Source organism: Paenibacillus alba, assembly GCF_013204855.1.
In the GTDB taxonomy this organism is placed as follows: domain Bacteria; phylum Bacillota; class Bacilli; order Paenibacillales; family NBRC-103111; genus Paenibacillus_E; species Paenibacillus_E alba.
In genome coordinates this window covers 1-100,246 of record NZ_JABMKZ010000031.1, presented here as the reverse complement: position 1 = coordinate 100,246, position 100,246 = coordinate 1, and the positions used below count along the sequence as shown (strand labels likewise).

Sequence of the window (100,246 nt, the reverse complement as noted above, 5' to 3'; positions counted from 1 at the left end):
TTACTTGAAACAATGGTCAAAAAATAAAGTAGTAAAACTATATATGCGGTCTAGCCTTTGAAGAATTGACTAGTTTCCATAATTAAATATTGACTATAAAGGTTATGAAAAAAAGTTTATCCGTGATTCTATCATCCGCAATGGCATTATCCATGTTTTCTTCGATGGCATTCGCTGACACAGCGGCAACTACTACAACAGATGCTACTGCTACTGCTAAGAAAACTTCCGCTGATTTCACAGATCTTAAAGATCTTGACGCAGCTACAAAAGCAAAATTTGACGCTTTGATTAGTGCTGGTATCTTCGACGGAACAAGCGACAAAACGTTTGGTTTGAAAGAAGAAATGAACCGTGCACAATTCGCGAAAGTTGCAGCTTTGATCACTGGAATTGAAGTTAACAAAGATTTGAAAACTTCCAGCTTCTCTGATGTTAAATCCGATGATGCAGCTAACGGTTACGCACTTCCTTACATCGAAGCTTTGAAAAATGCCGGCATCACTGATGGTTACGGCGTAGGTACTTACAACCCAGCTGGTAAAGTAACAAAAGAACAACTGGCTACTTTCTTGGTTCGCGTTCTTGGTAAAGATGCTGACGCTAAAGCAAAAACAGGTAACGATTCAACAGTTACAGATTGGGCACAAGGTTATGTTGCTCTTGCTCTTGAATTGAAACTTCTTCCAGCTGGCGACGGCGGTAAATTCAACGGTCAAGCAAACGCGACCCGCGATCTTCTTTTGACTGGTGCATATGAAGCGAAACAACAATACGTTTCCCCTGGTAAAGTATCCGTGACAGAAGCAAAAGCTACTGGCGCTCAAAAAGTGACAGTAACTTTCAACAAACCAGTTGATACGGACAAAGCAAAAATTGCCTTGAAAAAAGGTACTTCTGATGTAGTAACTACAACGAAGTTTGCTGATGACAAGAAATCCGCAGTACTGACATTGACTGATGTTAAAGTTAGCAAAGGTGATTACACAGTAAACGTAACTGGGCTAGATGCAGCTAACACTGATAAAACAACTGCTTCTTTCACAGGTCAAGACGAAGTTCTTACAAAAATTGACTTCGTAAATGCTGGCGATACAATTGCTTATGCAGATAAAACGATCGTTAAGGTTAAAGCTTCCAACCAATACGGTGAAAATGCAACGACAAACGCTGGTTCCTACAACGTTTACACTTCTGCTGCATCATTCACAAAAATCACAAAAGATAATGATGGTACTTTGTTGATTACTTTGAATACAGCAAATCCTAACACTACTCAAGGTGTATCTGTAATTCCAGTAACGATTGTTAACAACGACAGCCACATTACAGCTACTAAAAACTTCAAGCTTGGTACACAACCAATCCTGACTAAACTTGAACTTGGTGCAGCTCGTTACTCCGTAGGTACAACGTTGAACGGTAAAGGCGAAAACGTTAAATTCGATCTTGTTCTGTTTGATCAATACGGCGGCACAATCTCTTATGATTCTTTGATCAATGCAAAAGTCTACAGCAAAGATAACACTAATACTTCTAAACTGTTTGGAGATACAACTCTAATTTGGAATGATTACATCCCAACTAGTGATGTTAAAACAGAGTTTGAGGATAACGGAAACGATATCCCGCAAGTTAAGATCTCTCTATTGCAAGATATTGACAAAGCTGCTGAATACAACTTTACAGTGTTCAATCAAGCTGCTACAGCAACTGGTAAGATCTCCGTTAAATCCGCTAAAGTTGCCAATAAAGTTGTAATCGGCGACCTTAATGATGTAATTGCTGCTGGCGACAAAAATGTATATGTTCCAATTATCGCTTATGATGCTGCTGGAAATGAGCTTAGCATTGATGATTTGACTAGCGAACAAAACCGCAAACGTATTAGTATTAACGTTTCAGGCGTTAATGGTCAAGCTATCGCTACAATTCAAGAATCCGGTGAGCACAGAGGAACTATCAAATTGAATGAAATTAGCCCGAATTCTAAAGGTGCTGTTTCCGTCACTGCAATCATCGCAACAGCTAACGCAAGCAGCACTTCAACAAAAACTTACACAGTGCAAGACGCTCGTGTGCCTGACCACTTCAGTGTAGTAACTGATCCTACGAAAGCAGCACTTAAAGGTGCTACAGTAGCTGTTGAGCTTGCTATTATCGACCAATATGGTAAAAAACTTGACGATGCTCACTTCACAGACAGCCAAGGCAACAATGTTGAATCTGGAGGTAACAAATATCAAGTAACTGTAAGTGGAGCAACTTACTATGAAAATGGTACTGCATTTACAGATACGACTAAACTTGCATTGAAATTAGGCGATACATTCATCAACCCATCTGCAACTTATGGTAAAGGTGAAGTTGCTGGTGATTTCAAAAAATTCAATGATGAGTTCACGTTGTTCACTGGTTCTGAAGCTGTTGAAGGTTCCAAAATTCAGTACGTAGCAACAATCACTAAGAACGGTACTGAGATCTCCAAGCTTACAAGAACATTAACTGTTGCTAAAATTACAGATGATCTGACTTACTCCGTGAATGCTGTTCCTACTTTGTTCAACCTGAGCGACAGCGGTTCTGTTGTAGGAACAACTTACGGCAATAGCCAAACCATCACTGCCGATGATCTTAAAGATGTAACTAAGAGCCAAGTGTTCGCACGCGAAGTTAAAGTTTCCGCTAAAAACGCTGCTGGCGATACTGTTAAAGTTCCAGCTAACACAATTACTGCTATTACTACATCCAACAATGCTGCTGCAAAAGTAGCTCTTGTTAATGGTAAAGCTTATGTTCTGGGTAACAAAGTAGGTACTGCAACATTGAATGTATCCTACAAAACGATTAAAAACGAAATCAAAACGGCAACAGTCGCTGTAACTACTAAGAACGATGCATTGGCAGTTGATAAAGTTGCTGCTGACAGCACGATGACAATTGCTACAACTGGTGGAAATGCGTTCATCAACTCTGCTCTGAAAGTTACTGATAACTACGGTAAAGAGTATGAGAAAGATGTTGCTCAAAAAGCTAACGGCGTACTGGGTGTAACATTCGCAGCTAGCAACTACTCTACCGGCATTAAAAATGTTACAATTAATCCTTATGGTGATATCGCTGTAACTGGTTCTGGTACATTTGATCTGACAATTACTTCACCAAACGGTAAATCCGATGTTGTTGCAGTAACTGTTACTCCATAAGATTAGCTAACGTTTAATAAAAAAGAAGGCCAATTGGCCTTCTTTTTTATTTTTGTACAAATGTAGAATGCACATATTTATTTGTATTTACGATATTCTTCTGACTGTTTTCAATACTGTTGAACAAACTAATTTGTAAGCTAGTGTTAATCTGTGTATCATTTTTACGAGTTATCCAGATCTTAAATAATTCTTTGGTCTGTCCAACGGTCTCAAGCACTTTGGACTGGCTGGCGAGGATCTCGTTAATGCCTGTGTTCGCATTCTGCTTGTAGACTGAAGTCGCGAATTCCAATGATTTGTTATATTCGTCTGTAAGCTCCAAATAATCTCTATCGAGAATGTCCTTGACGTTAGGCACTTGATCAAAATCCATGTATTGCTGTAGTTTATTTGCGTACATATAGATTTGCATGTCCGTATCACTTAGCCATTTATAAGCATTTACTATAGATTCGTTTTGATTTTCATTTTTAGGTTGGTCATTCTTTAAAGAAACATTCACACTATACGTTGAATCATCCCAAGCAACATCAGCGCCTAACTGCTTCAACATATAAATAGGTACCATCGTTCTTCCCTTGTAATTGATAGCGGGAACGTCATCGACTTTAAGTTCATTTCCATTGTCTTTTACACTTACAATTGGATTGCCCTCGAAGTCTCCCCGGCTTGATGAAGCGTTGACGCTGCTAGTAATAAAGAATAAAATCATAGTTACCGTTAGTAATTTTTTCAAAAAAATCACTCCGTTCTGTTAGATTATTTTAATAGATAATTCAACAGAAGAAGTAAGATTTCCTTTAATTTTACAGATTATCATGACAGGAGAGTTTACTGCTAATGAATAGGAAGCAAATGATTTTGACAACAGGCTGCGTAATTTTTCTATTATCGTCATTTATTTCAGTTTCTCAAGCTGATGCCCCTACCCCTGGCTCATCGACTGACCCGGTGATTACGAAGAGCTACTTCGATCAGAACACCTTAAGCGAAGCCAAGGTGAAAGAGCTTGTCACAGCGGCGCTAGCTGCCAATGGTGGCAGCCAACCGAGCGCAGGAAGCTCTACGTCAGCGACGATGAAGGTTGTCCAGCTGCAGAACGGACAAACCCTTTACGCCGGAGCTGGCGCTGAGTTTATCGTGCGAAGCGGCAAGGTACTGGCCGTGAGCAACGATGAGAACGGCATCCCGGATGTAACGGGAGGCAAGGACTTGGCAGCGGGAACAGAAGTCGCGCTGAATCATCTTTTGATTTTCCCGACCGAGGGCCGCGGGATTAAGCCATCGCCCAAGAATACGGCGGACATATTTGTCATGGTGCGCGGGAGTTATTTGATTTTGAATGCCGATGGTAGCAAGGTTACACAGTAACATCACTTTCCTCCATAATTTTACCCATTATGACAACTTCTTATGCGGTTTGGGTGCTCGATTCTAGCCATACTATAGATGCAACCCAATAAGGGTTCGCGGGCTTATAATATGGACAACACAAACTCTAAGGAGGCGTTTAAGTATGGCTAGAGGCAATAAAGTGGTTCCTGAATCAAAGAAGGCACTTGATGTTCTAAAGTATGAAATCGCTGCAGAGTTAGGGCTGCCTGTTGGCAAGCAAATGTCGTTAAATGCCGATACGGAGTTTGCAACAGAACTAGGGGCAATCCCTTCAAGTTCGATTAAGGAAGACTACTGGGGACACATCTCTTCGAGGGATGCTGGAGCCGTAGGTGGAACGATTACGAAAAGACTGATTCAACGTGCAGAAGAAGTGCTGTTTTCGCTGTAACCACGGGCTTTATTCATAATATCTTCATGTTTTATACATTGACACTAGACGACAAATAAAGTAAGATAACTAATTGAAGGTCAATATTTAATTTAGCCTTTTCCAATCGGGAAAGGTTCATTTTTTTGTTGTCTTTATTCATTATTGTAGGGAAAAATATTTATTTTTACCAGTGCGGAATTGAACGTTCTTGTTAGCGCTTGAGCGCAAAAGAGGGATTCCGTTTGGCGTGAAAAGCTGCGCGAAAGCCGGGCCCACATTTTTTAATATAGAGGCATCGAGTAGAAGCTTTTCAAACATACTAAATGATATTAGGAGGATGAATGATATGGCGCAAGTACGTGGACGTCGTTTATTTACATCCGAATCCGTAACAGAAGGTCATCCGGATAAAATTTGTGACCAAATTTCTGACTCGGTATTGGATGCATTTCTTGCCAATGATCCGAATGCTCGTGTAGCATGTGAGGTATCTGTAGCAACTGGTTTGGTTTTGGTAATCGGTGAGATTACATCAAGTTCTGAATATGTAGATATTCAAGCAATTGCTAGACAAACAATTAAAGAAATTGGGTACACACGTGCGAAATACGGTTTTGACTCCCAAACATGTGCGGTTCTCGTTTCATTGAATGAACAATCCCCTGACATTGCACAAGGTGTTAACAGAGCACTTGAAGCAAGAGAAGGTTCTATGTCCGATGAGGAAATCGAAGCAATTGGCGCTGGTGACCAAGGTCTGATGTTCGGATTCGCGGTTAACGAAACTCCTGAGCTTATGCCGCTTCCAATCTCCATTTCTCACCAATTGGCTCGTCGTTTGACAGAAGTTCGCAAAGACGGTACTTTGCCATACCTGCGTCCTGATGGAAAAACACAAGTAACTGTTGAATATGTAGATGATAAACCAGTTCGTGTTGATGCGATTGTTGTATCTACACAGCATAGTGAAGATGTAACATTGGAGCAAATCCAAAAAGACATCAAAGAGCACGTCATCAATCCAATCGTTCCAGCTCACTTGTTGGATGGGAACACTAACTACTTCATCAACCCAACTGGCCGTTTTGTTATTGGTGGACCACAAGGGGATGCTGGTTTGACTGGTCGTAAAATCATCGTTGATACGTATGGCGGATATGCTCGTCATGGCGGCGGCGCTTTCTCTGGTAAGGATCCAACAAAAGTTGACCGTTCCGGTGCATACGCAGCGCGTTATGTTGCGAAAAATATCGTAGCAGCTGGACTTGCTGAAAAATGTGAAGTTCAATTGGCTTACGCTATTGGCGTAGCGCGTCCGGTTTCAATTGCTGTTGATACTTTCGGAACAAGCACAGTTAGCGAAGAGAAGCTCGTTGAGCTTATCCACAAAAACTTTGACCTCCGCCCTGCGGGCATCATCAAAGAGCTTGACTTGCGTCGTCCAATCTATCGTCAAACAGCTGCATACGGTCACTTTGGCCGTAATGACCTGGATGTTCCTTGGGAGCGTACTGACAAAGCTGAGACTTTGAAAGCACAAGCTTTGGTTTAAAATAAATTAGCCGTCCTTTATGGGCGGCTTTTTTTATGATAAAAAAGAGAACATATGTTTGAATTTTGGTTTGATGTATGGTAAAATATAAAAAGAAGATATTAGAAAGACAAAGGCAATATTGCTATACAAAATGTGATATACTTGGCTAACAGAAGATCGACTTACGGAGAAACAATAGATAGGAGTGATGAATGTTGGATAATGATTTGAAAGAGGCGCTTTCTGCTTTGCTTAAGGCTGAATTGTCACCGGTGGTAGAGAGATTAAATGGAATTGATTCTCGATTAAATGGAATTGATTCTCGATTAGATAGGCTGGAATTGGAACAATCTCAAATTAAGCAAGCAGTCCTAGAAACCAATGATACGGTAAAAAGGATGGAACTCATTCAAGAGCAGCAGCACACGATTATCGAACTTTTATCAGCTCGGTCTATAGAACATGAAGCAAAGATGAAATGGACTAAATGATATATAGTCATACATCTCAAGCAGAGAGCAAATCCCGATAGGAGGAGCTCTCTTTTTGTTTATGTCCACTCGTTTATGACGTATAAATACAACTTCTCTTCTATCGTAACTTTTTCCATAGTTTTAGAGTCTATATAGATATCGCTAAAAAGATAAATACTAGACTTAGACTGAAAGAGGAGAGTGGAAAAGCAACATGACGGTTCAGAAGCAAGTAGGAATGGGTGCGCTGGCTTGCGCATTGGTGTGGCAATTGGTTGCGGGAACGACGGTCTACGCGGCAGGTCCGACGTTGACACTTAGTTCACAAGAAACAATTACATCAGGTGCTGTAATGAAGAACTATGTATGGACAACTACGAGAAGCAATAAGGATGTTTCGGTGAACGCCAACGTCGTAGAAGTTGATTTGACGAATCCGAACGTGAAGATAGACGCAATGGCAGGTACGAAAAATCAATTTACGAAAAATCAAAGTGTATTAGGCATGGTGAAGGACACTGGTGCCGTGGCTGGTGTGAATGGAGACTTTTTTAATACACAAGCAGAAGGCGTTCCGGAAGGCGCACAAATAACGAATGGCCAAGTCATGGCGACGCCGGCGAAAATATCTGGATTGTATTCATTCGCGATTACGAAAAGTAATCAACCGATTATCGATATATTTGATTTTCAGGGTAATGTAACAGCGAAGGATGGAACGTCGTTCGAACTTGGTGGTGTGAACAAGACATATTATTGGGATGATAATGATGTCCCGTTAATTGCGGACGGGCTATTTCTCTATACAAGTGCTTGGGCTATGACACAGAGAGCTGTAGATGGAACACACGTTCCAACAGAGGCGCTAATCCAGAACGATATCGTTAAGGAAATTGCCGTGGATACGAATGTTAAAATGATTGCTCCAGCAGATGGCTATATTCTCAGAGGTTCTGGCTTAGCCCGGGAGTTTATCGTTAATCATCTCAAAGTTGGAGATAAGATCACCACCAAATATGATATGGTTCCGCACGATGCTTCTCAGACCTATGATTGGAAAAATTTTAAAATGTTAATCGGCGGCAGCACATTGTTAGTGGACGATGCCAAGCCAAGTTATTTTACCCGTAATATTGGGGATTTCAGTGGGTATAGTCCTCGATCTCGAACAGCAATAGGCTATTCTAAGGACATGAAGACGGCTTATATCATTACTTCTGATCGAAGTGCAGGCAGTGCTGGCATGACGCTTCCTGAGCTTCAGCAGTTCATGATTGGGGCTGGTGTTTGGAAAGGGATGGTTCTGGACGGTGGAGGCTCTACACAGATGGTCTCAAGATCACTAGGTGATTTCGATCCGAAGCTTGTCAACAAAACGGAGAATGGCAATCAGCGTTCCGTAGTTAATGGTGTTGGGGTATATTCGACTGCACCTAAGGGAGATTTGAAGGGACTTATTCTAAAAGGCCAAAATATTTTATTCATGAATGAACCTAGCACTTATCAATTTAAAGCTTATGATGACTATTATAATCCGATTTCTGTAGAAGGTATCGTTCCACAATGGAGCATTTCTACGACGAATGGTGCTTTTAAAGATAATGTGTTCACACCCACGTCACCTGGTAAAACGCAAATAACAGCTAAGTCTGGCAAAGGCTCTGCCTCCATGGACGTAGAGGTTGTAGGTAGAGATCAAATTACTGCGATGACTTTCAGTGCAGGTGCTTTTTCAGTGACAGAAGGTGGGGATTTCAAACTCCCTATTAGTGTGACTACAAAAAGTGGAGTTACTCGGGATTTGCCCGCGGCATCTGCGACATGGGAACTAAGTGGTATTAAAGGCTCGCTCAAAGACGGAATACTTCATGTAGATAGTGCTTCGGGCTCTCAAGCAGCTCAAGTTATTGCTAGATATGATGGATATAGTACGATGGTAACATTACCTGTTGGCCAAGAGAAAAATTGGTATGATGTAGACAAATTCGCCGTAATGACCACTGGTGACAAATACCCGGCAGAGGTAGTCTCTGCGGTTAATATTGCACAAGACAACGGGAATAAAAATCTTGAGATCGCTTATGATTTTACAAAAGGTACAGGAACAAAAGCGGCGTACGCGAGGTTTAATGGAACGAGTGGCGCTCCGATTGAAGGGGAACCAGAGTTTATTTCAGCAAGAGTGTTTGGTGATGGAAGCTTCAATTGGGTACGAGCAGAAGTGGTTGATGCCAATGGCGTTACGAATTTAGTTAGTTTCACTGAAAATATGAACTGGACAGGCTGGCGCAAGATAACGGCCGATGTGTCCGATTTGAAATCCCCGCTTAAAATTAAGAGTGTTTACGTGGCTAACCCTGCCAATGGACAGGACGAAAGAGCTGCAAAAGGGAAAATTAATATCGATGACATTTCATTTATTTACAAAGGCCAGCTGGCATCATTGCCGAAAAATACGGTAAAGCTAACTGTAAATAAGAAACAAGTTACGCTGAATGATAAGCCAATGACTTTAGAACAAGCACCTACCATTGTGAATGACAATACTTTGATTCCTCTCCGTTTCGTTACAGAAGCTCTTAGCGGAAACGTAAAGTGGGATGAAAAAGAACGTAAAGTTACGGTCATGCGCGGTGATAAATTGATAGATCTATGGATTGATAAAGCAGACCTATTAGTAAATGGGCAACGTGTGACTGCAGAAGTAGCACCGAAAATTATGAATAACGTGACGATGGTTCCTTTGCGGCTCATTTCCGAGAAATTAGGCTTCAAAGTAGGCTGGGATCCTAAAAATTATGGGATAACACTGGAATAAATAGTGCTAGAAGTACACTTCAAATTGTCAGAACTATGATACAATATGGGGTAGACTAATTTCTAATATTGTTTGTTAAAAGGAGCTCGTTTCATTTGCAGCCAGACGCTATAGATCGTGTCATAAAAAACGCAATTAACGTCATGGAGAGCAGCAAGTATCAAATGTTTGAAATCGCTGAAGCCTCTCGCTTCGAAAAGGAATCACTTATTCGGGAACTCGAGGAAATTAAATATGAGACGAGTGTAACGATTGAGCTGGTCGATAAGTTAGAGAAGGACTACAAGCGTTCTCGCATTCGACTCACGGAAGTCAGTCGTGACTTTAATAAATACCGTGAGGAAGATATTAAGATTGCTTATGAAGCGGCTATTGCATTTCAATTACAGCTCACAATCGCAAGGGAAAAAGAAAATAACCTGAAGACCAGGCGAAATGATTTACAGATGCGAACGAAGAATGTGGACAAGCAGGTAGAACGGGCTGAGACGATCGTTTCGCAGATGAATGTCGTTCTGGAATATTTGTCAGGTGATCTCAATCAGGTGACTCGCATATTAGAATCGGCGAAGAATAGGCAGTTGCTTGGTTTAAAAATCATTTTGGCGCAAGAGGAAGAACGGAAGCGTATCGCACGTGAAATACACGATGGGATGGCTCAAACCTTGGCAAATGTCGTGCTTCGCACAGAAATTGCTCAGCGCATGCTTGTTAAAGATGATATTCCTGCTGTTAAGGAAGAATTGGTAGATTTGAAGGGTCAAGTCAGAGGAGGACTTGAAGAAGTTCGGAAGATCATCTTCAACCTCCGTCCAATGGCGCTCGATGACCTAGGTATCGTTCCAACATTGCGTAAGTATGTACAGGATTTCGAAGAGAAGTATCGCATTCGCACACAATTTAATCTCGTAGGCAAACAGACTCGCATTCCATCTGGGCTTGAAATTGCTATCTTCCGACTAGTGCAAGAAGCTCTATCTAATGTAATCAAACATGCGAAAGCTACTTTCTTATCTGTTGAGCTCACACTGGAACCAGATCAAGTGCAAATCTACGTAGTAGATAACGGAGTCGGATTCGACGTGCCACAGACAGAACAGAGAATAGCCAAAGGGAATAACTTCGGTTTGCTGGGCATGCGCGAGCGTGTTGAGCTTTTGGAAGGCACGATGGTCATTGAGTCTGAGAAAGATTCAGGAACCAAAATTACGATGCTGATCCCTATTGGCAGCGGTGCAGAGAACAAGGAGGAAAATCAGAATGGACAACACGGCGAGTCATAAACGCAATGTACGCCTCGTCATTGCGGACGACCATCAATTGTTTCGCGAAGGTGTTAAACGAATTATTAATATGGAAGATGATATGGAAGTCATTGGAGAGTGCGGTGACGGGATCCAGGTTATCGAGCTATGCAACCAAATTACTCCTGATATTGTGCTTATGGATATTAACATGCCACTTGAAAACGGGGTAGTTGCAACAGAGAGGTTGAAACTTATCTTCCCTGATATCAAAGTAATTATTCTATCCATTCATGATGATGAGAGCTACGTATTCGAAACCCTTCGCAAAGGGGCTTCAGGCTATTTGCTCAAAGACATGGAGGCGGAGTCCCTTATTAATGCGATTCGCTCTGTTGTTGCCGGTCATGCTTATATCCATCCCAAAGTCACAGGCAAGCTGATTAATCAGCTTCGACGAATGACTTATCTCGATGATGTCGGTGTCGTAGGATCCGGTCAGGGTATCAAAGATTCAGGGTTAAAATACATACATAATGCAAACAGTCCTCTGACCAAACGCGAAGCGGAAGTTCTTCGTCTTATGGCAGAAGGTAAAAGCAATAAACTAATTGGTGAGTTCCTCTTTATCAGCGAGAAAACAGTTAAAAACCACGTCAGCAGCATCCTTCAGAAAATGGAAGTTGATGACCGGACACAAGCTGTTATTATTGCGATCAAAAATGGTTGGGTAACCTTGTAAAATCCCCTTATTGGAACCCCTATTCCTTATGCGGCATACATTGCAAATAAGGGAGGGATCCGCTATGTGGGTTGGGTTGCTTTGGATCTTAGGTTGCTACGGAATCAGCATCGCTGTGCTCCATCTTTTGTTCGGAAACCGGAAGAGCAAGAGCAAGAAACAAACTAAAATTCTACTCGTTACCAAAAATAATCAAAACCAGATTGAATGGTATATTCGCTCATTGTTTTTCTTCACTCGTCTAAAAGGCAATGAAGTGACGGCTACAATTTTTGATGAAGGGTCGTCCGACGATACAAGAAAAATTATTGAGCGACTATCCCATACCCATTTACTGGATCTGCATGGTGGAGCGGATAGTAGCACTGTAGACAACTACTTGCTGCAACATGAAAGTGAAGCTCTAATTGTTGTTCATCTGAGTAATCGGGAGGATCTTGTTAAGATTCCCTTTGGTTTACAGTAGGTTGTTACAAGCACTTACATGACTAAGAGAGTAAGGTGAGCAATGAAAGTTCAACTTTACGCTGTATGCTTAGGACAAAAGTGGGAATGGCGAATAACCATTCACACCCAGACAGACATTCAATATTGGTTCGAGCAATACGCAGCCGACGCCGGCCTCGTAGTGTTCGAACCTTTTATTTCTTTTGGGCAAGGTGTGCGGTTGCTTCAGAAGCTAAATGGTGATACCTCTTTCACTTCGAGGAAATCTGGTGAGGGCATAGAAGAAATGGGCGAGACTGCGCTAGAACGCTTTCGTCGAATTGCAAGAGAATACGTAATGCCCAATCAAGAAGCCTTTAAGAAAGAAGTCATTCATCATGGTACATGGAGGCACAGCTTGTATCCTAGAGTAGTTTTAGACACAGGAGCATACAAAGATATCGTCGATGCATGCAGCGGCAGATCGCTCCTCATTGAGGAAGTCCACCAACTGCTGGAGGGGGTAGGTCTGGATTGTGGGATAGGGGAAGCTTGGCGAGCCTATTTGCAATTGGCACATCTTAACGGCGATCTTGAGTTGAGTAATGGTTTGGAAGTCATTGAACGTCGAGAATGGCGACAAGCATTTAAGAAAAAGACGAGCTATCGCTGCAAGCGGTGTGGGAGTAGTGACGATCGAATGTTTTGGTCGGCTTGCGTGCATTGCGGGCAGGAATGTCCCTATTGCGAGGAGTGTCTGACGATGGGACGGGCTAGGTTCTGTTCTTTGTTAGTTAGTGGGCGATCTGCATTAGTTGCGCCATTCGGTGGCGAAGAAGTGGATATCCGCGCCTATATCGAGCCGTGGGGACTTAGTGAGCCCCAGGCGAGAGCCTCTCTGGAGGGGCTTCATTATATCAGAGGAGATGCGAGAGATCATAGAAAGGTGAATTGGCTGCGTGATATTAGCCTAGTGCTATTTGGAAGTGTGGAAAGAGTTGGGTTGTCGGTTCGAAGACGGACAGCTGCAAACGAAGTCGTTAAACCATCGGCTCTGAGGAAGTTTTTGATCTGGGCTGTTACCGGCGCCGGCAAGACGGAAATGATTTTTCCTTTTGTGCACCATACCGTAGCTAAAGGTGGACGAGTACTTATCGCAACACCCCGCAAAGACGTGGTGTTGGAGCTGCAGCCACGCATCGAGCGGGCTTTTGTAGGCTATAGCGTTGTAACGCTGTATGGTGGGAGCGAGCAGCGTTGGGAGCAGGGACAGATCACGATCGCCACGACGCATCAGCTAATGCGTTTTCATAGGGCTTTTGATCTGGTTATTATTGATGAGATTGATGCGTTTCCGTATCACAACAATCCTATGCTTTCTTACGCGGCGGCTAAAGTGTGCAAGACTAGCGGTGTCAACATTTTGCTTTCGGCTACGCCGCCCAAAGCCATTCGAAAGGCGGCTGAGCGTGGACTATTGCCGCATGTTCGAGTACCGGTGCGTTTTCATAAGCACCCAGTGCCAGTCCCTCACCTAATCTCAGTTCCTTATCTGAGGAAATCACTTCGGGCACAAACGCTGCCGAGTTCGTTGTTTGGGAAGATAGCTATCTCAATAGAGCGGGGTGCGCAGGTTTTTGTTTTTGTCCCTAATATTCAATTGGTGGACCCGATGGTTGAGCTTTTGAGGAAGATGATAAACCCAAGATCAGGTGGTTCAATGATATGTGTGGAAGGGACATCATCTAAGGATTCGGCTCGAACAGAAAAGGTCCAACGTTTCCGGAACAGAGAGATTCGTTTATTAGTAACAACAACGATACTAGAAAGAGGCGTTACGGTTCCCAAGTCGGATGTAATCATTTTGGATGCCGATTCGAGGTTATTTGACGAGGCTGCGCTCGTTCAAATGGCAGGGCGCGCGGGGAGATCGAAAGATGATCCAGCAGGGAAGGTGTATTTTGCAGCAAAAGAAATTACGTATTCACAAAAGGAGGCGATTCGACAAATTCAACAAATGAACCGCATGGCATATAAACAGGGATACTTACTAAGGGGGAAATAAATGACGAATTCTGGAATGGGGCATTGGATCAAAAAAGCATGGACTACGTTAGCTTCAATGCTAAGCCCTGTGAAGGCGGATTGCCTTCTTTGTAAGAAGGTTAGTGAACTTCGGTTAGAACAGCTGGGGTTATGCATTTCATGTTATCAAAAGGTTCCGTGGATTCAAGAAGTGCTTTGTCCCACATGTGGGCGCTCTGAGAGATGCTGGGATTGTCAACGGAGACAACAAACCTATTTTATAAGAAGCCGTAGCGCTGTAAGATATGATGATGCGATGAAGGAACTGCTTGCCCGCTATAAATATCGTAGAGATGAAAGGCTGAAAACAGTTATAGGCAGGATGCTTGTCCATGCTTATCACTTATCGCAGTTAGAGCAACCAAAATCCGGCTCTGATCCAGCGCAGAAGATAATTACTTTTGTACCTGTAAGTGAACGTAGAATGTTAGAACGAGGTTTCAATCAAGCTGATCAAATGGCAACAGAACTAGGAAGACGAATAGGGGTGCCCGTTATTCCACTTCTCAACCGTTCCAAGCACACCGACAAGCAAAGCATTAAGAAGAGGAATGAAAGATTGGATGATTTGGAGCATGTATTTGAAATTGACCTATCGCGACTTGACATAAGATGCTCAACAACTGCCTTGCATATTTACCTCGTGGATGACGTATATACGACAGGAAGTACGATGAATCAGTGTGCCAAGGTTCTTAAAGCGCATTTTTCTGCTGAGGTAGTTGGGCTAACATGGGCCAGATGAAGGAAGGAGTTCTATTGCTGTCAAAATATTAATAGGCAAACGCTGTCGAATTGCGGTAAACTGGAATTATTAATTGGGAATTGGGAATAATAGAAGGGGGCGATACAAATGGGAATGAATGTCGCTAATTGTCCGCGCTGTGGCAAAATATTTGTTAAAGGGTTCGCTGAGGTATGTCCGAACTGTTTGAAGGATTTGGAGCAGCAGTATGATAAATGCTTGAAATACCTTCGTCAAAATAAAGGCACGAACATTAATGATTTGAGCGATGCAACAGGTGTTTCGATTAAACAAATCACGAAATTCATTCGTGACGGTCGAATTTCTATCATGCATGCACCGAATATGTTTTATTCCTGTGAAGTTTGTGGGACTCAGATTCGTGAGAATACGATTTGTGAACCTTGCCGCATGAAACTTGTGAAGGATGTCAGGAATAATTCGGAGGATGAGCGGCGGAGAATGGAGCAAGAGAAGAAGGATACTCAAATGAGTTTTAAAATCAAGGAACGTCTACAGGACAGGCATGAATAAAAGAAGTTCAACCATATAAAGTTTCTTATACAAACTGCCGATAATAGTAATAACGATTATCGGCTTTTTATTTTTAAGCGAATGAGGTGTCACCGAATGAAAGTTAATGAACCAAAGCGGGTTGGACCAGTTAACCCCTATAGACAAGCAAGTGATCATAAGGCGTTGAACGGAACTAATAAAAAAGAAAAACAAAGAGACCAAGTCCAAATATCCAGTGAAGCTAAAGAATTGCTTTTGGAAACCAGTCAAGCCGTGCAGTCCAAAGAACGGGTAGCTAAAGTCAATCAACTGAAGCAATCTGTTGAATCGGGTACTTATCATGTAGATGCGGGGAAGATCGCGGAAAAGTTACTCCCTTATTTTAAATAAATCACATGACAAGAGAATAGGTGAATGAACGTGAGTATAACCCAGCTGCTCGAAGTTTTAGAAAATTTAATCTCCATACATCAAACAATGTTAGAATTAGCAGCACAAAAAACACCGGTACTAGTTAATAATCAAGTAGTAGAGCTTAATACCATTATTCATAAAGAAAATAAGCTTATTAAGCAAATAGAAGAACTTGAGCGTATGAGAGTTCAGTTAACTGGGGAATATTTGATCTCTCGTGGGTATAACCCCGACCCCAAGGTGAGAGTCAGCGACCTGATTAAAATTATATTCAAGGCAGAAGAAAAGAAAGCCTTAAGTGAAGTTCAAGCAAGGTTATTAGACGTTATGACAGAGATGAAAAAACAAAATGAAGTGAATCAAAAGCTAATTGAGCAATCCTTGGCATTTATAGATTTTTCATTGGATTTATTCGTGAAAACCCCCGAGCAAGACGCGTTTTATCAACATCCTAACCAAACGGGATATAGTTCTGTACGAAACGGAATATTCGACACTAAAGCCTAAAGGAGTGTTATTATGACTTCTACCTTTCATGGGATAGAAACAGCCAAGAGAAGTTTGTTTACCCAGACTGCCGCTTTAAATACCACAGGACATAATATAGCTAACGCAAATACAGCTGGGTATTCGAGACAAATTGTTAATATGGCGGCGTCGCAGCCTATAGAATTTCCTGGGTTGAATCGGTCCAATACGCCCGGGCAACTGGGAACTGGGGTAGAGTTTACTTCAATTACCCGGATTCGCGAGTCATTCCTGGATGATCAATTTCGAAATGAGAACAAATCGTTAGGCAACTCCAAAATCCAATCCGACACCTTAAATAAACTTGAGACTATTATTAACGAGCCTTCCGACTCTGGACTTCGAACAGTGCTCGATAAGTTCTGGGCTTCTTGGTCTGATTTAAGCAAGGACCCAGAGAACACAACTGGACGCAAAATTGTTAGAGAAAATGCTATGGCCTTAACGGATGCAATGAATCAAATAAGCAAGCAACTGAGTGATTTAAGCTCGGATTTAACTGCCAACATTGGAGTAAAAGTGAGCGAAATTAATTCCAAGACCAGTACAATTTCTAGCTTAAACAACGAAATCACTCGCATTGAAGGTTTAGGTGATGATGCCAATGATTTAAGAGACCAACGTGATCTCTTGACAGATGAACTTTCGAAAATTGTTAATATTACGGTCACGAATACCCCTCAAGGTTATTCTATTTCTATGGGGAATACGAACTTGGTTACTGGTGATTCATTTACACCAACTACAGCAGATGAATTGCAAACTGCTTACGGCAGTGGCGATGGAACAGGGAATTTGAAGAGCGGTGAAGTATTCGGAATGATTGCTTCTCGAGATAAATATGTCGCTGACTACCAGAAGCAACTTAATACGATCGCTAGCAGTATTGCGACCGGTGATATCACGATAACAATTCCTAAGGGTTCCGTACTACCTGAAGGTACTGTATTAAACGGAGTGACTTATTCCGGAGCTACGAGAACGCTAACATCAGATCTCACTGCGACTGTGGCAGGCTTGAATGGTCTTCACAAGCTTGGTTATACATTTGGAACTCCAGCCGCAACGGGGACTGATTTTTTTACATCGACTAGCGGTAGTATAACCGCGGGCACAATTACTTTGAATCCGACAATTGCCGCGGATGCGAGTAAGATTGTAACCTCGTTGCGAACCGAGGGCTCAGGTGCCACCGAGAAAGCCGTCAAGGGTAACAACACCTTAGCCTTGCTTATAGCCCAACAAAAAGATAATAAGTTCCAATATACAACGAACAGCAACGGAATCACTGAAGGTACGATTGATGATTATTTACGCTCTGTAGTGGGTCAATTGGGTGTTCAAGCTCAGGAAGCGACTCGTCTGAATACGAATCAGCAAGCAATAGTTGATCAGGTTGATTCTCGTAGGCAGTCAGTAAGCGGAGTTTCATTGGATGAAGAGATGTCGAATATGATCAAATATCAACATGCTTATGGTGCAGCAGCTAGATTTATGACAACTTTTGATCAAATATTGGAGAAACTTATTAATAATACCGGAGTAGTAGGACGTTAAATCATCATTAGGGAGGTAGCTTAGCATGACTGTTCGTGTAACGCAAAGCATGATGCATAGTCAGCTGCTCAGGAATGTGAACAATAACATGGGCAGAATGGAAACTAATCAGAATATATTGGCGACAGGTAAGAAAATTAATAAACCATCTGACGATCCTGTTGGCATTACCTATGCATTAAGGTATCGCAGTGAGCTATCCATTAATGAGCAATACCAAAAAAATGTTGACATGGCTTCATCACAGGTTGAGCATACCGATACTATATTAGGCCAAGTTGGAGATATTGTTCAACGAGCTAATGAACTTGTAACGCGAGGGCTGAATGGAACGAACCCACAGAGTGCTTTAGACGCGATAGCGAAAGAGATTGGCCAGATATATGAACAAGCGGTTACGTTAGGAAATGATCAATTAAATGGAAAATACATTTTCAATGGGCAAAAGACAGACATCCAACCTTACACCTCTGCAGGAGCTGCGACTGAAACCACGGATTCAGGGAAGCTTATCTCACAATTTGCTGCTGGAGTGACTATACCTTTAAATGTGACAGGTAGTGAAGTATTCGGACAAACAACCGACTCGGACAACCTATTTTCAGTGTTAAAAGGCCTGCAGACTGCTTTTTCAGCTGGAGACCAAGCCACCGCCAAATCACTCTATGATGAGTTTGGAACAAGAATTACTAAAATTCTTGAAGTGAGATCAGAAGTAGGCGCTAGAGCCAATCGTCTCGATTTGATCAACAATCGCATTAAAGATTTGGATCTGAACTTAAATAGTCTGGATGCTACAACGGAAGACGCAGATATGGCCGAAACGATTACAAAGTTGAAGTCGGATGAAAGTGTATACCAAGCATCGCTATCTGTAGGAGCCAAAATTATTCAGCCGAGCTTGTTGGATTACATCAGATAATTGCTGACGTGGATTGCCTGTGATTTGTTGCCGTAATGGAGCGTCAAATTTATGAATAATGAATGCAGCGAGTATGAGACTATTACAAATAAACTATCAATGCTGTAGCGAATGCTATAGCATTGTCGTGTTTTGAGGAGGTATCAAGGAATGATAACCATGTTACATGATGTTACTATTCAGCTTCAGGGAAGTATTCTGGGATTCGAAGGTCATAATGAATATCGTATTGACGTGATTGAAGAAAACGATCAATTCGCAAATTTACAAAGTATTGAAGATCCTAATATCTCTTTTCTGGTTACGTCGCCTTTTTCGTTTCATGAGCAATATGTATTCGAGCTTGAGGAGAGTATCAAATCTACCCTTCAGGTGGAGAGTCAAGAAGAGGTGGCTGTTCTAGCCATTGTAACGATCCATGAGAAATTTATGGAATCAACGATGAATCTGCTTGCCCCGATCGTGATTAATACCAAGAGTTTGATAGGTAGACAGATTGTACTTCCACCGGACAGTGGCTACAAAACAAGCGAGCCTCTTTTTGCTCCTATTTCCAAAGAAAGCGGTGAATAGGTCATGCTAATTCTTTCTCGTAAAAAAGGGCAATCCATATTGATAGGCAATAATATAGAAATCTTCGTTTCCGCCATTGACGGCGATCAGGTCAAAATAGGAATTAGGGCGCCACAGAATATCAATATACTGAGAAAAGAAGTTTATGAAACCATACAATTAAGCAACATTGAAGCCTCGAAAGGCAAGATAGACCTTGCTCTATTAAAAAACATGACGAGATCTAAAAAAAATAGCGAAAAATAGTGAAAATGCTATTAACAAATCAAAATGCGCATCCGATATATATATATGTAAGGCGAAATGCCTACCCACATGGAAGTGGAAATTATACATTCAGGGAGGAATTATATCATGATTATCAATCACAATCTTAACGCAATGAACGCTCACCGTAACCTACAAGGTAACAACATCCAACAAGGTAAATCAAGTGAGAAATTGTCTTCCGGTTACAAAATCAACCGTGCTGCTGACGATGCTGCGGGTCTGTCGATCTCCGAAAAAATGCGTACGCAAATCAGATCGCTTAACCAAGCTCAATCTAATGCACAAGACGGCGTATCCTTGGTACAAACTGCAGAGGGTGCAATGAACGAAGTTTCCGACATGTTGTCCCGTATGAAAGAGTTAGCAACAAAAGCGTCGACCGGAACTTACAACGCTTCTGACCTTGGTGCAATTGACTCCGAGTTCAAATCGCTTAGCTCAGCTATCGATAACATTGCTACGAAAACGAACTTCAATGGCATCAACGTGCTGAACACTACAAGTGCAGTAACGATCCAAATCGGTGACAAAGGCGGAGATATTGTTACAGTTTCTCTGCAAAACATTACAGTGGCTTCACTTGCTATCAAAGCTGATAACCTTGCTTCTATGAGTAGTGCAAGTACAGCACTTGGTAACATTGACAAAGACATCTTGACAGTGAACTCCGCGCGTTCTTCTTTCGGTGCCGTTCAAAACCAATTGGAGCACACATTCAACAACCTCGGAACTACAACAGAGAACCTGCAAGCTGCTGAGTCGCGTATCCGTGATACAGACATGGCGAAAGAAATGATGAACTACACCAAGTTGAACATCCTTCAACAAGCGTCTACTTCTATGTTGGCGCAAGCAAACCAAGGATCTCAAGGTGTTCTTAAATTGCTTTCATAAGTTTAGTTTTTCGTTTCAAAGAAGCCCATTACATCGTAATGGGCTTCTTACTTACTAAGGGGGACATATGAAAATCAGTGTATGTATGATCGTTAAGGATGAAGAGACACAATTACCTAGATCTTTAGCAAGTATACCGATTGAGTATGAGATGATTGTTCTAGATACAGGTTCTAAAGATAGAAGTGTAGAAGTAGCCAAACATTATGGTGCTCGAATTTTTAGTTATATATGGAATGATCATTTTGCAGAAGCGAGAAACTGCTGTGCCTCTTATGCAACTGGAGACTATATTCTTTTCATTGATGCTGACGAAGAATTGCCTCAAGACTGTTTTGAGATGTTGCAACAATTTGTTCGACAATTCCCGAATACTACAGGTTCGGTTACTATAAATAATGTATTGCAGGACGGTATTAAGCATCACCGTATGATTCGATTCTACCCGAACCGACCGGAGTATAAATTTCATGGAGCTGTGCATGAACAAGTCTATTGTGGAACGCAGCCGGCTTTGTTTGAAGACACAGGACTTCAGATTTCTCACTATGGTTATAGCGAAGAGATATATAAGGAGAAGGATAAAGCTAATCGCTATCTTCCCATGTACCTATCCCATTTGGAACAGTATCCAAATGACGGATATATGCGATATCAGCTAGGTAAGCTATACTATAGCACAGGAAAATATATCGAGGCTGAGGAGCAGCTTCGTCTTAGTTTGAACATAAATGAAGTATCGGCTTTGTACTTTCCCGTCATGGTTGTCATGCTAGGTTACACGCTCAAAGAACAAGGGAAGTTCAAGGAAGCTGTCATGTTACTGAAGCAATATGCCCCTGTTTATCCGCAGTTTCCGGATATGCCGTTTTTACTTGGGCTTTTAGCTATGGATACAGGAGAAATTGGTGTAATTGAAACTCATTTCAAGATGGCAATTGAAATCGGTGAAACCGCTAAATACAGCTCTGTCGCTGGAGTTGGCTCTTACAAGGCGGCATATAACTTGGGTGTATATTATGAAGTGATCGGCGAATTGAACAAGGGCTTGGATTATTATCGCTATTCGTCCGATCTTGGCTATGAGGAAGCTGCGTCTAGATTATTAATTTTACGAAATACCTCTTCATAATAATCGAATAAAATACGATAAATAAAGTATAGAATTCAAACAAGGAGGTTGATAGGAATGGTTAATCGCGTAACAGGGCTTAACTCGGGTTTGGATATTGAAAGTATGGTAACTAAACTGATGAAAGCAGAAAATGCTCCCGTTGATAAACTGAAGGCGAAGAAAACAACACTGGGTTGGAGTTCTGATCTGTATCGGGAGGTCAATACCAAGCTCGCCAGCTTGAAGACGCAATTGGATGGTATGAAGCTTTCTGGAGATTGGAATCAGCTATCAGCGACAACATCGAATCCAACAGCGGTCACAGCTAAGGCTGACGGTACAGCTAATTCAGTCTCTCATAGTATTACTGTACAAAATTTGGCTTCTGGAGCTACAGCTTTCAACAAAAATTCCATCTCACAAAATGTAATGACAGGAAGTAGTAGCGTAAATGCCTCAACCGTCATTGCAGCAGCATCGAACAATAATTCTTTTCAAGTCACGTACGCAGGCGTTTCAAGAACAGTAACTATAGCTGATGGGACTTATGATAAGACACAGCTTGCTGCACAAATTCAATCAAGTATTAATAGTAGCTTTGGAAGTGGGAAAATCGCAGTTTCCGCCAACTCCAGTGACAAAATTGAGTTTTCCGGTTCGAGTCAAATCTCTGTTAAAGTTTTATCTGGAAATACGGGAATTGCCTCAATTGGTTTTACGAATGCTCAGACGAATCGAATCGATCCTTCGCTAAGTTTAAGTAATCAGACACAATTTAGCACATCTCTTTCCGGATCTGGTAGTTTCAACATAAACGGTCAAACTATTTCGTACACATCTGGAGACACACTTTCCGGTATTATGTCACGGGTTAATGCATCTAGTGCTGGCGTTAATATGTCTTACGATGCTGAGACGGATAGAGTAACCGTTGCATCCAAGGATACTGGGGCCAACGCTCAGGTAGCGATGAGTGATACAACTGGTAATCTTCTGGGAGCATTAGGTTTGACTGGCAGTAACGTAGACACAACACAAATAGGTACAGATGCTAAGTTAACTATCGACGGTGTATCGTCTACACGGAGTTCTAACACTTTCTCAGCGGGTGGCGTTACCTATACACTTAATCAAGTTACGTCGAGCCCAGTATCCGTTAATATTAGTCAAGATATAGACAGCACAGTCAAGAAAATTAGTAGCTTTGTGACTGCGTATAATGATGCAATAGATCTGATGAATAAAAGAGTCAAAGAAGATAAATACCGCAGCTATACGCCACTAACTGATGATCAAAAGAAAGATATGAAAGACACAGAGATTACAGTTTGGGAAACTAAGGCAAAGAGTGGTATTCTTCGTAGTGACGATATGCTCCAATCAGCATTAAGTGGATTGCGTTCGTTAGTGAGTACTTCTGTTGGCTCGAATACTTCTTCAACATACAATGCCTTATACAAAATAGGTATCACAACTAAAGCCTATGACAGCAGCGCAACTAGCGATGCAGGGAAATTGACTTTGGATGAAACAGCTTTGCGTGCAGCTTTAAGCAAGGATCCGAATGCGGTTATCCAAACATTCTCAAACTATCCCGATGGAATAGCTCAAAAGATGTACACCCAGGTTTCTACTTCAATGAAGCAAATCATTGAAAAAGCGGGTGGAGCAGGTACCTCGACAGATAATGTATCTAGTACAATAGGTAAACAAATTACCGAATTGAATAGTAACATAACTGGTTTTTCTGTTAAATTGGCGAAAAAAGAAGATTATTATTACAAAATGTTCTCTTCTATGGATACGGCAATTGGTAAGAGTAATACGATAATGAACTCATTAGCGAAATTTGCAGGTTAAATACAGTGAGGTGATAAATATATGGAGATAAATTCATTTGGGGGGTTCACGCGTAGTGGTGATCAAACTCCCTATACGAATATAACTGTTTCTTCCACTTCAGCAAGCTCAGATATTGGCGGCTTGGAATCAGTCAGTCAACTTATGCAGAAACAGAATTATCAGTTAACGGTTTCGGACAAAGCAGTCGTACAAGCTATTGAGAAAATTAACAAGACACTTGAGGGCGCCAGACATAAGTTCGCATATAGCATACATGAAAAAACGGGGCAAATCATGGTGAAGGTAATTAATGAAGACACCAATGAGGTCATTCGAGAAATTCCGAATGAAAAAATTGCAGATTTGATTGCTAGTTTTCAAGAAATTAATGGACTCAATATTGACGAGAAGAGGTAGGACTAGCATGAATCAACAAGCTCAAGCAACTTATCTTAGAATGCAAGTCAACACTGCAGCTCCTTGGGAATTAACGACCATGCTCTTTAGTGGGTGTATTAAATTTATGAAACAGGGTTTAATGGCGATAGAAAATGAGGATTTTAATTTAAAGAACATAAACATTAAGAAAGCAGTAGATATTTTGGATGAATTGACGATTACACTTAATCATAATTATGAAATTGCTGACCAATTAAGGAAAATTTATGATTATGTAAAAAGAAGATTGTTTCATGTTAATTTCAAGTTGGATGTAAGTGCTCTTCAAGAGTGTATAGCGTTAATTTCGGAACTACGTGATACGTGGGTTACGGCCATGAAGGAGCTTCATGCCGTTGCGAAAGTTCAATCATGATAGAACAAGAAATGAAGATTTTATCTTTACTGATTGAGCTAAAGCATAAGACGGAGCAATTGTTGGAGATTGATATTGAGGAAGAGCAAGAAATCCCGAAATTGAACGCTTTGCAGCAGGAGCAAGAGATCCTTAGCCAGCGCTTGGCCCAATTTCAACCTGCTCTGCTAAACGATCAGATTAGACGAGTTGCTTCGGAATGTCAACAGTTAGAAACTCTTTTCAATGCAAAGCTTATTAACTTTCAGAAAGTAGTCAAGACTAATATCTCTAAGATAGAGCTGATGAAGCAGCATAAGCATGCCTACCAGAATCAATATTTACAGGCAGAAGGTTATTTTATTGATAATAGAAAATAAATGATACACATGAAAATGAGGCACTTGTAAGCAGATTCTGCTTGCATAGTGCCTCGTTTTGCTTGGTGAATAAATGTTTATGAGCTATCGCATAGCGTTCATCATTAGCCCATAGTAGTGTGGGTATTGCTCTTTATATCTGTCTAGCACGTCTTTGGAGAGGTCAGCATCTGAGCATTGCGCTAAATAAAATACATACAGGTAAGGACGGTATGGATTAAGTTCAATTGATTTACGCACAAAAGCCAAGCCTTCTTCCACATCGCCTTGATTCACATACAATTTCCCTACATTTTCGTATCCTACTGCGGCAAGCTGTTCATGCTGTATAAGCATAGAGTAATAGTCCAGTGCGAGCTGAATCTGACTTTGCGAATAAAAGTGGTCGCCAATTAAATTCGCTACTATAAAATAGTAGGGTTGAAGTTGTTCAATAAATCGGTCATATGCGTCAAAATATCCATATTTAAACAAGTCGATGAGCAAAGTTACGGCGTAATTAAGTTGTTCTGAATCGAGCGTTGGACTAGTTCCTTCAGTGGTCAACTGAAGAGCTACTTGAACGATTTGGTGAAGCTGTTCCTTCTGTAGCGTGCTGCCATCAATGGTTTCAATTAATTGGTCCGCATAGGCAGATTGGTTCCAAACGAGGCTTGCTAAGATGAAGAGTTTATTATTGTGCTCGCTCTGTTCTTGCGGCGGCATCAATTGCAGGATTCGTTGAAATTCATCCTGAGAATCATGGATCAGTGCCGAGAGCAGCTTGTAATGGGATGACAGCGAAATCTTGTGCTGTTCGCATTGGTACTGGTAATGAGCTGTTAATTCTTGATTTCCTAATAACAAGCTAACTTGAAACAACTGCAGGATATCTGTTTGAGATGGATTTACAAATATTTTTTTATTGAAATCAATAATTGATGAAATGGTTTCACTTTGAGTCAGCAGAATTAATAACTGATAAAGCACCTTCTGATCACCTGGGCTAAGGTTGATGAGTTTGGTTAAAGCGCTGACTGCTTTAGGAACATCTGAATTCTTTAAATACAGATTTACAAGATGTACCAAAGGTATAATACTTCCGTAATTGGGAGATACGAGCCAGTAACGGCCGTCTTTGTTAGGCGGTGAATTTGAGATCTTCAGGCTTGTTTCAAACCATTCTATAGCCAGAGTGGTGAGCCCCACCTTTTCGAGAATGAGACCTTTAAAACAGTAGTAGTCGGCATAAGCGGGATATCGGCTCAGCCCACTTTCTACCACTTCCAATGCTTCCTTCAGACGGTCGAGTTCAATGAGAGTGATAACCGTTTGATTTAAGCAGTGCAACATAAATGCTTGATTCTCCATTTTTTTTGTGGTTGCCCGCTTGTAATAATAGAGTGCCTTCTTCAAGTCCCCTACTGCGAAATATTCATTTCCCAACGTAAAATAATCGTACTCTTCGAATTGTCTGGTTTCTTTCAATTTTTCAAAAATAGCTAGATTTCGAGTTGATTTATTCTTTTCTTGTCTTACCTCGAGCGTATAACCTGTGTGGAAAATCGAAAGACGATAATAAGTTTGTTCAAAATGGCCGTGGCGGTATACGACCTGCTCATGGATGGGGCGCTCAAAGTAAATATCCGGATGATTAGAAAATAGCCGCAGTGCAGTTGATTCAACCATTTTTCCTTTTCTAATAGGCCCAGTGTAATTGTATATGGTAAGGATGTAACCCATCGGCGTATCATGATCGGCTTGCTTGAGCATCGCTAGCAAATGGACCATTTGTGTAGAGTCGACGTATTCATCTGCATCTAGAACTAGAATCCATTTGGACATTGCTCTTTGAATGGCTGCGTTCTTGGCTGCGGAGAAGTCGTTGATCCATTCAAAATCAAAAACTTTATCTGTGTATTCCCGTGCAATTTGTTTAGTGGAATCAACGGACCCCGTATCCACAATGATGATCTCGTCCACATAGTCATTTACACTATCTAGACACCGCCTTAGCACTTTCTCCTCGTCTCTTACAATCATGCAAAGTGAGAGCAACTGATCCATACGTCCTCCTTAAAGCAGCGGGAAATGGTTCAATCCCGGATACTTATCCATTAATGTAAGTTTTATATTTTCTTGTTCGGATGTTTCGGTCAGATGTTGAAGTAAATAAGTATATAGAGTAATATTCATTGGGCTAAGTTCAATGGCCTGGCGTATATAAGTAATCCCTTCTGACACATCGCCTTGGGCGATGTATAAACGGCCAACGTTCTCATAGCCTTCAGCTGAGAGAGCATTTTGATTCAACAATGTGGAATAGTAATCCATAGCCAATTCGTACTGCCGATCTTTAAAAAAGTTGTTCCCCAGTACATTCAGCAATGAAGAGCTGTGATACTGCTCAATCAAGCGATCACAGCAGGCAAACTGTTCAGCATAGAAAAATCTCATGTAGGTTTGTGCGAGCCAATCAATATCACGTGGCTGTTTGCCTACTTCCGGAAGGTTGCCTCCCCATAGCAAAAAGGACATAAAGGCAATGTCAATGTCTAGTTCTGCAGTTGGTTGGTTTGGTTTGAGTCTGCCAAACAACAGTGCATCTTCATGAAGAATGGCGTATTGCAATTCTAATCTTGCTGGCAGCTCAACACATTGTTCCGTGCAGATGTTCAAGTACGAGGTCGAGAGCGGTTTACTTCCTAATTCGATGCATAACTCTAGTATCATGATGAGCTGATACGACTGAGGTAACGGGTAAAACGAACGCAGAAGTGACTCCAAGCCTTCTGATTCACCAAAGGAAAGTAAAATTTGTAGTAATTGCTTGAGCACCATCTTGTTATTGGGGGCCACATAGAGCAATTTGGACAATGTGGTTACGGCTTCCTGAAAGTCGAAATTGCGTATATGCAGAACCGATAATTGTTGTAGAGGTAACGAGCTAGCATTGTTGGGACTAATCAGCACTTTGTTGGATTCCAGTTGTTCCGAATTATCGCCCAGTCGGATGCATGTGCGCAGAGTCTCGATAGCGAAGCTATCCAATCCTAGCCTTGCTAGAAGGTAGCCCTGCAGCCAGTAAAAGTCGCAAGCGTCATGCCAGGTCTTTTGTGCTGTCAGAACATGCTGGTAGGCTTCCAAGTACTTCTCCAGGTTGATACAACAGTTAATCATGTTGCCGATACATAGCGGCAGCCAACTTTTCTGCATCTCGGATGGTTGATGTGCTTGTTCGTAGCATTCTAAAGCCTTCTGGTACAGGCCTTGAACCGTGTACTCATTTCCAAGTGTAAACCAGTCGTAACAAGATAAATTTCCTTGACGGGACATCAAATCAAAGATCGCCATATTTCTTGAAGACTTATCCTTGGCTTCTATGACTTCCTGCAAATAACCGGTATGATAAATCGGGAAAGAGAACTCTACTTCTTGAAGAACTCCGTCCGTGCAGAGAAGCTGTTCGTGGATCGGCCGGACGAAATAAATTTGACGGTTGTTACTGAAGATCCGCATCGCCTTGGACTCTGATATTTTACCGGAATTTGATTCACCGACATAATTGTAAATGGGAACGATTACACCAGTTGGGACATCACTAGGCAGCTTCTCTAAGAAGCGCAGTAAATCCGTTGCAAATTCGGGGTTAATAAATTCATCGGCATCCAGATACAGAATCCACTTCCCTTTAGCATGAAGGATCGAAGCGTTGCGTGCTGCTGCAAAATCCTGTTTCCACGCAAAATCGATCACGTACGGAGTATACCGCGTAGCAATCTCCTTGGTACTATCCGTTGAGCCTGTATCTACAATAATAATTTCATCAACACAATTGGAGACACTTTGAAGGCATTTATCTAAATGCTTAGCCTCGTCTTTTACGATCATACACAAGCTCAAGAATGGCATTATTGTATATCTCCTCAAGTAGGCCTACGTATTGTAATTTGATAAGGTAGGATGTGCAAGTAATGTTTAAATTATTTATATTATATCAGAAATCATAGAATCGTGTCGGAATTTCGACATTGATGAGCGTTTGTCGATAGAGTGCATTGTAGGGGATCACAGTTAATAGTCAATTATTTCTGCTAATTAATTTGTTGATATATGTCTATATACGTAATAGTATAAATATTTGGCTTAAAGTGAATGGTGGCGTACATCTAATGAATAATAATGTATTACTTCAAATCGAAGAGTATATTCAATGAAGTGATAGGGTAGTAGCTCAAGCTGTATGTATATAAAAATGCACCTTGCTGATAGGTAATTTTGGTTGTAGGGATACCTCCATTTACCATATTCAATAGGTGCATTTTTTTATTTTTACTACCAGGGGATACTGTTTTGAACAGACTCTTAAAATTAATAGTTCTTAACGACTGAATAGCATTCTGGAAACCTCTCTTTAAATACCCGAAGTACTTCTTTTTTTTCATCCTCGTCACAATATCTTAGCATAAGAGTGTAAGTTCCAAGGCTGTTTGTTTCTAACTCGATTGCTTTTCGCAAAAACTGTAAACTCTCTTTGATCTCATCTTGCATCAGGTAAAGCCTAGCTAGATTTTCATATCCAGATGATTCTAGTTTGTCGTCTAATAGTAAAAGTGAGTAATAGTCGATAGCAAGCTGATATTGACCGTTTCCTATAAAATAGTCTCCTAATCGATTGGCTATAACATACTTATCGTGTGAGGCATTCTGAATTAATGAATCATAAGCACTATAATGACCCATATTAAATAAATCGATAAGTATCGAAACACTTAACTCAATATCCAAAAGATCTTCTGAGTGATAAGACTTATCCCAGATTGCTTCAGCGATTGTCGTAAGTTTATTGATTTGTCCCTGTTGATCTGAGGAGTTGTCTAAGTGAATATTCGATAAACAGATGTCAAAAGTTTGAAGATCATCAGAAATCAAAGCGTATCGCATTTGGGATAGAGGAGATAAAGGGATATTTTCTCTCAAACATAGTTGGTAAAAATGTTCTGCTAGTCCCTTGTGACTTAGTAACAATGCAATTTCAAATAACTGTAACACTTGTTTCTGGCTCATTTCGAAGTAAATCTTGTCTAGTAAAGTAATGATTGATGACATAGGTTCATTTGGTAGCAAAAGTTTTAAAAGTTGAAACAAAACGGCTTGGTTGCTACTGTCGAGATTTATTAGTTTGGTCAATACATAGACTGTCTTTGGAATATCGAGTAGTGAATGATAGATGCTGGCCAAATTAGAATAAGGGATAAAGTTGCCGTAGTTTGGTGATACAACCCAATAACGCCCGTTTGAATCCTTGGGATTCTCCGCCATTTGAATACACAATTCAAAAAACTCAGCCGCCTTTTCGTAGAGACCGACATCTTTGTATATTGCGGCCTTGAAACAAAAATAATCAACTTGATCAGGCCAACGTTGGATACCTTCCTCAACCAAACTCATGGCATCATCAAACAGTTCTAACGTCATAAGTACAGAAACAGTCCGATTAAAGCAATGTAGCATATAAACTTGATTTTTGGATCGACTAGTCATAGCTTTTTTGTAGTTTTCTAGGGCTTTAGGAAAGTCTCGAATAGCAAAATATTCATTTCCGAGTGTGTAGTAGTCGTATTCTTCAAATTCCTTTGTTTCCTTTAGTTTTTCGAATATAGCTAAGTTACGATTGGATTTGTCTTTTTCACGCAAAGTTTCTTCCGTGTAACCAGTATGAAAGATGTGCAGAGATGGATAAAAAGTTGTTTGCAATTCCCCGTTTTGGTATACAAGTTGTTCATGTATTGGACGTACAAAATAAATATCAGGATGATTTAGAAATATGCGTATAGCTGTTGATTCAACAAACTTACCTGATTGAACAGATTCGGTAAAATTATAAATGGGGAGCAAGAAGCTGACGGGTTTAGTACTATCCATAGAAAGTAAAAAATTCCGCATTTGAGCCAGTTCTTCTGTTTGCACATATTCGTCAGCATCCAAAACCAGGATCCATTTAGAGCGAGATTTACGAAGGGCTTCGTTCCTAGCAGCGGAGAAATCTTGCTCCCATTTATATTCATACAACTGCTCCGTGTATTCTCTAGCAATTTCTTTAGTTCCGTCAGTAGATCCAGTATCAATGATGATAATTTCGTCTACGCAGTCACGAATACTAGTCAGACACCTACGAAGAACTTTTTCTTCATTTTTGACAATCATGCAAAGTGACAGCAGCTTATCCATGAATCCTCCTTATTGAACTACATCTATTGAAATTAACATATTATACCATGAAGAAATGATTATAGAAAAAGTGAGTTCCTCATAATACTAAAGTATTGTTTTATAAGAAGCGATAAAATTCCTCACTTTTTTCCTGGGAATGTCGATATATATACTATAATCTAAATACTAGCCCAGTTATCGGTCGGAGGTAAATAAGTGAAGACAAGTATTATTATCGCAACATACAATAAATTTGAGTTTACCCAAAAATGTATCGATAGTATTAGACGGTATACTACAAAAGAAGATTATGAAATTATCGTTGTTGATAATGACTCTAAGGATGATACTAGAAATTGGTTAAAAGAACAAAAAGATATTATTACGATATTACACGATAGTAATTTGGGTTTTCCTAAGGCATGCAATAAAGGAATTGAGGTCGCAAGTGGAGATAGTATACTATTATTGAATAACGATACAATCGTGACAGAAAATTGGCTTACTAATTTAAGGGTTTGTCTAAATAGTAGCTCTGAGATAGGTGCAGTCGGGACTGTTACCAATAATTGCTCATATGGTCAAGCTATATTTGTTGACTATCAATCGATTGAAGAGATGCACTCATTTGCAGCGGGTTATAACAAATCTAATGCATCGAAATGGGAAGAAAGGTTAAAGCTAGTCGGCTACTCGATGTTAATTAAAAAATCAGTTGTGGACCAAGTCGGTCTGCTGGATGAAATTTTCACACCAGGTAACTATGAAGATGATGACTATTCGGTGCGCATTCGACTCGCAGGATACAAACTAATGTTATGCAAAGATACTTTTATCCATCATTTCGGAAGTATTTCTTTTGGTGATGCGCCCCCTCAATATTTACAACTAATGAAAAACAATAATCAAAAATTCAGAGATAAATGGGGCTATGATCCGGACACTGCCAATCAGATTAAAGTCGATTTTATTTCATTAATTAATCGAACAAGCAACATGTCATTCAGAGTATTAGAAATTGGTTGTGGCTGTGGCGGTACTTTGTTAAGTATAAAGGAAAAATTCCCTCAAGCTGAATTGTTTGGTGTTGAGAGTAACTCAAACGCGGCGGAAGTGGCAGAAATAGTTGCTTCTATTGAACGTGGGAGTGTATATGAAGCATCTCAGAAGTTCCCAGCATTGCTTTTTGATTATATTTTTATTAATGATCCAATCTATTATTGGTCAGCAGATGAAGGAATATTAACTGAATTCAGAAAGAAATTAAAAGAAGATGGTGTGCTGATCGCTGCATGTCCCAATTTAATTCATTACAGTACTATAAAAAATATGCTTCAAGGCACGATAAAACGGAACCATCTTGTAGGAATGACATTTGGAGAAGTTCAAAGTTTTTTTGAAGCAGCGTTCTTTCCTGAAGTGAGAATTACTGGAACGGTTGGTCAATCTACAGCGTCAGAGAAAGACTTTATGCATTCTTTGTCAAAAATATCCGGAGTTGGATCCATAAAATTGTATGAAATACATGAATTTCTAGTAGAAGCCAAAAATATGGACTCGGAAGTTAAGTTAAAACAAATTATTAACCATCTGGTTATGCAAACGGAGTTAGATCATAATTTGAAGGAATTATCACAGTATAGTTCCGAAAGGATAATAAGTGTTATCGAAAAAGTCGGTTACGACCAAAAAGTGGAATTATTTAATTATTTAGCCATTCAATATTTGGAAAAAAATGATGCAAAACAAGCGCTAACTTATTTAAACTTTGCTTTTGAAGAAAATGATGAGCATCCAGCAACTTTATTCAATTTGGGGTTAACGATGTATACCATGGGACATCTTGAACTGGCTTTGAACTGGTTGGAATTACTGCCCGAAAAAAGCGAACAGGTCCAACATTGGCTGCAAGAGATTCGTTCGCAATGCTTGACTACTTAACGAATTAAGAAATTTGTATGTGGCTCTCAACTTATGAAATATGAAAAGAGGCTTGGATTGCAATGACGGAGTCAGTGGAGAACAAAAGCGTTATTGAATTATTAATGGAAATAGACAACGAGCTTAATGTGCTTGAGAATAGTAAGGAATTGCTCACTAGATGTCAAGATAATGATAATGCATTACAGGAGGTATTGGGAGTTGTAGACGCACGGGTAACTCAGAAGGTAGCTATTTGCAATTTATTAGCTATTACAGGTTATGAGAACGAGTGCTACGATTTGATTCTACCCTTACTCGAAAAAGCTCTTGAGTACGATTCGTATAATAAAGATACATTGATAAATTTAAGTGTGGTTCTTGCAGAGTTTGGGGAGAAGGAACTGGCGATTAGTTATGCCATGAACATAAAAGAAAAGAGTCAAGATGTAATTGATTTAATAGAAAGGTTAACCGGTAATACGGTGAAAAGCACGAGCGGGGATATTTTAACAATAGAGCAAAATGATGTTGCCTTTACAGGCGAGAGACTGGTCATTAATAAGGAAGTTAAAGATAATTACAGTAATGTACTTGAAGAGCACATACACAGATATTTGTTAGCTTCTAAATATGTAGAAGATAAAATGGTGTTAGATGCTGCTTGTGGTGCAGGCTATGGATCCAAGATGCTCCAACAGGCAGGGGCAAAATTTGTATTAGGTGTAGATATCTCTGAAGAAAGTTTGCAAAATGCTAGCAAAGTATATGGTGCAGATAATGTGGATTTTGTTTATGGAGATGTAAATAGGTTGGCTATTGAGGATGATAGCTTTGATGTGGTTGTTTCTTTTGAAACTATTGAGCATTTAGAGAGTGGCGCTCACTGGATTCGTGAATCTGCTAGAATACTTAAAGATGATGGATTGTTTCTTGTATCTACACCGAATCGATTAATTACTAATCCAGGTACATATTACGTTGAAAAGCCATTCAATCCTCATCATAAATTCGAATACAGCGTGACCGAATTCGTTGGAGAACTATTGAAAGAATACGATATTTTGGAGCTATTTGGACAAACGTTTTCAAATGATAATAACACTTATTATTCTCAAGTAATGAGACAGCTGCGTAAGATGAATGCAGAATTCATTCCTGAACATGAGATTCAAGCAACAGGCCACGAGTTAGTATCTCTTGGTGATGTGAAAGATGCACAGCCTATGTATGTTGTTGCTGTGTGTAGAAAAAAGCAAAAGAGGATTTTGCCTAATGTTACTGAGGTACAGGATGGTTCTAGCAACTTAAATAATAATTCAACAGCTCATAATAGTCGTAGCATTCAAAATTTAAACTTTTATAAATTCGGAATAAATTCTTATATTGCTGATGGATATGAGATTGTCGGAGCTGAGGCAATATCAATCGGAGATAACGTTCTTATTAAAAAAGATTGTTGGTTAAATATAGCTGTTGATCAATTCAAAGAAGAGCCACAAATTATAATTGAGGAAGGATGTCAAATTGGAAAAAACTTTACTATCTCTGTTGCAAATAAAGTGGTAGTCGAGAAGCATGTTATTGTTGGTCCTAACGTCTACATCGCAGATTGCGGGCATGCTTATGAGAATATATCATTGCCCATAATTTACCAAGGTGTTACTTCCACCAAAAATGAAGTGTCAATTGGTGAAGGTTCTTGGCTAGGAATTAATAGTGTTATTGTTGGAAATGTTAGGGTTGGTAAAGGCTGTGTAATTGCAGCTAACACATTTGTAAATAAAGATATCCCAGATTATAGTGTAGCGGTTGGCAATCCTGCAAGAGTTATCAAGATGTTTGACTCTGCTAGCGGTGATTGGGTTAAAGTGAAAAATAATGAAGAAATTCATGAGATCTTGAAACGAAGAAAAGAAATTTCGCTGAGTTCTATTATGAACACCGATATACAACAGGGCGAATGATTAGAATATCGATTGGAATATTGCCCTTAATTTCAAACAATATATCATCTTAACAATGAAGAAGTAATTATTTTAAAAATCATAAGCACTACCCATTAGTCCTCCTGTGGATAATGTGCACAACTCTGTGTATAACTTTGTTAATAAGTTGTAAAGAAGCCCGCCGCGACAAGATTCTACAAATTTTTCACTTATCCACGGCTTGTATATACCCGAATTTTCTAAATATTTAATTTATGGTTAAGTTAGAAATTGACAGGTCAAGCTTAGGGGTGATATAGTCGAAAAGTAAGGGCTTACATTTTTTAAAACGAAGGGAATGTGTACGGTATGCAAGGTAAAGTGAAATGGTTCAACGCGGAAAAAGGATATGGTTTCATTGAGCGTGAAGATGGTGGAGATGTATTCGTGCATTTCTCAGCAATTCAATCTGAAGGGTTCAAAACGTTGGACGAAGGTCAAGCCGTTGAGTTTGACATTGTGGAAGGCGCGCGCGGACCACAAGCCGCTAATGTAAGCAGACTATAACCATTCGGTACGAGGTACCGCTTGTATACATCTAAGAGCACACTCTAGGGAATACTCCTAGGGTGTTTTTTTTGCACAATGTTAGCTCGGAATTTAAAGGAATTATGAAGATGAGGGTGGAATGTAGTATACTGTAAGTAAGGAAGGGAGATGTTTAACTATGATGATTAGCATACGCGGAGAACACCTTGAAGTAACTGAAGCCCTTAGGGACTATGTGGACAAGAAATTGACCAGACTTGAGAGGTATTTTGAAGCCCCCCTTACATCAGATGTACAAGTGAAACTGAGCGTTATTAAAGGATTGCAATCTATTGAGGTTAGCATTCCACTGACAGGCGTGCTGCTCCGAGCTGAGGAGCGTAATGCGGATATGTACGCATCGATCGATTTGGTCGTGGACAAGTTGGAACGCCAAATTCGCAAACACAAAACGAGAACGAACCGCAAAATTCGCCAAGAAGGCGGCAAGCGTGACCTGTTTAAAGTTGAAACTTCAGCTGTTACTTATGTAGAAGAGGAAGAAGATTTTGAATTGGTTCGGAACAAACGCTTTGATTTGAAGCCGATGGATGTGGAAGAAGCGATTCTTCAAATGAACATGGTTGGGCATAGCTTCTTTGTTTTCTCCAACATGGATACAGACACGGTAAATGTCGTTTATAAACGCAACGATGGTAAATACGGACTTATAGAGCCAGCTATTTAAGAAATTTAGCCCTTATACTTTCTCAAAAATGAGCTTGATTCGATTTTGTCGAATTAAGCTTTTTTATATGCATTCATTTTAAACTTCGAATCAATACTACTTAAATAAGCAATAACCTGATCTTTTTACAGGAAATGGACAGTTTATCAGTAAGAAGGCCTGAGCGTTTGTTGCGACAAGGCTGTCAAAAGTGTTACAATTTAAGGATACGAATGCAATAGAAAGGGGTTCACCGATGCTAGGACTAGTAAAGAAAATTTTTGGTGATTCCAATGAACGGGAAATTAAACGGATGCTTAAAGCTGTTGATTACATCAATGAGCTTGAGGCTACTATTAAGCCGCTATCCGATGAGGAGTTAAGAGGCAAGACGGTTGAGTTCAGAAATCGTTTGGAAAAAGGCGAGGAACTGGATGATTTGCTGCCTGAAGCTTTTGCTGTCGTTAGAGAAGCGGGCTTGCGCGTTCTAGGTAAACGTCATTATGACGTTCAGCTCATCGGGGGTATGGTGCTGCATGAAGGCCGTATCGCGGAGATGAGAACAGGGGAAGGGAAGACGCTCGTTGGAACGCTCCCTGTTTATTTGAATGCTTTGCTGGGCAAAGGCGTACACGTAGTTACGGTCAATGACTATTTGGCACAGCGGGATAGCGGTGAAATGGGTCAGATTTATGAGTTCCTCGGCTTGACGGTTGGGGTAAATCTGCATGACTTGTCCCATGAGCAAAAGCAAGCGGCTTATGCTTGTGATATTACGTATGGAACGAATAACGAATATGGCTTCGATTACCTGCGTGACAACATGGTGCTTTACAAAGAGCAAATGGTACAGCGGCCGCTTTATTTTGCGGTTATCGATGAGGTGGATTCCATCCTAGTCGATGAGGCGAGAACGCCGTTGATTATTTCGGGACAAGCTGCGAAGTCAACAGACTTGTATTACGCGGCAGACCGTTTTGTGAGCACGTTGAAAGCAGAAGAAGATTACACAATAGATATTAAAGTGCGTTCCGTAGCTCTTACTGAAGAAGGGGTAGCTAAATCGGAGCGTGCATTCGGCATTGAGAACTTATTCGATCATCAGAATGTGAATATTAATCATCATGTGACACAAGGGCTTAAAGCACGTTTCATTATGAAACGCGATGTGGATTACGTGGTGCAAGATGACGAAGTGATGATTGTTGATGAATTTACTGGCCGTATTATGACAGGTCGTCGTTATAGCGATGGGCTGCACCAGGCGATTGAAGCCAAAGAGCAGCTGCAAGTTCAGAATGAGAGCATGACGCTGGCGACGATTACCTTCCAGAACTATTTCCGGATGTACCGCAAGCTTGCGGGTATGACAGGTACAGCGAAGACGGAAGAGGAAGAGCTCAAGAAGATTTATGGTCTTGAAGTTATCATAGTTCCGACGAACCGTCCGATGATTCGTAAGGATATGCCGGATGTGGTGTACAAGTCGGAAATGGGTAAATTCAGAGCTGTTGTTGAGCAAATCGTAGAGCGCCATAAGCTGAATCAACCGGTTCTTGTCGGTACCGTTTCAATTGAGAATTCCGAGGTCTTATCGGACATGCTCAAAAAGAAAGGTGTTCAGCACAAAGTATTGAATGCGAAGTATCATGCGGAGGAAGCTGAAATCGTAGCACGCGCAGGACAACCGGGCTCTGTGACGATTGCGACGAACATGGCGGGCCGCGGTACGGACATTGTGCTTGGCGAAGGCGTACATGACGCAGGTGGACTGCATATTATAGGTACAGAACGTCATGAAAGCAGACGGATCGACAACCAGCTGCGTGGACGCGCAGGCCGTCAAGGTGACCCTGGTTCTTCCCAGTTCTACCTCTCTCTAGAGGATGAATTGATGAAACGCTTTGGCGCGGAAAATATCATGGCGATGATGGACCGCCTCGGGATGGAAGAAGATCAGCCGATCGAGAGCAAATTAATTTCCCGCGCAGTGGAATCGGCTCAAAAACGCGTTGAGGGCAACAACTTTGACGTGCGTAAAGTCGTTCTTCAATACGATGATGTAATGAACCAACAGCGTGGTATCATCTATAAACAACGTCGTGAGCTTCTGGAGTCCGACAATATTCGTGAAGTCATCGAAGGTATGATTACTTCCGTGATTGAGCGCGTGGTGAAAGCACACTGTCCGGAAGAACAAATTCCGGAAGAGTGGGAAGTTCAAGAAGTGGCTAACTTCGTGAACAACAATTTGCTGCATGATGATGCGCAAATTACGGATCAAGATCTATGGGGCAAAGAGCAAGAAGAAATTATTGAATTTATTCAAGCTCTTGTCAGCAAACGATACGATGAGCGTGAAGAAGAAATCGGCGCTGAATTCATGCGTGAATTCGAGAAGGTTGTCGCTCTTCGCGCGGTAGACAGCAAATGGATGGATCATATTGATGCCATGGATCAGCTTCGCCAAGGTATCCACCTTCGTGCATACGGCGGTACGGATCCGCTTCGTGAATACCAGTTTGAAGGCTTTGAAATGTTCCAAGAGATGATTGACAACATCCGCGAAGAAGTCGCGATGTACATCATGAAAGCTCACGTTCAAAGCAACCTGGAGCGCCAAGCGGTAGCTGAGGGTCAAGCGGTAGATACGAAGAACGAAGCTGGCGGCAAGAAACCACTGGTGCGCGACGAAGAGCAGCGTATCGGGCGCAACGACCCATGTCCTTGCGGCAGCGGGAAGAAGTTCAAACAGTGCCATGGGCAAGGCAGCTAAGCAGGAATACCCGGCTGCAGCCAATTAACCCGCGTATAGGGGCACAAGAGAATAAAGAGGTGTAAGACATGCTGGAACCAGAAGTGAAACAAGACTTAAGAGAAACAGCAAAGCGACTAACCGAATTACGGGGGTCTCTTTGACTTAGATCATAAGCTGGAAGCGATCGGGGATTTTGAGGAAAAAATGGGGGCGCCGGACTTCTGGGACGATAACGAACGTGCCCAGAAGACCATCGCAGACCTCAACGTGATCAAAAGTGTCGTTGATGAATTCAACGGCTTCTCGAACGCGTTCGATGACCTGCAGGTCATGGTCGAGCTCGAGGAAGAGGAAGCCGATGCTGGCCTAGCAGCCGACATTGAGGAAGGCATCGCGGCACTTAAGAAGAAGCTCGAAACGTTCGAGCTTGGCTTGCTTTTGAATCAGCCGTATGACCGGCTGAATGCTATTCTTGAGCTGCATCCCGGTGCCGGCGGCACCGAGTCGCAGGACTGGGCGGAGATGCTGCTGCGCATGTACCGCCGCTGGGCGGAGAAGCGGGGCTACAAAGTCGAGGTCCTCGACTATTTGCCCGGCGACGAAGCCGGCGTGAAGAGTGTCACGCTGCAGATCACAGGCTTCAACGCCTACGGCTATTTGAAGGCGGAGAAGGGCGTGCATCGGCTCGTCCGCATCTCGCCGTTCGATGCCTCAGGAAGGCGTCACACGTCCTTCGTGTCGTGCGACATCATGCCGGAGATTGAGGACGATACAGAGGTTGAGATCCGCACCGAGGATCTCAAAATCGATACGTATCGTGCCAGCGGCGCCGGCGGTCAGCACATCAACACCACGGATTCGGCCGTGCGGATTACGCACATGCCAACCGGTGTCGTGGTGAGCTGTCAGCAAGAGCGCTCGCAGATCAAGAACCGCGAGAAAGCGATGAAAATGCTTCGCTCCAAGCTGTATGAGAAGAAGATCGAAGCGAATTTAAAGCATCTGGCTGAGATTCGCGGCGAACAATCCGACATTGGATGGGGAAGCCAAATTCGTTCGTATGTGTTTCATCCCTATAGTATGGTCAAAGATCACAGAACTTCGGCGGAGACAGGTAATGTAGGCGCGGTAATGGATGGAGATCTCGATACGTTCATTGATGCTTATCTGCGTCATCAGATTCGGAAGCCGGATAGTGAAGTGTAGTCAGAAGTTGGCGTATCTTGTTGCGCTCAGGTCTGCTGCGCATACCCGAAGCCATAGACGATCATCCTACACCTAGAAGGTGTAGGATTTTTTGTGAGAGGAGGGCCGCTCGTGCCCAGAAAAGAACCGCGGATACGGATCGGAAGTCCTTCCCATACCGTATTTGAATATACATTATTAGTTATTGGCTCGCTCATCATGGCCGCGAGTTTTAACAGCTTTTTAAATCCGAATCAGATAGCCACGGGTGGGGTCTCAGGGATCTCAACAATTGTGCAGCATATAACAAATATAAACCCGGCCATCACGCAATGGGCATTGAATATCCCTATTTTTTTGCTAGCCCTTTGGCTATTGGGGGGACAGTTTGGGGTTAAGGCCGCCGTAGGGTCGGTCATTTTTCCGCTTTGTGTACTGTTAACAAGTCATCTAGGCGTACCTACTCATAATCCTTTATTAGCGGCAGTTTATGGAGGGATGGGAGTCGGGCTTGGGTTAGGCATTGTTTTTCGTGGACGCGGTTCGACCGGCGGACTGGGTTTGGCTGCTCAAATTCTGCATAAATATTCGGGTTTAAGCCTTGGCTTTTCGGTTGCGGTTTTTGATGGGTTAGTGATCATAAGCTCAGCCTTGATTTTCACACCGGAGAATGCGCTTTACGGAATGATCGGTTTATTCGTCACAACGAAAACGATTGATATTGTACAGCTTGGATTCAACTATGCCAAAGTGGCCTTTATTATTTCAGATCATACGGATGCTATTCGCAAAGCGATTTTATATGATTTGGATCGGGGACTTACAGAGTTGAATGGGTCCGGAGGTTTCACGGGGGAATCTCGTACGGTCATGATGGTCGTCGTGAAACAGAATGAGGTAAGTCGTTTGAAAACGCTGGTGCAATCCGTGGACCCGCAAGCTTTTGTCATTTTGAGCGAAACGAATGAGGTCTTAGGTGAAGGCTTTAAGAAACATGCCTAAGAATTCGCTTTGATGGAGTGAGTAAAAAGATTAGACGCACATTGGTGCGTCTTTTTGTGCATAACTTAACTCTTGGTCGAGATAGTTGTGGGTAAATTGTGGATAAGCTGTGCATAACCCTAGTACTTACCCACATTTTCGAAAAAGAAGAAGCAGAGAACATACAAAATTTGCTTGTGTGGCGTATGTTTTGGGATAATAGAGGGAGTGTGAACGGCTTAGGAGAGAATATATCTGAAATGATTCATTTTTATGCAGAGGACACGTGAATTTGATGCATATTATGTATATTTTCCTCAAAAAAACAGGTTCCTGCAGAAGCTTCGCAGAGATGCGCGAAATCCTTGAAACGACTTGCTGTAAATCAATTTTATTGACAAAAAACGGACAAAAAAATTCATTGAGTTATTATGTATGCGACTGTATAATAATACATATATTTTGAGGACGTCTGGGGGAAATTCAAATGAGTCATGGCGTAAGAGCGGCTATTATTGGAGCCACAGGTTATGGTGGTGCAGAATTGATTCGTCTATTGCAGGCGCATCCGTTAGTTCAAATTACTTCGGTTATCTCGACTTCGAATGCGGGAGCACCGCTTGCTGAGCATTTTCCGCATTTGCAGGAGATCGTTTTGGATGTGCTGGATGTATTGGATGTTGACCTTATCGCAGGTAAAGCAGATGTTGTTTTCCTGGCAACGCCAGCAGGTGTGAGTGCAGAACTTTCGCCGAAATTGTTGGCAGCTGGGTTGAAAGTCATCGATATTTCCGGAGATTTGAGATTGAAGTCGTCTGCGGATTATGAGAAATGGTACAAAAAACCGGCCGCTTCCGATGAGGTGTTGGCTCGTTCGATCTATGGTCTATCCGAAGTGTTCGGGGACGAAGTGAAAGGGAGCGATCTGATCGCAAATCCTGGCTGTTATCCGACAGCTACACTGCTTGGTCTGGTACCTGCTGTTGCAGCGGGCTGGATCGACCCTTCGACGATTATTATAGATGCTAAATCCGGTGTGTCCGGCTCTGGGCGCGGCGTGAGCTTGGGTGTTCACTATTCCGAAGTGAATGAGAATTTAACCGCATATAAAGTGAACAAACATCAGCACATTCCAGAAATCGAGCAGGCGCTCGGCCGGATTGTCGGCAAGCCGGTGATTACGACGTTCACCACGCACCTTGTGCCGATGACTCGTGGTATTATGGCTACGATGTATGCCTCTGTGGATGGCGAGCATACGCTGGAAGATTTCACCCAGTTGTACAGCCAGTATTATGAAGGAAGAAAATTTGTGCGTATTCGCAAGAATGGTAAGCTGCCTTCAACGAAAGAAGTATTCGGCTCCAACTACTGTGACATCGGTTTTGCTGTGGATGAACGTACAGGACGTGTGACGATTGTTTCGGTCATTGATAATGTGGTGAAAGGCGCTGCAGGTCAAGCCATTCAAAATTTAAATATCATGCAAGGCTGGGACGAAACGACAGGGCTGTTGTTCGCACCGGTGTATCCATAACGAGAAGATGAGGACAGGTGACGAACGAACATGCTAGAGCAAGGTAGCTTTACTGTCGTGCCAGAGGGCACGGTTACGACGCCGAAAGGCTTTCGTGCAGGCGGTCTGCACTGTGGTTTGAAGAAGACGGAGCGCTATGATCTGGGCGCAATCGTCTGTGACGTTCCTGCGGCAGCGGCGGGCGTGTACACGCTGAACGCATTCCAAGCGGCACCGCTGCGCGTGACGCAAGAAAGCATCGCCCATAGCGGCAAGCTGCAGGCGATGATCGTCAACAGCGGCAACGCCAATGCGTGCACCGGCGAGCAAGGCGAGCAGGACGCGCGTGCGATGCGCGCCGCAAGTGCGAAGGCGCTAGGCGTGGCGGAGCATCACGTCGGCGTGACGAGCACAGGCGTCATCGGCGAGCTGCTGCCGATGGGCAAGGTTCTCAGCGGCATCGAGCAGCTGCCGGGCCGTGTGAAGGCAGACGGCGGCGAAGACTTCTGCCAATCGATCCTGACAACGGATCTTACGCAGAAGATGACGTGTGTCCGTGTTGTGGTTGGCGGCAAGGAAGTACATATTGCCGGGGCAGCGAAAGGTTCGGGGATGATTCACCCGAACATGGCGACCATGCTCGGTTTCATGACAACCGACGCGCCGATCGAAAGCGTACACCTGCAGCAGCTGCTAGGCAGGATTACAGACAGCACGTTCAACATGATCACTGTTGACGGAGATACAAGCACCAACGACATGGTCGTGGTGATGGCTAGCGGGCTGGCAGGCGGCGAAGCGTTGAATCCGGAGCATCCGGATTGGGAAGCGTTCGCGGCAGGGTTCCAGTACGTTGGCGAATACCTCGCCAAAGCGATTGCGCGCGACGGCGAAGGCGCGACGAAGCTGATCGAGACGACAGTAGTCGGCGCGGAGAGCGACGAGGCGGCTCGCAAGATCGTCAAGTCGATCATCGGGTCGAGCTTGGTGAAATCGGCTGTTTACGGAGCTGACGCCAACTGGGGTCGGATCATCGCAGCAGTCGGATACTCCGGTCAGCCGGTGAACGTAAACACGGTCGATATTCGCCTTGGCGATATCGCGGTGTTGGAGCAGTCGCGTCCAGTGAAGTTTGACGAGGAAGCGGCGCTTGCTTATTTGAAAACAGACACGATTCAAATTCACGTGAATTTGCATATGGGCACTGGCAAGGCAACGGGCTGGGGCTGCGATTTGACATATGATTATGTGCGCATTAATGCGGCATACCGCACATAAGGAAGCAAAGGGGAACGAACGGCTGTGAAGAACAATTGCTTTGTGATGAAATGCGGCGGGAGTACGCTTGCGGCTCTACCGTCCAGCTTTTTTGAAGATATGCGTCAGCTTCAGGAGGAAGGCATCGTTACTGTCATCGTACACGGCGGCGGTCCTGCAATCTCGGAGACGCTGGGGAAGCTCGGAATTGAGTCCGGTTTCGTGAACGGCCTGCGGGTGACGAGTGAAGCGGTGTTGGATGTTGTAGAGATGGTGCTATCTGGTCAGATCAACAAAGAGATCGTCCGCCGTATTCAATTAACGGGTGCAGCAGCACTTGGATTGTCCGGTGTGGATGGACATCTGATCGAAGCGAAGCCGGTGGCGAACAGCCATGAAGTTGGACTTGTCGGCGACGTGACGAAGGTCAATGCGGAGTTGATTCAGGGCATCGTGAATATGGGCTATATTCCGGTCATCGCACCGGTTGGACTTGGCGCAGATGGCGGACAGCGTTACAACATTAATGCAGATACAGCAGCGGGTGCGGTCGCTTCGCACCTTGGTGTCGAGCAAATGGTTGTTGTGACTGACGTTCCAGGCATCATGAAGACAGTAGACGGCGAGAAGCAGGTGCTTCCAGTTGTGAGTGTGGCAGAGATCGAAGAAATGATCGTGAGCGGTGAGATCTACGGGGGTATGATCCCTAAGGTCCGTGCAGCGATTGCTTGTATACAGGGTAAGGTGCAGGAAGTTGTTATCGTGAATGGTTCTGAGCCGAATGTGCTGAGCAAAGTGCTGAAAGGTACGGGAATCGGAACGCGTATTGTGCGCTAGAAGGTTTTAATCATTTTGAAATAGCAGCAATTATCTATAGACATCACCCAAAGAATCTTAATCAATACGCACAAAGTGCGCATTGGAATAACCACTAAGGAGGGAATGTACATGACAGAAACGGGAAAAAGCTCGCTCTTTCCAACTTACGCCAGATATCCGATTACATTGGTGAAGGGGGAAGGCAGCCGACTGTGGGATGACACAGGCAAGGAGTACATCGATTTGATGAGCGGCATCGCGGTGACGAACCTCGGACACGCGCCTCAAGCGGTGAAAGAGAAGCTAGTTGAACAGCTGGATCAGCTTTGGCATGTGAGCAATCTTTTTCATATTCCGAATCAGGAGAAGCTGGCCACTTTGCTTACGGACAACAGCTGTGCGGACGCGGTATTTTTCTGTTCCACGGGTGCGGAAGCGAATGAGGCGGCAATCAAGTTAGCTCGTCGCTACTCCCAGAAGGTGCTGAACAATGGTCGGTTCGAGATTATCACGTTCAACATGTCGTTCCACGGACGCACGCTGGCTACGCTGACCGCTACAGGTCAGGATAAAGTAAAGGAAGGCTTCCATCCGCTCCCAGGCGGTTTCGTCTATGCGCCTTATAACGATATTGAGGCTGTTCGCAGTCTTGTGAATGATACAACCTGCGCGATCATGCTTGAAATGGTTCAAGGCGAAGGCGGCGTTCTGCCGGCTGATCCGGAATTCGTGAAGCAGATTGCTGAGCTTTGCAAACAGGAGAATTTGCTGTTGATTGTAGATGAAATCCAAACAGGCATTGGGCGTACGGGTAAATTGTTCGCGTATGAGCATTACGGTGTGGAGCCGGACATTTTCACATTGGCCAAAGGTCTTGGCGGTGGCTTCCCGATCGGAGCTATGCTGGGCAAGGCGCATTTGGCTGAAGCTTTCAGCGCAGGCAGTCATGGTTCGACGTTTGGCGGAACACCGATTGCGACAGCGGCGGCTCATGCGGCTTTGGACACGATTATTTCGGAGAAATTGTCTGAACGTGCAGCAGAGTTAGGCGAGTATACGGTGAAGAAGCTGGAAAGCAAGCTTGCGGGCAATCCGCTAATCGCGAAGATTCGCGGTGTTGGTCTCTTAATTGGCATCGAGTGTACGCAACCAGCTGGTGAGATCATCAGCGAAATTCATAAACAAGGTGTATTGGTTATTCCAGCAGGGCCGAATGTGATTCGTTTGGTGCCGGCTTTGACGATACCGCAAGCAGATTTAGATCAAGCGCTGGATGTCGTGTGCGATGTCCTCTCCCAGAAGGCATCGACGATCAGCAGCATTTAGACAGAGTTAAACGTAGAGAGGTTGGATGAAATGAATATTACCTTACAAGAAGAAATGGCTGCCCAACTGAAGGGCAAAGATTTTCTTGCTTTGGTTGATTATACACCGGAAGAAATCGAATATTTGATTCACTATGGCATTGAGCTGAAACGCAAGCAGAAGGCTAGAGAGCCTCATGCTGTATTAGCGGGCAAAACGTTGGGGATGATTTTTGAGAAATCATCGACGCGTACGCGCGTATCTTTTGAAGTCGGGATGTACCAGCTTGGCGGTCAAGCGCTTTTCTTAAGCAAAAATGATCTTCAGCTTGGACGCGGAGAAACGGTTTGGGATACGGCGCAGACGTTGTCCCGTTATCTGGATGGCATTATGATTCGTACGTACGAGCACCGTAAAGTGATCGATCTGGCTCGTGGAGCAACGGTCCCGGTTATTAATGGGCTTACTGATTACGCGCACCCTTGCCAAGTTATGGCTGATTATCAAACGGTTTTGGAGAAAAAAGGACGTCTGAAAGGGATCAAAGTGGCTTACATCGGAGACGGCAACAATATGGTTCACTCTTTGATGATGGGTGCGAGCAAATTGGGTATGGACTTCGCGATTGCTTCGCCGGAAGGGTATGACCCGGACAAAGAAGTGATCCAGATTTCCAAGGAAAATGCTGCGCTATCCGGAGGCAGTGTGCTGCTTACTCGTGATCCGCGCGAAGCGATCGAAAATGCCGATATCGTCTACACAGATGTATGGGCGAGCATGGGCTTTGAAGCGGAGCAGCAGGAGCGGGAGATTGCTTTTAAAAACTTCCAAATTAACGAAGCGCTTGTGAAGTATGCGAAACAGGATTACTTGTTCATGCACTGCTTGCCAGCCCATCGTGGGGAAGAAGTGAGCGAGGGCGTCATTGATGGCGCGCATTCGATCATTTTTGACCAAGCCGAGAATCGTCTTCATGCGCAAAAGGCCATTATGGCCGCGACAATGATATAATAGCTATCAATCAGCAGAATTAGAAACGGAGAGATTAGTAGACATGGCTAAGGAAAAAATCGTACTCGCCTATTCCGGCGGACTGGATACATCGGTAATTTTGAAATGGTTAAAAGAGACTTATGACGCTGAAATCATTGCATTCACAGCGGATATCGGGCAAAAAGACGAGCTTGACGGTCTGGAAGAAAAAGCGCTCAAAACCGGCGCATCCAAAATCTACATCGACGACCTGCGCGATGAATTCGCGAAGGATTTCATCAACCCGATGTTCCAAGCGGGTGCTCTCTATGAAGGGCAATACCTGCTCGGCACGAGCATTGCGCGTCCGTTGATCGCGAAGCGCATGGTCGAGATCGCCCGCGCTGAAGGCGCAACAGCGATTGCGCATGGCGCAACCGGCAAAGGGAACGACCAAGTGCGCTTCGAGCTTACAGCAGCGGCGCTAGCGCCTGAGCTGTCGGTTATCGCGCCTTGGCGTTTGGAGCAATTCCGCGAGGAGTTCCCAGGCCGCGCAGAGATGATCGCCTATGCCGAGAAGCATGGCATTCCGGTGACGGCATCTGCGGCGAAGCCGTATTCCACGGACCGCAACCTGCTGCACATCTCCTTCGAGAGCGGCATGTTGGAAGATCCTTGGTTCGATGCAGCGCATGACGACAACAAAGGTATGTACGTCTTGAGCGTAGCTCCAGAAGACGCTCCGAATGAAGCGGAATACATTGAGCTTGAGTTCGATAAAGGCGACTGTGTGGCTATCAACGGAGCCAAATTGACTCCGCTGCAAGTGATGGAAACCTTGAATGAAATCGGCGGCAAGCACGGCATTGGTCGTGTGGACATGGTTGAGAACCGTTTCGTTGGCATGAAGAGCCGCGGCGTGTACGAAACTCCGGGCGGTACGATCCTCTTCACAGCTCACCGCAAAATGGAATCTCTCACGATGGACCGTGATGTGATGCACCTTCGTGATTCCTTGATTACGAAATATGCGACACTGGTTTACAACGGCTTCTGGTTTGCGCCTGAGCGTTTGGCGATCCAAGCGCTTGTGGCAGAAAGCCAAAAGAACGTTTCAGGTACAGTGCGTTTGAAACTATACAAAGGCAATGTAATCGGCGCTGGCGTCAAAAGCCCAGTATCCCTATACAACCCAGATATTGCAACGATGGAAGCAGATCCGACGAAAGCATACGATCAAGGCGATGCAACTGGTTTCATCCGCTTGAACGCGCTTCGTTTGAAAGTATCTTCCGGCGTGGAGCAAAACGCGAAGAAATAAGTTCGCAGTCTTTCAAGGGCTTTCCCACTGTGGAAAGCCTTTGGGCTGTCCATTAGAGAGGGGTAGTGCAACGTGTCAAAGCTTTGGGGTGGACGATTTACGAAGCAAACCGACCAATTGGTCGAAGAATATACAGCATCGATAACATTTGATAAAGAGTTGGCTGAGGAAGATATTCAAGGCAGCTTGGCGCATGTGACGATGCTTGGCAAATGCGGTATTTTGCCTGCTGAAGACGTAGAGAAGATCAAAGACGGTCTGCTGCAGGTCCAAGGCATGATCCGCCGCGGCGAACTTGAGTACACGATTCAGAATGAAGATATTCATATGAATATCGAGAAAACACTAATCGACCTGATTGGTCCTGTTGGCGGCAAGCTGCATACGGGCCGCAGCCGCAACGACCAAGTGGCTACGGATATGCATCTCTACCTGCGCAAGCGGGTTGTTGAGTTTGTCGGACACCTGATCAAGCTGCAGGAAGCGCTGATTGACCAAGCCAAAAACAACATTGATACGATCGTTCCGGGCTATACGCATCTACAGCGTGCGCAGCCGATCCTCTTCGCACATCACTTGATGGCCTACGTCAGCATGTTCCAGCGCGACTTGGAGCGCTTGCAGGACAGCTACAAGCGCGTAGATATTTTGCCGCTTGGCGCTGGCGCGCTCGCCGGCACGACGTTTCCGATCGACCGCCATTTCGTGGCGGAGCAGCTTGGGTTCGGACGCGTGTACGAGAACTCCCTGGATGCGGTCAGCGACCGCGATTTCATCCTGGAGTTCCTCTCTAACGCGTCCATGATCATGATGCACCTTTCTCGCTTCAGCGAGGAGATGGTGCTGTGGTCTTCGACCGAGTTCGCGTTCGTCGAGCTCGACGATGCATTCTGTACCGGCAGCTCGATCATGCCGCAGAAGAAGAACCCGGACGTGGCGGAGCTCGTCCGCGGCAAAACCGGCCGCGTCTACGGCAACTTGTTCGGTCTGATGACCGTGCTCAAGTCGCTGCCGCTGGCCTACAATAAGGACATGCAGGAAGACAAAGAAGGCATGTTCGATACGGTTCGCACCCTGCAAGGGGCGCTGCAATTGTTCGCTCCGATGGTCGCTACGATGAAGGTCAACACGGATCGCATGAGACAAGCTGTTAACCAAGATTTCTCTAACGCTACGGATATCGCGGATTACCTTGTTAACAAAGGTCTTCCTTTCCGCCAAGCGCACGAAGTGATCGGTAAAACAGTTCTGCACTGCATCCAGAACAAAAAATATTTGCTCGATATGAGCATCGAGGAGTTCAAAACGTTCTCAGAACTGTTCGAATCGGATATTTATCAAGTTTTACAGCCGGAGCAAGTGGTCAATGCGCGTAATGTCTTTGGTGGAACAGCAAGCAACCAAGTGACAGAAGCGATTGCTCGCGCTGAGCAAGTTTTGGTTCAATCCAACGAGTGGCTGCAAGCTTTTCTAGAAAAAAGCAAATAAACAAAAGCCTTCAAACTCATCGGCTTCGATGGGAATGAAGGCTTTATTTTTAGTTGTTGGTTACTGAGATGGAACCTGTATCGGTTTGAACTTTCACTTGTTTGCTGCCATCACCGAGGGAACCTTTGGCCGAATGACGCCCGCTATTCTCGTTGCGCTCCATATTGACACCTGGGATAGTTAGATTAACATTGCCTATATCCGATCTCAAATCAAAACTTGCGTTCTTCGGAGCGGGATCCAATCTAAGGCGAATGCTGCCTATGTCCGATTGCAGCGAAACGGAATCACCGATATCGTTTAATTTCGCTGTAATACTACCGGTATCTGTTCTTAAAGCCACATTGCCCTGACCATTGTCGACGGTAATGCTTCCTGTATCCGTTCGTAGATTAAGCTGCTTTCCTTCATAACGGTCTATAGAAATATTGCCTGTATCTGTGGATGCTTCCAAGCTTGCCGCCTTGATTTCTTTGAGATGAATAGCTCCTGTATCGGAAGAAATGGTGATAGCTTTGAACATTTTATCGGGAAGGGAGATTTCTGTTTTTAGCTGTTTGCCGTGGCTGGCAATCAGGCTTTTTAGCTCGGACAAACTAATGCCAATATTAATTTGATTTTTTTTATGCGTAGCAACATTTACCCGCCACACGTTATCTCCTTCAGTAGCTGCATCAATGACGCAATCTTTGGCAGCCTTTTCCCCTACTGTTCCTACCAAGTGCACTTTAATTTCATCCGAATTGCTCGGAACAAAGGTGATTCCAGAGATATCATTTTGGAGAATGAACGTATCGATGTTAGCGGCGGAAATTTTCTTTTCGATATCGATGTTGGCTATTCCCTCATTCAGGTCGACGCTTTTGAAAGAGACAGCTGCTCCAATAAGCCCAATGGCCAAGCAGGCAAAACCAATCAGCAAGAAAAACTTAGGTCCACGTTTCATGGCTTACGCCCCCTTTATCAATTTGGCATTGAATTGGATATATGTCCAAGTGAGTTTGAAGAATACTTTGAACAGCCAGGAGCTGAACGTTGTTAGAATAATTCCCAAGCCAAATAAAGCAAGCATGGCGAATCCGATAAAGCGCATATCGTTGTCGAAGGCACCCGTAAAGGTAGTGAGAACTTCGATGATGGGTGCGATAATTAGTGCAAACCCTGAAATAAACAATGCGATCAGGGTTGAGAGCACAGCGAACCATGGTCCAACGATGAAGATAAGGTTGAAGAAACCAAGCCCAATGCTGACGATAATCGCCTTAATTCCTGTCTCTGGCTTCACCGGATAAGGGTAGGGAGCATTATTTGCATACGGGTTCGTTTGATAAGGCGGTGTATACGGCGGAAACCCGTTCGCTTCAGGGGCTTTTGTAGGTGCTGGTGTTGGAATAGGTGTGGGCGTCGGTATTGGCTCCTGCTTGGTATATGCCTTCTTCTCTACGGGTTCAGTAAATGTGCTGCCTGCTGGCTCCTGTTGCTTGCTTGGCGCCTCCTTCTGACCATCCCACTGAGGTACGCGCGGGTAGCCTAGCGACTGGGCCACGTCATCCTCATGTTTTCCGTTTTCAAGTGCTTTTTGAAACAATTCTTCATAGACAGACAATATATTTTGGCGCTCCTTCTCGGGAAGTCCGCGCAGTCGATAGTGGAGTTCTCTAAAGTAATCGATTTTACTCATCGTCAAACCTCCTTGTTTGCTATTTCGTATTTTAATCATAATAGAAAAAAGTCATAATGACCTAGTAACTACAGTCACATGACCTTTTCTTTTTTTATACATATTTGTTCATGGGGACTATGACCTCTGTAATTAGCGAAATGCTGGCCCCTTCACGCCATCTTCGAGGAGAGGTTGCTTTGACTCACTTTGGTTGCCATCCTCGGGTTTGATATTTCCTTGGTTTGCAGCGATCAAAGTGGGTACAGGCGAGTATTGATCTTTGGATATCAACTTTTTCTCCACCGTTATGCCGTTCTCTCTTTTGATGCGATACGTTTCAACTTTATAACCAACTTTACCCTTACTGATCGTTTGGGTCGCTCCCGCACGAAGGCTAGGGTTGTGCAAGTATTTGATTGGAGGCTGAATAGTTTCAATAATCGTAGATTCAATATCATAGGAAATGGAAGGGTTCATATGTCCAAAAAGCTTCACGGTAACCGCTTGTTCCGTTGTGATCGTGCGTATTAATACGTAAGCGTCCGTATTGTTGCGGAATTTGAAATTAATATAGCCATTGGCAAAAGTCGCATCCTGGCCTAATGGCACATAACTGACAGGCAGCGAATGATTGCGCCTCTCGACGATTTCCAGACCGCTTCGCAGAACAGCGTTGTAAAGGGTGGATGACACTTGGCAAATGCCGCCCCCAATGCCAGGCACCAATTTGCCGTTCAGAATAACAGGCGCCTCTTTATATCCAAATTTCGCCTCCGTTTGTGCAATGATTTTGCTGTAATCGAACGTTTCTCCCGGCGCCATAAGCAAATCCTGAATAGATTCGGCAGTTGAACGGATGTTATGAATGCGGCCTTCCCCGGATAAAGGGAACGAGGTTGTGAATTCCGATATTTTGCCATCAATGCCTTGCTGTGTCAAGCTTTCAACCGTTATCGTTGGACCTTGCTCATACAAAGGGAGTGTTAGGCGCACGGGTGCTGTATTGTTGATATACGAAATAGAAGGAGCGATTTCTTGCAAATGCTCGAGCAGGTGAGCGATATCGACGCGCAGCACTTTTTGTTCTTTTTCATAGGTTAGCGAGTCTTGTTCGGTCACGATTCTCTTGGCGGGAGCGGGCTGCTGGGCATAAAGCGCGCTCCAGGCTTCTTTGACAGCTTTGACGAGCTGCTCTTCATCGACCGTAACCTCGAGAGGAACATTCGTGTGACGAAGCGACCAACGCGCCTTTATTCGCTCAAATGGCGAGCTGTCGAAAAGCTGTTTCAGCGACTGCTCAAGCGCCTCATTTTGATAATGAATGCCTAGTTGGCCTAGCGTTAATTGTCGATTGGGAATATCGGGATAGGAGGTGTCTATTTGAATAGGAAAGGCTAAGAGCTGCTCAAGCCGCTTGTTGTATTGCTGTTGAAAGGTCTCATAACGCATATCTCCAACACGCCAGCCTGCGACAGAGAAGTTCGGCGGGAGGGTAGCTTGAGAGCCATACATATATAAAGCGATGCTAATGGCGCTAAACGCACCAAGGATGATTGACAGATAGAAGATAATTGTTCTGATTTGAAATGGCATGTACAGCGGCTCCTTTACTTGTGAATTAATCGCGGGCCTGTACTACCATATGTATCGTTCATCAAGAGATTTTAGTACTTGCTGCTTCTGCTCAAGCTCTATAAAAAATAACCGCCGAAAAGAAGCTTCGACGGTTTCGTGTTTCGCATTATTTGGTTCCAGTAAAGGTAATGCCCTTGATGAAGAACTTGTTGCCGAACACATACACAAGCAAGGCTGGCAGCGTGAAGACCATGGATGCCGCCATGATATAGTTCCAATAAGAAATGTATTGGCCCTTGAAGGTATTCAACCCTAGCGGGAGGGTGAACATAGCGCGCTCTGACATGAAGAGCAATGGTTTCAGGAATTCATTCCATGAGCCCATGAAGGTGAAGATCGCCATAGCAGCGAGCGGTGGTCCGGCCAGCGGAAGCGCTACTCGGAAGAACATGCCGATACGGCTCATGCCATCCATCTCTGCTGCTTCTTCCAATTCTTTAGGGAAGCTGATGAAAAACTGGCGCATCATGAAAATATAAGTCGCTTGCACCGCGGCTGGAATGATCAAAGAGCGGTAGCTGTTCAGCCATCCTAAGTCTTTGATGATCAAATATTGCGGAATGAGCGTAACTTTATCCGGCACCATCAGAATCGTTAAAATAAAGAAGAAAATAAGTTTGTTGCCAGGAAAGTCGAAGCGGGCTAAGGAATACCCGGCCAGAGAATTAAGCAGCAAATTGAGCAGGGTAACGGAGATGCCGACCATGACACTGTTTAGAAACCAGCGCGGGAACATTTGCTCGCTTGTGAAGATATATTTGTAATTATCGAGTGTGAAATGCTTGGGAATAAACGATAATCCGGTTGTAGAGATTTCCGCTAGCGTCTTGAACGAAGCGGAGAGCGCCCACAAGAACGGAATGATGGTGATTACAGCATACAAAGCCAGCATGAGATAGGTTAACACACGCGCGAAGGCGCGGGATTTGGTTGCTTCCATATTGGGTCTCTCCTCTCTTAGTTCAATTTCTCTTCGCCACCGAACAGCTTGCGCTGAATCAATGTCACAACCATGATGGCACAGGTTAACATGAAGGCCAAAGCGGAAGCGTAGCCCATGTCTAAGTTCTTGAAGGCATATTGATAAATCAGCAAGACAAGGGTCAGCGTAGAATTATCAGGGCCGCCTGAGCCGTTAGATATGATATAGGCCTGATCGAAAAGCTGGAAGGTTCCAATCAACCCCATCGTCACGACGAAGAATGTCACAGGTTTGAGCATGGGCACTGTAATCGAGATGAATCGGCGCCAGGTGCCTGCACCATCTAGTTCAGCTGCTTCATAGAGCGTATCGGGAATATCCTGCAGCGCAGCCAAATAAATAACCATAAATTGAGGCGCTGTGGAAAATATATTCATGATCATAATGCCTTTGAGGGCGACGCTTGGGTCTCCCAGCCAGTTGTAGCTGTCCAAACCTACGAGGTTGAGCAAATCGTTTAATAAACCATCGGATTTATATAGCCACATGAAAATGAGTGTTAATACCGCAGATGAAGTGATTGTCGGCATAAAGTAAACTACTCGGAAGAAATTGCGGAACTTAATTTTTGAATTCAGTACCGAAGCCATCAGCATGGCGACAATGGTTTGTATCGGAACGACATAAATGGCATATTCAACGGTATTGCGGAGTCCTATCCAGGCACGGTCATCATCTGCGATACGAGCAAAGTTGCGAAGTCCGATGAATTTGTAACTGACGCCGCCTAGCAGTTCCACCTTATGTAGAGAGAGGAACACGGCATACAGAATAGGCAGCAAGAAGAAGGCGCCAAGTATAAGCAGAGACGGAGAAACGAACAAATATCCCGAAATCACATCCCGCCATTTGCGGCGGTTCCAGCGTCGTTTCATTATAAAGCTCCCCCTTTCCTGTAAAATACGTAAAAGAGGAAGGCTCTCCTCTTTTACGGTTACTATGCTTTATTTAATTATTTCGCAGCAGCAATTTCCTTATTGGCAGTATCTTGCGCTTTCTTGAGTGCTTCTTCCAAGGTTACTTTACCTTGATAAGCGGAAATAAACTGATTGTTGAAGTTGTTCATGATAGTTGGCAATGTTTCTTTGGCTTGCCAAGGAATGGAGTAGGAGTTGCCGGCTACTAAAGCAGCGCGAAGCGGGTCTTTGTCGAATCCGAGTTCTTTCGATACGGATTTACGTGCAGGCAGCGCTAAGCCTTTGCTAGTCCAAGTTTTCATGCCTTCTTTGCCAGTGAGGTAGGAAATAAGTTCCCAAGCCTCTTGTTTGTGTTTCGAGCTTTTGTTCATGACATAAGCAACGGTGTAAGCCATTGTCGCTTTTTTGCCGAAAATGGTAGGGACTTCAGCTGTACCGAAGTCAAGATCTTTGAATGTCGTTTGCAGGTATGGAATTGCCCAGTTTCCTTCAATAACCATGGACGCTTTGTGCTGTCCGAACATTTCGCCGCCCCAGCCAGCGCCCAAATCTTTGGGCTCGCCTGCGGATTTATCTTTCAAATGCATATCGACAACAGGCTGCAGCCCTTTTAGAGCTTCAGGAGAAGCGTAAGCCGCATTGCCATTATCGTCGGATATTTTACCGCCAGCGGCCTGGATCATGAACATTTGACGAGCCAGCTCAGGCGCCGCGCCGAATCCGAAGCGGGATACTTTGCCGCCGTCTGCTTTTGTAAGCTTTTTAGCTGCATCTTGAAGCTCTTCCCAAGTGGTAGGAACCTTCGTGATGCCTGCGTCTGCAAAATCCTTTTTGTTATAGAAAAGCGCTAGTGTAGAGGTATCTTTCGGGAAGCCATAGCTTTTGTTGTCTTTCCCTTTGAAGGCATTCACAAGCGGCTCTTCGAAATCAGCCACGTCAAATTCAGGTTTGACATAGCTATCAAGCGGTTCAAGCACGTTTTTGGCAATGAGGCCAGGAGCTTCAAAAGCATCCAGGAAGAAGACATCAGCGCCTTCGCCACCGACTAAACGTGTTTTGATCACGTCCATGTATTGATCCGCGATAACGTCAAATTTAACGGTAATGTTCGGATGTTTGGCTTGGAAATCTTTCAAAACTTGTTGAAACAAGGCTGTTTCTTCCGGGCTGGAGCCCCAACCATTCAAAGTGATGGTGACAGGTTCTGCTGTCCCAGCGGAAGTCGCAGCAGGGGATGGAGATGCGTTGTTCGTTTGGCTGCCGCAGCCGGAAATAACGATCATGGATGATACAGCAGCGAGTGAAATGCCAGTAAGCCATTTTTTCATGAGTAAATGCCTCCCTTTTTATAAACAGCTATTTATGAATGGTGAATCACTTGAAGCCCTGTTGTATTATTCAATACATGGACTACCGGAGTCTTCGTCTGCGGGTTGAGCTGAACAGACAGACACAATTTGCCTTGCGCCACTGTCATATTGCGGACGGTAAGGTCCGTCATGCCAGATGGAAGTACAGGATTCAAACGGATGGTACCGCCCAGCGTGTCGGGCTCAATACCGAGCATCGTTTGTAAAAATACGAGCGGAGTGCCGGCTGCCCAAGCTTGCGGAGAGCAAGCGACTGGATAAGGCACAGGCTCGCCGATAGATTCGTCGTATCCGCAATATAATTCAGGCAGTCTATGGTATTCGAAACTTTCGGCAGCCTTCATCAAGCCTTCGATGACTTGCATGGTTTCTGCCTTGTAGCCGCAGCGGCTCATGCCGAGAAGTACAAGTGAATTGTCGTGCGGCCAAATGCTGCCGTCATGATAGCTCATCGGATTGTAGCCAGCTGATTCCGTACTCATCGTGCGAATGCCATAGCCGCTGAACATGTCAGGAGCGACCAGTCTTCGTACCACGGCTGCGGCGCGATCCGGCTGCAGCATGCCGGACATAAGAACATGACCCGGGTTAGTCGTCACGGATTGAACTTGCTTCTTGTCAGCGTCCAGCGCAATCGCGTAGAAGCCTTCTTCTTCCATCCAGAAGCTCGCTTCAAAGCGTTGGCGAAGCTCTTCTGCGGAGCTTTCCAGCTCCTGCGCCATCGCTTCTTTGCCAAGCTGGCGAAGGATCGGCGCCAGTTTCACTTTGGCGTGATAAACGTATCCTTGCACTTCAGCGAGCGCAATCGGCGCTTTGGCATAATCGCCATTGCTGTGTACGACGGAATCGCCGGAATCTTTCCAGCCTTGGTTGGCGATCCCTTTGGATGATTTCTGGTAGTATTCCACAAAACGGTCACCATCTGCATCGCCATGCACGTCAATCCAGTTCAGGGCTTGCTCGATGTTCGGCATCAACTGCTCGATCAGTGCCGTATCACCAGTCCATTGCACATATTCTGCTGCAAGGAGCAGGAACAAAGGCGTCGCATCAATGGTTCCGTAGTAAGGCGTGAACGGCACCTGATTCGTTAGCGCCAGCTCGCCATAGCGGATTTCGTGCATGATTTTGCCAGGCTCTTCATCACGCCAAACATCATGTTTGGTGCCTTGATAAGAGGCAAGGGTTAGCAAGGTGCCTTTGGCCACATTCGGCTCGGCAGAAAGCATCTGCAGCGCGGCGATTAAGCTGTCCCGGCCAAAAGGAACGGCATACCAAGGCAGTCCGGCAACGGGGAATTGTCCATGCCCGAGGTCGGTCAGGAGCACGCGCAAATCCTGCAATCCGCGATCGTACAGATGATTGAACAGCGGAAGATTGCTTTCTACGGAAGTGGTATTCGTATCCCATTCTTGGTAAGAAGCTTTCAGCTGTTTAATTGCCTGCTCGGCAGGTACTTGTTCAGGTCCTTGGCCATCGATATAAGGAGCGATGAAGAAGGTCACGGACTGCCGCTCTTTGGGAGCCAGCTCAAAAGTGAACGCTACTGTGCTGTCTTCCTGAACCGTTGTTTCTTTGCGATCCCAGCCGATATGGGTTTGACGCTCGATACCGTCTGTCCCTTTGTAGCGCTTGACCAGCTTCTGATGTTCCTGAATGTCCGGAAGCAGTTCACCGAATGTTCCGTTCTGGAAGCCGCGAACGACGAACATGTCAGCGAAGTCGCTTTCGAAGCGAGCCGTAAAGTCGAAAGCGACCGGTTTAGGATAAAAATTCGTGAAGGCAATCGTTTCGTATAAAGCGCCTTCATAAATAAAACGTTGCCTTTCCAGTTCGATGGATTCTCTCCAAAGAATCAACTGCCCATCCGATTCCATATGAGGATTAGTCATACGAATGGTGGCGATATAGTTCGTTCCTGCGGAAGAACTAAGCAGAATCGGCGTCATGCCGTTAATACGAATCTCCATCCCACTTAAAAAGCGGGTATCCTTCGTATATAAACCGTGTCCTGCAGCATTCCCAGCTGGAATATCGCCGGTTTTATCGGTCATGAGGAAGAGATCATTCTCTTTGATGACGCGGTAATCCATTCGGGCCACCCCTTTTCTCTGTTATTCTTGATGAATTTGCAAGTTTTATGCGTTCCGAAACGTTTCGGGTACAATTAAAAAGAAATGGAAATTAAAATCAACAGGGGATAAGCCTGATAAATTTTCTTTTCCAATTTTCAAAAATAAACCGTTGAATGTTTTCCGAAACGTTTTGGTAAACTACATTTTTGATTATACATAACGCTGTAACCATTTTCAATCCCTTTTATACATTTTTTAAGCGTTTTCATATTTAGATAAATAAGATTGAAACTAAAGGGGGAATATATTAATATAGAAATTATATAAAAATCCGCAAAATACACTCCAAAACGTTTTGGATGAGGAGCGAGCACGCTACGAATGATTACAATTAAAGATATTGCCAGAGAAGCAGGCGTGTCCGTCACGACGGTATCTCGAGCGCTTAACGGATACGATGATGTGAATGATAATACCCGGAAAAAGATTCAGCTTATTGCTAATGAGCTTGGTTATAGTCCTAATATGGCAGCGCGCAGCCTAATCTCGAAGAAAACCCAGACACTCGGACTTCTGCTTTCCGGCATTACCCGCAGCAGCTCCAAGGACAGCATAGCGTTTGAAATTCTTTGTGGCATGAATGATCGGGCTGGCGAGCTGAATTACGATCTTATTTTATTCAGTACGACTCCGCAGAAGCAAGCGGCAAAGTCCTACAAAGCGCTCTGTCAGGAACGCGGGGTAGATGGTGTTATTATTATGGGCATTCGGCTGGATGACCCTTATTTGAAAGAAATTGTCACTTCCAGCCTGCCCTGCGTACTGATCGACATTCCTTTCAAGAACAGCAACGTTGGCTATGTGACCTCGGATAATGTTCAAGGCGCGTCTCGCATGACACAGTTCTTGATTGAACAAGGGCATACAAAGGTGGCGCTCGTGAATGGACATGAGCAAGCGGATGTCAGCATAAAGCGTTTGGATGGCTACAAGCAAGCACTGAAGCAAGCAGGTATCGCTTTTGAGCCGGATTTGGTGCTCGATGGAGGGTTCTCGGATGAGGGAGCACGTGATGCTACCTATAGGCTGATGTCCCAGCATCCGGACGTAACCGCTATTTTTTGCGCCAGCGATATTATGGCTCTGGGGACGATGCAAGCGCTCCGCGGGCTTGGGCTTGATATTCCTGGCGACGTCTCTGTTGCCGGGTTCGACAACATTAGCATTTCCGCGTTTTGTTCTCCTACGTTAACGACGGTTAGCCAAAACCCCTACGAAATCGGTTATCAATCTGCCCAGATGATCATTGATATGCTGGAAGGGCGCCAAGTTACCAAGCAATTGGTACTTCCTACCGAACTTCTTATCCGTGCCAGTGTGGCAGCACCCAAAAATGCACCCAAATAACGAACAGGACCGTCCTATACAGGGCGGTTTTTGCGTATAGTATGGTTTTAGTGCTTGAAATGACTGGCGCTGGATTTCTCTATATCTACAAGAAAATGATATAATGACGGTATTCACCATAAAATTCGAAACGATTTTAGGAGGATTATCCGCTTTTGTGTCGAATGGATAAAGGCTATCTAACTAATTAGGATGTGATATTGTGATCGAAATGCAGGACGTATGGAAAACGTACTCCAACGGCACTCATGCATTGCGAGGGATTAGTGTAAAAGTGGACCGCAACGAGTTCGTTTATGTTGTTGGACCTTCCGGCGCAGGTAAATCGACATTTATGAAGTTGATGTATAGAGAAGAACGGCCGACCAAAGGCCAAATTTTTGTGAATGGATTTAACTTAGAAAAACTGAAGCAGCGAAAGATTCCTTATCTGCGCCGCAATATCGGCGTTATTTTTCAGGATTACCGCTTGCTGCCGAAATTGACTATTTTTGATAATGTAGCTTTTGCAATGGAAGTCATTGAAGCGCCGAAGAAACAAATCAAGAAGCGCACAATGGAAGTGCTTGAGCTCGTAAAGCTGAAGGACAAGGCGAATTCGCTGCCCTCACAGCTTTCTGGAGGCGAACAGCAGCGTGTAGCCATTGCCCGGGCAATAATCAACAACCCTTCTGTCATCATCGCCGATGAACCGACAGGCAATCTCGACCCCGAAACCTCATGGGGCATTATGAAGCTGATGGAAGAAATTAATTTCCGCGGCACGACCATTGTCATGGCTACGCATAACAAAGAAATCGTGAACACGATGCGCAAGCGAGTGATTGCAATCGAGAGTGGCCTTATTGCTCGTGACCAGTTGCGGGGGGAATACGGCTATGAAGATTAGTACAGTCGCACGTCACTTAAGGGAAGGTACCAAAAATGTTGTTCGGAACGGTTGGATGACCTTCGCTTCGATCAGCTCTATTGCCATCTCCTTATTGATTCTGGGTATTTTCGTGCTCATCACACTGAATGTGAATGATATTGCGGCTCAGATCGAAGACCAAGTAGAAATTAATGTTTATCTCGAAGTCAACACTTCGCAAGAGCAAATCGATACGCTAAAATCGCAGATTCAAGGGATTCATGAGGTCAAAAGCATAAAATTCGTCTCCAAAGAAGAAGGGTTAGTCTATTTGCGCCAGAAGCTTGGGGAAAGCGGCAAGGCGCTGCTGGATGGATTCGAGGGGGACAACAATCCGCTGAACGATGCTTTCACGATAGAAGTAGATGACCCGAGGAATGTAGCCGCGGTAGCAGATCAGATCAGCGCGCTGAATATCGGCAAGGACCCGAAGCCTATTTACAAAGTGAATTATGGCAAAGGAACGGTTGAAGCCTTATTTAAGGTGACACAGATCGTACGTTGGATAGGATTTGGAATCGTTATTTTATTATCGTTTACGGCTGTTTTCTTGATCGCCAACACGATTAAAATCACTATTTTAGCTAGACGCAAAGAAATTTCGATTATGAAAATGGTGGGGGCAACGAATTCCTTTATTCGTTGGCCGTTCTTTATAGAAGGTGCATTACTTGGATTTATCGGTTCCGTCATTCCTGCTGGGCTTATCTTAGGCGGGTATTGGGAGCTGCTCAACACAAGCTCATTGAATTTGAATCTGCTTATGATTCAGTTAACGCCTTTTAGCAAAATTGCGCCTACGATGGTGGTTTTGTTATTAGGTATTGGAATGGTAATTGGCATCTGGGGTTCCCTAATCTCCGTCCGCAAATTCCTCCGCGTTTAACTAGGTGGCTAAAAAAGCCCACTTTGATAACGAAGTTGAACTTGAAGCTTATTCGGCATCGAATCTTGAATGAAAATGGGGCACTGCGGTACTCATGTAGCTTGCTACACTCCGTTCCTCCTGCCCTCATTTTCATCCAACCTTCTCGGTTCTGAAAGCGGGCTTTTTTAACTTTTATCTCTATTCAAACATTTACATAGATTAACAGATTCAAAGAAAAATAGATTCACAAAGTAACATCAGGCTATTGATGATGGGGAGGCTACGTGCTTGAAGAAAAAGATTCTACCCTTGGTGTTGACACTTGGGATTGCGGCTTCGGTTGCTGCAGTTCCCTATGCGGGTTATGCCGCTTCCACAACGGATAAGATCGATCAGCAGTTGACTCAGCTTAAGAAGCAAAAAGCAGATGCACAGCAGAAGGCGAATGAGGCGCAGAATCAGATAACGAAGGTACAGAACGAGAAAGATCAAACGGCTAAGGATATGACGACTCTCTTGAATCAGGTGAATGAAGCCAGCAAGAGACTGACGATGCTGAATGAGCAAATCGATCAAGTTTCGGATACGTTGGAGAGCAATGCCAAACAGCTGGACGAAGCGGTTGCACGCGTGCAAAGCCGTGATAGCATGCTGAAATCCCGTGTTCGCTTGATGTATATGAACGGATTTGTCTCCTATATGGACGTGCTGTTGAGCGCGACCAGTTTCTCTGATTTCTTGAATCGCGTTGAGGCTTTGAAAGCCATTGTGAGTCAGGATAAGTCTATACTAGAGTCAAATAAGAAAGATAAAGAAACAGTAGCTTTGAAGAAAGAAGAAACAGAGAAGCAGTTGGAGCAGGTAAAAGTGTTGTATGCCGATGCGGATGCTCTTCGTGATGATCTGCAAGCCAAGGAGAAGGCTAAGGAAGTTAAGATTGCTTCGCTTTCTAAGCAAGAGAAGGTGCTCGAGGATATTTCTGAGGAAAGCGATAAGCAGATTACGCAGATTGCCAAGCAAGAAGCGGAACTTCAAGAGAAGAAGCGCGCTGCCAGCAAAGCGAAGTCTCCCTTTACATATGCGGGCGGGAAGCTAGGGTACCCGCTTGCCGCGCAAGCACAGATTACATCTGATTTCGTAAATCGCATCAATCCGGTAACAGGTAAATCAGAGAATCATAAAGGGATTGATTTGGGAGCAGCCAAAGGAACGGGAATTCTCGCTGCAGAGAACGGTTCCGTCATTTATGCTTCTTGGATGAACGGTTACGGCAATTGTGTCATCGTGAATCATGGGAACGGCTTATGGACGGTCTATGGGCACATTATGAACGATGGCATCTATGTGAAAGTCGGCGATGTTGTGAAGCGCGGACAGAAGATTGCAGGAGTGGGCTCCACGGGACAGTCGACAGGAAATCATCTCCATTTTGAAGTTAGGTTGAATGAAGTTCCGACCGATCCTAAACCGTTCCTGCGATAGGACAACTTGGTTATAAAATGGGAATAGCTTGTCATATACTACAAACAGGCGAACTCAAATGGGTTTAGGAAAAAAGGTGGTGTATCACGCTTTGCAATTCAAAGGTCGCACGGTCATTGTATTTGTTTTGTTAGCTATGTTTGCAAGTAGTATTGTCACACTGACTATTGTGGATTCATCCTTCTCATGGGGGCGCAATGAGCAGCCGGCAGGCAGTAAAGCTGCGGCTTCATCAAGCACCTCCGGACTTTCAAGCAAGGATTTGAACAAAATCTCGACAACCTTTCAATTGATTGAAAGCAAGTACTTGAAGCAGCCGGATCATGATAAATTGGTTAACGGTGCGATCAATGGGATGCTCGAATCTCTGGAAGATCCGTTTACTGTTTATATGGACCAGAAAGAAGCTAAGCAGTTCGATGAAAGCATCACATCTTCTTTTCAGGGAATAGGCGCAGAGGTCTCCATTGAGGAAGGCAAATTCGTGATCGTGTCCCCGATCAAAGGGTCGCCTGCGGAGAAAGCTGGTATCCAAGCCAAAGACGTCATCGTTTCTGTAAACGGTGATAAATTGGATGGACTTACGCTTAACCAAGCCGTCATGAAGATTCGAGGCCCCAAAGGGACGCAAGCCAAACTTGATTTATTGCGCCAAGGCGCCGGCGATCCCGTTCAAGTCATTGTCGTGAGAGACAACATTGATGTTGAAACGGTGTACGGCGAAATGATGCAAGATCAAATCGGGAAGATTGAGATCCGTCAGTTCTCATCCAATACGGCAGTGCGCTTCGCTGAAGAGCTGAAGAGCCTTGAAGCCAAAGGGATGAAAGGTCTTGTCATCGATGTGCGCAATGACCCAGGCGGCCTCTTGAACGTCGTTGTAGACATTGTGAATCCCTTCGTGAAGAGCGGCAAGCCGATCGTTCAGGTTGAGAATCGCGATGGCAAGAGAGAGCCGACGCCTTCTACAGGAACAGGTAAAAATTATCCGGTTGCTGTTCTCATCAATAAAGGAAGCGCGAGTGCCTCGGAGATTCTGGCAGGAGCTTTCCAAGAAGCGGTCGGAAGCAAAATCGTGGGTGAAACTTCTTACGGCAAAGGAACCGTTCAGGTTACTTTCGAAAAGGAAATGGGCGACGGCAGCAATATTAAAATGACGGTCTACAAATGGTTGACGCCTAACGGCAACTGGATTCACAAAACGGGTATCACACCGGACGTTCCCGTTGAGCAGCCTGGTTACTTCAAAGCCGCTCCGCTTTCCAAGAAAAGCGTGCTTAAACAGGATACAACGAGTGACGATGTGAAAAACCTGCAGTTGATGTTGGCGGGTCTTGGTTTTAATCCAGAGCGTTCGGATGGTTATTTCAACGACAAAACCGTTACTGCGGTTAAAGCGTTCCAACGGACGAACGATTTGCCGATGACAGGCGAAGTGGATGTGGAAACGGCGAATAAAATTGAGAAATCGATTATGTTACAAATTCGCGAATCCAAAAATGACTTGCAGCTGAAAGCGGCGGTTGGACAGATTCAGAAGCAGCTTGGGAAATAATTGTTGGTGTGTTAATGGAAATTCGCTGCGGTTGGCAGGAAATGAAGCCCCTGTAGTCGAAATTAGGTAGGAAGGTTGCGTATGCAGCCTTCCTACTTCTTTTTTATCAAGGAGCCCTTGTATGGATGTGTTGAATCAACTTTTGGACAGGCTGCTGCAGGCTCTGGGGCAGTTGCTTGTGAATCCTTTCTACTATATAGGCATTTTATTTATCCTCCTGCACTACCGAAAGCAAATTCAGATGGAACGCAAGTTATTTCATACGCGTCTGCATTCGCTGCTTAATGAAACGTGGCGCACCGTGCTTTGGGGCTGGATTGGTGGACTAATCGCTTCCCTCCTTATGCTCTTCATTGGTGTCAGTGTTGAAGCAGATGTGGTGATTCTTCTGTGGGTTCTAACGGTTGTTCTCGTTATGTTTCGGATTCGATTCCTCTGCTTGGCGTACGCTGTTGGCATTATGGGATTGGCGCAGGTCATTCTTTCCTGGCTTCCTAATTCGGCTAGCCTTCAAGCGGATGTTCCGATCCTGAGCGTGGTAGCGGGCGCGGACATTGCGTCCTTACTGGTAATTGTCGCTGTGCTGCATCTGCTTGAAGGCTTTCTTGTCGGATTTCAGGGCGCGCGGATGGCAACGCCGCTTTTCCTTGAAAGAAAACGAGGTCAGATTGTTGGCGCACAGCAGCTGCAGGGATTCTGGCCCGTTCCCTTATTTCTCTTAGTCCCTTTGGCTGGGGGGAGCACACTGAATCTGCCATGGGAAACGCTGTTTGGATCGAACCTTGCATCTGGATGGACGCTGCTTGCGTTCCCCGCCATGATAGGTTTCACGGAGCTAACGATCTCCAAGCTTCCGGGCAAGCAAGCTCGTTTCAGTGCAAGCCTGCTGTACCTCTATGGGCTTATTTTATTGGGAACAGCGATTGCTGCGCACTACTGGTCGCCTTTAATACTCGTGGGAGCATTACTTAGCATTGCGCTTCATGAAGGCCTAGTACGTTACAGCCAATGGAAAGAAGAGAAGCAGGTACCTTTCTATGTCCACTCCCCACGGGGGCTAATGGTCCTTTCGGTCGTGCCGAACAGCCCTGCGCAAGATTTAGGCATTCAAGTGGGTGAGCTGTTGCACAAGGTAAACGGCCACAAAATCAAAACGAAGACAGATCTGCATGTCGCAATGGGGTTAAACTCAGCATTTTGCAGGCTCGAAGTACTGAATGACCAAGGCGAGGTACGGTTCCTTCATCGTGCGATTTATGCGGGAGAGCATCATCAGTTAGGCATCATTTTGGCGCCGGATCAAGATGCTTTGTACTTCACGGAACATCGTCCGATGCATCTGTTTTCCTATTTGCGGAGTAAATTGACCGGTTTGCTATCCAACGATTCAACGAAATCCATGTAAATAAAAGACCCTATCTCTCCAAGCTTGAAGAGGTAGGGTCATTTTTATTTAATGGTAGCTACAGGGGCTAGTCCATCACGCAGGACAATGATTTCGACGCGGCGGTTTTTGCTGCGGTTCTCATCGCTGGTGTTGGGAACTTTGGGCATCGTATCAGCGTATGCTGTTGCGATGAATTTGTTGTTATCAAGCTTAGCGGTATCACTGAAATAGCGAAGCACCGAAAGGGAGCGGGCGAATGACAAGCCCCAGTTATCCTGAAAAGGCGATCCCGTAGCGAGCGGTAAATTATCGGTATGCCCTTCAATGCTTACTTTACTGTTCAAAGTAGGGAACAGGGAAGCAAGCTTTTGCAGAATCGGTGAGGAGGCTGGCTTGAGATCGGCTTTGCCCAAATCAAATAGGAATAAGTCATTCAGCGTGATGGCAACACCACGTTCGGTATCGCTGGCAGATACTTGGGCTTCCAAATTTTGATCCTTAATATAAGCTTGCACTTGTTTCAAAAGATCTTGAAGCTCCTTCTCGCGCTTCTCTTTCTCACTGTCTTCCGGCTTCGTTTGATTCTTCTCTTCTTTCTTATCATCCAGATTCTGCTTGGTAAAGTCCTTGTCCTTGCTGTCGGAGTCTCCTTGTTTTGGGGTCATTTGACCGCTGATGCCATGTCCTTTATCCAAAACCGAATCGGCCTTTTGGAACTGCAGGTTTAAGACTTGGGCGAGAACGGCATACTTTTGAACATCGACTTTACTCATGGCATACATAATGATGAAGAATACGAGCAGCAAAGTGATTAAGTCCGCATAGGTAATGAGCCATCTCTCATGATTGACATGCTCTTCGTGCTTCTTACCTCTCCGCGCCATTGTCGGCTTCCTCCTCTTTGACTGCTTTTCTGGACGATTTATCGTGGAGGAAGGAATTCAGTTTTTTCTTAATTAACTGAGGGTTTTCACCCGCTTGCAGGGCAAGAATGCCTTCGAGCATCAGTTCCATTTCGGAGACCATCTCTTTGCCGCGCACTTTGATTTTGTTGGCAAGCGGGAGATAGATCAAGTTAGCGCTCATAACGCCATAAAGGGTAGCTGTGAAGGCTACTGCGATGGCCGGTCCAAGACTAGTGGGGTCATCGAGATTGCCCAGAACGTGGATAAGGCCCATAACCGTACCGATGATTCCCATCGTTGGCGCATAGCCGCCCCCAGCTTCGAAGACTTTGGACATATTGTCAACTTGATGCTCAATCGCATCCATTTCCAGTTCGAGAATTTGCCTGGTCAGTTCAGGATCAGTACCATCCACGACCATCAGCAAACCATCCTTCAAAAAGGGATTCGTATGTTCCTGCGCACGCTGTTCGAGCGCCAAAACGCCTTCTCTGCGAGCGATAGACGCCATATCGACAAGCTCGTCAATTGTTGCGCTGGGATCTCTTTTTGCTTCTTTGAAGGCAATGCCCAATGCTTTGGGGATTTTGGCTAACGTGGAGAGTGGAAAGCTAATAGCAACTGCTCCAAAAGTTCCGCCGAATACAATTAACATCGCGCTTGGGATAATTAGGGAACTGATGTGGCCCCCATCCCAAACATAACCGCCTATTAAACCTACAAGACCTAAGACTAATCCTAATACTGTTGTCAAATCCATGACTGTACCACTCCTAATTAGCGTAAAAAGAATTGAGATTTTACAAGCCTTTTGTGCGACATTCCAAAGGTGTCTAATCATGCTGCGGACGGGATGTAACAGATATTGCCGTTTGCATCCATGATTTAAAAAGAGTATAATGGAAAAACCAGAACAAACATTCTTATGAGGGCTGTCAGAATTCCCTTCATAATTGGACTTTCGAGTTCCATAAACTTCTATATCGGATATTACAAATGGAAAATGAATAGGATAAAAGTTCGATTTATTTCATAAGTGTAGGTGATAAGTGATGAGTGATCTTGTTGTTAGTTCTAAGAAGTTTGAGCTCGTATCTGATTTTTCTCCACAAGGTGACCAGCCTCAAGCGATTGAGGAAATCGTCCAAAGCATTCAATCTGGCAAAAGGCACCAGACGCTTTTGGGTGCGACAGGAACAGGGAAAACTTTTACAGCGGCGCAAGTCATTGCCAAGCTGAACAGACCGACCTTGATTATTGCCCATAACAAAACGTTAGCCGCACAATTGTGCAGCGAATTCAAAGAATTTTTTCCTCACAACGCCGTCTCCTACTTCGTTAGCTACTATGATTACTACCAGCCAGAAGCCTACATTGCCTCCTCTGATACTTACATCGAGAAAGATTCCAGCATTAATGAAGAGATCGATAAACTTCGCCATTCCGCGACCAGTTCCTTGTTCGAACGACGCGACGTTATTATCGTTGCGAGCGTCTCGTGTATTTATGGTTTGGGTTCGCCGATTGAATATGGCAATATGCTGCTTTCTTTGCGTGTAGGGATGGAGAAGTCGCGAAATGAGATTCTTCATAAACTCGTAGACATTCAATATCAGAGAAACGATTTGAATTTTGTCCGCGGGACGTTTCGCGTGCGCGGAGATGTCGTTGAGATTTTCCCGGCATCGCATGGGGAACAAGCGGTAAGAGTCGAGTTGTTCGGCGATGAGATTGAACGTATTACGGAAATCAACGTGCTGACTGGTGAAATCATTGGCGAACGCGAACATATTGCGATCTTCCCAGCGTCTCACTTTGTGACGCACGAAGATACGATGAAACGTGCGCTTGTGAATATCGAGCGGGAACTTGAGGAACGTCTAGCTGAGCTGAAGGAGCAAGGAAAGCTGCTCGAAGCTCAAAGACTGGAGCAACGGACACGTTACGATATGGAAATGATGCAAGAGATGGGCTTCTGCTCCGGTATCGAGAATTACTCGGGACCGTTAACTTTCCGTGAGCGAGGGGCTACTCCTTACACGTTGATCGATTATTTCCCGGATGACATGCTGTTCATGGTCGATGAGTCGCACGTAACATTGCCTCAGATTCGTGCCATGTACAATGGCGATAGAGCGAGAAAAGAAGTATTGGTTGACCATGGTTTCCGTCTGCCATCCGCACTGGATAATCGCCCTCTGCGGTTTGAAGAGTTTGAGGAGAAAGTGGATCAAATTTTATATATATCGGCAACACCGGGACCTTACGAGTTGGAGCATTGCCCAGAGATGGTGCAGCAAATTATTCGTCCTACAGGCTTGTTGGATCCTATTATTGAGGTGAGACCAACGAAAGGTCAGATTGATGATCTGATCGCCGAGATTCATGATCGCATACGCAAAGATGAGCGTGTGCTCGTGACGACATTAACGAAGAAGATGTCGGAGGACTTAACGGATTACTTCAAAGAAATCGGGATTAAAGTTCGTTATTTGCACTCCGATATCAAAACATTTGAACGAATGCAGATTTTACGGGACCTGCGGTTGGGAACATTCCATGTTCTTGTAGGGATCAACCTGTTAAGAGAAGGACTTGATTTGCCGGAGGTATCGCTGGTTGCGATCTTGGATGCGGACAAAGAAGGATTCTTGCGTTCGGAACGTTCTCTGATTCAAACCATCGGTCGTGCCGCACGGAACTCGGATGGCCGCGTGATTATGTATGGGGATAAGATTACGGACTCCATGCAGAAGGCTATCTATGAAACAAGTCGCCGTCGGAGCCTGCAAGAAGCGCATAACGAGAAGCTTGGTATTACACCACAGACGATTGCCAAGAAAATTCGCGATGTTATCGAAGCTACGAAGGTAGCGGAAGAGAAAGCCGATTATCTGGCAGATGTGAAGGGCGCGAAGATGTCCAAGAAAGACCGCGCATCGCTGATCGAGCGACTGGAAGGCGAGATGAAAGAAGCCGCGAAGAATCTGCAATTTGAACGAGCGGCGCAGCTTCGTGACGCTATTATGGAAATGAAAGCTGACGCCTAGATGGGCGTCAGCTCCACATAGGAGAGGAAGGGTAACGTGTCTAGAGACCAAATCGTCATTAAAGGAGCTAGGGCTCACAATCTCAAAAATATCGACGTCACAATTCCGCGTGATAAGTTCGTTGTGTTAACCGGCTTAAGTGGTTCGGGGAAGTCATCGCTTGCCTTTGATACGATTTATGCGGAAGGGCAGCGCAGATACGTGGAATCTCTATCTGCTTATGCTCGGCAATTTCTAGGGCAAATGGATAAACCGGATGTGGATTCGATTGAAGGGTTGTCACCGGCGATTTCCATCGATCAGAAGACGACGAGCCGTAATCCCCGCTCAACGGTTGGAACGGTTACGGAAATTTATGATTATTTGCGTTTGTTATACGCTCGTATCGGGCGGCCGCACTGTCCGACCCACGGCATCGAGATTACTTCGCAAACCGTGGAACAAATGGTGGACCGCATTATGGAATATCCAGAACGCACGAAGCTTCAAATTCTGGCTCCGCTTGTTTCAGGACGCAAAGGTGAACATCTGAAACTGTTTACGGATGTCCAGAAGCAAGGCTTCGTCCGTGTGCGTGTTAACGGCGAAACGCTGGATCTCTCTGAGAAGATTGAGCTGGATAAGAATAAGAAGCATACGATTGACGTTGTTGTTGACCGTATTGTCATTAAAGAAGACGTCGCAACACGTCTCGCTGATTCCTTGGAAACAGCGCTTAAGCTTGCTAATGGACGCGTCATTGTCGACATCATCGATCAAGAAGAGCTGATGTTTAGCCAGAACTTGGCCTGTCCGGAATGTGGCTTTAGCGTTGAAGAACTGGCACCGAGAATGTTCTCGTTCAACAGCCCATTTGGTGCTTGTCCGGATTGTGATGGATTGGGCAGCCAGATGATTGTTGATCCGGATTTGCTCGTACCAGATATGAAGCTGACGATCGAAGAAGGTGCGTTCGAAGCTTGGGCTGGCAGCACATCCAACTATTATCCTCAGTTTCTTGCCGCGGTTTGTGAGCATTACAACATCGACCGAAATGTATCCGTTTCTGAGTTAACCAGCGATCAGATGAAGGTCATCCTCTATGGAACGGGCGGCGAGAAGATTCGCTTCCGCTATGAGAATGATATGGGAGCTACGAAGGAGGCGCTGGTGCCATTCGAAGGTATTATTCGCAACTTAGAGCGCCGATTCAAGGATACGTTCTCTGAGGGCATACGTGAGCATATACAGACGTATATGAGCACTAAGCCTTGTCCGAAGTGCAAGGGACAGCGTTTGAAGCCAGAAACATTGGCAGTAACAATCAACGGCAAAAATATTGCGCACGCAACTTCACTCTCTATCGGAGAAGCGGAGGAATGGTTTAAAGGTCTTGATTTGAATGAGAAAGAAATGACGATCTCCAATCTGATTCTCAAAGAAATCAGGGCTCGTCTAGGCTTTCTGGTGAATGTAGGTCTTGATTATTTGACGATGCATCGGGCAGCAGGCACGTTGTCAGGTGGGGAAGCGCAGCGAATTCGGTTGGCTACACAGATTGGATCCAGCTTGATGGGGGTTCTCTATATCTTGGATGAGCCTAGCATCGGGCTCCATCAACGGGATAATGCGCGTCTGATACAGACGCTCGAACATATGCGTAACCTTGGGAACACGTTGATTGTCGTTGAACATGATGAAGACACGATGATGGCAGCCGATTATATTATCGATATCGGGCCAGGCGCTGGTATCCACGGCGGACAAGTTATTGCACAGGGAACGCCTGCTGAGCTGATGGAAGACGATAACTCGCTTACAGGGCAATACATGAGCGGCAAGAAGTTCATTCCTATTCCCGCTGTCAGACGCAAGCCGAATGGGAAATGGCTTGAGGTCAAAGGAGCCAAAGAGAACAACTTGCGCAATGTCTCCGCGAAAGTGCCTCTTGGGGTCTTCACTTGTGTAACAGGGGTTTCCGGTTCAGGCAAAAGCACATTAATTAATGAAATCTTATTCAAAACCTTGGCACGTGATTTGAATGGGGCTAAAGTGCGCCCAGGTGAATACAAGGAGATTGTCGGATTGGAGCACATTGATAAAGTGATCGATATTGATCAATCTCCGATTGGTCGTACGCCTCGCTCTAATCCTGCGACCTATACTGGGGTTTTCGATGATATTCGTGATGTGTATGCCAATACGAATGAAGCCAAGGTACGTGGATATAAGAAAGGACGCTTCAGCTTTAACGTGAAGGGCGGCCGTTGTGAGGCTTGCCGTGGAGATGGCATCATTAAGATCGAGATGCATTTCTTGCCAGACGTCTACGTACCTTGTGAAGTTTGCAAAGGCAAACGATATAACCGTGAAACGATGGAAGTGAAGTACAAAGGCAAGAGCATTTCAGAGGTGCTGGAGATGACGATTGAAGACGGCTGCGAGTTCTTCAAGAACTTGCCGCGCATTCATCGCAAGCTGACAACGCTTCTTGACGTGGGGCTGGGCTACATGACACTTGGCCAGCCTGCAACGACGCTGTCCGGCGGCGAAGCCCAGCGTGTGAAGCTCGCGGCGGAGCTGTACCGCCGCAGTACAGGCAAGACGATCTACATCCTGGATGAGCCCACGACGGGGCTCCACATCCACGATATCGATCGTCTGCTGAAGGTGCTTCACCGCCTCGTCGAGAACGGTGAAACGGTGCTTGTCATCGAGCATAACCTCGATGTCATTAAGACGGCGGACCACGTCATCGATCTAGGCCCCGAGGGTGGCAACCGAGGCGGGCTGATCGTGGCTTCTGGTACGCCGGAGGATGTCGTGAAGGTGGCCGGGTCTTACACTGGCCAGTACTTGAAACCGATCCTCGAGAGGGATCGTGAGCGCTCTGAGAATTACGCGAAGCGATTAGCTGTTCTGGAAGAATCCGTAGGCTAAGCAGCAGCATTTAAGCATGGCAATCCGACGCTTTAAGTCGGAGGCCATGCTTTTTTTGACCACAATTGAAAGGATAAGTTTTCGTTTCTTGAAGTGGTCGCTCATCATTGTGAATGATCTCGATAGAGGTTTTTCTTATTGGACTGCTCAAAAGTGTGTCATTTTTCACACTTTTGAGCAAATTGCAATGAGTTTGTCAAGACTTAATTGAATTCGACAATTTAACCCTCTATCGCTGAACAAGAGAGTAGACTTATAATGAAAGTACAAGATAAGTTAAACATTATTGTCGCCGACCCTACTACTGATAATCGAGAGATATAGACAGATCTAATCTATCTGCATATTTGGAGGCCGTTATGAAACCTACGTTAGAGTTACAACAGATTGTTTCTGCTTTAGGAATTGACCCGTTTCGTTTCTTGGCATGGCAAGAGAAAGAACAGGCTCTTAAACAACAAAGCGTGGCAGCGCTGGAACAACATACACAATCAACCACTTCCTATGAGTTAGTCATTTAGTTGAGACTACCTATTGTTTATGGCTGTCAGTAGTGCCCGGATATCCCCTGTGGAGATTTGGGCTTATTTGTTGCTCGGCGGACAGACATTTAAGTGCTGCTATAGTTATAAATAAACGAAGAGTTGGACATTTTAACCTTACAAGGAAAGATCATTTTAGACGTTGAAGAAGGGGCGTTCCACCCAAAAGGTGACAAACTTGTTACACATCGTTGGAATCACTTGCATCTAGTGCCCAATCAAGCTAACATAGAATTAAAATAGCAGGACGTGTGCCTTGCACCGAGTTACTATAAGGAGGTTTCACCATGTTATTGGCAGAAGCAGCAGAAGCAGCAGCAACGACTAGCACGTATACGAGCTTTGATATTTATGTTTTGATCTTCACGGTGGTCATTGCCATTGCGGTTATTCGACAGTTGATCAACCCACGAAGAAATTTGTTTGCTCTAGGATTCGCAGGAGTTTCCTTGATCGTATTCGGCATCATGGATTACGTCATGATCAGCGGCTGGTAAATCGGAGTTAAACAAGATAAAAGCCCACAGGACTGAGATCGAAGGATCTTCAAGCCTGTGGGCTTTTTTGTAACCTATGGAAGGTTGCAAGGAGTGGGAATTATACCCACCACATTTCACCAAGCGGTTCCTTGATGAGAACTTGTTGAAGATTCTGCACAGCTTTCGAGAAGCCTTCGTCAACGGACATTAATCCGTCTTCGTGCTCGATGCTCACGACATAGTCATAACCAACAAGACGCAAAGCGCTAATGATATCAGCCCATACTTTCATATCATGACCATAACCAACAGAACGGAACTGCCAAGCACGGTCCAGCATGTTCGTGTAGGACTGCATGTCCGTTACACCATGACGGTTGACGTTGTTCACATCTAGAGATGTATCTTTGGCGTGGAAATGATGAATCGCTCCAGCGCGGCCAAGAATTTGCACAGCTTGTACGGGATCGATTCCTTGCCACCACATGTGGCTCGGATCGAGGTTGGCCCCGATTACATCGCCAGCTGCTTCACGCAAGCGGAGAAGGGTTGCTGGGGTATGTACGGAGAAACCGCCATGCAGCTCTAGCCCGATTTTGATATTGCGGTCAGAAGCGTATTTACCTGTCTCAGTCCAGTAAGGAATGACTTTATTCCCCCACTGCCAGTCCAGAATCTCTTGGAAATCATTCGGCCAAGGAGCAACCGGCCAGTTCGGATATTTAGCATCCTCATGGTCGCCAGGGCAGCCTGAGAAGGTGTTCACAACAGGAACCTCTAAGCGCTCAGCGAGGTCGATCGTTTGTATAATAGCGTCGTGAAATTCTTTGGCGATGTGCTTTTGCGGGTGTAGCGGGTTACCGTGTGCACTAAGTGCGCTGATTGTTAAACCGCGGGATTCCACCGCATGTTTGAATGCTTTAAGTTTGCCGGCATCAGCCAGCAATTCGCTTGGGTTGCAATGTGATGTACCAGGATAGCCCCCGGTACCAATTTCAACGGCATCCAAGCCCTTCGATGCAATGTAGTCCAAAGCTTCCTCGAAAGGTTTTCCACCGAACAGAACCATAAAAACGCCTAACTTCATAGGTACACCTCCATAAATGGTAAACAGCCAAACAAATTATACCACTATCATCCAGTAAAATGAAGCAAGCCTTTGTAGATGCGAAGCACGGTCTCATAATTAGAGCTATAGATGATAACAGAGAATGTTACCAGTGTTTGTGTCACGAAACAACGGAAATAAAAGTAAGTTTTCGACACCTTCTTTTTATTCACGGTAGTCAGTTTAAGCAGGTTTTCGATAGCTAGAATGAGGCCATGATAGAGCCCGTAGAAGAAATATAACCAGGTGAAGCCATGCCATAAGCCCATCAGCACCATGATAAGGATGGATAGACTGGAGGCGACCCAACGCGAGGGCACTGTACGGGAGAAGAACATGAAGATATGGTCACGGAAAAAGTCGCCCAGTGTTGCGTGCCAATTGCGCCAAAACTGCGTCATGGAAGGCGAAAAGAGCGGACGCTTGAAGTTTTCAGGCATCGTGTAGCCCATTAGACGTCCGAAACCGATGGCCATATCGGAATAGCCGGAGAAATCCATGTAAATCAGTATGTAGAACCAAATTAATAGAAATAACGATTGATGCGTATGCAAGTCCTGCTTCAGCACTTGATCGAAGATGCTGGTCATCCACGTGACGACAACGATTTTTTTGAACAAGCCTAGAATGATGCGTTTAATACTATTTTCGAAGAGGGCAGCGTCTACGGTGTAAGGCTTTTTGCTGTCTGCCATAAAGTCGCGAAATTTCAAAATTGGGCCTGAGGTGAAGGTTGGAATAAACAACAGATAATTCGCGTAATCAATGGCGGGAACTTGACCCTCTTTGCCAAAGAAATAGGCGAAATAATAGGCGTCGATGACTTTGAGCACGTTATAAATGAGGCCTAAATAAATAACTGTATCGAAAATAGGATTATGGAAGATGCCCATAACGAAAAGGCGAACACCCAGAAATACACCAATGACATTAGCGGCAATGGCTAATATAAAGGTAGCTTTCCGCCAAATGGTCGTCCGGCACAAATAGACGAAACCTATATAGTTAATGACAGTGAAGGCCGCATAAAATACGAGCAGCTTCTGACTGAAAAGCAGCAAAAAGCAAAGGCTGAAAATAATCATTAGAATGCGTTTGTTGTCAGCCCACTTCCGCGTGAGCATTAGAACAGCGATCATGCCAATCATGGCGATCATGGCGTTCATGTGCATATAAAACATAGCTAAAGTACTCCTCGCTTGAAAAGCTTATTCCTACTTGAATGTCACCTCTGATAAGGTCAGAGCTTTAAAATTTCTCATAGATAAACAAGCCCTTGCCGGTGAAATAAATGAATACCAAATACAGCATCGCGAGATAGATCAGGACTTCGATGGTTTTCCTAAGGATTTTAACCATGTGTCTACCTCCTTCGTAAATAGCGGAGCGCCTTCTTCACGGTTCAAATGAACAAGATCATGGAAGTAACGGGGATCGTATGTGTGCATCAAATCCAATACCGGTATATTCGCAGCGTTCAGCTGGTTGTTCACCTCTTGTTTGAGGGAGGCGACGTAAGGCGGGTCGGCGTAGCCTTTATTCCAAGGCATCCAGATCACTCGCACAGACAGCTTATGCTCGCTCGCATAGCGAATCACCCACTGCATTGCAGCTAAATTATCCTTGAAGTCTTTCAACGTCATGGCGCCAAAGCGCTTATCATAATCAGCCCATTTGGTTTTCAGGAATTCATCATCCTTACGCCCAGGATACAGCTCTTTGTCGATCCATCGCGGTTCATAAGCGAGGCTTCCTTTGGCCAGATTACGAGCAAATTCTTCACCCGAATCTCGGAAATAATCCCGATAAGTATAAACATAAGGCTGGTACCAAGGTTTGAACCATGGGTAGGTTGGATCTGTTTCCAGAGCATCCAGCATGGTATGGACATCGATGCCGATGACCAGTTCATCTTGGACCTGGTATAAGTTTCTCTCCAGAATGCCTTTGAGATCCGTGAGCTTGCCATAAGAAAGCCCCATCTCGATCAAGTGGGCATCGGACTTCTCTTCGATATAAGCACCCGTCACGGAGGAATTACCGAAGAAAACCGGTCCCGAATGAGACCAGCTGTGGTGGTAGAGCGTTTTGGTAAAGTCGTTTTTGTAGAAACGGCGTGTGCTAACCATCGGGTTCCACCAGGAGATAAGCAGGTCGGAAACGACAATCGCTAGCAGCAGGCCCAGCACGAAGCTATTCTTTTTGAGAAATGTGGCTGCTTTCAACGGGATCACTCATTATCTTGTATGGGATGGATGATACTCACGAGGAGTCATCAGAAGTAATCATGTGGCCCATAGCTGTTTACCGACTGCAACATGTACAGGCAGGTCATACAGCGTATGGGCCATTAAGGTTATAAGATCATAGAGAAGTGAAATTCAATGAGTTACAGCGCTTTGTCCTGCCAAGCCTGGTACTGCTCGCGGAAGGTTGCAGGCCATTGCTGCTCATCCAATCCGTATTGCGCCAAGAAAGCGAAAGCCCAGCGCTCGATGCCGAAGCCTACACAGCCGGTCACGGCGTTGCGTTTGCCCATTTTAATATTAAAAGCATTGCCGAACGTGTTGCTGTGGAAATTAACGGATGAGCAGGCAATCGATTTCTTAACATGAGGAATCGTTAGGCGCAGCTCGTATTTCATCTCTTGATTGCGTTGGAAGGACGCTTTCACTTGGAAATCGTTCGTGAAGAACGGATCGTTGGCGATCTCCATCATGCTGTCAACCTGCCATTCAACGGCAAGCTCTTTCAGATACTCAATGGATTTCAGACGATTTTCTTTGACGAAGTCTGGCTTGCCGACGAAAATAATTTCACGCATCGAGAAGTCGAGCAAGCGTCCGAAATCACTGTGGTTTTTGGACTCAAAGCGGTGACATTTGGCAATGGCGGTAACTACGATGCCGTCGCCTTCCAGCGTTTCATTTTCCAGCCCCTCATAGCAGTGATAGCAAGTAGAAGGATTCATCATGAAATTTGGCTTCACCATGTTGTTATCCAGCGCCAATGGCTGTTCAGCGTTCCAACCGCCAGCTTCGCGAATGGACTGGGAGAATGATTCGATGACGTCCAGGTCTTCACGCAAATGGGTGACGAAGTGAATATGTTCAGGGAAGGAAGTGAAATGATTCGTCTTGTTCAAGGTATGACTATGAATGACAGCTGGATAGGATTCTTCCTGCATGCCTTCAAAGCGTTTGGCAATCTTCGTAACGAAGGAATAGTCGAGGAACCGCATCAAGCTGGAGAAGGGCTCACGGAAAATGAAAAGACCAGGCTCCAATACCTTAATGGCTTTGCGCTCTACGAGCTCGGCAATAATATCGCCTTCGTAGGGGGTGTCCACTTTATTTTCGAACAAAATATTTTCTTTGAAACCAAAATCGCCATGCGAGAAACGTTCGATCAGGCGTTGAACGCGTTCTGTAATGCCCTCGTCCCCATGGGGAGAGTTATGCGTAATTACAATGTGGCCATCAACCAAGGCGATATCTTGAATATGCTCATCCGCGAAGGCAGATGCATATTTGACTTGTCCATGCTGGCTTTCAGCAAGACCTTCTAGAGAAATTCTACATGTCATCATGAAATGGTTACCTCGCAGTCTTCTTGGAAATAAAATCGGCAATTTCGCTTACGGTGTTCATGGAGTACAGCATAAGATCTTGATTCGTGACTTGGATGCCGTACGTTTTCTCGATATGAGCGATCAATGCTGTGGCACCGATCGAGTCGATAAATCCATAATCGAACAGATGAACATCAACGTCAAAATCATCGTCGTCCTCGGCAATTTCGTAACGCTCGCGAATATGCTGTTCAAGCTGCGCTAATAAGTCTTCATTAGACATGATGGAAAGCCTCCTGGTTAATGGAAAGTGGTAGTAATTCAGTCTTAAGCTACTGCTTAAGACTTGTCTTGCTAGCGAAAGAAAGAGTTGCTAGATCCCCATAGCGGGTGATCGTGTACATGTGAGTTGAGGCATCATAGGATACCTTCACATCGGTTGTATCAAAGGTCAATTCAGTAGGACTATATATCTTCACTTGCTGCAATCCGGCTGATTTCAGTTCTAAATGATGGGCAGTTCCTTCAAGTTTCAGAACAAAAGGGACATTCGAACGTACAACATGAAATTGATCCTTCTGGGGGCCAATCCCGATGGAAGTTGGTTTAGCCAAACCAACATAGAACTTAGTATCTACCGTTGTATAGGTGTCGGAATCGCTTTGCAGGGAGTATAGCGCCAGTTTTTCACCTTTTTCGATGACGACTCCCAGCGTGGAAGCATATTCATCCGCCAAGGTCGGCACGTTAGCTGAATTCGGTGTCAGTGTCGCATGGAAATGCGGACTGCCGCCAGCTAATCGATCCTTCAGCTTGTCCCATAAATAGGAAGCCCAGGACTGGCTGATCCGAATCTCGCTTTTCATAGCGGTTAAGAACGATTTGGCCATCTGATTTTCGGTCATAAAATTATAATCATGCTTCGTGCGAAGCTTGTCAAAGTAGTCAGCGAACTCGGCTAAATCAGCAATTTTGGCAGGTACGGGAAAATGGTACTCGATGTGCTCAAAATAATCAATCGGCATATCCAATTTCACCATGGATTCAAAGACATCTGTCGTCGCGTAATCGCCTGTCCGCAGCACCGGTGTCGGTGTGTGGATGAGCATCGTTTGATCCGTCTTGCCTTCCTTATCCTGTAGAAGAAAAGGAAGAGACCAAACGGCATCAGGACGGGCAATGACGGGCGATTCGGAAGGCAGGAACCCGAAGTTGTACCACATGCCTTGCTGCTGCTCGCTTTGCAGCGTTTGGGCATGGTCCTCGTTATTGATGCGCCATGTATGCTGATTCGTACCCGGATGCAGCCAAGGAATGCCTAGCTTGTCAAAGGCTTGCTTGTGCAAAGTCAGCTCGGTCCGCTCTTGATCAGCACTTTTGAAATTATGTACAAACACATGAGGATTCAAATCCAAATGGTTATCACGCGCATATTGGATAAATGCTTGAAGCTCCGCAGGATAAGGAAACTGCGGGTCGTCGATCGAAACGGGGGACCCGAATTCGATGCCGCCGACGACCAGATCGTCTTTGCCGTCGTGATTGAGATCGACCCATAGCGGGACGGAGTAGTGGCCAGCAACCAAGGCATGATTGCCGACTTGGTTGAGGGTTGTGCCCTCCAGGGGACCTTGTGGCGTCCAAGCGCCGTCAGCGCCTTGGAGATACACCTGCAGGTCCCCGTCGCTGCTGCCGACTACGAGATCGAGTCGGCCGTCGTTGTTCAGATCGCGCGCGCTGGGCGCGGCGTGCGTGGCTTGGTTCGGCAGCGTCATGATCACGCTGCCTTGTGCCAAGTCAAGGGCCGCTGCGCTGCGGCCCTTGTAGAGCCACACTCGTCCATCGGCTCCGCCGAGGACGAGGTCGAGCTTGCCGTCGCCGTCGATGTCGGCGACCAGCGGCGCTGCAGGCCCTCCGGGCAGCTGCAGCGGCTTTCCGCCCGCGAGCACCGCCGCGGGCTTCGCAAACCTGCCGCTCGCAAGCTGCGGCACAGCCCACACGGCCCCGGCCTCATCGGAAACGATGAGGTCCGGGCGGCCGTCCCCGTTCACGTCTGCGGCGTGAACGGTGCTGTAAGGGCCAAGCTGGAGCGGCGCGCCGCTCTCCAGCAAGATCTTCTCCGGCGCGCCGAACGTGTCCGGCAGCGCCAAGCCCTCGGGCGGCGGTTCGCTCGCGTAAGCCGCCGCCGCAGGGCCAAGATTCGTGTACTTATACACGAATCCATCCGCACTGCCGGCCAGCAGATCGATGCGGCCATCGCCGTTCAGATCCGCCGCGGCCGGGTACGCGCGGTAAGGCAGTTCAATCGCGCTCGCCAGATCGCGATACTGAGGGAACAGCGCCTGGCGCAAAGGTTTGCCGCCAGACATGACATGCAAGCCGCTGGCGTAGCCGGAGCCGGGCAGCTCGCCGACGAACTTGGGCTGCGCGTTCGTCCCCGTGTTCAGCTGCACCGTCACGCTCTCGCGCCATTGTCCCCAATAGAAGGCGTTGCGGACGAGTGTAAACGAAGGAACTTCGTTATACTTCTTGAGCAGCTCCGCCCAAGCGATGCCGTCTTTCTGCTGAATGGCCGACATCGCCTCAAAATGATTCTGAAACGCCATAGCCGGCCGCCCGTAAGGGCCAAGAACCTTGCGCACACTGTAGCCCAGTGTTTCCTTCGCTACGTAAGAGAGCAGCTCGCTGCGGTACTGCATGTTCGCGGCAGCAAAATCGAAATTGAAGTAAGGCTCAATCGGCAAAGCTCTTTTATTGAAATAAGTCGTTCCAGATACAGGCTTGCTCTCCGCTTGATATTTAGCAGCCCATTGCGAGAAGCCGAGCTTCGGGTCCATGCCGCTTTTCATATCATAGCCGGTTGGAAAATACCGATTCGGCAGAAAGTTGCTGCTGATCAGGACGGTGCCTTTGCCCACGTGATTCTGCATGGCGAGTGAAATCGGCTGTCCGGGCGTGGTCATGGCAACAAGGGTTTGTCCTGTAGAAGGAACAAAGCCGAACCCCATATGGAAGCCAGGCATGTCGTCCAAGGCGTGATGCTTAAGATAACTCTGACTAAATAACTGAAAGGTTTGCTGTAAGCCCTGCAGATTAACGGGAACCTGCGGGTAAGTAAGACTCGGTGTGTTGGTTAGCGTAGTTAGCGGTAATTTCTGCAAGTCAACAACACTCGCAGCACCTAGAAAGTCTAGCGGAAAGCTGGTAGAGAACCCATTTTCAACTAATAAATGGCCGCCATGCTTCACATATCCGGTTAGCTTTTCTGCTTGTACGGACCACGCGGCATCTTGCGCCAGCGCAGGATCCAGATAGATGGCATCGTACTTGTTCAGCTCTTTTGCGGATAGATTAGGCAGGTTTTGTTTGTTAAGCTTGATTCCTGCTTGCAAGGTTTGTTGGAAGTTTCCGTAGGCTGCCGTATCATATACATCCCCGCTCGTCGCATAAAGGAGCTTAGTTTCGTCTACTTTTGGTAAAAATAGTAGGATGCAGAGCATGATGAAGAGGCAAAGGCCTAGTCCAATCACTACTGGAAGAACGCGAATTTTCGACAAAGCCAAAGGGATCCCTCGATTACTGTAATGGTCACTATCCTTGACATTATAGCATTCATAGGTAAGTTTGTTAACTTCTAAAGGGGTTGAGCGCGCGTAGGCAATGATTGGAATTGTACAGGGTGTGTCGGATTCTGGGTAACTTTGTAATTGCTTGATGCCCTAGATTCCTACCTATCCTTTCTGTTACACTAAAGAGAAGACTTTGAGGATGACCCGAGGATCTATTATTGAAAGGATTTGCTGCCATGCGTACGATACGCAGAGAAGATATAGAATTGTTGGCCCCTGCGGGGGATTGGGATTGTTTGCGAGCGGCTGTTGCCAATGGGGCGGATGCCGTGTTTTTTGGTGTGGAGAAATTTAATGCACGAGCTAGAGCGCATAATTTTACGATGGCAGAATTGCCGGATATTATGTCGTTTCTTCATCTATATGGGGTTCAGGGCTTCCTGACGTTTAACATCCTCGTTTTCGAGGAAGAGTTGAACGAGGCGAAGCAGTTGATTGAGGCTTGTGTGGATGCGGGTGTCGACGCGGTTATTGTGCAGGATCTTGGTTTGGTTAAAATGATTCGCGAGATTTCTCCGGATTTCCCGATTCACGGATCGACACAGATGACGATTACATCGCCGGAAGCTGTTGAATTTACGAAGCCGTTCGACATCGAACGCGTCGTTCTTGGTCGTGAAAATAACCTGAAGCAGATCAAACAAATCGGGGATCAAGCCAAACTTCCGATGGAAGTTTTCGTGCATGGTGCGCTTTGCGTTTCCTACTCAGGTCAATGTTTGACTTCCGAAATGTGGGGTGGGCGCTCCGCCAATCGCGGGGAGTGCGCGCAGGCTTGCCGCTTGCCGTATGACCTGATGGTGGATGGCGTTCAAAAGCCGATGGGTGACGTCACTTATCTGCTTTCTCCGAAGGATTTGGCGGCCATTGAGATTGTGCCGGAACTGATTGAAGCTGGTGTGCGTTCTTTTAAAATTGAGGGGCGTTTGAAAACCCCTGAATACGTGGCTAATGTCGTGAGTAAATATCGCCGTGCCATTGACCGTTATTTTGATGGTGAGGATGCTCGTCCGTCGAAAGATGAGGTTCGTGAGCTGCAGCAAAGCTTCTCGCGTGGATTTACCGTAGGTTTCTTGAATGGAACCAACAATAAGCAGCTTGTTGACGGCACGTTTCCCAAAAGCCGTGGGGTTTTCGTTGGCCGTATCAAGCAAATTTTGCGCGATGGCGTGATTTGCGAGCTCGAGGCGCCGATTAAGCGCGGAGACGGTGTCGTCTTCGATGCCGGGGACCCAACGAAGAAAGAAGAAGGCGGGCGAATCTATGATTTGCGCCGCAAAGGAGAGAAGCTCGAAGGCGAAGCCGAGGGCGGACTCATCGAAATTATTATGGGCCGCAACGATGTCGAATTAAGTCGTCTGCATGTCGGCGACCGCATTTGGAAGACGAACGATCCACATCTCGACAAGCGACTGCGCCAGACCTTCGAGACCGATAAGCCTTACCGGACATTCCCGGTTAGCGTCAAGATTAGCGGTGTTGAAGGCGAGCCGCTCAAAAGCTGGTGGACAGATATCCGAGGCGGCCATACTGTCTTCGTACAATCCGAGCTTCCGCTGGTTCGCGCGGAAAAAAGACCGATGGACGAACAGCTCTTCACCGAGCAGTTCGGTCGCCTTGGCGGCACGATTTACGAACTCAGCCAGCTGGAAGTCCAGCTGGTCGGTGAGCTTATCGTGCCGATGCGCGAGCTGAACAGCATGCGGCGCAGCGCTGTTGAGCTGATGGAAGACGAGCGGCAGAAGCCGCGCGCGTACAGGAAGCGTGACGTCGGCGTGTACGACGACGTGCTTCCGACTGCGGCTGCGTACCAAGCCGCCGCTGCGAATACGCCTGCGCTATCCTTAGCGGAGCGCAGCGCTGTAGAGCTAACTGCGCTTTGCCGCAACCTGGATCAGGTGAAGGCTGTGCTGGAAACGACAGATGATGTACAGCTCATTTATGCTGATTTTGAATTTATTAAGCAGTTCCCTGCAGCCGTTGAAGCTGTCCATGCAGCTGGCCGCCGAATCGCCTTGGCGACTCCGCGGATTCATATGCCTGGGGAAACGGGCTATTTTAACAATATTCTCAAACTTAAGCCTGATGCGGTGTTGATCCGTAACACGGGGGCTGCCTACTTCTTCTTGAAGCATCGCTTGGAGAATCCAAGTGCACCGCAGCCGCAATTAATCGGTGATTTCTCGCTCAATGTGGCCAATCACAAAACAGCGGCGCTCTTCTTGGAAGCGGGTCTCTCCAAAGTGACGCCTTCGTACGATTTGAACATTCAGCAAATGGTTGATTTGCTTCGTCGTTCCGAAACGTCCAAACTGGAGGTCGTTATTCACCAGCACATGCCAATGTTCCACACGGAGCATTGTGTGTACTGTACGTTCCTGAGCGAAGGAACCGACTTCACGAACTGTGGCCGTCCTTGCGAGGATCACAGCGTTTCCTTGCAGGACCGTGTGGGGATGTCGCATCCGGTGCGTGTCGATGAAGGCTGCCGCAATACGGTATATAATGCCGTCGATCAATCAGGCGCAGAATATTTGAGCCATTTCATGGATCTGGGTATTCGCGCATTCCGAGTCGAGTTTCTTGAGGAAACGCCGGACAAAGTCCGTGAAATCCTGGATTTGTACCGCCGCGCAATCGACGGACAAATCAGCGGAACGCAAGTATGGCGTTCACTGAAAGCGACCAATCAGCTAGGCGTTACGCGCGGCCAATTGGTGAAGTAAGGATCCATAGATGGGGAATTGACCCAGCGCCTTTTAGGTGCTGGGTTTGTTGTATATATTTACTGTCATTTGTTTGACGCCCTGAATAATATGTTACAGCTGATGCCTACGCTTAATGGACATAAGAAGAAAGGGTGGCGATGGATAACAATGAAAAGGACATATAAGTTCACTGAGATCGCTGGTAAAATCGGAAAACCGCGAGCAGCTGTGATGGAATGGTCAAATGATTTTCGTGAGTTTCTTCCGACTAAAGCTATTGGCGGATCGCTAAGGTACACAGAAGAAGCTATTGAAATCTTTGAGATCATTGCTAAGTTGAGCGATGCCAATAAACCGCTTAAATGGATAAAAGAACATTTACGGGAAATGCGTCAGAAAGCAGCGAATGCACTTCATGATGAAAAGCCTTTATCACCTATACCGACTGTTGTTCCTGACTCTAATTTATCTCCCTCCGCAGATCATTCGATTTCACCTCCAGTTATGAACAACTCTAACTTGCAATTAAGCAAGGAAACCGTGGAATTAAGTCACATGGTACAGCTCCTCGTGCAAAAGATAGAAGCGAATAAATCCCCAATGAATGGAATGGGCAAAGTAGACGATCTCAATCAAAAGGTGGGTATATCGTCTTTAGCAAGTGGCGGGCGTTTGTTGCCTATGCTGGATCAATCAATGGCTCAGTTCGCTCAATTAAGCAATGAAGTTGCGGAACTTAGTAACATCATCGAGACGCTTAAATCAAAGGTTATCGAAGTTTCTGGTTTGTCTGAAGAAGTAACGGAATTGCGAAATGTGATCCAGATTCTCACGCACCATATCGTTAATTTGTTCGAACAGGACACAAGTAGTGAGGTGGCTGCCACATTAGCATTTCTGCATAGAGAAATAGAGGGTGCAGCTGTTGAAGTACAAGGATTGAAGAATGTGATTGAAACCGTTCAGCAGAAGGTTGTTGAAGTTTCGGAGCGAGATCTCCGAGGCGAAATACTTGCGTCCACAACGGAGCTATTGAACCAACGGCACGAGAGCATTTCGATGGAAATACGGAACTTGCATAAGGGGAATTATCTCCATACGCAAAAGGTGACAGAACTGCAAAATGTGATCGAAATGGTGCAGCAGAAGGTTGTTGAAGTTTCGGAGCGAGATCTCCGAGGTGAAATACTTGCGTCCACAACGGAGCTATTGAACCAACGGCACGAGAGCATTTCGATGGAAATACGGAACTTGCATAAAGGAAATCATCTCCATACGCAAAAGGTAACAGAACTGCAAAATGTGATTGAAACCGTTCAGCAGAAGGTTGTTGAAGTTTCGGAGCGAGATCTCCGAGGCGAAATACTTGCGTCCACAACGGAGCTATTGAACCAACGGCACGAGAGCATTGCGATGGAAATACGGAACTTGCATAAAGGAAATTATCTCCATACGCAAAAGGTAACAGAACTGCAAAATGTGATCGAAATGGTGCAGCAGAAGGTTGTTGAAGTTTCGGAGCGAGATCTCCGAGGTGAAATACTTACGTCCACAACGGAGCTAGTGAACCAACGGTACGAAAGTATTTCGATGGAAATACGGAACTTGCATAAAGGAAATCATCTCCATACGCAAAAGGTAACAGAACTGCAAAATGTTGTCGAAACCGTGCAGCAGAAGGTTGCTGAAGTTTCGGAGCGAGATCTCCGAGGTGAAATACTTGCGTCGACAACGGAGCTAGTGAACCAACGGTATGATGAAATGTCTCAACAATTAATATCACAGCAAAGACTACTAGACAAGATTGCCAAAATTTTAGGTTTTTAACGCCACTGAAAAACGCTTGTTTTGATTTTGTGAAATTGACTAAAGTAGGTAAAGGCCTACCATTTGCCGATTCTAAGGAGATACAACATCAAACTGAGACTGCCTTTTTTTCGGCGGGCTCAGCTTGCTTTCGCGTCGATGCCGACTGATTCGGTCGGTGAGACAGTCTCTTCGGCAGACTCAGCTTACTTTAGCAGCTATGCTGCTTTTTCGCACGATGAGACTCAGGCAGCCGGGTAATTCCTGCGAATATGCATCCTTTTCGGCTTGGAAATAAGTAAAAAGGTGAAAAGCCTGCAATCATGCATCCTTTAGAGAACTTTTTTCGATTCTAGGACGGAAAAGCTTAAAAAGCCTGCACTATTGCAGGCTTTCTCGATTTTCAGACGATTTGAACGAAAAAGGCTGCACTATTGCAGTCTTTTTCAAAATTGGTGCGGTGAGACGGCCTTTTCGGCAGGCTCAGCTTGCTTTCGCGTCGATGCCGACTGATTCGGTCGGTGAGACGGTCTCTTTTGGGCAGTCTCAGAGCGAGTTCTATGCTTTTTCCCCTTATAAGACTGCATCGTTTATAAGATTGGGACTTTTTCAGTGGCTTCGCAGCTAGGGGTTTTTTATTGGTTAAACACATGCGATTTCAGTCTGCTTTCTAGCATTCGATGATTTAGCATCCTAACAACCTCAACAACCATATCTCGTTCGTTCATAATTTAGACACATTTTTTTAATCTATTTTTCAGATTTGCTTAAGGTTGGTTTATTGTTCCACGGGTATAGTGATGATGGTTATATAGAACGAAAAGAATGAATGGGGGATCTTGGATGCTTGAGGTCAAACAAGTCAGCAAGCTGTACGAAAATGCCCGAGGCGTGCATAACATCGATTTCTCGATGCAGCGCGGCGAAATCGTCGGCTTCTTAGGGCCGAACGGCGCTGGCAAAACAACGACAATGCGCATGATTACCGGCTATTTGAATCCAACACACGGGCAAATCTGGGTGGATGGCCACTCCATGGCGGACAACCCGAAGAAAGCACGCCGCAAAATCGGCTACTTGCCGGAAACACCGCCACTCTATCCCGAGATGACGGTGCAAGCTTACTTGCGCTTCATCGCGAACCTGCGTGATGTGCCTGCCCGCGAGCAGAAGCTGCGTGTCGGCGAAGCCATCGACAAGCTGGGCTTGCAAGGTCGCGAGAAGCAGATCATTCGCTCCCTCTCTAAGGGCTATAAGCAGCGCTTAGGTCTCGCGCAAGCTATTTTGCACCAACCTGATCTGCTGATTCTGGACGAGCCCACGTCCGGCCTCGATCCGAAGCAGATCATCGAAATCCGCCAGCTGATTCATGAGCTGGGTGAGAACCATACGGTGCTGCTGAGCACGCACATTTTGCCGGAAATTAACGCGATCTGCAACCGCGTGCTGATTATTAACCAAGGCCGCGTCGTACTGGACGAGCGTCCCGAGCATCTCGGCCGTACGATGGGCGAAACGTTCGAGGTGTCGCTCGAGGTCAAGGGACCTCGCGAGCGGATCTTGACCGAGCTGCGCAGCCTGGAGGCGGTCGCAGAGGTCAAAGAAGTCGACACAGCCCTACCGGCGGCGTCTGACCAAGCCAGCGAGCCTATCTCCGACGCAGCTGAACTAGCAGTAGTCCAAGAGCCGGCAGCGGAATCTGTGAAGCTGCTCGTTACTTCAGCGGATCGTACCGATATCCGTGAAGCGCTCTTTTTCCGCTTAGCCGGTGCTGGCTACCCGATTCTCGAAATGAAGCGGGAAAGCCTCAGCCTGGAGGATATTTTCCTCAAGCTGACGACCGACGAACCTGCGGCACCCGACTCTGTTCCGAACGAGGAGGTAGATACCGATGCGTAGAGTCTGGGCGATTTGCTCCAAAGAGCTACAAATGTATTTCTTTTCGCCGGTAGCTTATGTGGCGTTTGCTTTCTATGTGCTGCTGTCGAGCTTTTTCTTCTATATCAATTTCGTTAACGGCCAGCCGCCGATTGTCGATGCGCGCTCCGTTGTGGGCAACACATCTTTCGTGTATCTGTTTATCATCCCGCTGCTAACGATGCGGCTCATCGCCGATGAGTTCCGTCAAGGAACGGATGAATTGCTTCTCACCTCACCTGCGGGCATTGGCGAAATCGTGCTCGGCAAGTATTTATCCGCTTTTATCGTGCAAATCGGACTCGTGGGGATTAGCTTAATCTATCCGCTGATCATGTCGACCTTCGGAACCTTGGATAAGCCTGTCATGTGGCTGTCCTATCTGAGCATGTTCCTATTAGGCTGTGCGATGATGGCGATTGGCTTATTCGCATCCAGCTTATCCAACAACCAAATGGTTGCGGGTATGACCGGTTTTGTTATGCTGCTGTTGCTTTGGCTGCTCGATTGGGTCAGCAGTGGGATGACAGGTAAACTGAAGGATTATGTGGGTCAATTCTCATTGACGAGCCACATGACGAACCTGCAAAAAGGCGTCCTGCATGGCGGCGACATCGTCTTTTATATCACATTAACAGCGGTTTTCCTCGTTCTGAGCATACAAGTCCTTGAAAGAAAGCGTTGGAGGTGAGCAGGATGAACAAGTGGATACGGGGAACTAATGCGACAGTTTTATCGATCGCTGTCATCGGTATTTTCATCATTCTGACCATTTTCCTTCACTCGCTGAAAGGCTTTCAGGTCGATTTGACGAAAAATAAGAGCTTCACGCTCTCCGAACAAACAGTGACGACACTCAAAAACTTAAATCAAGATATTCATATTATTTCCTTCACGAATAGTGGCGATGGCAATGAATTTATTACACGTCAAGTGACGGATATGATTACCGAGTACAAGAAGCAAAACAGTAAAATTACGTACGATGAATACGATATGCTGAAACAGCCGTCGATGGCTAAGCAGTATGGCGTTGATCAAGGTGGAACGCTTGTTTTTGAAATGGGCACGAAGAAACAAAATGTAAATTTCTATGAACTATTTAACGGACAGCAGGACGGCTCCTACACATTTACAGGTGAAGAGAAGTTTACACAGGCCATTACGAGCCTAACTTCCACAGAAAAACACACCGTTTATTTACTTTCCGGTCACCAGGAATACCCGCAAACGGCGATGACGATTTTGAAAAGCAGTCTGGAAGCCGCCAATTATGTGGTGAAAGACCTCAATCTTTATGTCGAGGGCAAAATACCGGACGATGCGCAAATGCTGATGCTGCTTGGACCGCAAAATGACCTGAACGATAAAGAAGCGGAACTGATTCAGGCTTATTTGAAGGATAAAGGCAAAATTTATATCGCGCTGGGCTTCAATAAAGATATGGCGACCAAGTGGAAAAATATTGATGCGATCATGAAAACTTACGGTATCGTTGATCAACATGCCATTGCGATTGAGCCAAAACAAACGTCGCTATATGATCCATTAACGATTATTCCTGACTATGGCTCACATGAAATTACGAATAAACTGTCTAGCAACAATTTGGTGACGATGCTGTCGCTGGCTGCCAGCTTGACTGCAGATGAGAGTGCGCCGGATTATACCCAATCGCTGCTCTTGAAAACAACAGATAAAGCTTATGGTGAAACAGATATCAATCTGTTGGCCCAATCGAAAACCAAGCAGGATGCAACTGATATTAAAGGTCCGCTCAACTTGGGTTACGCGATTGCGAACAAAGATAACAAGCCTAAGGCTGTTATTTTGGGCGGCTCGACGTTCGTGCTGGATCAAGATATTCAGAATCAGGGCAATAAGGATTTCGCGATGAACAGTATTGGCTGGCTGCAGGAGCAGAAGGATCAAATCACCATCCGTCCACGCCAAGGGGATGCGTTCCAGCAAGCGATGATTACGCCTAGCCAAGCGAATACGATTTTCTTAGTTACGATTGTGTTCTTGCCTCTCTTGTTCTTAGTCATTGGCGGCTTGATCTGGTGGAGGAGGAGACGAGGATGAAACGGTTTATTCCTACGATTCTGTTAGTCGTTGTGTGCATCGGGGCGTTCTGGTACGCCTCCAGCCAAAACTTCTTTCAAGAGAAAAAAGAAGAGCCGAAATCACTCGTTGTTCTTAAGCAAGAAGATGTGCAATCGCTCAGCGTCCAAACCGAGGAACAACAGGTGGAGCTAGCACGCAACGGCAGCGGCTGGGATATGAAGAAGCCGGCAGCAGCGCCAATCAATGCGAATCAAGCGGATTCGTGGTTGGATGCTCTGGGCTTGGTGAATTCTACCAAATTAGTGGAAGATCAACCGAGTGACGTTGCCAAATACGGCTTGGATAAGCCTGTGGCTGCATATGAGGTTCAGCTGAAGGATGGCTCCAAAAAAGGGTTGAAGGTAGGGACGGCGCTTCCTATTCAAGGCTTCTCTTATGTTCAGGTTGAGGGTTCACCTGCTGTGTACCAGGTAAGCGATCAGTCACTCACTGGCTTAAGCAAAGCATCTGTTGATTTTGCCGACACCAGCCCGTTCAAATTTGAGAACGACAAGGTGCAGTCTGTCAAAGTGACGTGGAAGGGTCAGTCCTGGACACTTGCCAAAACGGATAAGGATAAAGTTGCCGCTGAGGCGAACTGGAAGCTTGGAGATAAAGAGTTAAAAGGCGCGGACGCCAATCCGCTGCTCGATAATCTGATCTTCCTTCATAGTGCGGCTCTGCCGCAGCCCGCAGCTCAGAAGCCTGTTGCAGGCGGAGAGCTTAAGGTAGAACTTGCCTTGAGCGTAGATGGCAAAGATACAACCGAAGTGTACGAAGGCAAGCTGGACCAAGACCAAGTCTGGTTAGCTAAGCAAGGGGGGGCGTGGGCCTATCAGCTCACAACTGCCGATATCCAGAAGTTAGCGGATGCTTATGCCGGCAAACCGGCTCAGCCCGCCTCATAGCGTGTAAGGAAGACTGCTCCCTGTAGTGATTTTACTGCGGTGGAGCAGTTTTTTAGCTTTTTTTACCAATGTCACATAAAACGGCATATTTTGGGAAACCTACAAGAAAGGAATGGAAAGGAGGTAACAACGACATGTACAACAACCAAAACCAAGGGAACCAAACCATTACTGGCAAAGAGCTCTCGTACTTATCGGACACGTTGAAAAATGAGGAATTGTTAGCCAAACTTTGCGTGCAAGGAGCAGCTAACAGCCAGAGTCAATCTCTGAAGCAAACGTTGTCTCAACTATCCCAGGAGCGCCTGCAAAACGTCAGCATTCTCATCAATACCTTGCAGCAGCAATCCGGAATTACCCATTAATCCCTACATACAAGAGGAGGTGCACGAAGCATGTATCAACAAAATCAGAACTCGTATCAACAGCAACAGCAGCAATCTCAGCAGCAAGTACATTTGCAAGAGCAGGATTTCGCGAATTTCGTTCTTTCCGAGCTTAAGCGCAGTGCGCGTGAGTATACAACGGCTGCACTGGAAGCGGCGAATCCGCAAATCAGACAGACGTTTCAGACGTTATTGCTAAAAACTTTGCAAGATCAAGCAGCTGTTTTCAATGAATTGCAGAAACTGGGCGCTTATGAAGTTCAACCTGCGCAGCAGCAGCAAATTCAACAAGAGCTGCAAAAGCAAAGCCAGACCGCAGCGCAGCTGCAGACCTTTGTTCAACAGAATTTGAACAGATCAACCACGGCTAGCTATCAACAGCAGGATCAGATGGCGATCGGGCAGCAGCATGCTCAGCACCAACAACAGCCGCAGCACCAGCCGCAAAGCCAACAACAGAATCAAATCGCGGCTTTGCATCAAGCGCCCATTCAGCCGATGATCAATGCATCCCAATATCCGAATGCGGTGTACAACAGCCAAGGACAGGGCTTCGCCTCTCACCAGCAGCCAAGCTATACGAACCAACAAGGACAAAGCTATCAGGATCAAAGCTATGGACAATCCAGCTATGGTCAATCGCAAGCTGGTTACTCGGCGTCATCAGCTTTTGGCTCGACCGAGAGTACGCCTATAACTAGCAAAACAGCGAATACCAGCATTACATCGCGTGCCCAAACCGGTATGCTAGCTCCTTCTTCAAGCGCTGCGAGCGAAAGCTCCTATATCAGCAAGCATCATGAAGGAAGCAAATACAGCTTCTAAGCTGTCTGCTTCTACACCAAAGACGTCTGCAGCCCATCTGGCTTCAGGCGTTTTTATTTTCATCTCATTCCAATGTTTTGTCCCACTTTTCTCATAATCATGGTATGGAACTGGCTTGTCACACATATATAAGAGACAAAGGATGTCCAAACTTATGAGAAAAGGGTGTATCTCTGATGAAAAAAACGTGGATTTACGGTACAGCGACTTTAATGGTTCTTGGCGCATTGACAACCGCATGTGGCTCCAAAGAAGAGGTAGCAAGCTCTAATCTAGGACCAAATACAGCGACAACAGTATCGCAAGGAAAGACGGAGAGCAGTGTGAAGACGGTCGCCTCCAACGCCAAACCGGCCATTGATGCTCAAGTATCCAAAGTAGACGGAAGAAACGTGACGATTACCTATCAGACAACGAATTTCCAATTATCCGCTGATCATATGAATCAAAAAGCGGTACAAGGTGAAGGGCACCTTCACCTCTATGTTGACGGCAAGCAAAAAGCGATGATTGGGAAAACAGGCCCGTTAACACTCAACAACTTGGCAGCCGGTAAACATGAAATTAAACTCGAGCTTCAGCAAAATGATCACACAGATCTCAAGGTGGAGAAAATCCTTAATATTGACGTAAAGTAAGTAGAGAACATTTGTACGTATTTAGCCGGAAATCAGGCTTGAACGAACATCAGCCGACACTAGGTGCATATTCCTTGAAAAGACGGGCAATTAGCCCGTCTTTTGTCATTTGACACACCTGAATACGTAGCATAGACTGTTGTTAGTATGGCAATATTGCCCCTAATCGGAGGGAAACAGTTGATCGTCGATATACGCAAGTGGAAGCATGTGTTTAAGCTTGATCCGGATCGTCACATTTCAGATGAGGCGTTGGATCGCCTTTGTTTGTCAGGGACGGATGCCATCATGGTTGGCGGCTCTTCCGGAGTAACCTTTGATAATACGGTGGATCTGCTTTCGCGGATTCGTCAGTACGAGGTGCCTTGTGTGCTGGAAATTTCCAATCAAGAAGCGATTGTTCCTGGGTTTGATCTTTTCTTAATTCCTGTTGTGCTGAATGCGGATGATCCGAGGTGGATCGTTGGGCAGCATCATGAGGCACTGAAAGAATATGGTTCCATGTTGAATTGGGACGAAATTATAGCGGAAGGCTATATTATTTTGAATAGCGAAGCTACGGCTGCTCAGCTGACGTCTGCTCGCACGAACTTGGATGCCAGAGATGTTGCCGCATATGCGCGTATGGCGGACAAGCTATTTCATATGTCTATTGTGTATTTGGAATACAGCGGCGTGTTTGGCGATATGGAATTGGTACGGCGGACGCGGCAAGTGCTAGAGAATGCCCGTTTGTTTTATGGCGGCGGGATCGACAGCTTGGAGAAGGCGCAGCAGGCAGCGGAAGTCGCAGACACGATCGTCGTGGGCAACATTATTTATAGCGATTTGGAGCGGGCGCTTCAGACCGTGAACGTGAATTTTGATAGAACAGGAAGGTAACTTTATGAACGAGACAGTCAATATCTTAGATGCGATTAAAAGGTTGAATCCCGAGCAGCGCAAAGCGGTTGAAGCCGTAGATGGGCCGCTGCTGATTATGGCTGGAGCGGGAAGCGGGAAGACGCGCGTGCTGACGCATCGAATCGCTTACCTCATTGGCACGCGGAGAGCGGCGCCGTGGAGCATTCTGGCCCTGACCTTTACGAATAAAGCAGCACGTGAGATGCAGGATCGTGTGGGCAAATTGGTAGGCGGCAGCGGCAACGATATCTGGGTCTCTACGTTTCACTCCATGTGTGTGCGGATGCTGCGCAGAGATATTACGCGAATCGGTTTCACTTCGAATTTCACTATTCTGGATTCCGGCGATCAGCTCTCTGTCATCAAAACGTGCTGCAAGGAGCTCAACATTGACACGAAGAAATTCGAGCCGAAGGCCTTCCAAGCAGCGATTTCCACAGCCAAAAATGAACTCATCTCTCCTAAGCAATTTGAAGATAAAATCGGTGACTACTTCGATGGATTAACCTCCAAAATTTATACGCTCTATCAGAAAAAGCTAAGAAGCAACAACTCCCTGGATTTCGATGATCTCATCATGGCCACCATTCATTTGTTTAACGAAGTTCCGGAAGTGCTGGATTACTACCAAAACAAATTTCAATATATCCATGTGGATGAGTATCAAGATACGAACAGAGCACAGTACATGCTGTGTCAGATGATCGCGGCCAAACATAAGCGAATTTGTGTTGTAGGGGACAGTGACCAGTCTATTTACCGTTGGCGCGGGGCTGATATTACGAATATTCTTAATTTCGAAAAAGATTATCCGAATGCCACTTCCATTCTATTGGAGCAGAATTATCGCTCAACCTCGAATATCCTGCAGGCGGCTAATAAAGTCATCGCGAACAACACAGGCCGCAAGCCCAAAAACCTGTGGACCGATAAAGAGGGCGGCGTTGGCATTAAGCTGTACCAAGCGGATACCGAGTATGAAGAAGGCTATTTTGTTACGAATGAGATTAACAAAAATAAGTCAAACGGCAAGAAGTTCGGTGATCATGCGATTTTGTACCGGACGAATGCCCAATCCCGGGTCATTGAGGAAATTCTGATCAAATCCGATATCCAATACACTATCGTTGGCGGCGTAAAGTTCTATGATCGGAAAGAGATCAAAGACATTTTGGCGTACTTGCGCCTAATCTCAAATCCAGACGATGATATCAGCTTGAATCGTATCGTCAACGTACCGAAGCGGGGCATTGGCGATACCTCGATGGACCGAGTGGCGGATATGGCAGGGCGAAGAGGGATTTCGCTGTATGCGATGCTGGAGGAAGTTGATTCGCTTGAAATTACGTCGAAGGCGAAGCACGCTTTGGCTGATTTCCGTGAAATGATTGAAAACCTGAACCGTATGGTTGAATACTTATCGGTTACCGAGCTGACGGAGAAGATTTTGGAGCTGTCGCAGTACCGCCTCGAAATGCAGCGCGAGAATACGATTGAATCCAAGGCTCGTCTCGAAAATATTGAAGAATTCCTGTCTGTGACGATGGACTTTGAGAAGCGGAATGAGGACAAGTCTCTCATTTCCTTCTTGACCGATCTGGCGCTGATTGCGGATATTGACACACTGGACAAAGAAAAACCAGAAGAAGAACAAGATGCCGTTGTGCTTATGACGATGCACAGCGCCAAAGGACTCGAGTTCCCGGTTGTTTTCATCATCGGGATGGAAGAAGGCGTCTTCCCGCACAGCCGTGCTTTTGCCGACAACGAAGAGCTCGAAGAGGAGCGCCGTTTGGCCTATGTCGGCATCACGCGCGCCGAGCAAGAGTTGTTCCTCACATGCGCACGCATGCGCACGCTCTTCGGCCGCACCGCGGCGAACGCGCCGTCGAGATTCCTCCAGGAGATTCCGAAGGAACTCCTGGAGAACGTCACGAGCGGCAACGCCATCGGCGGTGGATTCTCGCGAGCTGGCCGCAGCGGCGGCAGCTCGTGGGGCAGCAGCGCTGCATCGACGACGAGCCGCGGTACGACAGGCTCGTCCGCTTGGGGCACGCCGTCCTCCTTCGGACGGCCATCTGCTGGCGCGGCTGCGCCAAGCCCTGCAGCCGCCGCCAAACCGGCTGCGCCAAGCCCTGCAGCCGCCGCCAAACCGGCTGCGTTCCGGGCTCCCCAGCCGGCCGCAGGCGGCGCGGTGCCAGACTACAAAGCCAGCGACAAAGTGGCGCATGGCAAGTGGGGCATCGGCACCGTCGTGTCCGTCAAAGGCTCGGGTGATGACACCGAGCTGCAGATTGCTTTCCCGGCGCCAGTAGGTTTGAAGCGCCTGTTGGCTAAATTCGCGCCGATTACCAAACAATAGGTCATGAGTTCATCTGTTGAAATCCCAATTCCCTATTTCCCATTAGAGAGGAAGAGCCCGTAATGACAGATGCCATCGCGGCAATGAAAACCCTCATTCAAGAAATCAATAAGCACAATCACAATTACTACACACTGGATCAACCCACCATTACAGACGCGGGGTGGGATGCTCTCTATGATAGACTGTCCGCCTTGGAGAAGGAGACAGGAACCATCCTGCCATCCTCGCCCACCCTGCGTGTGGGCGGCGACATTCTTAAAGGCTTTGAGCCGCACCGTCATTTGGCAAGACTTTGGAGCTTGGACAAAGCGCAGAACGCTGCGGACCTGCAAACCTGGCACACGCGCGTACTCAAGCTAATCGCGGATTACAACAGCAAGAATCCTGAACAGCCGCTGCCAGACCCTACGTTTGTTGTCGAGCTGAAGTTCGATGGTCTCACGCTGAACCTTACCTATGAACAGGGGAAACTCGTCCAAGCTTCTACACGAGGCAACGGAACGATCGGCGAAGGTATTTTAGCCCAAGTCAAAACGATTAAGTCCGTTCCCTTGGAGATTCCCTATGACCAAGGAGTTCTTGAAGTTCAAGGCGAGGGCCTGATGTTCCTTTCCGTGCTTGAGGCGTACAACCAGACGGGCGCAGATCCGCTCAAAAACGCGCGCAACGCAGCAGCTGGAGCTCTGCGTAACTTGAATCCTAAAGTAACGGCAGAGCGGAAGCTGAACGCCTTTATCTACAATGTAGGTTATTCGGACGGCATCCAATTTGAGAATCATTTTGATATGGTTCAATTTCTCCGTGACAATCACTTCAAAGTGAGCAATCGTACGCGGTATTTCAGCACGATTGAGGAAGTTAGCGCTGAACTGGAGCAGATTGCGGAAGAACGCCTCACCTTCGATTTCTTGATCGACGGAAGCGTAGTGAAGCTGACCGATATGAGAACAAGAGAAGTGCTGGGATATACGGATAAATTCCCTCGTTGGGCGATCGCGTATAAGTTCGAAGCCGAAGAAGCAACAACCATCTTGCAAAGTGTTTCATGGGAAGTCGGCCGCACCGGCAAAATCACGCCGCTGGCCCGCGTTGAGGCCGTAGATCTCGCAGGGGTTACCGTACAGAACTGTACGCTCAACAATGTCGGCGATATCGAGCGCAAAAACCTCAAGCACGCCTTGGGCAGCCTCGTCTACATCCGCCGCTCCAATGACGTCATTCCGGAGATTCTCGGCAAAGTCACCGAGGAGAATGACGGAGAAGAGATTGTCGCTCCGACGTTCTGTCCTTCCTGCGGCAGTGAGCTGGAGATGCGCGGGGCTCATCTCTTCTGCCTGAACCGTCTAGGCTGCAGTCCGCAGCTCGTTGGCCGGATGTCGCATTTCGCTTCGCGCGATGCGATGGATATTGAATTTTTCAGCGAGATGACCGCATCACAGCTGCATCAAGAGCTGGGTGTCAATGATCCTGCGGATCTTTACACGTTGCAATTCGACGATCTCGTCAAGCTCGATCGTTTTGGAGAGAAGAAGGCGCGTAATCTTCTGGACGCGCTGGAGAAGAGCAAGTCTCGTGATCTCGCCTCCTTCCTCTACGCCCTCGGGATTCCCAACTCGGGCAAGACGACAACCAAGGTGCTGGCTGACTATTATCGCAGCTTAGAGAAGATCATGGCGGCTGCGCCGGAGGAGCTTATCGCCCTTCCTGACGTAGGGGGAATTGTTGCCGATAGCATTCATTCGTTTTTCCGCGACCCTGTGATGGTGTCCAGCATTGAACGAATGCTCGCCGCAGGTGTTAATCCGATTGCCGATGAACCGGCTGTCGTTCTGGCTAGTCCGGATAATCCGTTTTTCGGTAAAACCATCGTCCTTACAGGCACGCTGTCAACCATGGGACGCGACGAATGTGCGAAGAAGCTGGAAGCTCTTGGCGCCAAAATATCCGGCAGCGTTTCTAAGAAAACGGATGTCGTCATCGCTGGGGAAAGTGCCGGCAGCAAGCTGACCAAAGCACAAGGACTGGGCATTCGTATTATTGACGATGAGCAAGAGCTTTTGCAGTTGTTGGGTGAAAGTTAAAATTCAGTAGTGATTAGGGGGAGACAACGCCATGTCCAAGCTGCTTCATATTGTTAATGGTGATGCTTTCGGCGATAAGCTTCGAGCTTCAGGTATCGATGGGGATATTTTGGTGTGGCGTGAATCTCTTTATGAAGGACCTATCGGCATGCAGATGTCGGATAGTGTCCTTTTGCCTATTCGTGCAGCTTATATGAATCGCCGGCATTGTATTCCGGAAATGTTATTTTCCTCTGCGGTACGAGAGCAGGAGGAAGCGCTGGATAACCTCGCGACGAATGTAAGTGAAGTTGTTCTCTGGTTGGAGCATGACCTTTACGATCAATTGATGCTGCACTATCTCTTGTCACGGATGTATGCGATGCCCAGTCGAGCCTTTCAACTCTTTCTTTTGAACATTGGCGAGTTTCCCGGCATAGACTTATTTTATGGATTAGGGCAGTTGACAGTTGATCAAATAAAAAGTCTTCATCACAAGTGGGCGCCAGTACAAGAAGATCAACTTCGCCTTGCTTACAAAGTATGGGCAGCCTATTCGGCTTCTGAGCCGTTGCCTTTAGCTTCTTTAATAGAAGAAGACCTATCCCTTTTTCCTTTTCTTAAAAAGGCCCTGCAGGCCAATTATGATCGTTATCCATCTAAGCTTAATGGCTTGAATGCCATCCAGCAGCTTATTCTGACGCTGTTGGCAGAAGCAGAAATGCCTATCTCGCAGTTATTTCATCAAATCAGTAAAAGCATTAGCGGATATGGTCTTGGTGATTTGCAGTTTTGGAGTATCATCGAGGACCTCCGGCAATGCGAAGTTCCTTTGGTTCAATTAATCGGAGGAGACAACCTGCCGAGATACGGAGATCCTTTGCCACCCGGATTCGAGAATTGGCGAGTGAGAATAACGGAATGGGGCAAGCTTGTTCTTGGGTGTGAACAGGATCATCTTTTCCTAAGTGGCATAGATGACTGGATTGGCGGCGTTCACTTGCTTGGTAAAGAGGGGATTTGGCGTCAAAACACCGCAACCATGGGGTTTTTGAGGATGTAAGATAATGGATGTAAAAAGACGCTTGCAATTCGTTTTGAAACCTGATAATATATGTTCTTGTCACCGCAAGAGCGATACATTAACGCTTTAAACGGTAACGTAGTAAAGCTCCTTGAAAACTGAACAAATGAATGAAGCAAATCAGCAAATTCAGTCACGCAGTGACTACAATTGAGATTGCAAAATCTCGCTAGCAAGTCAATGAGCATTTCAGCTTTCAGATATACGGACGAGCAATCGTTCGCTACTATGGAGAGTTTGATCCTGGCTCAGGACGAACGCTGGCGGCGTGCCTAATACATGCAAGTCGAGCGGAGTATTTCCTTCGGGGAATGCTTAGCGGCGGACGGGTGAGTAACACGT

General features: G+C 45.6%; 80 protein-coding genes and 1 rRNA gene. 62 read left to right on the top strand and 19 right to left on the bottom strand.

Annotated features, from left to right (window positions below; all coding sequences use genetic code 11):
• Positions 1 to 104 precede the first annotated feature (104 nt).
• Complete coding sequence (locus HQN90_RS28450; RefSeq protein ID WP_173225240.1) at positions 105 to 3,206, top strand: S-layer homology domain-containing protein; 3,102 nt, start codon at positions 105 to 107, stop codon at positions 3,204 to 3,206.
• A 46-nt stretch (positions 3,207 to 3,252) separates the two neighbouring features.
• Here HQN90_RS28450 and HQN90_RS28445 read toward each other — a convergent pair whose 3' ends face one another.
• The gene (locus HQN90_RS28445; protein WP_173225238.1) at positions 3,253 to 3,945 is read right to left on the bottom strand and encodes a stalk domain-containing protein; all 693 of its coding nucleotides are present in this window, start codon (positions 3,943 to 3,945) and stop codon (positions 3,253 to 3,255) included.
• A 104-nt stretch (positions 3,946 to 4,049) separates the two neighbouring features.
• On the opposite strand from HQN90_RS28445, the gene HQN90_RS28440 reads away from it, so the two are divergent.
• The 23 genes from HQN90_RS28440 (at position 4,050) to HQN90_RS28330 (ending at position 24,847) form a co-directional block, all read left to right on the top strand.
• Positions 4,050 to 4,580, top strand: coding sequence for a hypothetical protein (locus HQN90_RS28440; RefSeq protein WP_173225236.1), 531 nt, complete (start codon positions 4,050 to 4,052; stop codon positions 4,578 to 4,580).
• A 145-nt stretch (positions 4,581 to 4,725) separates the two neighbouring features.
• Positions 4,726 to 4,995, top strand: coding sequence for an alpha/beta-type small acid-soluble spore protein (locus tag HQN90_RS28435; protein ID WP_079415167.1), 270 nt, complete (start codon positions 4,726 to 4,728; stop codon positions 4,993 to 4,995).
• Between the two features lie 328 nt (positions 4,996 to 5,323).
• The gene (metK, locus tag HQN90_RS28430) at positions 5,324 to 6,529 is read left to right on the top strand and encodes a methionine adenosyltransferase (protein WP_173225233.1); all 1,206 of its coding nucleotides are present in this window, start codon (positions 5,324 to 5,326) and stop codon (positions 6,527 to 6,529) included.
• A 194-nt stretch (positions 6,530 to 6,723) separates the two neighbouring features.
• The gene (locus HQN90_RS28425; RefSeq protein WP_246362886.1) at positions 6,724 to 7,002 is read left to right on the top strand and encodes a hypothetical protein; all 279 of its coding nucleotides are present in this window, start codon (positions 6,724 to 6,726) and stop codon (positions 7,000 to 7,002) included.
• Positions 7,003 to 7,198: 196 nt separating this feature from the next.
• Positions 7,199 to 9,802, top strand: a complete 2,604-nt coding sequence (locus tag HQN90_RS28420) for a stalk domain-containing protein (protein ID WP_173225230.1) — start codon at positions 7,199 to 7,201, stop codon at positions 9,800 to 9,802.
• 95 nt (positions 9,803 to 9,897) lie between these two features.
• Entirely contained in the window at positions 9,898 to 11,085 is a 1,188-nt protein-coding gene (locus tag HQN90_RS28415; RefSeq protein ID WP_173225227.1) for a sensor histidine kinase, read from the top strand.
• On the top strand, positions 11,063 to 11,788 hold the full coding sequence (locus tag HQN90_RS28410; RefSeq protein WP_173225224.1) for a response regulator: 726 nt from the start codon (positions 11,063 to 11,065) through the stop codon (positions 11,786 to 11,788). The genes HQN90_RS28415 and HQN90_RS28410 overlap by 23 nt, the downstream gene beginning before the upstream one ends.
• A 64-nt stretch (positions 11,789 to 11,852) precedes the next feature.
• Positions 11,853 to 12,254: a hypothetical protein gene (locus HQN90_RS28405; protein ID WP_173225221.1), complete on the top strand. Its 402-nt coding sequence runs from the start codon at positions 11,853 to 11,855 to the stop codon at positions 12,252 to 12,254.
• A gap of 42 nt (positions 12,255 to 12,296) precedes the next feature.
• The gene (locus HQN90_RS28400) at positions 12,297 to 14,279 is read left to right on the top strand and encodes an ATP-dependent helicase ComFA (RefSeq protein WP_173225218.1); all 1,983 of its coding nucleotides are present in this window, start codon (positions 12,297 to 12,299) and stop codon (positions 14,277 to 14,279) included.
• Positions 14,280 to 15,044: a ComF family protein gene (locus HQN90_RS28395; protein ID WP_173225216.1), complete on the top strand. Its 765-nt coding sequence runs from the start codon at positions 14,280 to 14,282 to the stop codon at positions 15,042 to 15,044.
• Positions 15,045 to 15,152: 108 nt separating this feature from the next.
• The gene (locus HQN90_RS28390) at positions 15,153 to 15,578 is read left to right on the top strand and encodes a flagellar protein (protein ID WP_173225213.1); all 426 of its coding nucleotides are present in this window, start codon (positions 15,153 to 15,155) and stop codon (positions 15,576 to 15,578) included.
• Positions 15,579 to 15,674: 96 nt separating this feature from the next.
• Positions 15,675 to 15,950 (top strand): flagellar biosynthesis anti-sigma factor FlgM, encoded by a 276-nt coding sequence (gene flgM, locus HQN90_RS28385; RefSeq protein WP_079415148.1) that lies wholly within the window; start codon positions 15,675 to 15,677, stop codon positions 15,948 to 15,950.
• 24 nt (positions 15,951 to 15,974) lie between these two features.
• The gene (locus tag HQN90_RS28380; protein WP_173225210.1) at positions 15,975 to 16,481 is read left to right on the top strand and encodes a flagellar protein FlgN; all 507 of its coding nucleotides are present in this window, start codon (positions 15,975 to 15,977) and stop codon (positions 16,479 to 16,481) included.
• A 12-nt stretch (positions 16,482 to 16,493) separates the two neighbouring features.
• Positions 16,494 to 18,059 carry a flagellar hook-associated protein FlgK gene (flgK, locus tag HQN90_RS28375; protein WP_079415144.1) on the top strand — a complete coding sequence of 522 codons (1,566 nt, stop codon included), beginning with the start codon at positions 16,494 to 16,496 and terminating at the stop codon, positions 18,057 to 18,059.
• Between the two features lie 25 nt (positions 18,060 to 18,084).
• Positions 18,085 to 18,981, top strand: coding sequence for a flagellar hook-associated protein FlgL (gene flgL, locus HQN90_RS28370; RefSeq protein WP_173225207.1), 897 nt, complete (start codon positions 18,085 to 18,087; stop codon positions 18,979 to 18,981).
• A 150-nt stretch (positions 18,982 to 19,131) separates the two neighbouring features.
• A complete protein-coding gene (gene fliW / locus HQN90_RS28365) occupies positions 19,132 to 19,554 on the top strand; it encodes a flagellar assembly protein FliW (RefSeq protein ID WP_173225204.1) in 423 nt (140 codons plus the stop codon).
• A gap of 3 nt (positions 19,555 to 19,557) precedes the next feature.
• Positions 19,558 to 19,800, top strand: coding sequence for a carbon storage regulator CsrA (gene csrA / locus HQN90_RS28360; RefSeq protein WP_173225201.1), 243 nt, complete (start codon positions 19,558 to 19,560; stop codon positions 19,798 to 19,800).
• Positions 19,801 to 19,908: 108 nt separating this feature from the next.
• Positions 19,909 to 20,718, top strand: coding sequence for a flagellin N-terminal helical domain-containing protein (locus HQN90_RS28355; protein WP_173225199.1), 810 nt, complete (start codon positions 19,909 to 19,911; stop codon positions 20,716 to 20,718).
• Positions 20,719 to 20,785: 67 nt separating this feature from the next.
• Positions 20,786 to 21,850: a glycosyltransferase family 2 protein gene (locus HQN90_RS28350; RefSeq protein WP_173225196.1), complete on the top strand. Its 1,065-nt coding sequence runs from the start codon at positions 20,786 to 20,788 to the stop codon at positions 21,848 to 21,850.
• 57 nt (positions 21,851 to 21,907) lie between these two features.
• Positions 21,908 to 23,692, top strand: a complete 1,785-nt coding sequence (gene fliD / locus HQN90_RS28345; RefSeq protein ID WP_173225193.1) for a flagellar filament capping protein FliD — start codon at positions 21,908 to 21,910, stop codon at positions 23,690 to 23,692.
• Positions 23,693 to 23,713: 21 nt separating this feature from the next.
• Positions 23,714 to 24,091 (top strand): flagellar protein FlaG, encoded by a 378-nt coding sequence (locus tag HQN90_RS28340; RefSeq protein WP_173225190.1) that lies wholly within the window; start codon positions 23,714 to 23,716, stop codon positions 24,089 to 24,091.
• A 7-nt stretch (positions 24,092 to 24,098) separates the two neighbouring features.
• Positions 24,099 to 24,488 (top strand): flagellar export chaperone FliS, encoded by a 390-nt coding sequence (gene fliS, locus HQN90_RS28335; RefSeq protein WP_173225187.1) that lies wholly within the window; start codon positions 24,099 to 24,101, stop codon positions 24,486 to 24,488.
• Complete coding sequence (locus tag HQN90_RS28330; protein WP_173225184.1) at positions 24,485 to 24,847, top strand: hypothetical protein; 363 nt, start codon at positions 24,485 to 24,487, stop codon at positions 24,845 to 24,847. Before fliS ends, HQN90_RS28330 begins: the two co-directional genes overlap by 4 nt.
• 84 nt (positions 24,848 to 24,931) lie before the next feature.
• On the opposite strand, the gene HQN90_RS28325 is transcribed toward HQN90_RS28330, so the two are convergent.
• The 3 genes from HQN90_RS28325 to HQN90_RS28315 all read right to left on the bottom strand — a co-directional run bounded on the left by HQN90_RS28325 (position 24,932) and on the right by HQN90_RS28315 (position 31,057).
• Positions 24,932 to 26,893 carry a glycosyltransferase family 2 protein gene (locus HQN90_RS28325; RefSeq protein WP_173225181.1) on the bottom strand — a complete coding sequence of 654 codons (1,962 nt, stop codon included), beginning with the start codon at positions 26,891 to 26,893 and terminating at the stop codon, positions 24,932 to 24,934.
• Between the two features lie 9 nt (positions 26,894 to 26,902).
• Positions 26,903 to 28,738 (bottom strand): glycosyltransferase, encoded by a 1,836-nt coding sequence (locus HQN90_RS28320; RefSeq protein WP_173225178.1) that lies wholly within the window; start codon positions 28,736 to 28,738, stop codon positions 26,903 to 26,905.
• 459 nt (positions 28,739 to 29,197) lie between these two features.
• Positions 29,198 to 31,057: a glycosyltransferase gene (locus HQN90_RS28315; RefSeq protein WP_173225175.1), complete on the bottom strand. Its 1,860-nt coding sequence runs from the start codon at positions 31,055 to 31,057 to the stop codon at positions 29,198 to 29,200.
• Between the two features lie 198 nt (positions 31,058 to 31,255).
• Here HQN90_RS28315 and HQN90_RS39730 point away from each other — a divergent pair, with 198 nt between their 5' ends.
• The 14 genes from HQN90_RS39730 to argH all read left to right on the top strand — a co-directional run bounded on the left by HQN90_RS39730 (position 31,256) and on the right by argH (position 49,744).
• Positions 31,256 to 32,980: a glycosyltransferase gene (locus HQN90_RS39730; protein WP_173225172.1), complete on the top strand. Its 1,725-nt coding sequence runs from the start codon at positions 31,256 to 31,258 to the stop codon at positions 32,978 to 32,980.
• Between the two features lie 62 nt (positions 32,981 to 33,042).
• Positions 33,043 to 34,926, top strand: coding sequence for a methyltransferase domain-containing protein (locus tag HQN90_RS28305; protein ID WP_173225169.1), 1,884 nt, complete (start codon positions 33,043 to 33,045; stop codon positions 34,924 to 34,926).
• Between the two features lie 330 nt (positions 34,927 to 35,256).
• On the top strand, positions 35,257 to 35,454 hold the full coding sequence (locus HQN90_RS28300; protein WP_028556842.1) for a cold shock domain-containing protein: 198 nt from the start codon (positions 35,257 to 35,259) through the stop codon (positions 35,452 to 35,454).
• A gap of 160 nt (positions 35,455 to 35,614) precedes the next feature.
• Positions 35,615 to 36,163 (top strand): ribosome hibernation-promoting factor, HPF/YfiA family, encoded by a 549-nt coding sequence (gene hpf / locus HQN90_RS28295; protein ID WP_173225166.1) that lies wholly within the window; start codon positions 35,615 to 35,617, stop codon positions 36,161 to 36,163.
• A 235-nt stretch (positions 36,164 to 36,398) separates the two neighbouring features.
• Positions 36,399 to 38,918: a preprotein translocase subunit SecA gene (secA, locus tag HQN90_RS28290; RefSeq protein ID WP_173225163.1), complete on the top strand. Its 2,520-nt coding sequence runs from the start codon at positions 36,399 to 36,401 to the stop codon at positions 38,916 to 38,918.
• Between the two features lie 68 nt (positions 38,919 to 38,986).
• Positions 38,987 to 40,106, top strand: a protein-coding gene (prfB, locus tag HQN90_RS28285) for a peptide chain release factor 2 (RefSeq protein WP_144028493.1) whose coding sequence is annotated in 2 segments (ribosomal slippage) — positions 38,987 to 39,058 and positions 39,060 to 40,106 — 1,119 coding nt in all. Because the reading frame shifts where the segments join, the coding sequence is not laid out codon by codon here.
• A 111-nt stretch (positions 40,107 to 40,217) separates the two neighbouring features.
• A complete protein-coding gene (locus HQN90_RS28280) occupies positions 40,218 to 41,087 on the top strand; it encodes a YitT family protein (protein ID WP_420851093.1) in 870 nt (289 codons plus the stop codon).
• A gap of 466 nt (positions 41,088 to 41,553) precedes the next feature.
• On the top strand, positions 41,554 to 42,603 hold the full coding sequence (gene argC, locus HQN90_RS28275; protein ID WP_173225160.1) for an N-acetyl-gamma-glutamyl-phosphate reductase: 1,050 nt from the start codon (positions 41,554 to 41,556) through the stop codon (positions 42,601 to 42,603).
• 30 nt (positions 42,604 to 42,633) lie between these two features.
• On the top strand, positions 42,634 to 43,860 hold the full coding sequence (argJ, locus tag HQN90_RS28270; RefSeq protein ID WP_173225157.1) for a bifunctional glutamate N-acetyltransferase/amino-acid acetyltransferase ArgJ: 1,227 nt from the start codon (positions 42,634 to 42,636) through the stop codon (positions 43,858 to 43,860).
• Between the two features lie 45 nt (positions 43,861 to 43,905).
• The gene (argB, locus tag HQN90_RS28265) at positions 43,906 to 44,676 is read left to right on the top strand and encodes an acetylglutamate kinase (RefSeq protein ID WP_173225252.1); all 771 of its coding nucleotides are present in this window, start codon (positions 43,906 to 43,908) and stop codon (positions 44,674 to 44,676) included.
• Positions 44,677 to 44,787: 111 nt separating this feature from the next.
• A complete protein-coding gene (locus HQN90_RS28260) occupies positions 44,788 to 45,984 on the top strand; it encodes an acetylornithine transaminase (RefSeq protein ID WP_173225155.1) in 1,197 nt (398 codons plus the stop codon).
• A 30-nt stretch (positions 45,985 to 46,014) separates the two neighbouring features.
• A complete protein-coding gene (gene argF / locus HQN90_RS28255; RefSeq protein ID WP_173225152.1) occupies positions 46,015 to 46,974 on the top strand; it encodes an ornithine carbamoyltransferase in 960 nt (319 codons plus the stop codon).
• Positions 46,975 to 47,017: 43 nt separating this feature from the next.
• Positions 47,018 to 48,256 carry an argininosuccinate synthase gene (locus HQN90_RS28250; protein ID WP_079415071.1) on the top strand — a complete coding sequence of 413 codons (1,239 nt, stop codon included), beginning with the start codon at positions 47,018 to 47,020 and terminating at the stop codon, positions 48,254 to 48,256.
• Positions 48,257 to 48,328: 72 nt separating this feature from the next.
• On the top strand, positions 48,329 to 49,744 hold the full coding sequence (gene argH, locus HQN90_RS28245) for an argininosuccinate lyase (RefSeq protein WP_173225149.1): 1,416 nt from the start codon (positions 48,329 to 48,331) through the stop codon (positions 49,742 to 49,744).
• 49 nt (positions 49,745 to 49,793) lie between these two features.
• Here the strand turns inward: argH and HQN90_RS28240 are convergent, their stop codons facing one another.
• From HQN90_RS28240 to HQN90_RS28210, 7 genes are all read right to left on the bottom strand, one after another.
• The gene (locus HQN90_RS28240; protein ID WP_173225146.1) at positions 49,794 to 50,690 is read right to left on the bottom strand and encodes a DUF4097 family beta strand repeat-containing protein; all 897 of its coding nucleotides are present in this window, start codon (positions 50,688 to 50,690) and stop codon (positions 49,794 to 49,796) included.
• 3 nt (positions 50,691 to 50,693) lie between these two features.
• On the bottom strand, positions 50,694 to 51,425 hold the full coding sequence (locus tag HQN90_RS28235; protein ID WP_173225144.1) for an HAAS signaling domain-containing protein: 732 nt from the start codon (positions 51,423 to 51,425) through the stop codon (positions 50,694 to 50,696).
• A 132-nt stretch (positions 51,426 to 51,557) separates the two neighbouring features.
• Positions 51,558 to 53,000, bottom strand: coding sequence for a VanW family protein (locus tag HQN90_RS28230; protein ID WP_173225140.1), 1,443 nt, complete (start codon positions 52,998 to 53,000; stop codon positions 51,558 to 51,560).
• A 148-nt stretch (positions 53,001 to 53,148) separates the two neighbouring features.
• Positions 53,149 to 53,982: a carbohydrate ABC transporter permease gene (locus HQN90_RS28225; protein ID WP_173225138.1), complete on the bottom strand. Its 834-nt coding sequence runs from the start codon at positions 53,980 to 53,982 to the stop codon at positions 53,149 to 53,151.
• Between the two features lie 17 nt (positions 53,983 to 53,999).
• A complete protein-coding gene (locus HQN90_RS28220) occupies positions 54,000 to 54,899 on the bottom strand; it encodes a carbohydrate ABC transporter permease (protein WP_079415059.1) in 900 nt (299 codons plus the stop codon).
• Positions 54,900 to 54,976: 77 nt separating this feature from the next.
• Positions 54,977 to 56,269 carry an ABC transporter substrate-binding protein gene (locus tag HQN90_RS28215; RefSeq protein WP_173225135.1) on the bottom strand — a complete coding sequence of 431 codons (1,293 nt, stop codon included), beginning with the start codon at positions 56,267 to 56,269 and terminating at the stop codon, positions 54,977 to 54,979.
• Between the two features lie 32 nt (positions 56,270 to 56,301).
• A complete protein-coding gene (locus tag HQN90_RS28210) occupies positions 56,302 to 58,404 on the bottom strand; it encodes an amylo-alpha-1,6-glucosidase (RefSeq protein ID WP_173225132.1) in 2,103 nt (700 codons plus the stop codon).
• A 363-nt stretch (positions 58,405 to 58,767) separates the two neighbouring features.
• Between HQN90_RS28210 and HQN90_RS28205 the strand changes: the two genes are divergently transcribed.
• From HQN90_RS28205 to HQN90_RS28180, 6 genes are all read left to right on the top strand, one after another.
• Positions 58,768 to 59,793: a LacI family DNA-binding transcriptional regulator gene (locus HQN90_RS28205; protein WP_173225131.1), complete on the top strand. Its 1,026-nt coding sequence runs from the start codon at positions 58,768 to 58,770 to the stop codon at positions 59,791 to 59,793.
• Positions 59,794 to 59,995: 202 nt separating this feature from the next.
• Complete coding sequence (gene ftsE / locus HQN90_RS28200; RefSeq protein ID WP_173225128.1) at positions 59,996 to 60,682, top strand: cell division ATP-binding protein FtsE; 687 nt, start codon at positions 59,996 to 59,998, stop codon at positions 60,680 to 60,682.
• Positions 60,672 to 61,589, top strand: coding sequence for a permease-like cell division protein FtsX (gene ftsX / locus HQN90_RS28195; RefSeq protein WP_173225125.1), 918 nt, complete (start codon positions 60,672 to 60,674; stop codon positions 61,587 to 61,589). The genes ftsE and ftsX overlap by 11 nt, the downstream gene beginning before the upstream one ends.
• Positions 61,590 to 61,859: 270 nt before the next feature.
• Entirely contained in the window at positions 61,860 to 63,053 is a 1,194-nt protein-coding gene (locus tag HQN90_RS28190; protein WP_173225122.1) for a murein hydrolase activator EnvC family protein, read from the top strand.
• 91 nt (positions 63,054 to 63,144) lie between these two features.
• Positions 63,145 to 64,608, top strand: a complete 1,464-nt coding sequence (locus tag HQN90_RS28185; RefSeq protein WP_173225249.1) for a S41 family peptidase — start codon at positions 63,145 to 63,147, stop codon at positions 64,606 to 64,608.
• A gap of 121 nt (positions 64,609 to 64,729) precedes the next feature.
• Positions 64,730 to 66,013, top strand: coding sequence for a PDZ domain-containing protein (locus tag HQN90_RS28180; RefSeq protein ID WP_173225119.1), 1,284 nt, complete (start codon positions 64,730 to 64,732; stop codon positions 66,011 to 66,013).
• A gap of 44 nt (positions 66,014 to 66,057) precedes the next feature.
• On the opposite strand, the gene HQN90_RS28175 is transcribed toward HQN90_RS28180, so the two are convergent.
• Positions 66,058 to 66,879 (bottom strand): OmpA/MotB family protein, encoded by an 822-nt coding sequence (locus HQN90_RS28175; RefSeq protein ID WP_173225116.1) that lies wholly within the window; start codon positions 66,877 to 66,879, stop codon positions 66,058 to 66,060.
• Complete coding sequence (locus HQN90_RS28170) at positions 66,863 to 67,660, bottom strand: flagellar motor protein (protein WP_173225114.1); 798 nt, start codon at positions 67,658 to 67,660, stop codon at positions 66,863 to 66,865. The genes HQN90_RS28175 and HQN90_RS28170 overlap by 17 nt, the downstream gene beginning before the upstream one ends.
• Positions 67,661 to 67,952: 292 nt before the next feature.
• Between HQN90_RS28170 and uvrB the strand changes: the two genes are divergently transcribed.
• The 4 genes from uvrB to HQN90_RS28150 all read left to right on the top strand — a co-directional run bounded on the left by uvrB (position 67,953) and on the right by HQN90_RS28150 (position 73,908).
• Positions 67,953 to 69,950, top strand: coding sequence for an excinuclease ABC subunit UvrB (uvrB, locus tag HQN90_RS28165; protein WP_173225112.1), 1,998 nt, complete (start codon positions 67,953 to 67,955; stop codon positions 69,948 to 69,950).
• Between the two features lie 36 nt (positions 69,951 to 69,986).
• Positions 69,987 to 72,869, top strand: a complete 2,883-nt coding sequence (gene uvrA, locus HQN90_RS28160; protein WP_173225110.1) for an excinuclease ABC subunit UvrA — start codon at positions 69,987 to 69,989, stop codon at positions 72,867 to 72,869.
• A gap of 359 nt (positions 72,870 to 73,228) precedes the next feature.
• Entirely contained in the window at positions 73,229 to 73,390 is a 162-nt protein-coding gene (locus HQN90_RS28155) for a hypothetical protein (protein ID WP_173225107.1), read from the top strand.
• A gap of 308 nt (positions 73,391 to 73,698) precedes the next feature.
• A complete protein-coding gene (locus HQN90_RS28150) occupies positions 73,699 to 73,908 on the top strand; it encodes a DUF2759 family protein (protein WP_173225104.1) in 210 nt (69 codons plus the stop codon).
• A 100-nt stretch (positions 73,909 to 74,008) separates the two neighbouring features.
• Here HQN90_RS28150 and HQN90_RS28145 read toward each other — a convergent pair whose 3' ends face one another.
• The 6 genes from HQN90_RS28145 to HQN90_RS28120 form a co-directional block, all read right to left on the bottom strand.
• Complete coding sequence (locus tag HQN90_RS28145; RefSeq protein ID WP_173225101.1) at positions 74,009 to 74,977, bottom strand: sugar phosphate isomerase/epimerase family protein; 969 nt, start codon at positions 74,975 to 74,977, stop codon at positions 74,009 to 74,011.
• A 47-nt stretch (positions 74,978 to 75,024) separates the two neighbouring features.
• Entirely contained in the window at positions 75,025 to 76,179 is a 1,155-nt protein-coding gene (locus tag HQN90_RS28140; RefSeq protein WP_173225098.1) for an MBOAT family O-acyltransferase, read from the bottom strand.
• Between the two features lie 141 nt (positions 76,180 to 76,320).
• Positions 76,321 to 77,232 carry a hypothetical protein gene (locus HQN90_RS28135; RefSeq protein ID WP_420851092.1) on the bottom strand — a complete coding sequence of 304 codons (912 nt, stop codon included), beginning with the start codon at positions 77,230 to 77,232 and terminating at the stop codon, positions 76,321 to 76,323.
• A 155-nt stretch (positions 77,233 to 77,387) separates the two neighbouring features.
• Positions 77,388 to 78,587, bottom strand: a complete 1,200-nt coding sequence (locus tag HQN90_RS28130; protein ID WP_244209139.1) for a class-II aminoacyl-tRNA synthetase family protein — start codon at positions 78,585 to 78,587, stop codon at positions 77,388 to 77,390.
• A gap of 7 nt (positions 78,588 to 78,594) precedes the next feature.
• Positions 78,595 to 78,852: an acyl carrier protein gene (locus HQN90_RS28125; protein ID WP_079415029.1), complete on the bottom strand. Its 258-nt coding sequence runs from the start codon at positions 78,850 to 78,852 to the stop codon at positions 78,595 to 78,597.
• Between the two features lie 49 nt (positions 78,853 to 78,901).
• Positions 78,902 to 82,132: an FG-GAP repeat domain-containing protein gene (locus HQN90_RS28120; protein WP_246362885.1), complete on the bottom strand. Its 3,231-nt coding sequence runs from the start codon at positions 82,130 to 82,132 to the stop codon at positions 78,902 to 78,904.
• Between the two features lie 242 nt (positions 82,133 to 82,374).
• Here HQN90_RS28120 and HQN90_RS28115 point away from each other — a divergent pair, with 242 nt between their 5' ends.
• The 14 genes from HQN90_RS28115 to HQN90_RS28050 form a co-directional block, all read left to right on the top strand.
• A complete protein-coding gene (locus tag HQN90_RS28115) occupies positions 82,375 to 84,924 on the top strand; it encodes a U32 family peptidase (protein ID WP_173225095.1) in 2,550 nt (849 codons plus the stop codon).
• Between the two features lie 150 nt (positions 84,925 to 85,074).
• Positions 85,075 to 86,733, top strand: a complete 1,659-nt coding sequence (locus HQN90_RS28110) for a coiled-coil domain-containing protein (protein WP_173225092.1) — start codon at positions 85,075 to 85,077, stop codon at positions 86,731 to 86,733.
• Between the two features lie 822 nt (positions 86,734 to 87,555).
• Positions 87,556 to 88,611, top strand: a complete 1,056-nt coding sequence (locus tag HQN90_RS28105; RefSeq protein WP_173225089.1) for an ABC transporter ATP-binding protein — start codon at positions 87,556 to 87,558, stop codon at positions 88,609 to 88,611.
• Positions 88,604 to 89,320, top strand: a complete 717-nt coding sequence (locus tag HQN90_RS28100; RefSeq protein ID WP_173225085.1) for an ABC transporter permease subunit — start codon at positions 88,604 to 88,606, stop codon at positions 89,318 to 89,320. The genes HQN90_RS28105 and HQN90_RS28100 overlap by 8 nt, the downstream gene beginning before the upstream one ends.
• Before the next feature lie 5 nt (positions 89,321 to 89,325).
• Positions 89,326 to 90,714, top strand: coding sequence for a GldG family protein (locus HQN90_RS28095; protein WP_173225082.1), 1,389 nt, complete (start codon positions 89,326 to 89,328; stop codon positions 90,712 to 90,714).
• Positions 90,711 to 91,643 carry a DUF4340 domain-containing protein gene (locus HQN90_RS28090; protein ID WP_173225079.1) on the top strand — a complete coding sequence of 311 codons (933 nt, stop codon included), beginning with the start codon at positions 90,711 to 90,713 and terminating at the stop codon, positions 91,641 to 91,643. Before HQN90_RS28095 ends, HQN90_RS28090 begins: the two co-directional genes overlap by 4 nt.
• A gap of 134 nt (positions 91,644 to 91,777) precedes the next feature.
• Entirely contained in the window at positions 91,778 to 92,008 is a 231-nt protein-coding gene (locus tag HQN90_RS28085) for a hypothetical protein (RefSeq protein WP_173225076.1), read from the top strand.
• 30 nt (positions 92,009 to 92,038) lie between these two features.
• Positions 92,039 to 92,854, top strand: coding sequence for a spore coat protein (locus HQN90_RS28080; RefSeq protein ID WP_173225073.1), 816 nt, complete (start codon positions 92,039 to 92,041; stop codon positions 92,852 to 92,854).
• A 176-nt stretch (positions 92,855 to 93,030) separates the two neighbouring features.
• Positions 93,031 to 93,492 carry a DUF6130 family protein gene (locus tag HQN90_RS28075; protein WP_173225071.1) on the top strand — a complete coding sequence of 154 codons (462 nt, stop codon included), beginning with the start codon at positions 93,031 to 93,033 and terminating at the stop codon, positions 93,490 to 93,492.
• A 180-nt stretch (positions 93,493 to 93,672) separates the two neighbouring features.
• Positions 93,673 to 94,374 (top strand): heptaprenylglyceryl phosphate synthase, encoded by a 702-nt coding sequence (gene pcrB, locus HQN90_RS28070; protein WP_173225062.1) that lies wholly within the window; start codon positions 93,673 to 93,675, stop codon positions 94,372 to 94,374.
• A gap of 4 nt (positions 94,375 to 94,378) precedes the next feature.
• Positions 94,379 to 96,757 carry a DNA helicase PcrA gene (pcrA, locus tag HQN90_RS28065; protein ID WP_173225059.1) on the top strand — a complete coding sequence of 793 codons (2,379 nt, stop codon included), beginning with the start codon at positions 94,379 to 94,381 and terminating at the stop codon, positions 96,755 to 96,757.
• A 62-nt stretch (positions 96,758 to 96,819) separates the two neighbouring features.
• Positions 96,820 to 98,841 (top strand): NAD-dependent DNA ligase LigA, encoded by a 2,022-nt coding sequence (ligA, locus tag HQN90_RS28060; RefSeq protein WP_173225056.1) that lies wholly within the window; start codon positions 96,820 to 96,822, stop codon positions 98,839 to 98,841.
• A gap of 31 nt (positions 98,842 to 98,872) precedes the next feature.
• A complete protein-coding gene (locus tag HQN90_RS28055; protein WP_173225053.1) occupies positions 98,873 to 99,883 on the top strand; it encodes a DUF1835 domain-containing protein in 1,011 nt (336 codons plus the stop codon).
• A 246-nt stretch (positions 99,884 to 100,129) separates the two neighbouring features.
• Positions 100,130 to 100,246 (top strand): 16S ribosomal RNA (locus HQN90_RS28050); the annotation flags it as partial.

Bases quoted from the DNA above. Each gene is read 5' to 3' on its own strand.
- HQN90_RS28450 (WP_173225240.1), top strand. From the start codon at position 105: ATGAAAAAAAGTTTATCCGTGATTCTATCATCCGCAATGGCATTATCC.
- HQN90_RS28440 (WP_173225236.1), top strand. From the start codon at position 4,050: ATGAATAGGAAGCAAATGATTTTGACAACAGGCTGCGTAATTTTTCTA.
- HQN90_RS28435 (WP_079415167.1), top strand. From the start codon at position 4,726: ATGGCTAGAGGCAATAAAGTGGTTCCTGAATCAAAGAAGGCACTTGAT.
- metK (WP_173225233.1), top strand. From the start codon at position 5,324: ATGGCGCAAGTACGTGGACGTCGTTTATTTACATCCGAATCCGTAACA.
- HQN90_RS28425 (WP_246362886.1), top strand. From the start codon at position 6,724: ATGTTGGATAATGATTTGAAAGAGGCGCTTTCTGCTTTGCTTAAGGCT.
- HQN90_RS28420 (WP_173225230.1), top strand. From the start codon at position 7,199: ATGACGGTTCAGAAGCAAGTAGGAATGGGTGCGCTGGCTTGCGCATTG.
- HQN90_RS28410 (WP_173225224.1), top strand. From the start codon at position 11,063: ATGGACAACACGGCGAGTCATAAACGCAATGTACGCCTCGTCATTGCG.
- HQN90_RS28405 (WP_173225221.1), top strand. From the start codon at position 11,853: ATGTGGGTTGGGTTGCTTTGGATCTTAGGTTGCTACGGAATCAGCATC.
- HQN90_RS28400 (WP_173225218.1), top strand. From the start codon at position 12,297: ATGAAAGTTCAACTTTACGCTGTATGCTTAGGACAAAAGTGGGAATGG.
- HQN90_RS28395 (WP_173225216.1), top strand. From the start codon at position 14,280: ATGACGAATTCTGGAATGGGGCATTGGATCAAAAAAGCATGGACTACG.
- HQN90_RS28390 (WP_173225213.1), top strand. From the start codon at position 15,153: ATGGGAATGAATGTCGCTAATTGTCCGCGCTGTGGCAAAATATTTGTT.
- flgM (WP_079415148.1), top strand. From the start codon at position 15,675: ATGAAAGTTAATGAACCAAAGCGGGTTGGACCAGTTAACCCCTATAGA.
- HQN90_RS28380 (WP_173225210.1), top strand. From the start codon at position 15,975: ATGAACGTGAGTATAACCCAGCTGCTCGAAGTTTTAGAAAATTTAATC.
- flgK (WP_079415144.1), top strand. From the start codon at position 16,494: ATGACTTCTACCTTTCATGGGATAGAAACAGCCAAGAGAAGTTTGTTT.
- flgL (WP_173225207.1), top strand. From the start codon at position 18,085: ATGACTGTTCGTGTAACGCAAAGCATGATGCATAGTCAGCTGCTCAGG.
- fliW (WP_173225204.1), top strand. From the start codon at position 19,132: ATGATAACCATGTTACATGATGTTACTATTCAGCTTCAGGGAAGTATT.
- csrA (WP_173225201.1), top strand. From the start codon at position 19,558: ATGCTAATTCTTTCTCGTAAAAAAGGGCAATCCATATTGATAGGCAAT.
- HQN90_RS28355 (WP_173225199.1), top strand. From the start codon at position 19,909: ATGATTATCAATCACAATCTTAACGCAATGAACGCTCACCGTAACCTA.
- HQN90_RS28350 (WP_173225196.1), top strand. From the start codon at position 20,786: ATGAAAATCAGTGTATGTATGATCGTTAAGGATGAAGAGACACAATTA.
- fliD (WP_173225193.1), top strand. From the start codon at position 21,908: ATGGTTAATCGCGTAACAGGGCTTAACTCGGGTTTGGATATTGAAAGT.
- HQN90_RS28340 (WP_173225190.1), top strand. From the start codon at position 23,714: ATGGAGATAAATTCATTTGGGGGGTTCACGCGTAGTGGTGATCAAACT.
- fliS (WP_173225187.1), top strand. From the start codon at position 24,099: ATGAATCAACAAGCTCAAGCAACTTATCTTAGAATGCAAGTCAACACT.
- HQN90_RS28330 (WP_173225184.1), top strand. From the start codon at position 24,485: ATGATAGAACAAGAAATGAAGATTTTATCTTTACTGATTGAGCTAAAG.
- HQN90_RS28325 (WP_173225181.1), bottom strand. From the start codon at position 26,893: ATGGATCAGTTGCTCTCACTTTGCATGATTGTAAGAGACGAGGAGAAA.
- HQN90_RS28320 (WP_173225178.1), bottom strand. From the start codon at position 28,738: ATGCCATTCTTGAGCTTGTGTATGATCGTAAAAGACGAGGCTAAGCAT.
- HQN90_RS28315 (WP_173225175.1), bottom strand. From the start codon at position 31,057: ATGGATAAGCTGCTGTCACTTTGCATGATTGTCAAAAATGAAGAAAAA.
- HQN90_RS28305 (WP_173225169.1), top strand. From the start codon at position 33,043: ATGACGGAGTCAGTGGAGAACAAAAGCGTTATTGAATTATTAATGGAA.
- HQN90_RS28300 (WP_028556842.1), top strand. From the start codon at position 35,257: ATGCAAGGTAAAGTGAAATGGTTCAACGCGGAAAAAGGATATGGTTTC.
- hpf (WP_173225166.1), top strand. From the start codon at position 35,615: ATGATGATTAGCATACGCGGAGAACACCTTGAAGTAACTGAAGCCCTT.
- secA (WP_173225163.1), top strand. From the start codon at position 36,399: ATGCTAGGACTAGTAAAGAAAATTTTTGGTGATTCCAATGAACGGGAA.
- argC (WP_173225160.1), top strand. From the start codon at position 41,554: ATGAGTCATGGCGTAAGAGCGGCTATTATTGGAGCCACAGGTTATGGT.
- argJ (WP_173225157.1), top strand. From the start codon at position 42,634: ATGCTAGAGCAAGGTAGCTTTACTGTCGTGCCAGAGGGCACGGTTACG.
- argB (WP_173225252.1), top strand. From the start codon at position 43,906: ATGAAATGCGGCGGGAGTACGCTTGCGGCTCTACCGTCCAGCTTTTTT.
- HQN90_RS28260 (WP_173225155.1), top strand. From the start codon at position 44,788: ATGACAGAAACGGGAAAAAGCTCGCTCTTTCCAACTTACGCCAGATAT.
- argF (WP_173225152.1), top strand. From the start codon at position 46,015: ATGAATATTACCTTACAAGAAGAAATGGCTGCCCAACTGAAGGGCAAA.
- HQN90_RS28250 (WP_079415071.1), top strand. From the start codon at position 47,018: ATGGCTAAGGAAAAAATCGTACTCGCCTATTCCGGCGGACTGGATACA.
- HQN90_RS28240 (WP_173225146.1), bottom strand. From the start codon at position 50,690: ATGAAACGTGGACCTAAGTTTTTCTTGCTGATTGGTTTTGCCTGCTTG.
- HQN90_RS28235 (WP_173225144.1), bottom strand. From the start codon at position 51,425: ATGAGTAAAATCGATTACTTTAGAGAACTCCACTATCGACTGCGCGGA.
- HQN90_RS28230 (WP_173225140.1), bottom strand. From the start codon at position 53,000: ATGCCATTTCAAATCAGAACAATTATCTTCTATCTGTCAATCATCCTT.
- HQN90_RS28225 (WP_173225138.1), bottom strand. From the start codon at position 53,982: ATGGAAGCAACCAAATCCCGCGCCTTCGCGCGTGTGTTAACCTATCTC.
- HQN90_RS28220 (WP_079415059.1), bottom strand. From the start codon at position 54,899: ATGAAACGACGCTGGAACCGCCGCAAATGGCGGGATGTGATTTCGGGA.
- HQN90_RS28215 (WP_173225135.1), bottom strand. From the start codon at position 56,269: ATGAAAAAATGGCTTACTGGCATTTCACTCGCTGCTGTATCATCCATG.
- HQN90_RS28210 (WP_173225132.1), bottom strand. From the start codon at position 58,404: ATGGATTACCGCGTCATCAAAGAGAATGATCTCTTCCTCATGACCGAT.
- HQN90_RS28205 (WP_173225131.1), top strand. From the start codon at position 58,768: ATGATTACAATTAAAGATATTGCCAGAGAAGCAGGCGTGTCCGTCACG.
- ftsX (WP_173225125.1), top strand. From the start codon at position 60,672: ATGAAGATTAGTACAGTCGCACGTCACTTAAGGGAAGGTACCAAAAAT.
- HQN90_RS28180 (WP_173225119.1), top strand. From the start codon at position 64,730: ATGGATGTGTTGAATCAACTTTTGGACAGGCTGCTGCAGGCTCTGGGG.
- HQN90_RS28175 (WP_173225116.1), bottom strand. From the start codon at position 66,879: ATGGCGCGGAGAGGTAAGAAGCACGAAGAGCATGTCAATCATGAGAGA.
- HQN90_RS28170 (WP_173225114.1), bottom strand. From the start codon at position 67,660: ATGGATTTGACAACAGTATTAGGATTAGTCTTAGGTCTTGTAGGTTTA.
- uvrB (WP_173225112.1), top strand. From the start codon at position 67,953: ATGAGTGATCTTGTTGTTAGTTCTAAGAAGTTTGAGCTCGTATCTGAT.
- HQN90_RS28155 (WP_173225107.1), top strand. From the start codon at position 73,229: ATGAAACCTACGTTAGAGTTACAACAGATTGTTTCTGCTTTAGGAATT.
- HQN90_RS28150 (WP_173225104.1), top strand. From the start codon at position 73,699: ATGTTATTGGCAGAAGCAGCAGAAGCAGCAGCAACGACTAGCACGTAT.
- HQN90_RS28145 (WP_173225101.1), bottom strand. From the start codon at position 74,977: ATGAAGTTAGGCGTTTTTATGGTTCTGTTCGGTGGAAAACCTTTCGAG.
- HQN90_RS28140 (WP_173225098.1), bottom strand. From the start codon at position 76,179: ATGTTTTATATGCACATGAACGCCATGATCGCCATGATTGGCATGATC.
- HQN90_RS28130 (WP_244209139.1), bottom strand. From the start codon at position 78,587: ATGATGACATGTAGAATTTCTCTAGAAGGTCTTGCTGAAAGCCAGCAT.
- HQN90_RS28125 (WP_079415029.1), bottom strand. From the start codon at position 78,852: ATGTCTAATGAAGACTTATTAGCGCAGCTTGAACAGCATATTCGCGAG.
- HQN90_RS28115 (WP_173225095.1), top strand. From the start codon at position 82,375: ATGCGTACGATACGCAGAGAAGATATAGAATTGTTGGCCCCTGCGGGG.
- HQN90_RS28110 (WP_173225092.1), top strand. From the start codon at position 85,075: ATGAAAAGGACATATAAGTTCACTGAGATCGCTGGTAAAATCGGAAAA.
- HQN90_RS28105 (WP_173225089.1), top strand. From the start codon at position 87,556: ATGCTTGAGGTCAAACAAGTCAGCAAGCTGTACGAAAATGCCCGAGGC.
- HQN90_RS28100 (WP_173225085.1), top strand. From the start codon at position 88,604: ATGCGTAGAGTCTGGGCGATTTGCTCCAAAGAGCTACAAATGTATTTC.
- HQN90_RS28095 (WP_173225082.1), top strand. From the start codon at position 89,326: ATGAACAAGTGGATACGGGGAACTAATGCGACAGTTTTATCGATCGCT.
- HQN90_RS28090 (WP_173225079.1), top strand. From the start codon at position 90,711: ATGAAACGGTTTATTCCTACGATTCTGTTAGTCGTTGTGTGCATCGGG.
- HQN90_RS28085 (WP_173225076.1), top strand. From the start codon at position 91,778: ATGTACAACAACCAAAACCAAGGGAACCAAACCATTACTGGCAAAGAG.
- HQN90_RS28080 (WP_173225073.1), top strand. From the start codon at position 92,039: ATGTATCAACAAAATCAGAACTCGTATCAACAGCAACAGCAGCAATCT.
- HQN90_RS28075 (WP_173225071.1), top strand. From the start codon at position 93,031: ATGAAAAAAACGTGGATTTACGGTACAGCGACTTTAATGGTTCTTGGC.
- pcrA (WP_173225059.1), top strand. From the start codon at position 94,379: ATGAACGAGACAGTCAATATCTTAGATGCGATTAAAAGGTTGAATCCC.
- ligA (WP_173225056.1), top strand. From the start codon at position 96,820: ATGACAGATGCCATCGCGGCAATGAAAACCCTCATTCAAGAAATCAAT.
- HQN90_RS28055 (WP_173225053.1), top strand. From the start codon at position 98,873: ATGTCCAAGCTGCTTCATATTGTTAATGGTGATGCTTTCGGCGATAAG.